Below are 113976 nucleotides of genomic sequence, written 5' to 3' on the forward strand. Positions count from 1 at the left end.
TTTTGACCGCGGAGCATCGTCATTCCTCCCTTTCTCTGCATGTTGGCTAAGACGATTATAGCACGTATGTTCTTATTTAGAAAGAAAAACATCCGATTCATCTCCCACCTACATTCCATTTCGAGGTGGGAGACTTCTCGGTGAATGTGTTAAATCAAACGTCCTCGGAGACTACAGCGGCTTCCGAACAAATCGCCGCGGCGGTGGCAGACACAGCGTACGGAGCAGAACAACAAGCACGCAAATCGGCTGACATCGCCGCTTTTTTCTTCGTCCCAAGTTGAATTCTTCCTCTTTCCCGGCTACAATGGAAAAGGAGACAAAGAAAGGTGTGTCTGCGATGAACGTATTTGTCCAGCTGTGGAAAAGCTTATATTCTCCGAAAGACATCGCCCGCTTTCGATTCCAAGGAATTGGGAAAACGATCGGGTATGTGTTTTTGCTGACCTTGTTGTCCATTCTTCCAACGTTTTACTATGTCTCCTCGTCGCTCACGGAAGGCATCCGCACAACGAGCGCCTTATTGAATAACGAGCTGCCGTCTTTTTCGATTGAAAACGGCGAACTTCACTCAGAGGCGGCCGCGCCGATTCATATTGATCAAGGCGGATTTACGATCATTTTTGACAGCACCGGCACAGTGACGAAAGAGGAAGTGGAGCGGTTTCCGAATGCGGTTGCCCTGTTAAAACACGAAGCCGTGCTTGTTGCGAGCCATCAGGCGCAGCATTATAGCTATGCAACATTTCCTGACATCAAAATTACAGATCAAGATGTACGCGCCTTTATTACGGATCTAGAATCTCTTCTGCCGGTTCTCATCCCGCTTTTTGGGCTCGTTTTATACGTGCTCGCCTGCGCCGGGAAATTTATCAGCGTGTGCATCTTTGCCTTTTTCGGCCTGATTCTTGCCGGCGTGCTCGACAAAACGTTGCGCTACCGTCATACATGGGTGATGTCGGCCTACGCCATTACGCTATCGACCGTCTTTTTCACCGTGATGGAAACGGTGCAAGCGGTCGTGCCCTACGGCGCGTTGATCCATTGGTTCGTTTCGCTTGTCGTACTCTTTTTGGCCGTCAAGGAAGTGCCATCAGCCAAACGGGAAATATAAAAAAAAGCTGCCTGTCGATGCAGGACAGCTTTTTTTGTGCTTACGCTGCTTTGCTTCTTTCTCCTCGTGCTCGACGCGCGCGCCGCCCCCCGGAGAAATACCGCGCAAGCAAGGAAGAAGCGAGCCGTGCAGCCAAATTGAAGAAAAGAACGGCCACCATCAACACAGCCGCCGATTTGGCTGCGATTAGCTTCGCGTCTGGGACAATGCCTTCCGAATTCAATTTCCAAATATGCACCGTCAGCGTTTCGGCCGGCCGGAACACGTTTAGCGGGTTGGCTTGGCTGCCCCAATCCGCATCCCAACGAAGCATCGGAGTCGTCAGCCCAGCGGTATAAATGAAAACAGCCGCTTCGCCGAAAATGCGCCCAGCCGATAAAATAACGCCGGTGACCATTTGCGGGATGGCGGCCGGAAGCACCGCTTTGACCAACGTCTGCCAGCGCGTCGCTCCAAGGGCAAGACTCCCCTCTTTAACATTGGCCGGAACATCCAAAATCGCCGTTTCGCAAATGCGCGTCAATCCAGGCAAATTGATGATCGTGACCGCTAACGCTCCGCCCAGCAGCGTATAGCCCCAGCCCGTCAAGGTGACAAACGCCAGCAATCCAAACAACCCGACGACAATCGACGGCAATGATGCCATCGTTTCCAAGCAAAGGCGAATAAACCCGACGATCCGCCCTTGTTTGGCGTATTCAGCCAAATAAATTCCGGCTCCCAACGAAATCGGAACCGACAAAAGCAGTGTCACAACCAACAGATAAAACGAATTGAGCAACTGCGGACCAATGCCCCCGCCCGCTTGCGTATTGCTCGGCCGTCCGAACAGAAACTCAGGCTGCCAAAACCCCGCTCCTTTCGACAACACCACGGCAAAAAAGAAAATAAGCAACCCGATGACCGCAACAGCCACTGCATAGAAAATGCCTGTCCATACTTTATCAATCATGCGCGCTGTCATCTTATCGCTCCTTTCTCGGGCCGACCAAACGGATCACGGCAATGAAGAAAAACGAGATCAAGAGCAAAATGAGCGCCAATGTCCATAATGCGTTGTTCCATGGTGTTCCGTTGATCGTATTCGCCATATCCATCGTCAATATACTGGTTAACGTCGCCGTCGGGCTGTCAAGGCCTGAAGGCAGCTTCATCGTATTGCCGATCACCATCTGCACGGCAAGCGCCTCACCAAACGCCCGCGCCAAGCCGAGAACAACGCCGGTGGCAATCCCGGCTTTCGCCGCCGGAACGATGACGCGGGAAATCGCCTGCCAACGCGTAGAGCCAAGACCGTATGATGCTTCCATATACGCCATCGGGACATTGGCCAAGGCGTCGGCCGCAATGCTGGTGATGGTCGGCAAAATCATCAGACTTAGAACGATGATTCCTGCGAGCAGACTAAAGCCGGAGCCCCCGAACCATTCGCGCAAGAGCGGAACGAGAATCGTCACTCCAAGCCAGCCATACACCACCGACGGAATGCCGACAAGCAGTTCCAGCACCGGCTTGAGCAACGAAACGAACCATTTGGGAGCGATAAAGTTCATGAAAATCGCCAACGCCAACGCGATCGGCGCACTGATCAACAAAGCGCCAAGCGAGACGAGCATCGAGCCGACGATAAAAATGAGCGCCCCATACTTCGGCGGGGTGCCGTCCGGATCCCATTGCGCCGAAAGCAGCATATCAGAAAGCGAAAGGCCGCTGTCCGTAAAGGACTGAATCCCCTTTACCGCTAAGAAGATGATCATCGTCACCGTAATCAGAATGATCAGCCAACCGCAGATGACTGCAAACGTGCGGCCGATGTATTCTTCAAGCCAGCGATTTCGCCGTTTCATATGCATTTGTTGCATGGTTTTCATCCCTCCATGGTCAAAGGCCGGCTCGTTAGGCCGGCCCTTCCGCCCTTCTCTATTCCAATTCCGTCATCGGGATATACCCCATCTTTTTGACGGTTGGCGCAAATTCTTCGCTCTTGACAAAGTCGATAAACGCTCGCACCTCTTCCTTCGCTTCCCCTTTGGTAATCATGTATTCATACGACCAAAACGGGTATTTTTCCGTGCGGATGTTCTCCACCGTCGGTTCCGCGCCGTCAATTTTGACCGTCTTCAAGTTTTTCTTTTCCCCGATTAAATACGACATCGCTACATAGCTAACAGCGCCCGGCGTCGAACTGATCGCTTGCTCGACCGCTCCGTTTGAATCTTGGACCGTGCCGATCGAATCGTTGATTTTCACGTCTTTCATGATCGTTTTCTCAAACGTCGCCCGCGTGCCCGATGACGCCGGACGGTTGATCACGTGAATGGCTTCATCCGGTCCACCGACTTCTTTCCAGTTTTTGATCTTGCCACTGAAAATATCTTGAATTTGCTTCGTTGTTAAATTATCGACCTTCACATCGTCATTGACCACAATGGCAAAGGCAATGCCGGCCACTTTATGATCAACGAGCTCCGATGCTTTCGACTTGTCGTCCAGTTTCTCCGCCGCCAGCACATCCGAGTTGCCGATTTGCACAGCGCCAGCTGCCACTTGGTTGACGCCCGTGCCGCTGCCGCCGCCTTGAACGGTGATCGACACGTCCGGATATTTTTCCATAAACGCGTTCGCCGCTTCTTCGGCCAGCGGCTGAAGCGCGGTAGATCCCGCCAAAGCAATCGTGCCGGAGTAAGTTTCTTCCTTCTTTGCTGTTCCTTCATTGCCGCCCGCGTTGTTGTTTTCAGTCTGCCCGCAGCCGGCCAAAACGCCGGTCATCAACAAGGCGGCCAATCCTAATTTGACTTTTTTGCTCCACATCAAAAAATCCCCCCGTTTTGTTTTCGTGCTTTCCACGTACAAGACCATTGTAGCGAGACATTGTTAGGCCCTTATAAAGCCGTTGTTAAGTTTCTGTAAAGACAAAAGCAGGAATATCTTCAAAAAAGCCGTCGAGCTTTGAAGCAAAGAAGAACTGTTATGCCGTTTTTCAAATCGGAGACTTTCTTTTATTGAAGTGTTTTCCCCATGAAATCAACGACAGGAAGACATATTTTCGCTGGACAAGCATACATATGAATGAACGATAGATGTACGCAAGCGGAGGAAGCGCCATGAAAAAACTCATTCTTCTCCTACTTCTCTTTCTTTCCAGTTATATCGTTTACCGCGACCTTGCCATTGGAACGCTTCACCCTTCATCTGAAACAGCGGCAGCCGACGTCCAACCGAACCGGGCACCGATCCCATACCGAACCGTCACGGTTCACCCTGGCGATACGTTGTTGTCTATTGTCGAGAAAGAACTGGAAGGTCCATTGCCCGTTCCTCTCGAGCAGCTGATCCGTGATTTTGAACGGTTAAATCCAGGCGAACAGGCACAAACATTAAAAATCGGGAAAACTTATAAAGTGCCGATCTATCGCTGACCGGCGAATCGCTTGTCAAACGGCGGATGGCACTGATACAATAATGCAGAAAGCGACTTGAATGTTAAAGGAGCGAATTCCCGTGGGTGAAATCATCCATCGTTCAAAAACACGTCCGGTCCGTGTCGGTCCGCTGACAATCGGCGGCAGCAACGAAGTCATCATCCAAAGCATGACGACGACGAAAACGCATGATGTCGATGCCACGGTGGCGCAAATCCATCGCCTCGAGGAAGCAGGCTGTCAAATCGTCCGCGTCGCCTGCCCAGACGAGCGAGCCGCCGCGGCGATACCGGAAATTAAAAAACGAATCAACATCCCGCTTGTCGCCGACATCCACTTTGACTATAAATTGGCGCTGAAAGCGATCGAAGGCGGCGTTGACAAAATCCGCATCAATCCAGGCAACATTGGGCGCCGCGAAAAAGTCGAAGCGGTCGTGAAAGCCGCGAAGGAGCGCGGCGTGCCGATTCGCATTGGCGTCAACGCTGGGTCGTTGGAAAAACGTATTTTGGAAAAATATGGGTATCCAACCGCTGACGGCATGGTTGAGAGCGCCCTATACCATATTCGCATTTTGGAAGAACTCGATTTCCACGATATCATTGTGTCATTAAAAGCGTCCGACGTGCGCCTCGCCATTGAAGCGTATGAAAAAGCCGCGCGCACGTTCGACTATCCACTTCATGTCGGCATCACCGAAGCGGGGACGCTTTTTTCCGGCACGATCAAAAGTGCCGTTGGACTCGGCGCCATTTTAAGCAAAGGCATCGGAAACACGATTCGCGTGTCGTTAAGCGCTGACCCGGTTGAAGAAGTCAAAGTGGCGCGCGAAATTTTAAAAACGTTCGGACTTGCTTCCAATGCGGCGACGCTCATTTCCTGCCCAACGTGCGGGCGGATTGAGATCGATTTGATCCGCATCGCTAACGAGATCGAAGACTATATCGCCAGCATTCGCGCGCCGATCAAAGTCGCTGTGCTCGGTTGCGCCGTCAATGGCCCAGGGGAAGCACGGGAAGCCGATATTGGCATTGCCGGCGCCCGCGGTGAAGGCTTGCTCTTCCGCCACGGCAAAATCGTCCGGAAAGTGCCGGAAGAGAAAATGGTGGAAGAGCTGAAGAAAGAAATCGACAAGCTGGCGGAAGAATATTTTGCCAAGCAAAGGGAAAACAAAGCCGCTCTGAAAGGCCACAACGCCCAATGAGCGGAATTTTCCTGCACAACCAGAAAGGGCGTCCCCGCTTGGGGACACCCTCGCTTTTTTACGTATAAAACGGCATAATAAACAGGCGGACGAGAATAGCGATGACGCCGATGCCGATGGCCCATGCCCCGAGCGTTTCTGCGCCGCGCCGGCGCGCGATAAACCCGACAATAATGCCGGCTGCCCCTAACAAAATCGGCCAGATAAACAAGGCGATGATGGACAGGGCTAAGGCGAGCCAGCCGAGCCCGGCGCCATCTGCACGTTCTTCGTCCCGTTCGTCGCCGCGGCGAATCGGTTCAGCGACTTCTGCCGCTGCTTCTTCCATAAAATTGCGTTCTGGTTCTTCTTTTCCGATCGATTGCACGTAACTTCCGTTATACGTGCGCTCGCGGTCGTCTGCCATATGCTTCCCTCGCTTTCCTAAAGTAAGAAGCATTATTAGTATGAGAAACCGGCGTTATTTTATCAGTGTGAATATTTTCTAGCAGGAGGAGGAAGCGGTGAAAAAACGGCTTGGCATCGACATTGACGGCACGGTGACATGTCCGAGCACGTTCATTCCGTATTTAAACGAAGCATTCGGCAAAGAGCTCGCATTAAACGACATTACACAATACAATTTAGCGCCGTTATACGGTGTGGCAGAGGAAGAAATGGATCGCTGGCTTGAGGAAAACGAAGCGGATATTTATGAGAGGGCTCCGCTTGCCCGCTATGCGCTTGAAGTAATCGACAGCTGGAAAGACAAATACGAGCTGTATTACATCAGCGCTCGTGGCCGTCATTTGTACGATCTCACCGAGTGCTGGTTTCGGCGGCACGGCGTCCATTATCACCATATCGAGCTGACCGGGTCGCACGATAAAATCGCTGTTGTCCGCCGGCATCAGCTGTCTGCCTTCTTTGAAGACAAATACGACAACGCGTGCGACATCGCCGAAGCATGCGGCATTCCGGTCATTTTGTTTGACACTCCGTACAACCAAGGTCCGCTTCCGGAAAACGTCATCCGCGTCAACAACTGGCTTGAAGCAAAGCGAGAAATCGAACAGCGCCTCGGGCCATAAAACAACATCTCCCTGCTTATACAGGGAGATGTTGTTGACATTGCGGACATGTGCCGTAAATTTCAAACTTATGATCAATGATCTCATACCCATCGAGCTGCGCTGCAAGCCTATCCATCGGACAAGCATCAATGTTCTTCGTTTTTCCGCACTGGATGCAAATGAAATGATGGTGATGACGGCGGGCGCCGCAGGCAAAACGGAAATGTTTCTCCCCGGAAAGCTCGGTCATTTCCAAAATGCCAAGCAGCGTAAAGAGCGATAAATTGCGGTACACTGTATCAACGCTCAAGCCCGGATAGGCGGAACGGAGCGCTTCCAGCACGTCTTTCGCCGTCAAGTATTTGTCGCTTTCGGCAAATAACTCCAACATTTGTCTCCTTTTTTCCGTATATTTAAATCCTTTCTCTTTCATCAACTGCAACGCTTCATCGATATTCATCGCTGCCGCCTCCTTTTCCATCCGAGTACGCAAAGCAAAATGACAATCGCGGCGATGACGATCGTCCCGCCTGGAGCCCAATCGAGCTCATACGCTGCCCAGAGCCCGGCGATGACAGCCAGCTCCCCGAACAAAATCGAAAACCCGATCGCCTGTTTAAAACTTTTGGCGATGCGGATGCTCGCCGCCACCGGCAACGTCATGAGCGACGAGATGAGGAGCACGCCGACAATGCGCATCGATGCAGCGATGACGAGCGCAACAAGCACAATAAACAAAAAGTGGATCAACGTGGTGCGAACGCCGGAAACACGGGCGTATTCTTCGTCAAAGGAAAGAAGAAACAGCTCTTTGTAAAACATCAAAATCACCATCACGGCAGCTGCGGCGACAGCAAACGCTGTCCAAACGTCAGCACGGCTGACGGCGCTGACGCTGCCGAATAAATACGAAAATAAATCGGTCGTAAACCCGTTGGCCATCGAAATGAAAATGACGCTCAAGCCAATGCCGGCCGACAAAATGATTGGAATGGCAAGCTCCTCATAATGGCGGTAAACGGCGCGCAACTTCTCGACGAGCAGCGACGCGACGACGGAAAAACTCATGCCGATGTAAAGCGGACTCCAGCTGGCGGCCGCCGGCACCGCTGAACCGAGCAAGAGCCCGGCGGCAATGCCGGCGAGGGTCACATGGCTCAATGCATCGGCGATGAGCGACAGCCGCCGAACGACAATAAAAACGCCAAGCAATGGCGCCGTAAAACCGGTCAAAACGCCGGCAACAAACGCATTGCGCAAAAATTCGTATTGCCAAATGGCTTCCCACACGTGTCATTCCTCCACCATCACCGTTTCATTCCGCCCATTCATGCTCGTGAGAGAGAACGTGGAGCGGATGACCATAAAACTGCGAAATCACCTCGTTGCCAAGATGTTTGAACTCTTCCGCCTTTCCATGGAAATACAGGCGCTTGTTCAAGCAGACGATATCAGTCACCCGGTCTGTGATCGTTCCGATGTCATGCGTCACTAAGATAAGCGTCAAACCGCGACGGTTCAAGTCGCCAAGCAGTTCATAAAATTCGTGTACATGGCGCGCATCCACGCCGACCGTCGGCTCGTCTAAAATGAGCAAATCCGGCTTGCTCGCCAATGCGCGGGCGATAAATACCCGTTGTTGCTGGCCGCCGGACAGCTCCGCGATATTGCGTTTTGCCAGGCCGCTCAACCCAACGGCCGCGAGCGCTGCTTCGACCGCACGGCGGTCTTCTTTTGTCAGCGGCCGAAATAAGCCGCGTTTGGCCGCCAATCCACTCGCCGCCACTTCCTCAACCGTCGCCGGAAAGCTGCGATTGAAGCTGTTCGCTTTTTGCGACACCAACCCGATCCGATGCCATTCGCGAAACGATTCAATTGGCTCGCCGAACAAAAAAATGCGGCCGCTGTTCGGTTTTAACAAGCCGAGCACACATTTGAGCAGCGTCGATTTTCCCGAGCCGTTCGGGCCGACCAATCCTAAAAATGCCCCTTTCGGCACTGTTAAACTAACATGCTCAAGCACGTTCTCTTTTTCATAGCGGAACGACACATCCTCGATTTGCACAACAAATCCATTTTCCATGGTTGTTCTCCTTTGATAATTCAGAATCATTCCGATTTATATCCCTATACAAGTATATCCCACCCCCCGCGTTTTGTAAACCTCAGTGAATCGCTGATTTAAAGCGGGCTCCGCGCACTTCATGCGTCGGCATAATGGTGATGAATGCATCCGGGTCGATTTCATTGACGATCGATTTTAGTTTTGTCACTTCCAAGCGCGTGACGACTGCATAAATGATTTCCTTTTGCTCGTCCGTATATCCGCCTTTGCCAAGCAATTTCGTCGTCCCGCGGCCGAGCCGGTGCAAAATGGCGTCGGAAATTTCCTCATAACGATCGGTCACAATAAAGGCCGCCCGCGTCTCGTCAAGCCCTTCAATGACCGCATCGATCGTTTTCGAGGCGATGTAGTAGGTCATCACCGAATACATTGCCGGCTCCAAACCAAACACAAACGCCGCCCAGCCGAAAATAAAGACGTTGACAAACATAACGAACTCGCCCACTGAAAACGGGATTCTTTTCGTCATCAAAATCCCTAAAATTTCTGTCCCATCGAGCGATCCACCATGACGGATGACCAATCCGACGCCGAGCCCGAGCGACAACCCGCCAAAAACGGTGGCTAAAATCGGCTCGGTTGTCAGCGGGGAAACATGGTGAAACAGCCGTTCAGCGGCACCGAGGATGACGACGCCTAAAATCGTTGACAGCATGAACGTTTTCCCGATTTGCTTGTAGCCGAAATACATGAACGGGGCGTTTAAGAGGATGACGAGCGTGGCGAAATTGAGCAGCCGCCATTCGTCCGGAGTCAAGTAGTCAAGAATCAGCGATATGCCAATGATGCCGCCGTCGATCATTTTGTTCGGAACGAGCAGCCGCTCAATGGCAAACGCCGCCAAAGAGGCGCCGATGGCGATCATCAACACGCGATACAATACATGGCCTAGCGGTTCTTTTTTATGCTGTTTTGGCGCCAAACTACCACCCTTTCCCTTTTCGTTTTTTTCTATTATACCATACACGTCTTTTCCATTCACGTCATATGATGGAACAGAAGTAAGGAGGCGGCTGATATGAACATTTACCAACAACTTGTCAAGCAAAAATTAAAAACGATCACCCCGGAAGAACTCGTTTCGTACAGCCGAGAGTACGGCCTGCCCATCACGACGAGCCAAGCAAAACAAATTCTTCATCTCGCCCGAACGAACGACATTAACGTCTTTGACCCCGAGGAGCGGAAAAAATGGGTGCGCCAGCTGGCGAAAATCACCTCGCCGGACATCGCTCGAAAGGCGAACGAGCTGTTTTTGAAATTCGTGCAAAAAAAATAAAAGGGCGCACCGCCCTTTTTTCATTCCGCTCCAGCGTTGATTTTTTCAAGCAACTGGTCATCGAACGACTGCGCTCGCAGCATCGCAATTTCATGCTTGTACGGCGGCTTTTTGTTGTTTTTGTCTTCGCCCACGTATGGAGTTTCTAAAATTTTTGGAATATCCTCAAGCTGCGGGTGATGGACGATATAGTTGAGCGCCTGAAATCCAATATAGCCGAAACCAATGTTTTCATGGCGGTCTTTCCGGCTGCCGCGCGGGTTTTTGCTGTCGTTGATGTGCAGTACTTTCAGCCGCCCGAGGCCGATGATCCGGTCAAACTCCTCAAGGACGCCGTCAAAATCGTTAACGATGTCATAACCGGCGTCATGCGTATGGCACGTATCAAAGCAAACGGACAGCTTATCATTATAGGCGACGCCGTCGATAATGTGCGCCAGCTCCTCAAACGTTCGCCCGCATTCCGACCCTTTGCCGGCCATCGTTTCCAGCGCGATTTCAACCGTCTGTTCGCGCGTCAACACTTCATTCAGTCCGCGAATAATTTGGCGAAGTCCAGCTTCCACCCCTGCGCCGACATGGGCGCCTGGATGGAGCACGAGCTGTTTTGCTCCAATGGCTTCCGTCCGCTCGATTTCCGCGCGCAAAAAGTCGACACCTAGCGAAAACGTATCGAGATTGATCGTATTACCGATATTGATGATATACGGGGCGTGGACAACAATCTCTTCGATGCCGTGCGCTTGCATATGCTTGCGTCCGGCTTCGATGTTGAGCTCTTCAATCGACTTGCGCTTTGTGTTTTGCGGCGCCCCAGTGTAAATCATAAACGTGTTCGCTCCGTAGGAGGCCGCTTCTTCGCTGGCGGCCAGCAGCATTTTCTTTCCGCTCATTGAAACATGTGAACCGATTTTTAACATGTTCTTCTCTCCCTTTTCTTTGCGTTAAAGGCGGACGGCTATTATGATTTTTTGAAGCGGCCAAGCCGCTTTTTCTTCTTCTCCAACTCCGCGCGCAACTTTTTTTTGTAGCCCGGCTTCACCTGCTTCGTTTTTTTCAGTTTGGCGAAAAGCAACGCCAATTCGTCATCCTTTTCGCCCGCCCGCTTGCTCCGCCGGTTCCACGGCGGCAGCTCCTTCCATTCGCCGCGCACGAGATCACGGTGGACAAACGAAATTCCCATTTTTTCCAATCGAGCAATCGCATCTTGGTCAGACGGCTCGTAAATCGTCGCCGCAATGCCGCTGTAGCCAGCGCGCGCCGTGCGTCCGGCGCGGTGAATATAAAACTGTAGATCATCAGGCAGCTCGTAGTTGATGACATGACTGACGCCTTCAATATCGATGCCGCGCGCCGCCAAATCGGTCGCGACGACATATTGAAACTCCAAATCACGGATGAGATTCATCATCTTTCTCCGCTCGCGCGGCGTCAAATCGCCGTGCAGCACGCCGACTTTCAACCCTTGTTCAGCGAGACGGTCGGCGACCTCGTTAGCCATTTTCCTTGTGTTGACAAATACGATGGCCAAATACGGATTGTAGCTGAGGAGCACATCATGAAGAAGTTTTGTTTTCTCGCGTCCGCGTAGCGGGATGAGCACATGTTCGATGTTTTCGTTTGCCGTCTGTTTCGGATCGACGTGGACAAAGGTCGGGTTTTCCATATATTTTTTCAAAAACGGCTTCAGCTTCTCCGGAATCGTCGCTGAAAAGACGAGCATTTGCAAGTCTTTCGGCATCCGGGCGGCGATTTGGTCGACATCAGTGATAAAGCCCATATCGAGCATCAAGTCGGCTTCATCGACGACGAGGATGTGGGCCGTATGCACATCAAGCGCCTGCTCGCGGATGAAATCGTTGATGCGCCCCGGCGTGCCGATGACAATATGCGGCTGCACGTTGAGCTTTTCGAGCGCTTTTTGCTTATCCGTCCCGCCGATCAAACAACGGGCGACGATCATCCGATCTTTCGGGCAAAACTTCGTGATTTTCAGCGTTTCTTGGTAAATTTGCGTCGCTAATTCGCGCGTCGGCGCTGTGATGACGGCTTGTACTTCGGCGCGTTCCGGTTTGATTTTTTCAATGATCGGCAATAAGTACGCATGTGTTTTTCCTGTTCCGGTTTGCGATTGACCGACCATGCTTTCGCCGCGCAACGCCCCCGGAATGATGCGCTCTTGAATTTCCGTCGGTTTATAAAAACGAAGCGCCTTGATCGCTTCGATGATAAACGGTTGAAACGGAAAACGAGTAAACTGCGTTTCTGTCATGAAGCACCACTCCCTTCGATAAACGAAATTTGGAAAGTTTCCCATCTCGTTGGCCCAAAAGCGCGTCGTTTATTCTTCCGACTGTCGGCGGCAAGCTTTGACGCGGCGGAAGACGGAACAACGAACCGTCTCACCCATCCATGCATCGGTATGGAAGCGGTATGGTTCGGTCACCTGACAGTCGATCAAATACCGATAAAAAAGCGTAAACGTTCACGTTTTACATGGCATATGGGCACCGCTTCGTCCGCCTCACCATTATAGCGAATCGCTGCTCCCCGCCGCAACTAAAGACGATCCTGCAACAAACCTTTCCCGCCTTGCCCGCATATTGTAGAAAGGAGGACATTCGTTCATCCACACGACCGAAAGGAGGAAGCTGCTATGAGATACAGTCGGCCCCCGATAATGCCTTCTCCGTTTGCCGGAAGGCCGCCAGCCCCGTTCGCCCGCATGCCGGCGCCGCCTTTTCGCCCCAGCGGCCCCGGTGGCTTCTTGGCCCGCTTGTTTTCGCGCGGACAGCCGCCGGCTGCTGCATCGTCTCCGTGGGGGCTGCCGTTGCTGCCCAACGCCGCTAACACCGCCGCATCCAACACGGGCGGGGGCTTGGTTGGCATGTTAAACAACGTGCAAAAAATGCTTGGCATCGCACAAAACGTCATGCCGATGGTGCAACAGTATGGACCGCTCATCCGCAATCTTCCGGCGATGATCCGCATTTTCCGCGAGTTGAAACCGGCTGACGAAGGGGAAGGCGAAACAACGTCGGAAAGCGCACCAGCCAACGAAACGAAACAAAAGCCGGCCGCTCAGACGCAAAAAAAACGCTCCGTTCCGCAGGCAAAGAGCGAAGAGCCGCAAGAAAAAGAAACACCGGCCGCCCCGAAGCCGTCCAAGCCGAAACTGTATATCTAGTTTCTTTCCCCGCCCCAGCGCACCCGCTGTTTAGGGCGGTTATTCTTTGTCTTCTTCCCGGTGCTCCGATATAATGAAAGATGAACAACCGCCGCACAGCCGGCGGCAGGGAGGGAATATGATGGAAGTGATTAAAATTACCCCGCGTGGGTATTGCTACGGGGTGGTCGATGCAATGGTCATCGCCCGCAACGCGGCGTTGGACCCTTCTTTGCCGCGCCCGATTTACATTCTCGGCATGATCGTCCATAATAAGCACGTCACGGACGCGTTTGCTGAAGAAGGCATCATCACGCTTGATGGAGAAAACCGCTTGGAAATTTTAGAAAAAATCGACCATGGCACCGTCATTTTCACCGCCCACGGCGTCTCACCGGAAGTGAAAAAACGAGCGCTCGAAAAGGGACTTGTCACGATTGATGCCACATGCCCGGACGTGACAAAAACGCATCGGCTCATCGAACAAAAACTCGCCGATGGCTATGATATCATCTATATCGGCAAAAAAGGACACCCAGAACCGGAAGGAGCGGTCGGCATCAATCCGGAAAGGATCCATCTTGTGGAAACCATCGATGATGTCGAACGGCTGTCCATTCACAATGAGCGCATCATGGTGACGAACCAAACGACGATGAGCCAATGGGACGTCGCCGACATCATGGCGAAAGTGAAAGAAAAATACCCACACGTGGAGATGCATAAAGAAATTTGCCTCGCCACCCAGCTTCGACAAGAGGCGGTCGCTGAGCAGGCGAAGGGAGCCGATGTAACAATCGTTGTCGGCGACCCGCGCAGCAACAACTCGAACCGCCTCGCCCAAGTATCGGAAGAGATCGCCGGCACAAAGGCATATCGCGTCGCCGATGTGACAGAAATCGACATCGACTGGATTAAAAATGCGAAAAAAGTCGCCGTCACCGCCGGCGCTTCCACCCCGACGCCGATTACGAAAGAAGTGATCGATTTTTTGGAGCAGTTTGACCCGAACGACCCATCGACATGGAAGCGGGAACGGAAAGTGCCGTTGCAAAAAATCTTGCCGAAAGTGAAAACAAAGAAAGAAGAGTAACGGTTGTTTCATCTATAAAGAGAGGCTGTCTTGGACAAACGGTTGAACCGCTCATCCAGGACAGCCCTTTTTGTTGGCCGTTCATACGAACTGAAACGGATCGGTGTGGACGCTAGAAGCGACCACTTCCGCCTCCCATTGACGTTTCGCGAGCTCAGTGGTCAAGTATCGGGCCACGCCTTCTTTCATGATTTTTTCTACATGATGTCCCGGATCAATGATGTGAAGGCCGAGCGCTTGGGCGTCATGGGCCGTGTGGTAATACACATCCCCTGTCACGTATACGTCCGCCCCAGCCGATGCAGCGGCAGCAACAAACTTATTCCCATCCCCGCCGAGCACCGCCACCGTTTGCACGAGATCATCCAGCCGGCCCACAACACGCACCGCCGGAACGGAAAACGCCGCTTTCACCTGCTCGGCAAAAGCGCCAAGCGTCACCGGCTGCGGCAGCCGGCCAATGCGCCCGAGCCCGAAGCGGCGGCCGTCGTTGTCAAGCGGATAAATATCATATGCCACTTCCTCATACGGATGAACAGCCAGCATCGCCTGAATCGCTTGCCGTTCCAGAGAGGCCGGCACGATCGTTTCGATGCGCACTTCTTCAACTTCCTCGAGCCGCCCTTGCTCACCGATAAACGGCCGCGCCCCTTCGTGCGGCAAAAACGTGCCAACACCGCGGCTGTTGAACGTACAATGGCTGTAGCGACCGATATGTCCGGCGCCAGCGTCGCCTAAGGCCTTCCGCACCACCTCAGCGTGCGTCACCGGCACATAAACAACGAGCTTTTTCAACGATTCGGTATACGTCGGCACAAGCACAGCCGTATCGTTCAATCCGAGCGCCTCGGCAAGCCAATCGTTCAGACCGCCATCGGCCACATCCAAATTCGTATGGGCGGCGTACACCGCAATGTCATGCTTGACGCACGCGGCAATCATCCGCCCGTGCCCACCATCAGTCAGCAGCTGCTTCAGCGGGCGGTACAGCGGCGGGTGGTGGGCGATGATTAAATCCACTTGTTGATCGATCGCTTCGACAACGACATCTTCAAGCACATCAAGGGCGACCATCACTTTTTTGACCGGCTTGTTCAGCGTCCCGATTTGCAGACCGATCCGATCCCCTTCCATCGCCAACTGTTTCGGAGCAAGCTGCTCAAGAAGCTGAATGATTTCATAGCCGTACGGAACGCGGCTCATAACAACGCCTCCTCCACCAATTGAACTTTTCTCTCCAGTTCATGCTTTTTCCGCTCAGCTGCTTCACTTTGCCCTTTGGCCGTCAAATCAGCGATGATCCGTTTCCAATTTTCAATCTCGCGCTTCCACTTTTCGCGGAACACCTCGCTGTTTTCCCGACGCAAAAACGGTCCAAGGAGCAGCTCCGCCTCGAGATGGCGATACGGCCGTCGGGGGGCGCCAGGCTCGGCGACGAGTACTTCATAAATGTGCTCATCTTCTTTCAAAATGCGCTCAGCCACGAGCTCCCACCCATGATCAAGAAGCCAACGGCGAACAAGTTCGGCACCGATATTCGGTTGCAAAATGAGCCGTTTGACACCGGCAAGCTTTTCCCTTCCGTCGCCCAAAATGCGGGCGATAAGCGCTCCACCCATGCCGGCGATCGTGATGCAGTTCACCTCCCCCGGGGCAAGGACCGAAAGCCCATCCCCTTTGCGCACGGAAATGAGATGAGAAAGCCCGGACTTCTCGACTTGCTGCTGAGCTGAGCGGAACGGCCCGTCCGCCACCTCGCCGGCAATGGCTTTTGATGCGTAGCCGTGCAAGCAGGCATAGCAAGGCAAATACGCATGATCCGACCCGATGTCAGCAAGCACCGCCCCTTTTGGAATGAATGAGGCGACCGTTTCCAGCCGTTTCGACAGGCGAAATTCGTTCATAGCACCGCAATGGCAACCAACCTTCGGCCACTTGCAGCGCGAAGGCGGTTCGCCTTCCCCTCCTTTCCTCTCCAACACCGCGCGCCTCTATTGTACTAAACAAAACATCCCCTTGCCAAAAAGCAAAGGGATGTTCACCATCCATTATTTTAAACCGGCGAGCCATTTCGCCATGGCATCGGCTTTATCCGCCGGCACAAGCCCTGGCGGCATGTTGCCGCGCCCGTGTTGGATGACGTCTTTAATTTGGTCCATCGACAGCCGTTGCCCGACCCCTTTCAACGATGGACCGACGCCGCCTTCATAGTTTTGGCCGTGACAGCCGGAGCACGTTTGTTGGTAAAATTGTTCTGGGTTGAATTCGGCCGTTTGTTCCGTTTTTTCGCCGCCTTTTTTCTCTTTGGCCATTTCCTTCGCATCGCCTAGCCCTTTAAACGACAAGACGAACGTCAGCACAATCCCGAATGCCATGATGATGAAAAACGGGATGAGTGGATTGCGGTTCATCTCTTTTACCTCCCTTATGTATAATGAAGAACGCTGCAAACAATTTTATTTTACTGTAAATAATGGACAAGGAAAAGCCCTAAGTTGCCGAAATGGCAACAACACGCCTCAGTGCCACCCGATGGCGGCGGCTACAAGCAACGCCCCGCTGACAGCGGCAAGCGAAAAGTAGCGAAGGTGAAGCAGACGGCCGACAACCAACCAGAGAGCACAGTTTCCGAGCACGACAGCTACTAGCGCACCCGTTTGCCTGGGAAAATACCGATCAACCTCAAAAATGGATGCCACAAGCAAAATCCAGGCGCTTCCGATGAGCGGGAAGTGAAGGAGTTCTCGCTTGTTCCGCCACCGCCAACAAAAGAACAAGCAGGCAGCCAAAAATAGGGCGAAAAGGAGCGTTTGCAAAACGAATGACAATTCAGTAAAATAAATGACAAGAGCAACGGCTGGAAGCAATAAACAGAGACCAGCGGCGAGCGAGCTGCGCCACCGTCGTCCGTGCGAACGGGCGTCTCCTTCCGTGTACAACGCGAGCAAATAGTCGCAATAATGTTCCGGCAGAAGGCGCGAACGTTTCCAATATTCAATTTCTTGGATGATCGTTTCCCGTCGTTGCCGATTCATAGATAGACAACCTTTCCCATAAAGAAAGAAAAAATAGTTTACTTCCGAAGAAGTAAACTATCGAACAAAACGGGTCACTCTAAAAAGTCTTTCAGCCGTTTGCTGCGGCTTGGATGGCGCAGCTTGCGCAACGCCTTGGCTTCAATTTGACGGATGCGTTCGCGCGTTACGCCGAACACTTTGCCGACTTCTTCGAGCGTCCGCGTCCGTCCGTCGTCAAGCCCGAAGCGGAGACGCAACACATTTTCCTCGCGATCCGTCAGCGTATCAAGCACATCTTCGAGCTGCTCTTTCAACAGCTCGTAAGCAGCGTGCTCGGATGGCGATGTCGCGTCTTGGTCTTCGATGAAATCGCCAAGATGCGAGTCATCTTCCTCGCCGATCGGCGTCTCGAGCGACACTGGTTCTTGGGCGATTTTCAAAATTTCCCGCACCTTTTCCGGCGTCAAATCCATTTCCTCGGCGATCTCTTCCGGCGTTGGTTCGCGCCCAAGGTCTTGGAGCAATTGCCGTTGGACGCGGATCAGTTTATTGATCGTTTCGACCATATGAACCGGGATGCGAATCGTCCGCGCCTGATCGGCAATCGCCCTTGTGATGGCTTGGCGGATCCACCACGTCGCATACGTGCTGAACTTGTAGCCTTTCCGATAGTCAAACTTTTCGACCGCCTTGATCAGCCCCATGTTCCCTTCTTGAATCAAATCAAGAAAGAGCATGCCGCGGCCGACATACCGTTTGGCGATGCTGACGACGAGGCGGAGGTTCGCTTCCGTCAGCCGGCGTTTCGCTTCTTCATCGCCTTGCTCGATCCGTTTCGCCAGCTCGATTTCTTCTTCCGCCGACAACAGCGGCACGCGGCCGATCTCCTTCAAGTACATGCGCACCGGGTCATTGATTTTGACGCCGGGAGGAACGGACAAGTCATTTAAGTCGAATTCTTCCTCTTTGGCCAAGTCGTCGATGTCCGGATCGGCCTCAAGGTCGGATTCGCTGATCACTTCAATGCCCTGCTCAGCGAGGTATTCATAATACTCATCCATCTGGTCAGAGTCCAAATCAAAGCCAGACAACCGCTCAGCGATTTCCTCGTAGGTGAGGATTCCCCGCTTTTTGCCGAGCTCAGCGAGTTGCTCTTTCACTTGTTCAAGCGATTCGCCGGCAGCTTCAGCCTGCTTTGATTGGGCTGGTTTTTCAGCCATTTCATTACCTCCTTTAAAAACTCATACCACCATGTTATGAAGAAGATAACATTTTTTTCATCTCAATCATCTCTTTCGCGATGCGGGCGGCCGTCAAAAAGTCCTTTCTTCGCTCCGCTTCCGTCTTTTCTTGCTCTTTTTCCTTTAGCATTAACCATTTCGGGTGATTCAACACATGCCGGATGCAATCGGCAAGCTCCCGCTCGGAAACGTCGTCTGCGACCAACAAAAGCGACAGCTCGCTCGCCAGCGTCCGCAACTCGCCGGGAAGACGAGACATGAGCGCGCTGGGGTCGGCTTCATGCCCCTCTTCGTAAAAGGCGTAAATGTAAGCAGCCAACGCCCGGTGCTCTTCGATATTAAATCGGCCGCCGACCTGCTCCTGAACAATGAACGCCACATCGCGGCTCCGCATCATATGGGCAAGCAGCAACCGCTCGGCATTTTGAAAGGCCGGAAGCAATTTTTTCGTCAATGCCGGCTGGAGCGGTTTTCTGCCGTCGTTCACCTGCAGCTTTGGCTGTTCCGGCTTGGAGCGGGACAGCTGTTCGTAAAGCGCCGAGAGCGACAACGAAAACTCATCTGCAAGCTGGCGCATATAATAATCTTTTTCCACCGGGCTCGACAGCTTGCTGATTTCACGGAGCGCTTCCTCGATATAACGGAGCCGGTCGCCTTCTTCCTGCAAATTTTTTCCCCGCCGCAAACGATCCATTTTAAACGCCATGAGCGGCCGGGCGGCGGCGATCTCTTCGGCAAAACGGTCGGCGCCGCAAGTGCGTATATATTCATCTGGATCCAGCCCGTCCGGGAGCAACGCTACCTTCACGCGGCACCCGAACGCACTCAATTGTTCGGCGGCGCGCGAGGCGGCTTCCGTTCCGGCGCTGTCGCCGTCATAGCAAATCGTGACCGTTTCCGCATGGCGGCGCAAAATGCGTGCCTGCTCCTCGGTCAGCGACGTTCCCATCGTTGCCACCACATAGTCAACGCCGGCCTGCACGGCAGAGATGACATCGGCAAACCCTTCAACGAGCAGCGCCTCTTGACGCTTGCGAATTGACACGCGCGCCTCGTGAAAAAAATACAAAAGCGTGCCTTTGCGGAAAATCGGCGTTTCTGGGCTGTTCATGTACTTTGGTTGCCCATCGCCGAGCAGACGGCCGGAAAAACCAACCGTCTCGCCGCGATGATCATGGATCGGAAACATAATCCGATTCCGGAAGCGGTCGACGTATCGCCCGTCTTCTTTTTTCACCAACAAGCCCGCCTTTTCCATCAACACCAACGGAAACGAACGGCTCTCCAGCAGCTTGACGGCGGCATCAGGAACATCGGGCGCATAGCCGATTTCAAATCGGTCGATCGTTTCTTTTGTCCACCCACGCACCTGCAAATAATCGAGCGCGGCTTGTCCTTCTTTTGTATGGACAAGCAAATGATGGTAAAATCGTTTCAACAACGTATGTGCTTCGACCATCGCCTTCGCCTCGTCGGCTCGGCTGCCATCACTCCCGCGGCTGTCCAGCTCATAGGCGGACAAGTCGATCCCTGCTTTGGCCGCAAGACGTTTCGCCGCTTCCACAAACGGAATGCCTTCGATCTCCATCAAAAACGTAAAGGCATTCCCCCCTGCCCCGCAGCCGAAGCAGTGGAAAATTTGCTTTTCTGGGGAAACGGAAAACGATGGCGTCTTTTCTCCATGAAATGGGCATAAGCCAAAATAGTTGCGGCCTTGCTTTTTCAACTGGACGTATTCGCCAATGATGTCAACGATGTCAACGCCGCGGCGGATGGCTTCAATCGTTTCCTCGGGAATGCGATGTCCCATACGAACAACCCCGTATCGTATTTATTCTCGGCAGCAAGCCGATTTTCCTTTCCATTTCGACAATTTTTTTCAAAACGTTCGTTTCGCCCCCTTGCCCGTAAAGTCAGCTGGCTTGACCATCCGCTTTCCGCCCCTCAGCCCACTGTCTGGACAACGATTCATCAAGGCGGTGCATCTCGAAGATGCGCTTCGGTATATTATATTTCAGCAAGAAAAAGAAAATTTCACTTTTTTCTTGACGATCGTATGCACCAGATGACCGTGCTCTCGAAGCAAGGGTTGCTTTACACCCCCTATTATTCTACACCATCGCAAAAAAATCCTGCTTTTTTGCCGAATGATTGACAACTTTGTCGAAAATCTTTTTTTCGTTCTTCTTGACAAGCGGCTATAAATAGTTTACTCGTCGCATGACCGCTCTAAACCTATATAGGTCATTTTTCTCGCAATTTTTTATTATAATATAAGTGGCGGCAATATGCCATAAGAAAACGCACGATTCCAAGCGAGAAATCGTGCGGATGAGGCGAAGCTAGCGCTTCAACTTTTTCATAATGATGCTCGCCGTCTCCTCGACCGCCTTGTTCGTCACATCGATGACGTCGCAACCGATTTTTTTCACCACTTCGTCGAAATAGGCGAGCTCCTCTTTGATTCGATCCATATTGGCGTAAATCGCCTGGTCGTTCAGGCCCAGCGATTTTAGCCGCTCGCGGCGGATCGAAAGCAGTTGATCCGGACTGATTTTCAAGCCGAAGCATTTTCCTGGACCCACTCGAAACAGCTGCTCCGGCGGCTCGACCTCTGGAACGATCGGCACATTCGCCACCTTCAGCCGCTTATGCGCCAAATATTGCGACAGCGGTGTTTTCGATGTACGCGATACGCCGATGAGCACGATATCGGCGCGCAAAATGCCGCGCGGGTCGCGCCCGTCATCGTACTTGACGGCAAATTCAATCGCTTCAATCTTTTTGAAGTAATCTTCGTCAAGTACGCGCACTTGACCCGGCTCATATCTTGGCGTCAGCTGGAACAAATGGCTCATCTTTTCAATGAGCGGACCGATGATATCGTAGGCGACGACCCCTTCGCGTGCCGCTTCGGCGAGCAAAAATTCCCGCATCTCCGGAACGACGAGCGTAAACGCGATAATGGCGCGGTTCATTTTCGCTAAGGCGACGACTTCAGCCAACGTCGTTTTATCTTCCACATATGGAACGCGTTTCACTTGAATCGGCGAGGCGTGAAACTGGCTGGCCGCCGCTTTGACGACAAGCTCGGCCGTTTCCCCGCCGGAGTCGGATACGACGTAAACAAGACGCTGGTTCATTCTTCTCCTCCTTTGTTTGGATTAGTCCTCTTTGGCTAGCGACACGAAGGCTTTCGTTATATTCGTTTTCGTAATACGGCCAATCACTTCATATCCTTTCTCCGTTTTGCGCACGACCGGCATGGCATCGATCTGTTTTTCAATCAGCTGTTCAGCTACGTCAATGAGCGGGTCGTCCTTGTAGCAAACGGCGATGTTCGGCATCCGCGTCATAATAATATTGACCGGAATCGCCGTCAGTTCCTGCTTGCCAAGGCTTGCGCGCAACAAATCTTTGCGCGACAGCACACCGGCAAGCAACGACTCGTCATCGACAACAAACAGCGTGCCGACGTCCTCTAGAAACATCGTGACGATCGCATCATAGACGCTCACATTTTCATTGACGACGACCGGAATCGATTGGTAATCCTCGACTTTCATCTTTTTCATTTTATCGGCGAACAACTGCTTGCCGGTTTTTCCCGTATAGAAATAGCCGACGCGCGGCCGCGCTTCCAAGTAGCCGGCCATGGTCAAGATGGCCAAGTCCGGCCGCAGCGTCGCCCTCGTCAAGTTCAGTTTCTCAGCGATGCTTTCCCCAGTGATCGGTCCGTAGTCTTTCACAATTTGCAAAATCTGCTCTTGGCGCTTATTTAGTTCGATCGTCGTTCACCACCTTGCCAAAAAAGGTCCCACACGCTATCACTTTTATATTATACTACACGCCCCATTCACAATGAAAATGATGCTCCTTGCCCTCCGTCAGGGCTGAGCTTGTCTTTCAGTTCACCGATTTGTTGCAAAAAACGCTTCGTCTTCAGCGACAGGCCGGCATATTCATCATAATAGGCGGACAATACGGCGCCCAGCTCCATCTTTGTCCTTTCTTTCACCGATATGGATCCAAGCCGAGCAAGATCGATATGAAAAAAGAGACGCAACAGCCGGGCGGAAGCCGGAGAGAGCGGGAACCGATGGGGATCGGACGTCTCGCAGCGATGGCAAAGGAAGCCCGCCTCCTTGACGGAAAACGCGAAGCGCCCCTCCGTCGCCCCGCAACGGGCACAACGGTCAAGCACAGGGGGGATGCCAAGAACCGCAAGCATTTTCATTTCGTAAATGAACGTCAAAATCTCTAAATCGCGGCCTTCGCTCATATATTGTAGTGTCTGCAAAAGAAGCTCAAACAAGTATGGATTGCGCTTTTGCTCTTCCATGCTTTTGTCGGTGAGCTCCACAATATACGCCGCATAGGCGGCGGCAAACAAATCTTCGCGCAGCGCCCGCATCGAGTCAATGAGCTCTCCCTGGTGAAGAACACCGACACCGCGGCTGCGGCGGATGACATAATGGCCGTATGAGAGCGGCTGCGTAACAGCAGAAAGGCGGCTGCTTGGCTTTTTCGCTCCCCTTGCCATCGCAGCCACCTTTCCCCATTCTCGGGTAAACAATGTGACAATTTTATTTGTTTCACCATAATCGACCGTTCGCATGACGATCGCTTCACACGTTTCGAACATCCCATCACCACCGCTTCTACCAACAACGATGCTACGAGATCGGTTGGTCGATTTCCTTCTGTTCAGCGTTTTGCTCTTCACCGCCAAACTGTTGCTCTCGTTCCAACTCTTTAAATAGGAGGTACGTGTCGATATTGCCTGTTTGGCTAAACAACTTCCACGTAAACTCAAGCATGGAATGACACCTCTTTCCGCCTGCAGGCATTGCGTATTGGTGGTTTACCTATAGGTTGGCTCAGGCAAAAACGGTTTATGTCGCGTAAAATTTTCTAACCGTCAATACTCGTCTTCACGGAATCCAAAATCACGCAGCTGCGCCAGACGGTTGCGCCAGTCTTTTTGCACTTTCACCCACAGTTCCAAAAACACTCTTGACCCAAGCAGCGCTTCGATGTCAGCGCGCGCCCGCTGTCCGATTTCCTTCAACATCCGGCCTTGCTTGCCGATGATGATTCCTTTTTGCGAATCGCGCTCCACAACGATCACCGCACTAATGTACACCGTTCCCGATCCTTCTCGCCGCTCGATGCGTTCGACGACGACAGCAATCGAGTGCGGAACTTCCTCGCGCGTTAAGTGAAGCGCTTTCTCGCGAATGAGCTCGGCGATGATAAACTGCTCCGGATGGTCAGTGATCTGGTCCGGCGGATAATATTGCGGCCCTTCCGGCAACCGTTCTTTAATTTGCTCCAGCAGGCGGTCGACATTGTTCCCTTCCAGCGCCGAAATCGGCACGATTTCAGCAAACGGGTACAAATCTTTGTATCGGTCAATGAGCGGCAACAATTCATCCGGATGGACGCGGTCGATCTTATTGATGACTAAAAACACCGGGGTATCCACTTCTTTCAGACGTTCGATGATGAACGCCTCGCCGCGCCCAAACCCTTCCTCGGCATTGACCATAAACAAAATCAAATCGACTTCGCGAAGCGCATTGAGCGCCACTTTCATCATAAAGTCGCCGAGCTTATGCTTCGGTTTATGCACCCCCGGGGTGTCAATAAAGATGATTTGCGCGTCATCGTCCGTGTACACGCCTTGAATCTTATTGCGCGTCGTTTGCGGTTTATCGCTCATAATCGCGATTTTTTGCCCGATGACACGGTTTAAAAACGTCGACTTTCCTACGTTTGGTCTTCCGATAATGGCAACGAATCCTGATTTGTATCCTTCTTTACGCATGCAAATCCTCCGCTGAAAAAGCTTCTGGCAACAATTCACTGACTGTCATGACTTTCACATCGCCTCTGAGGCTGGCTAAAATGACTTTCATATCGCCGGGGCAAAGTTCGGCGATCACTTGGCGGCATGCGCCGCAGGGCGGCACTGGACGGGGGGTGTCGGCAATGACCGCCAAAGCGGCAAATTCCCTTTCCCCTTCCGAATATGCCTTAAACAACGCGGTCCGCTCCGCACAATTGCACACGCTGTAGGCGGCGTTTTCAATGTTGCAGCCGCGGTACACGCTGCCGCCTTTCGTCAACAGCGCGGCGCCGACTGGAAACTTCGAGTACGGCACATAGGCGAGTTCGCGCGCTTTTTTCGCTTCGGCAATGAGTTGTTCAATCTCCACGAGTGACTCTTCCTTTCCTGCAAGCAAACGCTGCTTTCTTTTATTTTACAAAAAAACGCCATTCATTTCATCATTTGAAATCAAAATGTAACAGAAAAATTAGAATTTTCTCTCTTTCGTTTAGCGAAGATGCGGCCAAAACAACAAAATGCCGATCACAACCGCCAATCCGGCCGCCGCGAGCACCGCCGCGGCCGCGATGTCTTTCGCCGCCTTCGCCAATGGATGAAACTCACCCGTTGCCAAATCGACGGCGCGCTCAATAGCCGTGTTGACGAGCTCAAGCGCAATAACCGTGCCGACCACCATGAACAGCACGATCCACTCCCAGCGCGACAGCCCAACGACCCACCCGGCGGCAAAGGCGACAACAGCGGACGCCAAATGAAAGCGCAAATGAACTTCCTCTTTCACCGCCGCCTTCATTCCCGCCCACGCCCAAGCAAACCGGTCTCGCTCTCGTTTGCCGCGCATTATCTTGTCAACCCGAACCTCGCTAAGATGTCTTCCTGCTTGGCGAACATGACGCGCTCTTGCTCTTCTGTCTCATGATCGTAACCAAGCAGATGCAAAAAACCGTGCACAGCCAAAAACCCGAGCTCGCGCATAAACGAATGGCCATAGGCTGCCGCCTGCTCTTTCGCCTTCGGAATCGAAATGACGATATCGCCGAGCACCAGCGGCATATCAGCGCCGACGATGTGAACCTCTTCTTCTCCTTCCTCCTCAAGAGCAAACGAAAGCACATCGGTCGGCGCATCTTTGCCACGATAGTCGCGATTCATCGCGCGGATGCGTTCGTTGTCCACAAATGTGACGCTCACCTCCGCCCCGTCCGGCACGTTTTCAAGGGCCGCCGCCTCGCTGAGCAGCCGCTCGATCATCTCGATTTGCTCAGCGGTCACCTCGTTTGTTTCATCTAGAACATCAATGTGAATGGTCATGCATGCTTCACCTTTTCCTTTCGTACTTCTGGGTATTCGATGCGCGAATGGAAGACGCCGTTTAAAGTCTCGCAAAGCGAACGGGCGACGAGTTCCAACTCCTTCAGCGTAATGTCGCATTCGTTCAGCTGGTTGTCCTGCAAACGATCAGCGATGACCGATCGGACGATCTTCTCGATTTTTTCCTGCGACGGGTTGGATAGCGAGCGAACAGCCGCTTCGACGCTGTCGGCGATGTTGATGACCGCCGCTTCTTTCGTCTGCGGCTTCGGCCCAGGATAACGAAACTCCGCTTCCGAGACAAACTCGGTTTGCTCGCGCGCCTTATGATAAAAATACTTGAGCAACGTCGTGCCGTGGTGCTGTTCGGCGATGTCAATAATCTCCTTCGGCAGCCGGTGCTTGCGGAGCAAAGCGACGCCGTCGGCGACATGGGCGATAATAATATTTTTGCTCAACTGCGGCGACAAATGGTCATGTGGATTGCCGCCTATTTGGTTTTCGATGAAATAGCGCGGCCGCTTCGTCTTGCCGATGTCATGGTAGTAGCAGGCGACGCGCGCCAGCAAGCCGTCGGCGCCGATCGCCTCGCACGCCGCTTCGGCCAAATTGGCGACCATAATGCTATGATGGTACGTCCCCGGCGCTTCAGTGAGCAACTTGCGCAAGAGCGGATGGTTCGGATTGGACAGTTCAATGAGCCGAAGCGGCGACAAAATGCCGAACGCTGCCTCCAACACCGGCAAGAGACCGATCGTCAAAATGGCAGAAAAAACCCCTGAGGCCGCCGCCATCAGCACCAACAAACCGATTTCCGCCGGCGAATAGCGGCCGCTTTTTAACAGCAACAACGAAAAAAGCGAAACGATATTGACCGCGGCGACCAACACGCCGGCTCGCCAAATGTTCGCTTTCGCCAGCTCCTTCGGCAGACAAAACGCACCGGCCAAGCCGCCGGCAAGAAAGTAAACAATCAACGACACCGACACCGCGCCGGCTGTTCCCATTTCCTCATTGAACAACAAACTGCCGCATACTGCTCCGATGATGGCCGTCATCATCGCGAGCCGCTCTCCGAGCAAAATGCGGACGAGCATCGGCCCAAACGCCGCCGGCACAAGACAACCGATGGAAACAGCGCCGCTGGATGGCACAAGGCGAATGAGCGCCATTGTCGTCATCATCAACGTAAAAATGGCTGTATAAAGCGACAGTTTTTCATTCGTTGTTTCCGTCCGAAAATAGTACATGAGCGGAGCAAGCAGCAACAAAACGAACACCCCAAGCCCAGCGGCGGTCCAAGACGGACGCCCGCTCCCAAGCAAGCCGACCAGCTCGAGCCGGCGGTAAACATCATTCGTAATAAACTGTCCTTCCTCGACGATCACTTGCCCTTGCAAAATTTTCACCGGCTTCACTTCATCCATCGCCTGCCGCCGTTTTTCTTCCGTCGCCGCCCGATCGTAGACGACGTTCGGAATAACCGCCTGTCGGCAAAGCTTGGCGACCGCCTCGCGAAGCAGCGGCGACAGCGCAGCGTATTCAAGCTCTTTGGCCGCTTCCGCCCGCGCCGTGTCAAGTTCGGCTTGGGAAATGCGCTCGCTCATGACGGAATGCACCGCCGTTAAGGCGGCTTCCTTCGCCGTTTTGAGTTCCTCCGGCGAGGCGGCAAGCAACCGTTGCCATTCAGCGGCAGACAAATAGGCAAGCCATTCCGGCGGCAGCCGTTCCTCAAGTTTGGTCATCATATCGGCGAGCGGGCGATCCGGCTCCGCCTCGTGCTGCACGCTTTCAATCGCGGCAAACAGCGAGGAAAGAAGGGCGACCCGGTTTTCGGCATATTCTTTTTTTAACGTATAGACATCCGCTACTTTCGCCGCCGCCTCTTCTTTCAACTTGGCGGTCGCCTCTTTGTCCTCGACCGTCACCGGCGAACGAATCGTTTCCTTAGCGATATCAAACAGGCGCAGCTCATACTGGCGCGGCTTCACTTGCCAATATAAAACGGCAAACAACAGAACGGCCAAAAACAAAAACAGCCAAAAGCGGACAAAGCGGACTGTTTTTGTCCGCTCAAGAAAAAAACGAAACCTTCCCACCGGTTTTCCCCTCGCTTTGCAAGAAAAGGCCGATCCCGTCGCTCTCGTTCTATCTATAAGCCCGCCTCATCATAGGCGTCAATAATTTTCGCGACGAGCGGATGGCGAACAACATCCGTCTGTTCCAAAAACACAAAAGCAATGCCGCCAATGGAAGACAAAATGCGCTTGGCGACCGAAAGCCCCGATTCGACGCCCTTCGGCAAGTCGACTTGGGAAATATCGCCGGTAATGACCATTTTCGAGCCGAAGCCGAGCCGGGTCAAAAACATTTTCATTTGCGCTGGCGTCGTATTTTGCGCCTCGTCAAGGATGACGAACGCATCGTCCAGCGTCCGGCCGCGCATGTAGGCGAGCGGAGCGATCTCAATCGTGCCGCGCTCAATCAACCTCTGCGTATACTCCGCTCCCAACACATCGTTTAAGGCATCATACAGCGGGCGCAAATACGGGTCAACCTTCTCTTTTAAGTCGCCTGGCAAAAAGCCGAGGCTTTCTCCGGCCTCGACAGCCGGACGAGTCAAAATGATGCGCTTGACGCTGCCGCTTTTTAACGCCTTGACTGCCATGACGACCGCCAAGTATGTTTTTCCGGTGCCGGCTGGACCGATGCCGAATGTCAAGTCGTACTGTTCAATTGCCGCAACATAATAGCGCTGGCCCAACGTTTTGACGCGGATCGGCTTCCCTTTGGCATTTTTTGTAATTTCTTCGTCATACAGCTGAACAAGACCGTCAAGCGCTCCTTTTTTCGCAAGCTGAATGGCGTAAAGAACGTCGCGCTCGCTGACCGCCGCCCCTTTGCGAATGACGATCAATAAATGGCGAAGCAATTCATCAACGAGCTGAACTTGCTGCGGCGTGCCAGAGACGTTGACTGTTTCCCCGCGCGTCACAATCGACACGCCGAGCTCTTTCTCGATCCGCTTTAAATGGATGTCATGGACGCCAAAGAGCGCCGCCGCTTCCTGCGGGTTTCGCACATGTTGGCTGATCGTAACAAACTGCTCTGACATTCTCAATCTCCTTGGACGATGGGTTGTGGTACAGCAATATTTTCGATGACTTCGTAATGCAATTCTACCCTTACTTTACCATTCTCTTTCGCCTGATGCAAAACTTTTTCGCCGCGAATGGCGGCCTCCTCCGGCAATTTCGCCCGCAGTTCGCGGCGGGCGATCTCTTTTGCTTCCGCGAACGCTTCTTCCCACGTGTAGCGCCGCTTCACTTCTTCCGCCTCGCGGATCGTGATTCGTTCGTAATAGAGCGGCAAGTCCCATTTCCAAAAACGAAATGGCCGTTTTTCTGTCTCAACGATGGTATGGGCAAACACCGGCTTCTTCCATCCCCAAACAGGAATCAAAAAGCGCCCGATTCCGATATAATGCCGTTCAGTGAACTTGCCGGTCAACACATGAAACGTCGTCTCGAGCGGCAGGACGACCGTAGACTTGTACCATGTTTCGCCAAACACTTTCCCTGACGCCGGCACAAACTTCGTCCTCCCTTCCGCGCCGATGATGCCAGAAACAAGCAGTTGGCCTTTTTGCACATAGTCGTTGACGGAAACGAGCGGTTGTCCTTCTTCAACGAACAAATCAGCGATGACCGCCTCTTTTTTGGCCACGAGATGACGTGGCGGAATCGGTTTTTTCGGCTCCGGAATCTCTTTTTCAACGACGCGGAAGCGAAGCGATGTCCCTTCCCACTCAACGCCGACCCACGTGATGTCCGGAACGCGTTCCGTCAGCTTTTTTTGCATTGTCTCCGGGGCATCAAGCAGAAACTGAAATGCGCCGCGCTCGACCCCCATTCGCTTCAACTCGCGGGCGATTTGATGCTCCGTCTCCGGAGCCGCCCCGTCGATTTCGATCTTCCAAACGATGTTCGAAAGCAAAAACACAATCGCTATAAAAAGAAGCAAGCCGAGCCAAAACCCGCTGTTCCGCCAGGCCCGCCGCCAAAAAAACGGCAGCCCGGTTCTCCCGACAAACGAAAGTTTGCATTCGCTTTGCCGGGCGACATGGCGCAGCCGTTTCACGTCGCTGAGCTTAATGAAAAACGTCGCGGTATCCGCGCTATGCTTTTTCACGTTCCAGACGGCAATCCCTTGGCGGACGCAGGCGTTGATCAACCGTTCGATCCCTTTCCCTCTCGCTTTGACCCGCACGCTGCCGGCGAGCGTGTCGACCCATTCGTTTTTCATCCCCGTTCCTCCTCGCTATTCATCTATATAAACGACTTGGTTGATTTTCCCTTCCAACAAAATTTCTTCCGGTAAAATCGTTTTAATGACAAACTGTTCGCCGCGGACAACGAGCTGTCCGTTCCGCAGCAAAAGGCGGAGCTCTTTATCGCTGAACGCAAGCAGCCCGCGGTGGTTTTCAATGTAAATATGTATGTGTCCAACCATCGTAATGCGGGGCAGATCCATCATAATGTCGGCGGGAAGTTCAAGCTTTTCCGCCATCCACCGCTTCATCTGCTGGCGCCATTTTTTCACCATCAAAAAGAACCCCCTTTCATCTCATATGTATGAGACAAAAGGGGGTTCTAGCACCGCTTTTCAAAAACAACGGGCCCGCCTGCCGGCAAGGCCCATTGCATTTATGACAGCTGTTGTTGGACCAGTCGGTTGACGAGCGAACCATCCGCCCTTCCTTTCACTTTCGGCATGATTGCGCCCATCACTTTTCCCATATCCGCTTTCGAAGAGGCGCCGACTTCCTTGATCGTCTGCTCGATCAATTCGCGCAGCTCGTCCTCCGTCAGCGGCTTTGGCATATACGATTGAACGATTTCAATTTCGGTTTTCACTTTCTCGACAAGATCTGAACGGCCAGCGTTTTCAAATTCGTGGAGGGAGTCTTTACGCTGTTTCAGTTCGCGAGAAAGAACCGTCAGCTCTTCGTCTTCCGAGAGCGGGCTTTTGCCGAGCTTGATCGCTTCGTTTTGCAGCGCCGCTTTCAGCATCCGGAGAACAGACAGTTTTTCTTTCTCCTTGTTTTTCATCGCTTGCTTCATATCGTCATTCAAACGATCGAGAAGACTCACCGATTATACACCCTCTTTAATGCATGCTCTTAGTGCTTGCGCTTTCTAGCCGCCTCAGATTTTTTCTTCCGTCTGACGCTTGGCTTTTCATAAAATTCGCGCTTTCTCACTTCTTGCAAAGTGCCCGTTTTCGAAACGGCACGCTTAAAGCGACGAAGAGCGTCGTCGATCGACTCATTTTTGCGAACGATCGTTTTGGACATCCTGCTTCCCTCCCTCCGAACAACAACCATTGCATATTGTACTTGTCAATTATAATACATGCTGACAGAAAAGGTCAATAAAAAAAGCAACGGCATCCTGCCGGCCGCCTCTTCCCCACGCTGAAAAAATGGTCATTACGTGCGGACAAGGCTCATACATATTAAGATGAAAGGGGGGCGCCCATGGCATCATTTGTCATGCTGTTCGCCATTTACACCGCTTTGTTCCTTCTTGGCATGTTTATGATGAAAGCCGGACTTTACACGTTGTCCGGCCATCGGTTGAAACAGTGGCTCATGCGCTTTACCGCCACACCGCTGCAAGGATTTGTCGCCGGTTTGGCGACAACCGCTCTCTTGCAAAGCAGCTCAGCGGTGATGGTGATGACAGTCGGCCTTGTCGCCGCCGGCTACTTATCGTTCCGCCAATCGATCGGCATCATTTTAGGCAGCAACATTGGCTCGACGGTCACGACCGAGCTGATGACGCTCGATATCGGTGATGGCGCCATCCCACTTCTTGTCAGCGGCGCGCTGCTTGTTTTTTTCGGCCGTCATCGCCTTGTTCTCGGCATCGGCATGACCGCCGTCGGTCTCGCCGCTGTGCTGTTTGCCATGGACGGCTTTGGCAGCCTCGCTAAACCGCTTGCCGCCCACCCGTTCGTTGATGCATGGCTTAAAGAAACAAACCGATCCATCGCTGCCGGCCTTCTTGTCGGCATTGTCCTTACTGCTCTCGTTCACTCGAGCGCGGCAACAATCGGCATCGCCATGGGATTTTTAAACGAACAGCTGTTGACGCTGCCCGCGGCAATTGCGATGTTGCTTGGCGCCAACATCGGTACGTGCATCACCGGACTTTTGGCTTCGATCGGCTCCAGCAAGGAGGCCCAGCTGACCGCCTACACCCATCTATGGCTGAACGTCGCCGGCGCCGCCTTGTTCGCCTTTTGGACCGAGCCGCTCGCCCGTCTCGCCGCCGGGCTCAGCCCAGCGCCTGATGTGCAGCTCGCTCATGTGAGCGTTTTGTTCAACGTCATTTGCTCAGTGGCCGCCCTGCCATTTGTCCGCGCCATCGAAAGGGCCATTCTGTTTTTGCATGACCGAAACCGGGTTTAGTAGTCAGCGCGGCCCGTTCCGCCGGTGACGATCGCCACTCCAGAGCTTGTGCCAATGCGCGTCGCGCCGGCATTGATCATCGCTTCAGCGGTTTTCCGATCGCGGACGCCGCCTGACGCTTTGACGCCTGCTCTATCGCCGACCGTTTTTCGCATCAGCGCAACATCCTCGACCGTCGCGCCTCCGCCGGAAAACCCGGTTGACGTTTTCACATAATCAGCGCCGGCTTTCACCGCAAGCCGGCAAGCGCGCACCTTTTCTTCATCGGTCAAAAGCGCCGTTTCAATAATCACTTTGACAAGCGCCCTGCCAGCCGATGCTTCGACAACTGCCCGGATATCGCGCTCGACAAGATCATCGTCCCCACTTTTTAACGCGCCAATGTTGATCACCATGTCGACTTCGCGAGCGCCGTTTTCAATGGCGTTGTTCGTTTCAAACGCCTTTGTTTCCGGCGTTGTTGCCCCAAGCGGAAAGCCGATGACCGTGCAGACTCGGACATCCGTGCCGGAAAGCTCGCGCGCCGCCGTCTTCACCCATGTCGGGTTGACGCACACGGAAGCGAAACCGTATTGCTTCGCTTCTTGGCATAATTGAACGATCTGTTCTTCCGTTGCATCCGGCTTAAGCAGCGTATGATCGATCAGTTTGGCCATGTTCACCGTCATGAGAATTTGCTCCTTTCTGCCATTTACACGAAAAGGTCTGACGTCTATCATCATACCATGACGCCAAGGCAAAAACTAGCCATCACCCGTATGGTCCCCGAAAAAAACAGAAAAAACCCAGCGGTCAGGCTGGGTTATGAGCCCACTTTGGCTGGCGGACCATCTCATCGAGCACCACGCGGACGAACTCCCCTTCATTGTAGGGGTAGCCGGCTTTCGTGATCTTCACTTTGACAAGCTCGCCAACCATATCCTCCGTCGCTGGAAAGCGGACTTTCAAATAGTTGTCTGTATAGCCGACGTACAACTCCGGCCGCTCTTTGTCGCGCTCTTCCGGAATGACTTCGAGCACTTGCCCTTCAAAACGAGAGGCGTACTCTTTCGCCAGCTGGTCAGAAAGGGCGATGAGACGGCGGACGCGATCATGCTTCGTTTCTTCGTCAATTTGATTCGGCATGCGCGCTGCCGGCGTGCCGGTCCGCTTCGAGTACGGGAAGACGTGAAGCTCCGAAAACCGTTGCTCGCGAATAAAGTTGTACGTCTCCATGAATTCCTCTTCCGTCTCGCCTGGAAAGCCGACGATGACGTCAGAGGTGACTGCCAATTCCGGAAACACCTCACGCAGCCGGGCGAGCCGCTCTGCGTAAAACTCCACCGTATATTTGCGGCGCATCCGCTTGAGCACCGTATTCGACCCAGACTGAAGCGGAATGTGCAAATGGCGGACAATTTTCTCTGAACGCTTCAAGACGTCAATCACTTCATCGGTGATTTGGCTCGCTTCGATCGACGAAATGCGGAGCCGCTTCAGCCCCGGCACTTGCTCATCCAAATCGCGCAACAAGGCGGCAAAGTTATAGTCTTTCAGATCGGTGCCATAACCGCCTGTATGAATGCCGGTCAGAACGATTTCTTTATAGCCGGCGGCAACCAGCTGGCGCGCCTGGCGGATGATTTCCTGCGGATCGCGTGAACGCATTAAACCGCGGGCCCACGGGATGATGCAGAACGTGCAAAAGTTGTTGCACCCTTCTTGGATTTTCAGCGACGCCCGCGTCCGATCAGTGAATTCCGGCACATCTATCTCCTCAAAAACACGCGTTTTCATAATGTTGTGAACAGCGTTGATCGGCTGGCGTTCGCGTTGAAACTGTTCCACATAGTCCAAAATTTTATGCCGGTCTTGCGTGCCGATGACAATATCAACCCCCGGAATGGCCATGACCTCAGCCGGCGATGTTTGTGCATAGCAACCGGTCACGCAGACGACGGCGTCCGGATTGCGGCGCACCGCACGGCGGATGACTTGACGGCTTTTTTTGTCGCCGGTGTTCGTCACCGTGCACGTGTTGATGACGTACACATCCGCGCGGCTTTCAAACTCTGTTCGCTCGTATCCCGCCTTTTTAAACAGCTGCCAAATCGCTTCGGTTTCGTAATGATTGACTTTGCAGCCCAATGTATGAAAAGCCACTGTTGGCATGTTATTCACCTCGCTCTGCCCCCGCTTGGTGACCAGCAGGGAGGAATTTGTCCATTTTCCTTCTCGCCCTAGTTTCGGTTGAACCACCGCCTGCATGCCAACGTTCTGGCGCAAGCGAATATGCAGGGGACAACCGTCAGGACGCGAAACGGTCCATTATCGCCCACGCGCCGCTTCTTCGCCTTGTGCGCGCAGCTCCCATTCATAGGAAGCGGCGGCAAGCAAATAGAGCGGCGCCGTTTCGGTGCGCAAAATACGCGGGCCGAGGCTGCATGGCACAAAGCCGTGTTGCTCGAGTCGTTCCGCTTCTTCCGGGCTGAACCCGCCCTCCGGCCCAAAGACCGCCAGCAGCGCGCCACCCGGACGGAGGCGGGAAAGAAGCGCCGGAAGTCCAGCATGCCGGTCGTCCCGCGCCTCTTTTTCGTAGGCAAACAAGCGAACATCGACCGTTTCGCCAAAGGCAAGAAGCTCGGCAAACGAAAGCGGGGCCCGCACGTCCGGCACTGCCGTTCGTTCAGCCTGCTCAGCTGCTTCTTTCGCGATTTTTTTCCACCGCTCGACTTTTTTCTCCGCTTTTTTCACGTCCCATTTCACAACCGAGCGGGCGGCTTCGAACGGAAGAAACCCGGCGGCGCCGAGCTCTGTTCCTTTTTGGATGACGAGCTCCCATTTTTCGCCTCTCGGAAGCCCTTGGGCGATGTAAATGCGCACCGGCAGCTCGCTTTGCTCCTCTTTCCATTGTACAATACGGGCTTGCACATGCTCATTGGCAATTTGTTCAATTTCGCACACCGCTGCGCGGCCGTCGGGAAAGACGCAAACGATCCCATCCCCCGGCTTCATGCGCATGACGCGGGCGATATGATGGGCGTCATCGCCGCTGATCGCGACGATCCCGCCTTGTTGCGCCTGGCTGGAAACGAAATAGCGCTGCACAGCCATCCCTTCTTTGCTTATGGTTTGCAGGCGACAACCGCCACCCAATCTTCTCTCACGTTGATTTCCTCAATGGCAAAGCCGGCGGCAAGCAACCCGTCTTGGACGTCCTGCTTTTTCGCCTGAATGATGCCGGACGTGATGAAGCGTCCGCCTGGCTTTAACAACCGGTAGGCGTCATCGGTAAAGCGCAAAATGATTTCCGCTAAAATGTTGGCAACGATCACATCAGCCGGTTCCTCGATATGGTCGAGCAAATTGTTTTGTGAGACCGTTACGATATGCTGCACCTTATTGAGCTTCACGTTCAGCCGCGCGCTGTCGACCGCCACCGGATCCAGATCGAGCGCCCGCACCGATCGAGCGCCAAGCATCGCCGCGGCGATGCTTAAAATGCCGGAGCCGGTGCCGACGTCAATGACATGATCGCCGGGCCGCACGTACTTTTCGAGCGCCTGCAGGCACATGACCGTCGTCGGGTGCGTGCCGGTCCCAAACGCCATGCCGGGATCCATTTCAATGATCAGCTCATCACTAGACGCTGGCTCGTACGTTTCCCACGTCGGCACAATCGTAAACTTTTCCGACACTTTCACCGGGTGATAATGCTTTTTCCATGCCGTTGCCCATTCCTCTTCGTTCACTTCGCTCAATGTAATTTTATTTTTGCCAAGGTCAATATCATACAGCCATAAATTGTTAATCGCCTGCTTAATTTGTTCGACCGTTTCGCCAAGAAAGCTGTTGACGGGCAAATATGCCTTAATGACCACCCCTTCTTCCGGATAGTCGTCCGGGTTGAGTTCGACGATTTCGCCGTACCAGTCGTCCCGTTCTTTGACCAAATCGTACGGGTCTTCGATGACGACTCCGCCGGCGCCCGCTTCATGCAAAATGTTCGAAATCGCCTCGACCGCCTCATGCGTCGTGTGAATGCTGATTTCTGACCATTTCATCGCGCTTACGCTTCTCCTTTAAACGCCTTTTTGACTTTCTCAAAAAAACGTCCGTGCGGCCCGTCGTGCATCGTATCTCCGCCGAGCCGATCAAACTCGCGCAACAGCTGCTTTTGTTTTTCGGTCAGCTTCGTCGGCGTCACAACGCGGACGATGACGTGCTGATCGCCTTGGCCGTAGCCGCGCACGTTCGGCACCCCTTTTCCCTTCAAGCGGAAGCGCGTGCCCGTTTGCGTGCCGGCTGGGATTTTCAGCTTTACAGGGCCATGAAGCGTCGGCACTTCAATTTCATCGCCAAGCGCCGCTTGGGCGAACGACAGCGGCACTTCGCAATAAATATCGTCACCGTCGCGTTGGAAAAACTCATGCGGTTCGACGCGGAAGACGATGTACAAATCCCCCGGCGGCCCGCCGTTGACCCCCGGCTCCCCTTGACCGGCGACGCGCAGCTGCTGCCCGTCGTCGACACCGGCTGGAATTTTGACATGAATTTTTTTCCTCCGTTTGACGCGCCCCGTGCCGCCGCACGTTGGGCATTTCTCCGGAATGTACCGGCCTGTGCCGCCGCAGACGGGACATGTTCGGCGATTGACGATGCGGCCAAACGGCGTTGTTTGTTCGCTTGTCACTTGCCCGCTGCCGTGGCAATGCGGACAAGACGTCGGGCTTGTACCCGGTCTTGCACCGCTGCCTTGGCACGTGTCGCACGTCTCTTCCCTCGGAATTTCAATTTCTGTTTCTTTTCCGAACGCCGCTTCTTCAAACGTAAGCGTCATCATATACTCGACATCCGCGCCTTTGCGCGGACCGCTCGCCCGCCGACGCGGACCGGCGCCGAAAAACGTTTCAAAAATATCTTCAAAGCCGCCAAAGCCGCTAAAACCGCCGAAATCAAATCCGCCGCCTTGAAATCCGCCGCCAAACGTTTCGTTCGGGTCGGCATGGCCGAAGCGGTCGTAGCGGGCCCGCTTTTCATCATCGCTCAGCACTTCGTACGCCTCTTTAATTTCCTTAAACTTCTCCGCGGCATCCGGGGCTTTGTTCACATCTGGATGATACTGCTTCGAAAGCTTTCGATACGCTTTTTTGATCTCGTCTTTCGTCGCGTTTTTACTGACGCCGAGAATCTCGTAATAATCGCGCTTCGCCATCGTTGATCATCCACTCCCGATTCACTCACATAAATTTAATTTTATCATTTCCCTCTGCAGCAAGGCAATATGTCAATGCTAGAAAAAAAGTCAAAGCCAAGGCAGGCCTGACTTTGACTTTCGGTTGCATTATTTATCGTCGTTCACTTCTTCAAACTCGGCGTCCACCACATTGTCTTTATTATTGGCAGAGCCAGCTTGCGATCCTGCGCTTTGCGCCTGTTTCGCCGCTTGTTCATACAGCTTGATCGATAGTTGTTGCACCGCTTCTTGCAGCGCATCCTTTTTCTTGCGGATGTCCTCGATGTCATTTTTCTCAAGCGCTGCTTTCAACGCATCTTTCGCCTCTTGCGCCTTCTTGATGTCATCGGCGCTGACTTTTCCTTCGACCTCTTTGATCGTTTTTTCAGTCATGAAAATGAGCTGGTCGGCTTCGTTGCGCAACTCGGCGGCTTCTTTCCGCTTCCGGTCGGCTTCGGCATTTTCTTCCGCTTCTTTAATCATGCGCTGAATTTCTTCTTCCGACAGGCCGGACGACGATTTGATCGTAATCGACTGCTCTTTGTTCGTTCCTAAATCTTTGGCGCGCACGTGAACGATGCCGTTGGCGTCAATATCAAACGTCACTTCAATCTGCGGCACGCCGCGCGGCGCCGGCGGAATGCCGGTCAGCTGGAAGCGGCCGAGCGATTTATTGTCCGCCGCCATCGGGCGCTCGCCTTGCAAGACGTGAATGTCAACCGTCGTCTGGTTGTCGGCTGCCGTTGTGAACACTTGCGATTTGCTTGTCGGAATCGTCGTGTTTCGTTCAATGAGCTTCGTGAACACGCCGCCCATTGTCTCGATGCCAAGCGACAGCGGCGTGACGTCGAGCAAGACGACATCCTTCACTTCGCCGGCGATCACCCCGCCTTGGATGGCCGCACCGATCGCCACGACTTCATCCGGGTTGACGCCTTTGTGCGGCTCTTTGCCAAGTTCGCGCTTGATCGCTTCTTGGACGGCCGGAATGCGCGTCGAACCGCCGACCAAAATGACTTTATCAATATCCGCTGGCGTCAAGCCGGCGTCTTGCAACGCCTGGCGAACCGGTCCCATCGTCCGCTCGACGAGGTGGGCCGACAATTCTTCAAACTTGGCGCGGGTGAGCGTCGTCTCAAGGTGGAGCGGACCGTTTTCGTTCGCGCTGATAAACGGCAGCGAAATTTGCGTCTGCGTCACCCCAGACAGCTCTTTTTTCGCTTTTTCCGCCGCATCTTTTAAACGCTGGAGCGCCATTTTGTCTTTTGACAAATCGATGCCGTGCTCTTGCTTGAACTGATTGACCAAATAATCGATGATCACTTGATCAAAGTCGTCGCCGCCCAAATGGTTGTCGCCGGCGGTCGCCTTCACTTCAAACACGCCATCGCCAAGCTCCAGAATCGAGACGTCAAACGTCCCGCCCCCTAAGTCATAGACGAGAATCGTTTGGTCTTCTTCTTTATCCAAACCGTAAGCAAGCGCCGCGGCCGTCGGCTCGTTGATGATGCGTTCGACTTGCAAGCCGGCGATGCGGCCGGCGTCTTTCGTCGCTTGGCGCTGCGCATCGTTGAAATAGGCCGGCACCGTGATGACCGCGCGCGTCACCGGCTCACCCAAATAGTCTTCGGCGTACGACTTCAAGTATTGCAAAATGATGGCTGAAATTTCTTGCGGCGTATATTGCTTCCCTTCAATTTCGACTTTGTAATCCGTCCCCATATGGCGCTTGATCGAGATGATCGTGTTCGGGTTCGTGATCGCTTGCCGTTTGGCGACTTCGCCGACGAGGCGTTCACCGTTTTTAAACGCAACGACCGACGGGGTCGTGCGGTTTCCTTCTGGATTCGGAATGACTTTCACTTCGCCGCCTTCTAACACGGCGACGCAAGAGTTCGTCGTTCCTAAGTCGATGCCGATAATTTTGCTCATCGCTTATCACCCTCCATTTCTATTATTGGCTCACTTTGACCATGGCGGGTCGCAACACACGGTCTTTCAGCTTATAGCCTTTTTGCAGCTCCTCAACGACCGTGTTCGGCTCATAGCCTTCCGCTTCCGCCTGCATGACGGCTTGATGCAAATAAGGGTCAAACGGCTTTCCAACCGCCTCGATCGCCTCGACGCCTTCTTTCTTCAAGGCATCAACAAGCGACCGGTACACCATTTCCATCCCTTGCAAAATCGATTTCGCCTGTTCGTTGTCCGTCTCTATTTTCAACGCGCGTTCAAAGTTGTCAAGCACCGGAAGCAAATCGCTCGCCAAGCTTTGGGCGCGGTATTTTTCCGCTGCTTCCATCTCCTGGCGCGTCCGGCGGCGGAAGTTTTCAAAATCGGCGTACAGGCGGAGATACCGGTGTTCCATCTCTGAAAGCTTCGCTTCCAATTCAGCGATCTGCGCCTTGGCCGCCGCCAACTCCTCGGCTGTTGGCGCTTTTTCCATCGGCTCCGCCGCTTCCTCCCTATCGGCTTGTTCGCCTGCCTCTCCAAGCGGAGCGCCGTCTAATTCCTCCTCGAGCTGCGGGGCGGATTCTTCCTCGATCGCTTGCTCCCGCTCCGGCTCATCGTATGTAGCCTGTTCCATCACTTGTTTTTCTCCTTGTTCCATCGCTTTCACCTCCCTGCCCGGGCTCTTCCCTTTTATGTATCCATGGCCACAAGGAAAGGATGGATACACGATCCATCCGTTATCCAATATGGCCATTCTTATTGGCTTTGATACCATTTCGTCAACGCGGCCGATAAATCGGAAGCGACACGGTTTAAGACCGTGATGACGCGCGAATATTCCATGCGCGTTGGACCAAGAATCGCAATCGACCCGAGCGGCTCATCACCGACCGAATACGTCGCTGTAATCAAGCTGCAGTTTTCCATGCCGCGCAGTTCGTTTTCATGTCCGATCGAAACCCGCACCCCTTTTTGGGTTTGCTTGCGAAGCAGGCGATAAATGTCTTTTTCTTGCTCAATGATGTTCAGAAGCGGGCGGACTTTTTGGATGTCGCTGAACTCCGGTTGGTTGAGCATATTCGCCTTGCCAGCGAAAAACACTTTTTCTTCTTCAGGAGCATCGATCGTTTCAATGAGCGTATTGAGCACGCTGTCGTAGTTGCGGATGTGCCGGCGCAATACATCGGCCACTTCCGTCTCCATTTTTTCTTTCAAGTCAATGAGCGGAACGCCGTTTAACCGCTCGTTGAAAATGTTGACCATTTTTTCCAGGTCGCCTGCATTCATCGATGACGGGATCGTCACGACCCGGTTTTCGACATGGCCGGTGTCCGTCACGACGATGGCGACGGCTGTCTGTTCGTTGAGCGGCACGATTTGCATCCGCTTCAGCTTGCTTTCTTTAAACGTCGGCCCGAGCGCGATGGATGTATAGTTCGTCAGCTCGGATAAAATTTGCGCCGACTTTTGCAGCAGTTTTTCCAGCTCATAAATGCGCTCAGCAAACACGGAGCGGATTTTTTGAATGTCCGCCCTTGTCAGCCGCTGCGGCGGCAGCAAATGGTCGACGTAGTAGCGGTACCCCTTTTCCGACGGTACTCGGCCAGAAGAAACGTGCGTTTTCTCAATATAGCCAAGCTCCTCCAAATCCGCCATCTCATTGCGGATCGTCGCCGAGCTGAACGCGATTTGATGCTTTTTCGATAACGTCCGCGAACCGACCGGCTGCCCAGAACGGATGAAATCGTCGATAATCACCTGCAAAATCAGCAGTTGGCGGTCCGTTAGCACGTGTCTCACCTCTGTTAGCACTCGAACAATTCGAGTGCTAAATCTACTACTAGGGTAGCAAATTGCCCGGCAAATGTCAATGTTTACATTTCGCCAAGGAACGCGGCAAACACTTCATTGCCGAGCAGCTTGCCCCGTTTTGTCAAGCGGACGTGAGTCGCCGTTTCCTCAAGACGTCCATTTTCGATTTCCCGGCGGATCGCCTCGCCAAAGATGTCGTGGAAGTCACAGCCGAACTTTTGCCGAAAGCTGGCTTGGGATACCCCTTCCGTTTTGCGCAGCCCTAAAAACATTTCTTCTTCCATTTGTTCGCGGACCGTCAAACGATGAACGCGGCGGTGCGGCCATTCGCCGCGCTCAACCGCGGCGATGTAATGACGAACGGGACCGATGTTCTCACGCCGCACCCCGCTTATATAACTATGCGCCCCGGCGCCGATGCCGTAGTACTCCTCGTTGTTCCAGTATGTCAAGTTGTGCCGGCTTTCAAATCCCGGCAAAGCATAGTTGCTGATTTCGTATTGCCGATAGCCGGCGGCGGCCATCCATTCCATCGCCGCTTCGTACATTTCGGCTTCCACTTCTTCGCCTGGAAGGCGAAGGCGGCCCTTCCGCCATTCGTTATAAAAAATCGTCCTTGGCTCCAAAATGAGGGAATACGCAGACAGATGCGGCACATGAAGCGAAAACGCCGCTTCTAAATCGTTCGTAAACTGCTCAAGCGTTTGCCCCGGCAAACCGTACATCAGATCTAGGCTGATATTTTCAAACCCCGCTTCTCTTGCCATGGCTACCGCCTGCATCACATCGTGGCAACGGTGCGTGCGTCCGATCGTTTGCAGAAGTTGCTCATCAAATGTCTGCACCCCCAGGCTGAGCCGATTCACTCCCGCATCGCGCAAAATAGCGAGCTTTTCTTTCGTCAAGCCGTCCGGGTTGGCTTCGACAGTAAATTCGGCCGTTTGGGGGTCAAACTGGAAATGGCGGTGGATGCTCTCAAGCAAACAGCCGAGTTGCGCCGGCTCAAGCACCGTCGGCGTGCCGCCGCCGATAAACAGCGTTTTGAGCTGGTTGCCAAATTCCGCCGCCGTCCACGCCATTTCTTTGTCCATCGCTCGCAAATAGTCGTCAACCGGCTGTCCGGCGGCGAACACTTTGTTAAAATCACAATAATGGCAAATCTGGGCGCAAAATGGAATATGAAAATACGCTGAAACGGCCATCAGTCCTCCTCCTTTCAACCGGCCGGCGCCTCAGGAAACAAACAAGGCTATCCCCAACGGAGACAGCCTTGCTCATTATTTTTTCTGGTCGTCGATTTTCAAAACGGCCATAAACGCTTCCTGCGGCACTTCGACCGATCCGATTTGTTTCATCCGCTTCTTTCCTTCTTTTTGTTTCTCAAGCAGCTTCCGCTTCCGCGATACGTCGCCGCCGTAACATTTGGCAAGCACGTTTTTGCGCAGCGCCTTGATCGTCGAACGAGCGATGACCTTGTTGCCGATCGCCGCCTGCACCGGCACTTCAAATTGCTGGCGCGGAATCAAATCTTTCAGCTTTTCAACGATCGCTTTGCCGCGCTCGTAGGCGGAATCGCGATGGACGATAAACGATAAGGCATCGATTTTTTCGCCGTTTAGCAAAATATCCATCTTGACGAGATTGGACGGCCGATAGCCGATCCATTCATAGTCAAACGACGCGTATCCTTTCGTGTTGGACTTTAAGGCATCAAAAAAGTCGTACACGATTTCCGACAGCGGCATGTCGTAAATCAACATGACCCGCTTTTCATCCAAATATTGCATATCGACAAACGTGCCGCGTTTTCCTTGACACAATTCCATCACTGGCCCGACGTAGTCATTTGGCACCATGATCGTCGCTTTCACATACGGTTCTTCGATGCGCTCAATCTTTTGCGGCTCGGGCATATTAGATGGATTGTCCACAGCGACTTCGTTTCCATCGGTGAGATGCACTTTGTACACAACGCTCGGCGCGGTCGTGATCAAATCGATATGAAATTCGCGCTCAAGCCGCTCTTGGATGATTTCCATATGAAGCAAGCCGAGAAACCCGCAGCGGAAGCCAAATCCAAGCGCCTGCGACGTTTCCGGCTCAAAGTGAAGCGCCGCATCATTCAATTGCAGCTTCTCGAGCGCCTCGCGCAAATCGTTGTAGCGCGCCGTATCGATCGGATACATGCCGCAAAACACCATCGGGTTAAGCTTCCGGTAGCCTGGGAGCGGCTCGGCCGCCGGCCGTTCGGCATCGGTGATCGTATCCCCGACGCGCGTGTCTTTGACGTTCTTAATGGAGGCGGTCAAATAGCCGACATCACCGACCGTCAATTCGTTGACGACTTTTTGCTTCGGCGTGAATACCCCAACTTCCGTCACTTCAAACTCTTTGCCGGTCGACATCATTTTGATGCGCTGCCCCGGCTTCACCGTTCCGTCGACGACGCGGACATAGGCGACGACGCCGCGGTACGGGTCATAGAGCGAATCAAAAATGAGCGCCTTCAGCGGCGCATCCGGATCGCCCGAGGGAGCCGGAATTTTCTCGACGATTTTTTCCAAAATTTCCTCGATGCCGATGCCGACTTTGGCCGAAGCAAGCACAGCATCAGAGGCGTCCAAACCGATGACATCCTCAATTTCTTGACGCACCCGCTCCGGTTCAGCGCTTGGCAAATCGATTTTATTAATAACAGGAAGAATTTCCAAGTTGTTATCAATCGCCAAATACACGTTGGCGAGCGTTTGCGCTTCAATGCCTTGTGCCGCATCGACGACCAAAATTGCCCCTTCGCAAGCAGCCAAGCTGCGCGATACTTCATACGTAAAGTCGACGTGGCCCGGCGTGTCGATCAAATGGAAAATATACTCTTCGCCATTTTTCGCTTTATATGTCAACTGAACCGCATTCAATTTAATCGTGATGCCGCGCTCGCGCTCAAGCTCCATCGTATCGAGCGTCTGCTCGCGCAATTCACGCTCCGACAGCGCCCCTGTTTTTTCCAAAATGCGGTCCGCCAGCGTCGATTTTCCGTGGTCAATGTGAGCAATAATCGAAAAATTGCGGATCCGTTCCTGCCGTTTCAACCGTTCTTCCCGGTTCATCGTCTCTCACTCCTGCTTCTTCGCAAAACTACACTAGCTTTGATTATAGCAACAGCGCGAAGAAGATTCAATGATGAACGAAAAACCAAGCCGCCGTTCGAGCTTTCCGGAAAGACGCGAAACGGCCAGAGCCGCGCCAAAAAACAACCGACAATGTGAAAAGTGCAACACTTTGCGCTCCAGCGGGCGGACGGCATCCAAAAGAAAAAGCCGCCATTGTTGACGGCACGTTCCTGTGTTCCTGTTTTGTCCGCACATGAACGGGGCTAGTCCAACGCCCGGCCGACGAGCGAACACAGCGTTTCCATGAGCGCGGTGACGGCATCGGCAAAAAGTTGCCCGAGCCTAGAGAACAAGTTGAACGTTTTCATCTCGCGAATCGTTTCTTGCTTTTCTCCTAATAAATCTCCAGCAACGACCGGCCGGCCAAACACTGCCGCTTCCATCTCACCATTTTCCCTTTTCTTCATATCGATGACGGATGGAAACGACGGATCGGCGTAACCGCGCATCCGTTCAATGCCCTCATGCGCCTGCTGCATGCCAAACAACACGCCGAAAAAAAGAAGAAAGATCGCTAGAGTAAAGCGGATGAACCATCGTGCCATAAGTGACGCTCCTTTACTTTTTCTCCGCCGGAGCCGGCGCTTCGACTTTTTCCGCCTGCCAATAATAGTCGCTGAACACATCGGCAAACGCCGACACGGAACGAAACAACTCAGTAAACGTATTGTCAACACCGCCGACTTCAATTAAAATCGCGTTCTCTGATAAATCTTGATTAAACTTGCCGTTCGTCCCGGCTCCTTTTTTCTCGATCACCCCGCGGCTCAACCCTGGATATTTCTTTTGCAGCAGCTGATGCAACTCGGTTGCCAGCTGCAAGTTTTTCTCGTATGTCGCATTTTCTCCGCCAATAATGAATGCGACACGCGCATAATCAACGCCGTTGATCGTAACCGTCGTATATTTCCGCCGCCGTGAATCGCGATGGATGTCGATGAAGTAGTGCAAGTCACGGTTTTGCTTCATTGCCGCGATCACGGTTTGCCGAGACATATCATACGATTGAGAGTATTTCATTCCTTTCTTTAACAATTCGTTGACAATGTCGATTTTGCTCACTTCAGCGCCGATGCCGCGCTTTTCCAGTTCTTCCGCTAACTTTTCCCCCACTTTTGCGACGTTGACCGTCGGGTGAAACGCCAAATCCGGGTCAGTCACCCCTTTGAGCGCCGGCAAAAACGACTCATGCGTATGGGTATTGTAAATGTAGATCACTTTTTTTCCTCCCGTCGTCCGCGATGGCGGGGGAACCGGTTTTTCCTCTTCGTTCTTGTTTGCCTGTTCGAGCTCCTCCACCGAGGCTTGCCGCTCCGCCAGCATCACTCTAAGCGGCGGCGCGGATTCGTATGGCATGTTCGTGTAATCCGTTCCTTCACCAGCGATGAGAATTTTGCTGTCATAAAGGGCAAAGCCCGGCAGCTCGCTGCCAAGCAGGCTGCGCGGGTCATCGGGATTGATGCTCGTCGCCAGGCGGAACAGCAGCGATGAGTAATTCGTCTGCCGCCGCTCTTTCGGCAACAGTTGAGCAAAATAGCGATTTTCCAAGGCAAACAAACGAATGAACGTCTCCTCCGGAAAATGGGCCGCCATATCGTTTAGCGACGATGACGACGGACGGTATTCTGGCCGCAGCGATGTGAGCGCTCCGACAAGCATAAGCATCATCATGCAGCCAAGGATGATGAGCATCAACAGTTTCTTTATGCTGGCTCCTGGAATCGCGATCACGACGTTTGGGGAGCGCCATCGTTTCATATTCCCACCCTTTCCCGGCTTGTCTCCTCAGTTTAACGTATGGCCAAGCGGGAAAAGATAGAACCGTTTTTTGTCTAATGAGTGTAGGAGCCGACATTGCCTTGGTCGACTTGACGGTGCAGCGCCGCATTCAAGCCCCCGGCTAATAAGTTGGCCATATCGCCGATAAACGAATCGATCTCTTTTGGGGTTACCATCAAATTATGACCGAGCGGGGCGAGCACTTCATAGATGAGGCGCCGCTTTTCTTCATCGCCAAGCGTGCCGACCATGCCAAGAAACGTCGACCGTTCTTGCGGCGACGGCATGTCTTGTTCCGTCAATTTTCGTTTGCGCCCAAACGTCCAGCCCGCCGGGGCGAGCGCACTTGACGGCCGATTCCCTTCGCGCATTTCGCGGCCGAAGTGCTTCAAAATGAAATCAATCGTGTCGCTCGTGATCGAAACAGCGTCGACGACCGTCGGAACGCCGATCGAAATAACGGGAATGCCGAGCGTCTCATGGCTCAGCTCTTTCCGCTTGTTGCCGACCCCAGAGCCAGGATGGATGCCGGTGTCAGAAATTTGGATCGTTGCATTGACCCGTTCGATCGAGCGGGCAGCCAAGGCGTCAATCACAATGACAAAATCCGGCTTTGTTTTCCGGACGACGCCGTCGATAATATCGCTCGTTTCAATCCCCGTCATCCCCATCACCCCTGGAGCGAGAGCGCTCACCGGCCGGAAGCCTTCCTCGACGCTTTCGGGCTGCAGCTGGAACAAATGACGCGTGACAAGCACGTTTTCCACCGTCAGCGGCCCAAGCGCATCCGGGGTGACGTTTTGGTTGCCGAGCCCGACGATCAGGCAGCTCGCCTGTTCCGGAATGCCAAGCCGCGTGAAAAAGGCGCTGAGCTGCTCGGAAAAAATGCGCTGTACTTTTTGCTGCAGCTCGGTGTTTTGTTCGCGGATGCCTTGCGCTTCAATCGTCACGTAGTGGCCCGGCTTTTTGCCGATCGAGGCCGCTCCTTGTTCCATGACATGCACGTGCGACAGCTTGACGCCGTCGATCTCCTCGTCACGGATCATGACTCCCTCAATCGGCGCGGCGCTTTCTTGTTTTTGCTGCAAACGCTCCTCGACTGCGATCTCATGCGCTTCGATCGCTAAATCCGTGCGCACCGAGTACAGGCGTAAATCGAGCGGCTGTTCCATGTCGTTTCTCCCCATTTCTGTCGTTTTCTTTTATTGTCGCCGTAATCAGGCCCAGTCATTCATGTTTCGTAAAGGATTTTCGCTTGAACACTCTTGCATAATCAAAACACGTTTGATAGAATAACACTTGTTCTTCCTGTTGCTCACAACAGAAATAGGAATGGTAATGGAGGTGAACGAACTTGGCTAACATCAAATCAGCGATCAAACGCGCGAAAACGAGCGAAAAACGCCGCGCCCACAATGCCTCGATGAAATCGGCCATGCGCACAGCGATCAAAAAATTTGAAGCGCTCGTTGAATTGAAAGACGTGGAAAAAGCGCGCGAGGCGTTTATTATCGCGTCGAAAAAATTAGACAAAGCTGCAAGCAAAGGCCTTATCCATAAAAACACCGCCAGCCGGCAAAAATCGCGCTTAGCAAAAAAATTGAACAGCATCCAAGCTTCCTAATCAAAAACGACCTGGCGCCAGGTCGTTTTTTTGTTTTTCTTTTGTTCACGGCAAACGGCCGGTCGATCGCTTCACCGCCGGCCGTGACGCCCCGCTTGCGCCGGGCGGGCGCCCCAGCGCATCAGAAGCAGCTCAACGGCCAACCGGCGATCGACCGCCCCGCTTTTCACTTCATAATCAGCAGAAGCAAGCTCGTCAATCGCCGCCGCTAGCTCTGCATCGGAGAAGCGTGCGGCTTGAGCGAGAGCGAGCTTGATCCGGAACGGATGCACCTTGAGCGCCGACGCGATTTGCGCCTGTCCGTAGCCTAAGGAGGCGAGCCACTTCACTTGCGCAAGCAAGCGGAAATGACCGGCAAGCAACGCTAAAATTTTGATCGGTTCCTCATTGTTTTCAATCAAATCGTAAAACGTCTGCAACGCCGCTGGAATGTCTCGCTTCGCCACTTGCTCGACGAGCACAAAGACGTTTTCTTCCGGTGTGCGGGCGACAAGCTGCTCAACCGCCGCCGCCTCGACCGTTCCACCCGGCCCGGCAAACAGGGCCAATTTATCGATTTCATTCGCCAAAGCGGAAAGCTGCGTCCCGGCCCGCCGCAACAGGACATCAATCGCCTCATCGCTTGCTTGCGCCCCTTGGCTCTCGATGCGGCGCCGCACCCAAGCCCGCAGCTCCGCTTCAGCGAGCGGGGCGGCGATGACGACTTCGCTTTGCTCTTTGGCGAGCTTCGTAATTTTTTTTCGTTCATCAAGCTTCTCATACGGCGCGAAAAAGACGACGATGGAAAACGGCGACGGCGCCTTCAAGTACGCCTCCAGCTTCGCCAAATCATGCTCGATCTCCTTCTCTTTTTCAGACGTAAAAAAATACGGATGCTTGATGAGAATGACGCGCCGCTCGCCGAAAAACGGCACCGTCTCGGCCTCCTCAAGCGCCGCCTCGACCGGTGTTTCCTCACAATCGTACACGGCCAAGTTCCACTCCCGTTCCTCGTCGCCAAGCGCCGCGTTCACCAGTCGCTCATACGTTTCCATTAATAAAAATGGTTCATTGCCGTATAATAAATAAAGGGGAGAAAACCGCCGTTTTTCAATGTTTCCCCATACGCGTTCCAGCATGTTCCCGTCTCCATTCCCTAGCAAACGTCTCTGCTAGAAAGATACACTGTTTTTCGCCATTTTACAAGGGAACCGGCTGCCGAGAAACCGGTTCCCCTTTATATAAACGCCGGCCTATAAGTCCTAGGACCTTATCGGCCAGCGGGTTATTTTTATGTTTTCCCGGCTGTTGGAAAGTATTTGTGTCAACTGTTGTCAAGGAAGGAAAATGGACGAGCGGCGGTAGATTTTTCACGCGTTTTCGTCTATACTAAAAATGATTGCACGAGGAGGGGAAAAGCGATGAACGTATTCGAAAAAGAAGTGCAAAGCCAACGCAATGACGCCGTTGATTCCGCCGTCGGATTCATCGTGTCGTTCGGCTTTTTTGCGACGATGTTCATCATCGCCACGTTGATCGAGTTTTTCGGTCGATAAGGATTGCTTACATAAGCAATCCTTATTTTTTTTTGCGCACTACATCTTATGGTTTCATCACCTGAAAGGTTCCGCCGTTTTCATCATACAGATAGCGAATCGCACCGTTTTCATCCGTCCACCAAACGATCGCCTGCTGTTGCTTCAACCGCATGAGCACTTCGGGGGATGGATGCCCGTAGCGGTTGTCGCGGCCAACGGAAATAACCGCCGCCCGCGGCTTGACCGCCCGCAAAAACGGTTCTGTTGTCGACGTTTTGCTGCCGTGGTGCGCGACTTTCAATACATCGACGCGCAGCGTCGGATAAGCGCGGATGAGCGCTTCCTCCGCCTCTTTTTCAATATCCGCGGCAAACAGCCATGCCAATCCGCCGAGGCGAACGAGCAACACAAGAGAACCGTTATTGTCCTCGTTGTTTCCTTTTTCGGGATGGATCACAAAAAAACGCACGCCCCCCTCCGTCCACCCTTCTCCCCGCACAGCGGTTTTGACCGGTACAGAAAACGGGCGCGCCATCGCCTTGACGGTCGTCAGCGCTCCGGGACTTGTGACAATCTTCTTGACGCGCACGGCTTTGAGCACCTCAGGAGCAGCCCCGATATGGTCGGCGTCATCGTGCGTCAAAATCAGTTGATCAAGCGTTCTCACTCCTTGGGCTTTTAAAAACGGCACGACAACGTCCCGACCAACCGCAAATGACCGCAACCGCTTGCGCCATGGTTCCTTCGCCCATCCCGGCGTCCCGCCGGTGTCAATGAGATAGACCGCTTTTCGGTAAGGAAGCTCAATATAAATGCAGTCCCCTTGTCCGACATCCAATACCGTCACTTCCCCTTGCCGATCCACATACGGAGCGGCCAGCTGAAGCACCGTTGCCGCCGCCACCGCCGCCAAGCCTCGCAACAGGCGGCTTCGCTCCCAATCCAAAAACGCCGCCGCGATAGCCGTCAAATAGCCAGCTAAGCACCACGGCCCCGGACGGCCGAGCACAAGCAGAAATGAGTGATCGACCGAGAAAAAACGGACAACCGCGTCCGTCAGCTCAACGAGGCGGCTAAACAGCCAAATGAGCGGAGACAAGGAAAAAACGGCGGAGAGAAAAGCAGTGGGCAAAAGGACAAAGGAATACCAAGGGACAAAGAAGACATTCAGCCCTATGCTCCAAACAGAAATTTCATAAAAATGGTAAAGCAAAATCGGCAGCGCGGCAAGCTGGGCAACGAGCGCAGTCTGAAACAAATTTTGGAGCATCGAACGAACAGAGGCGAGCACCGGCACATGAGCGAGAAGGGCAAACGTGACAAAAAACGATAGTTGAAAACCGACATCCCAAACTATATATGGATCAAAGGCGAGCAGGGCAAGCGCCGTCCAACTCAACGCATCCAGCGGATGGATCGTTCCTTTTTTCCACTGGACGGCCAATACGATCATTCCGGTCGCACAGGCGCGCAGCACCGACGGTGAAGCGCCGGCAAGCACCGCATACATAGGCAAGAGAACAAACAAAGCAAGCACGGCCGCTTCGCGCGTCACAAACCGAATGGCAACAGCCAACACAGCGCTGACAAGCAAGGTGACATGACCGCCGGAAATCGCCAACAAATGAATGAGCCCGAGCCGCTGATAGTCGCTAATCACCTCTTCATCCAACGAACGGCGCTCTCCATAAATGAGCGCAGCGGCGATGCCGGCCGCTTCCGAAGGAAACCGATCTTCGATGCGGCGAACGCCAGCCTCACGAATCGCTTCAAGCCGTTCGATGATGGTGGGACGGGCGCGCACGCAAGCGGAAAGATCGATCGCCTCAGGGAGAAAGAGCCAATGAATGCGGTGGCGGCGCAAATAGCGGCGGTAATCAAACGCATACGGATTGCTGGCTGGCATGGGGCGCTCGAGCGTTCCGCTCACTCGGCACACTGTTCCAGGCATAAGATGCGCACGCAACGTCTCTTTTTCCGCAGCCGTCCGAATGGTGTAACGGAGCTGCACCCGCTCCTTCCCAGCTTGCACCGCCGCCTGCAGCCGGTCGCCGTCGATCGCGGGCGCAGCGGAAAAACGAACGGAAAGCCAGTGGCGACCGCCGGCAAAGGAAGTTTTGTTATGATGGTCAACGATGAGAAAATAGACGAAAAAGAGGAGAGCCGCAGACAAAGCAGGAAGAAAGCAACGCGGCCGGTGGATGAAAAGGAGAAGAAGGTACACCGCAAGGAGAAGACATATGGTTTTGGACGGAGAGGCCGCCGCCACAGCAAAAAGCGCCGCCGCGGCGGGATAGACGGCTTGTCCTTTCATGATTCCCCTCCGCCGCTGGAAAGCAGGGCGAACACATCCGTTTTCAGCGGCACTTGCACGAGCCGGACGCCGGCTTGGGCAAACAGCTCTAGGGCGTACGGATGGTTTTTGTAGTCTTGGGCGTAATAGACAGCGCGGATGCCGCTTTGAATGATCGCTTTGCAGCAATGCAAGCAAGGAAAATGGGTGACATACATCTCCGCCCCCTCGGTCGGGACGCCGAACTTGGCGCACTGCAAAATCGCGTTCATTTCGGCGTGAATCGTCCGCACACAATGCCCATCAATAACGTAGCACCCTTCATCGATGCAGTGAGCGCCCCCGGCGATCGAACCGTTGTACCCGCCGGCGATAATGCGCTTGTCGCGCACAATCGTCGCCCCCACCGCAAGCCTCGTGCACGTGCTGCGCAGCGCTAGCAGATGGCTTTGCGCCATAAAGTATTGATCCCACGTGATTCGTTCCATTTTACGTCCCTCCGCTCATTTCCATACTTTCAGTCTACCGGCCGCCGCCTGCCCCGTCAACGCCAAAACATGTCTGCGCGGCCCGATCCGCTCATCAACGAGAAGCGGTTCGCTCTCTCCTCATTTACGGCACAAGCAAATATGGTTTCAATTTCTCCAACGTTTTTTCGCCAATTCCGGCCACATTCAACAAATCTTCCACCTGCTGAAACGGCCCATGTTCTTCGCGATAGGCGACGATCGCTTTTGCCTTCGCTGGCCCGATGCCGGGAAGCTGCATCAACTCCTCTTCCGTCGCCGTATTGATCGCCACTTGCGGTCCGTCCCGAGATCCATCGCTCGGAGACTTGCCGATAGCATCTGGTGCCGGTGCGGCTTCTCCTTTTGTCGGCACGTAAATCATCATTTCATCGCGCACTTTTGCCGCCAGATTGATTTTCGTTTCATCCGCCTCGTCCGTCAGTCCACCGGCTAGGGCGATGACATCGCGGATGCGGGCATCCGCCGCCACCTCGTACACTCCTGGGTTCACGACGGCCCCTTTCACATCCACCACAGCGGTGTTAGGCGATTCGTCCTTTTTGTTTTCCGGAAGAGAGACATCCGTTTCAGCCGCCGCTGGCAAGGCGATTTGCCCTTTTTCATCCGTCGGATGACGAAACACCCACAACCCCACCGCCGCGGCAAACAACAAGAGCACCCCCGCTTTCCCATAACGTTTTCCAAGCTCCTGCACATGCTCCCACATACGATCCCATCCTTTCCATTTCAAGTCATAAACCGAGCCTTTTGCTCATACATATCGAAAAAGAGAGTTCCGGTGAACCAAAACCGGGAGGGGGGACAACGCATGAACATCGGCGTCATCGGCACGGGAAATATGGGCACCATCTTAATCGAAGCGTTCCTCGACTCCGGCGCCGTTCAAGCTGATCAGCTCGTCATAACGAACCGTACGCTTGCGAAAGCGTTCGCGATACAACGCGCGTATCCCGGCATGACAGTGGTGGCCGATGCAGCTGAAGTCGTCAAACAATCCGTCCTCGTCTTTTTATGCGTCAAACCGTTCGACATCCACCCATTATTGCAGCAACTGGCCCCGCACTGGACAGAGGAGCATTGCCTCGTATCGATCACAAGCCCGATCAGCGTCGAACAGCTTGAAGCAGCCGTCCCTTGCCAAGTCGTGCGCGCCATTCCGAGCATCGCCAACCGGGCGCTCTCCGGCAGCATCCTTGTCACCTTCGGATCCCGCTGTTCGACCACCTGCCGGCAAACGATCGATGATCTTCTCCGGCGCATCGCCTCGCCGGTGTACATCGACGAGGCCATCACCCGCGTCGCTTCCGACATCTCAAGCTGCGGTCCAGCGTTTTTCAGCTATTTGCTTCAGCGCTTCATCGACGCCGCAGCGGCCAAAACCGCCATCACGAAGGAACAGGCGACGATGCTGGCGACTGATATGATCATCGGCCTTGGGGAATTGCTGAGACGGGACTTGTATACGCTTCAAACTTTGCAGGAAAAAGTATGCGTCAAAGGCGGAATCACCGGGGAAGGCATCGCCGTCCTCCAGCGGCGGCTCGACGGCGTTTTTGAAGAAGTGCTGGCGAAAACGCATGAGAAGTTTCGAGAAGACGTGGAGAAGGTGAGGCAACAGTTTCCTTGATTGATTTATTCGACAAGCACCAGCGAAAATCCTGCTTCGTTCGATAAAAAAATGGACCCCAGCTTGTACGGCTGGGGTTTTCATATTTACGGATTTTTCGTTGGATTCCATCGTCGTTCAACCTTTTAGCTCTGCTTGTTTTTATTTGTTTCGATTCTCATTCAGCTATTGAGCCAGGCACAAGATTTCTTCCAAATTACGCTTGATTACACTCCTTTCAATCGTCAACCAGCTAGTAAGCTGGGTGCAAAACGATAGAGCTTTTCCCCTGCATTCCTTTATGTTCAGCCAAAATCCCCCTAAATCTTCCTCATCCACGTTTCTTTTTATGATTTCTCGCTCTTCGCCACTCACCGCTTCCGCGCGACGAAAAACAGCCGCTCGGCCGTCTCGGTCGGCGGGGCATCGGTGAAATCGGAGGTCACTTCAAGCACCTCAAAGCCGGCGGCATCCAGCCACTGTTCGTAAACGGCGCGCTCGAACGTGCGCTGCTCATGCCATTCGTCAAAACGTTCGTACCGATCGCCGCGGCGAACGAAAAAGGTTAATTCATGCCCGACGCTGTGCGGCCAATCGAGCGGATGGCACGTCCATATGTAGCTGATGTCCTCCCCTTGGTCCGCAAATACGGCGTCACGGAATACGACATCCATTTTATAAACGGAATGGACGTCAAACAAAAGCAAGCCGCCGGCGCCAAGGGCGCGGGAAACGGCGGCGAACGTCCGCTTTACATCCTCTTCATCCGTTAAATAGTTGAGAGCATCGCAAAACAGGAAGGCGCCATCCAGATCACAAAACCCGTCGAGCTCCGCCATGTTTTGCTCGAAAAACGGCACCTCCACTCCCGCCGCTTCGGCTTTCGCCTGGGCGACGGCGAGCATAGGTTCAGAAAGATCAACGCCGGATACTTGCCAACCGGCGTTGGCAAGGCGGATGGCCAGCTCTCCCGTCCCGCAGCCGATATCGATGACCCGCCGCCCCGGCCGTTGGGCGTAGCGGGCAAAGGAGCGCTCGACAAACGACTGCCACTCGCCGTACGGCGCCTCAGCCATCAGCACATCATACCAGTCGGCGAAACGGCCGTACGTCATGGCTGCAACACAGCCGCGACGTCTTCCGTCGGAGCGTCCCCCCAGAGCCGTTCGAGGTTGTAATACTCGCGCTCCTCTTTGGCAAAAACATGCACAACGATATCGCCCAAATCGACAAGCACCCATTTCGCCTCATGGAATCCTTCCATCCGCTTCACCGGCAGGCCGTGTTCTTCGGCTTGGTCTTGAATTTCGCGGGCAATGGCCTGCACTTGTTTGTCCGAATTGCCATGGCAGATGACAAAATAATCGGCGACAAGCGAAATGCCTTTCATGTTTAAGACAACGATGTTTTCCGCTTTTTTGTCATCCGCCGCGCGGACGACAAGCTGCAACGCCTCTTGTTCCGTCACCGTTTTGCTTCCCCCTTCACTTCGCGCACAAGTGAATTGTACGCATGAATCGTATCTGGATAAATGAGCTGGCGCTTCTCAAGCAAAAAGGCGATCGTATTTTTCACCGCCTGCAAAAGCGCCCGGTGGAGATCTTCTTCCGCCAAGCGCCGTACGTCATCGACGCCAGGGAAGCGCCGCCCTGGTTCCATATAATCAGCCAAATAAATAATTTTTTCCAGCAGCGTCATTCCCGCCCTTCCAGACGTATGGTAGCGAATGGCGTCCAGCACCTCCGGATCATCGATGCCGACTTCTGTCTGCACCAAATAGGCGCCAACGGGCGCATGCCATAGCTCACTGTTGTAAGCAAGCAAATCGTTGGGCATATTTTGCGCCAAAATGATTTGTTTCATTTCCTCGACTGGGCGGAATTTCGCATAGTCGTGGAAAATCGCGGCCAGTTCCGCCTTTTTCGCGTCAGCGCCGTATTGTTTGGCGAGCTTAACGGCGGTCTCGACAACGCCAAGCGTATGCTCGTAGCGCTGCTCTGTCAACTGTTGTTTCACGATCCATAACGCTTGTTCTCGCTCCATATAGCCCCTTCTCCTCAATATAAAGTCTAACGCCCTCCGGCACAAGATAGCGAATCGTCTGTCCATTTCGCACCCGCTCGCGGATGAGCGAGGAGGAAACGGCAAATTGCGGCGCCTCGACCTCGATGACCGGATACGGCGTTTCCATCGAAAACCCCGGCCGCTTGACGCCGACGAACGTCACCAACTTGATCAGCTCATCGATGCGATGCCAATTTGGCAAATATTCGACCATATCAGCGCCGATGATGAAATAAAATTGGTCATCGGGATGCATCGCGACGAGCTGGCGGACCGTATCGTACGTATACGAAGGCCCTTCCCGCTCGAGCTCGATCGTCTCAATGTGAAAGCGCGGATGGCCAGCCACTGCCAACTCGAGCATGCGCAACCGGTCTTCGCTTTTTGTCACTTGTTCGTGCTGCTTATGGGGAGGAATGCGGTTGGGCAGAAACCAAATTTCTGACAACTGAAGGGCGTCAAGCACTTCATTCGCCATGAGCAAATGGCCGTAATGAGGCGGATCAAATGTTCCGCCGAAAATCCCGATTTTTCCCATCTTCTTTCCTCCCGCCGCCTGCCGTGGCTGTACCGTTGTCAATCAGGCAGAACGATTTGTTTATGCTCCTTCGATTCTTTGTATAAGACGATCGTGTTGCCGATCACTTGCACGACTTCCGCCCCCGTTCCCGCCGCCAGCTGTTCAGCGACGGTGTACCGATCTTCCTCACAGTTTTGCAACACGCTTACCTTCAGCAGTTCGCGCGCTTCGAGCGCCGCCGCGATTTGTTCGGTCATCGCTTCCGTCACGCCGCCTTTGCCGACTTGAAAAATCGGTTTCAAATGATGGGCTTGGGCGCGCAAAAACCGCTTTTGTTTCCCAGTTAACATATGTTACCTCCTCAACGCTTCCATGACAAGCTGTTTCATCCGCTTGACATCCGGCCATTGGCCGGTCCATTTTTCAAACGCCAGCGCCCCTTGATAGACGAGCATGCCAATGCCGTTTTGCGTGCGGGCGCCGCGCGCTTTTGCCTCTTTCAGCCATTTCGTTTCCAATGGGTTGTAAATGATGTCGGAAACGACCGTTCCCGGCCGCAGCCGCTCGAGCGAAAGCGGCTGTTCATCCTCTTGCGGATGCATGCCGACCGACGTTGTATTGATCAGAATATCATATTCAGCAAGCCGTGTTTCGGCCTCGGCAAGCGACAAATGCGTCGAGCGGCGCTCATCCCCTTCGCGGATGAGCCGTTCCGCTTTTTCCATCGTCCGATTGGCGACATCGATGCGCAATGCCCCCGTCTGCAGCAGCGAAAAGTAGACGCCGCGCGCCCCGCCGCCAGCGCCGATCACTAAAATCCGCTTTCCGTCAAACTGAACGTTCATTTCCTCTTCCAATGCGCGGACATAACCAGGCCCGTCCGTATTATAGCCGATAAGCCGGCCGCCCCGGTTGACGATCGTGTTGACCGCCCCGATGCGGCGCGCATGGTCATCGATTTCGTCCAAAAACGGAATGACCGCCATTTTATGGGGAATCGTCACGTTCACCCCAGCGATGCCGAGCGCCCGCACGCCGGCGATTGCCGCGCCGACTTGCCCCGGTTCGACGGAAAACAAATGATAGCGCGCCGGAATGCCCAAACAGGCAAACGCCTCATTATGCATGAGCGGCGACAGCGAATGCTCGACCGGAAAGCCAAGCAGCCCGTATACCTTTTCCACGTTTCTCCCCTCCCGCTTTTCATTAAATCAACGACTGACGAATAAATACGTCGACCCCTTTCGGCGCATGAACGACGAGCTGAGCGCCCGGGTCGTTGCACGTCACCCAGCCGAGCCCAGAGAAGACGATGTCCGTCTTCCGCTCTTTCACCGACAGCGAGCGCGGCACAAGCGGCGGAAATTCAGCGGCATATCGTTTGCTTGGCGGCGACAGCAAATCGCCAAGCTGGTTGGCATAAAGGGAATCGGCTTTTTCCAGCTTTGTCCGATGAATCGTCAACTCATTGGCCATATAGCAGACAAATGAGCGACGTCCGCCTTTGATGTAATCGAGGCGGGCCAAGCCGCCAAAAAAGAGGGTCTGCCCTTCGTTGAGCTGATAAACACGTGGGTGGATTTCACGCTTCGGTGTAATGATCTTCAAATCGCGCGCATCGACAAAGTGCGCCATTTGGTGATGGTTGATGATCCCCGGCGTATCATACAGCGTCGCTCCACTTTCAAGTGGAATCTCAATCATATCGAGTGTCGTTCCCGGGAAATATGACGTGGTAATCACATTCCCTTTGCCGGTCGCCTCTTCAATGATCCGATTGATGAACGTCGACTTGCCGACATTCGTGCAACCGACGACGTAGACATCACCGCCCTCACGGTAGCGGTCGATGGCTTCCATCACCTTCGCCATGCCAATTCCTTTCGCCGCGCTGACGAGACAGACGTCCACCGGACGCAGTCCGAGCTCCTCCGCCATACGGCGCATCCAGCGCAGCAGCTTCGGGTATTTGACCGACCGCGGCAATAAATCCGCTTTGTTGCCGACAAGCAAAATCGGATTTTCAGCCGCAAACCGCGGCAATCCCGGAATCCAGCTGCCGTTGAAATCGAAAATGTCAACGATGTTGACAACAAGCGCCTTCGATTCCCCGATGCGATGCAGCATGTTTAAAAAGTCGCTGTCATCAAGCGGCACGTCTTGCACCTCATTGTAATGTTTCAAGCGGAAACAGCGTTGGCAAATGATTTCTTCCGCCTCTTTCTCGAGCACGCTTTTCGGCGCATAGCCCGCCTTTTTTGGATCGTCAAACTGGATGGCCGCTCCGCAGCCGATGCAACGCAGTTGTGGCTCCACGATCATTCCTCCCAGTAAATCATCCCTTTTTTGCGCATCACGTTTAAAATTCTCCGCTCCATTTTTCGATTGAAACGCGTCCATAATCCGTCCGTCTGGGCGACCGGGACGACTAAAATCGTGTTTAGTCCGAGCCGGTTGCCCCCAAGCACATCGGTCAGCAACTGGTCGCCGATGACGACGACTTCCTCTTTCTTCAGCTCCATCATCTTTAATGCCTGCAAAAACGCGCGTGTCAGCGGTTTGCGCGCTGCAAAGATGAACGGGATGCCAAGCGGCTCAGCAAACGACTGCACGCGTTGTTTATTATTATTCGATACGATGACGACCTTAATGCCCGCCTGCCTCATCGCATCAAACCATGCGGCCAGCTCCGGGGTGGCGCTCGGCCGATCCCATTCGACGAGCGTATTGTCCAGATCGGTGATGATCCCTTTCACTCCTTTTTGCTTCAGCTCATCGGGAGTAATGTCCATCACACGCTTGACAAACTGGCTTGGCAAAAAATAGTGAAGCATGCCGGACACCCGCCTTTCCATTTGCTTTTCCCATCATAGCGAATTTTGGCGTTTGTTTCAAAACAAAGTTTGCCAATGAGGAACGAAAAAAACTTTCGACAAATTTTGCATCCCTCCGTTATGTGGATAACTGTTGCCCACATTATACACAAGCTGATCATCACACTTCCTCCACTTTATAAACATGTTTTCCACATGTTATCCACCGTTTTCTGTGGATAATAGAACGGTTGTTCTCTCTTACAAGTCATGGTACATTGTAAGTAACCTACCATTATATGTATGACATGCTTGTCATATTCCATCCCAAAAAGGAGGACGCCCCCGATGAAACATTTGTCCGACGAGCTGTTGATCGAGTCGTATTTCAAGGCGAAAGAGCTCAACCTCAGTCCGGAATTCATCGAGTTGATTGAAAAAGAAATCCAGCGCCGTTCATTGACCCACAAAATTAAGCTGTCCTCATAAACGAAGGCCTTCGGGCTTTTTTTGTTTCCGAAAGCCTTAGCGTTCGTGCGCCTGACACCAATAGCCGAGCCGCTCGCCGACTTTGATCGGCATGGACGCAACAATGCGCGGGTCAGGTGCGAAACTTCCGCGTTCAAACAGCAAGACGACCGTTGAACCAAACGAAAAATACGCCATTTCCTCTCCTTTTACAAGCTGCTCACCCTCATGGGTCAATTCAATGCTGTTGACGAACATGGCTCCGATTTTCACGATCGCCAAGCGCTTGCCGCCGGCTGTGACCTCGGTGATGAGGCGGTAGTTTTTCTCGAGCGGCCGACGTCCATATTTTAAGCCAAGACGGTTGACCGGATACGACTTGCGGCCGAGCGCCCACTGCTTTTCGATCACTCCAGATATTGGGCTGTGGATGCGGTGATAATGGCTCGGGCTTAAATACAGAATAAAAAAGAACCCGTTCACATACGGCTGTGCCGCTTCAACGCTGCCAAGCATTTCTGCAATGGAATACGGCTTTCCCTTGACGATCATTTCACAGTTTTCTCGGATCGTGCCCATGTCTTCAATGACGGCGTCGACCGGGCTGACGACCGTATGCTCATCAGCGTCGACCGGCCTCGCCCCGGCCTTCAGCCTGCGGACGAACAGTTGCTGCAACGTCTTATAATTTTTTAGGCTTTTTTCCATTTCGTCTTGGTTAATATGATAAATTTTTGCATACGATGATATCAATAGCCCGCTGAGGCGCGATTTCGCAAACGCAGCGAGCAGCTTTGAAGAAAGCGAGTGATTGGTCAGCTCGATGAACAAACGATAAAGCCATTTTCGCAAGCACGTTCCCTCCAGTAGCGCAACATCGCCATTCGTTACTACCTTCCATATTACCGCCAAAATGAGTATAATGGTAGTAGAATTTTCTTTTGGCGTTTTCTGTTGGAAAAGGAGTGGGGAAACTTGTTCTTATCGGACTATTTAGATTATACGTTAAAAAAGCTGAAAGCAAACGTGGCAAACATTTTGACGATGACCAACTTGTCGCTCGGCGGCTTTTCCGTCCTAGCTACGCTGAAAGGGCAGCTTCATATGAGCGTGCTGCTCGTTTTTTTAGCCGCGTTTGTCGATCGCTTTGACGGCGCTGTCGCGCGCAAGATGAACATTGAATCCGAACTTGGCAAGCAGCTCGATTCGATGAGCGACATCGTCTCCTTCGGCGTCGCTCCTGCCTTGCTGATGTACCAAGGCTTGTTCCACGAATTCGGTGCACCCGGCGCGGTATTCACCGTTTTGTATATCGCTTGCGGCGCCTTCCGTCTCGCTCGCTTCAACATCACAGAAAACAACGGCTACTTCGCGGGGCTGCCCATCACCGCTGCAGGGGTGCTGATGACGCTCGGTTATTTAGCCATCCCGTACTTCCCGCCGCAATCGTTTATGTTTTTGGCGCTCATTTTATCGTTTTTAATGGTCGGCACGTTTAAATTGAAAAAAATATGACGATCACTGGAGCTGCCCTTTCCGTCGGCCAAATGGAACGGGCAGTTTTTTGCGTCTCATGTCACACCTTTTTCCCTTTTCAACCTCTTATATTCAGTATATGATAAATATGGTTTCTTCATAAAAAGCGCCCAATGGCGCAGATCGTTTGTAATGGAAAAAGCGGGGGGATTCATTTGGACAAAACATCGGTCATCGGCATCATTCTTGGCTTCATTGCCGTCGGATTGGGCATGTACTTTAAGGGCGTTTCGCCTGCTGTCTTGATCAATCCGGCCGCTATCCTCATCATTCTCGTCGGAACGGCGGCAGCGGTCGTCATCGCCTTTCCGACGCAGGAAATTAAAAAAGTGCCAAAGCTGCTCAAAGTCATTTTCACAGAATCGGCGACGCCAACGGTCGAACAACTGATTCCGCTGTTCGTCGATTGGGCGAATATTGCCCGCCGCGAAGGGCTGCTGGCGCTCGAGGCGAAATTGGACGATATTGACGACCCGTTTTTGCGCAACGGACTCAGCATGGCAATCGATGGCCAAACGCAAGAGTTCATCCGTGATGTGATGACAGAGGAAATCGTTGCCATGGAAGAACGCCACGAAGCGAATGCCGCGATTTTTTCCCAAGCAGGCACGTATGCGCCGACGCTCGGGGTGCTTGGCGCCGTCATCGGCCTGATTGCCGCGCTCGGCAATATGGAAAACATCGCCGAACTCGGCAAGGCCATCAGCGCGGCTTTTGTCGCCACGATGCTCGGCATTTTTACCGGCTATGTGCTTTGGCATCCGTTTGCCAACAAATTGCGCCGGAAATCAAAGGAAGAGGCGCGCGTGCGCTACATCATGATTGAAGGGGTGCTGTCCATTTTGGAAGGACAAGCCCCACGCATGATTGAACAAAAACTCGCTTCATACTTGCCGGAAAGCGAGCGGCACCAAGTGCTGATGCAAGGGGAAACAGTCAATGGCTAAGAAAAAAAAGAGCGGGCATGACCAACACATGAGCGAATCGTGGCTGATTCCGTACGCCGATTTGTTGACGCTATTGCTCGCCCTATTCATCGTCTTGTTTGCGAGCAGCCAAATCGACCAAAAGAAGTTTCAAGAAATTGCGCGCGCCTTTAGCACCGCCTTTGCCGGCGGAACAGGCGTTCTTGACTTTCAAAGCCCGATCGAGCCGATCACTCCGCCGGCCCAAGACGAAGAAGGACGGCATCAAGCAAAGCAGCCCCTCCCAGCCGTAAGTGGAAAGGAAAAAGAAGAATTAAGGCAAATCAAAGCGAAAATCGACAGCTACATCCGCAACAACAAGCTGACGGGAAAGCTGCAGACTTCCTTGACGGACGAAGGGCTCGCGATTACGATTTTGGATGATATTTTATTCGACTCCGGCAGCGCCGAAGTGCGCATAAAAGACCGGCGTCTAGCAACGGAAATCTCCGCTTTGCTCGTCATGAACCCGCCGCGCAATGTCATTATCAGCGGCCATACGGACAACGTGCCGATCCATAACGAGAAATTTGCTTCCAACTGGGAGTTGAGCGTCATGCGCGCCGTCAATTTCATGAAAGTGCTGCTTGAAAACAAGCAACTCGACCCGCGCTATTTCAGCGCCAAAGGGTATGGCGAATACAAACCGATCGCCTCGAACGCCACCGCCGCCGGGCGGATGAAAAACCGTCGTGTCGAAATTTTGATTTTGCCGCGCACCGACGTCAATGGTTCGTCCACATCCAATCAGTGACCGCCGGCTTTCAAGCGGGCGGTTTTTTCTTTTTTCTAAACCATCATCTTGCTCCCCCTCGCTTATGCCCAAACGAAAAAGCTGGCGGTTCGCCGTTTTTTTCCACCGTCGTCCGCGAAGACCTTTATTCGAAAAAATCAAAGCTTGATCGTCCATTTAATGACTCCGGCTTTGGCAAGCGCCTCAACCAAAATGACAACGATCGGCCCGACGAACAACCCGATAAAGCCAAGAAGCTGAAATCCCAGATAGACGCTGACGAGCGCGGCCAGTGGGGAAATGCCCAAATTGGTGGAAAACACTTTCGGCTCGATGATCCGGCGCACGACGGTGATGACGACAAACAGCACGATGAGCCCGATGCCAAGCGTATTGTCGCCGTTCGCCATGCTGATAACCCCCCACGGAACGAGCACGGAACCCGTTCCTAAAATCGGCAAAATATCAACGACGACGATGACCAGCGCCATCAACGCCGCATAGTCGACCCCCAACACGAAAAGGCCGGCCAGCGCGAGGAAAAACGTAATTAAACTCAGCAAAAACTGCGCTTTTAAAAAGCCGATCCCCGCTTTGCTCAGCTGGGCGATGACCATCCCAAGCCGCTGTTCGGTCCGTTCGGACAAGTAGCGGCGCATACCTTGCTTCAGCCGCGGCAAATCGAGGCAAATGAGAAACAGTGCGATCAAATACACTAAAAAATGAATCAAAAACGCCGGAATGGCAGCAATATAATGGACGAGCGACTGCGTCAAGTTGGTCGCAAACGACAAAAGCATTTGCTGGACGGTATTGACGCCGCGTTCAAGCGAGTCGATGATTTCCTGTGGAATGGAGCTGGAATACGACTGCCATGTTTGAATGAAACGGTCGAGCACTTTCGTCGCTTCGCTTAAGACGTAAGGCAGTTTTTGCGAGAGCGCCATCACTTGTTGTACAAAAATAACGATTAGAAAATAAAGGGAAAGCCCAAGAATGATGATAAACAATGAAAAAATCGCCGTAACGGCGTGAGCCCGCTTCAGCTTATAGTTTTCTTGCAATCGACGGATGGACGGCTCGAGCAAAAGCGCGGTCGCAAGCGCGAAGAGAAGCGGCACGCTGTATGGCACAAGCCATAGCCCCACAGCGAATAGCAGCGCAATCAGAATCCAACGTTTCACGTTCGTCCCTCATTTTTCATCAAAATTGAGCCAAAAGATGGTTCATGTATAAAATATAGCCGACAGCATGCGGACGGGCAACTATTTCATGCATTCGTCTCCGTCTGCAGCGCGGCGCCGTCGTTGCCAAACGATGTAAATCGCCGCCACCGCCACCGCCGCTGCGATAGCCGGTCGGACATATGGCGCCGCCATCTCATCGATTTGCCGCCATCGTTGGCCAAGCTGCTCTCCCAACCATATAAACAAGATGGACCATGGAATGATGGCCAACACCGTGTAAATGGTAAACGGCAACCACTTCATCCGAGCAATGCCGGCGGGGATCGAAATCGCATGGCGGACGACGGGAATAAACCGGGCGCTGAAAATGACGCCAGGGCCAAATTTCGCAAACCAGCGTTCAGCCACATCCAAATGTTTTTTCTGGATCCATACATATTTCCCGTACTGATCTAGAAATGGCCTTCCACCATAGTAGCCCATCCCATACAAAAACAGCTGGGCCACTGTCCCCCCGATCACGCCCGCCGCCACCGCCCCAACGAACGAAACCTCTCCGCGCGACACTAAATAGCCGGCGTAAGCGAGCACGACCTCGCTCGGGATCACTTCGACCATCAAGGCTAGGGCGATGCCGGCGTAGCCTAAATTCGTTAAAAACGAAAATATCGATTGAACGATTTCGTGCACCGTTTTTCCTCCTTCATTTTTCGATTCCCTTTGCCCATTGTTCTATTATACTATACGCTTCTAGCAAACAAAATGAAAAAAGCGGCCGACAGAAGACCGCTTTCTTTATAGATGCCATTTGAAGCTTTCACATTTGTGGGGGCTGTGAAGCGGGCGGTTGTTCGGTCCTCCAAGCCACACCCTCGACAGCCGAAAAATGGATGCGCGACTTTTCTGTGAAAATGCAGGACTGACGCGGATTTTCATCCCCGGGTGGAGGGCAGATCACTGCCCATGGAACTTTTCCGTCAAGGATATGTTAAACGTTTTCGCCGCCTCTATATCTTCATCTTAAGCACTTTGCTGCAGTTCTGCAATGTATTGTTTTCCTTGTTCTTCGTTATATTGCCCTTCCCACTTCGACATCACAACGGCCGCCAAGGAATTGCCGATGACGTTGACCACTGTGCGCGCCATGTCCAAAATACGGTCGATGCCGGCGATAAACGCCAACCCTTCAACTGGGATGCCAACCGTGCCAAGCGTCGCCAATAAGACGACAAACGATACGCCTGGGACGCCGGCAATCCCTTTGGATGTCACCATCAAAACGAGCACAAGCGAAATTTGCTGAGAAATCGGCATGTCGATGCCGTACAGTTGAGCGATGAAGACAGCCGCCAGCGCCTGATAGAGCGTCGACCCATCCAAGTTGAACGAATAGCCGGTCGGAACGACAAATGATGTTACCGCCTTCGGACAACCGAATTTCTCCATTTTTTCCATAACCTTAGGCAACACTGTTTCCGAACTCGACGTGCTATAGGCAAGCACTAATTCATCCTTTAAGATTTTTATAATGTGGAAAATATTGATACCCGCCAATTTGGCTACAGCGCCAAGCACCACCAACACGAAAAACGCCATGACCGCATAAACGAGCACAACAAGCTTGCTGAGGGGAAGGAGCGAAGCGACGCCGAATTTCGACACCGTCACGCCGATCAAGGCGAAAACGCCAAACGGCGCAAACTTCATCACTTGGTTCGTCACATAAAACATCGCTTCCGCCGTGCCTTGGAAAAAGCGAAGCACCGGTTTCCCTTTTTCACCGATCGCGGCTACACCCAACCCGAACATCACTGAGAAAAAGATAATCGGCAGCATATTTCCAGTCGACAGCGCTTCAAACACGTTTTTCGGCACGATGTTGACAAATGTTTCAACCATCGAATGGTGCTGCACTTCGTTCGTCGTATCGACATACGACTGGATATCCGTTTTTTCAAGCGACTTCATATTGACGCCGACGCCTGGTTGGAAAATGTTCGCTGCCAAGAGACCGACAATAATGGCAATCGTTGTAATGATCTCAAAATAAAGGATCGTCTTGCCGCCCAACTTTCCAAGCTTTTTCACATCACCGACATTGGCGACGCCGACAATCAAACTCGAGACGACGATCGGGATGACGATCATCTTAATTAAACGGAGAAAAACATCTCCAATCGGCTGCAAATACGTCGCTACCTTAGGATTTCCGTAAAAAATGGCCCCGACAATAATCCCAAGAATAAGGCCGATGAAAATTTGCCATGCCAAGCCGATCTTGCGCATGATGCTTTTTCGCCTCCTCTAGACAATTTTAGACAAAAGACGACAAAATTATTTTACTTTTAAAAATAAAATCTGTCAATATTTTTGGTTGAAATCGCTTCATTAAAGGGTGCGGATGAAGGAATTTAGTTTTTTTAAATAATTTTTATTCTTCTGTTAAAAAACGGGTCGCTGCACCAGCAACCCGCTTTCGTTATGACCGCCGTTTTTCTTTTTCCTGCCGATAAAACTCATGAAACATTTTCATTAATGCCCGTTTTTCGATGCGCGAGACGTAGCTTCTCGAGATGCCGAGCTCTTTGGCGATTTCGCGCTGCGTTTTTTCCCGTTGCCGACCGAGGCCAAAGCGATTGATGATCACCTCTTTTTCCCGCTCATCAAGCACGCTGATATATTGTTTGACTTGTTCGATCTCCATGTTCAAGTGGATTTCATCGACGATGTCTTCGCCTTCGGCTTTTAAAATATCAAGCAGGCTGATTTCGTTTCCTTCTTTGTCCTGGCCGATTGGCTCATGCAACGAAACGTCTTTGCGTGTTTTTTTTAACGAACGCAGGTGCATAAGGATTTCGTTCTCGATACATCGAGCCGCATACGTCGCCAACTTCGTTCCTTTTCCAGGCGAATAGCTTTCAATCGCCTTGATCAAGCCAATCGTGCCAATGGAGATTAAATCCTCGACCTCTTCTCCTGTATTTTCAAATTTTTTCACAATATGGGCAACAAGGCGCAAGTTGTGTTCGATGAGCCGGTTGCGGGCTTGCTCGTCGCCTTTTGCCATCAGCGCCAAATACTTCTCCTCTTCTTGAGCGCTCAACGGCTGGGGAAACGCATTGTTTTTAATATACGAGACAAGAAACGTCAGCTCTTTCAACAGAAACGTAAACGCCGTGAAAATGCCGGACATGCTCTCACCCCCGCCTGCTGTCATCGGCGGAAACCGCCTATCGTTATGTATATGCAGGGGTGATGTTGTCCGTGTCTTTACGACAAAAATAGACCGGCTCGAAAACGAGCCGGCCATAACTTGGCCAACCAAAAACGATGAATGCCAACGTCCCGCTGATGCGTTCCGCCTGCTTATCCCCCTCCCGACGCAGGGAAACCGCTGCCCTTACGCTCTTGCCTCAACGCTGACTTCCGCGGCGACAACAAGCGCAATCGACGCGGTAATGATGATCGACATCACGATGGCAAACATCCCCGTTCCCTCCTTAGCTTAATCATCTATTTTTATTTTATCAAAGAAAAAAGAGAACTCCCTTTTGGCATTTTGAACAATTCGTGAAATTCAAACGTCAACAACAGCATGCGGAGCACACCTCCTCCTCCTTCAGCCTCAGTCAAGTCGAGTCTCCCGTCTGTTTTATCCACATCACAATCCATACTGGTGCAATTGACATGAATCTTCTCCCCTTTCATCTTCAATTGTTTAAAACAACCGTTGATAAGCAGAACATTTGCGGTCAAGCCACTCTTCCTCGGCTGCGCGTGCGAACCGCTCCTCTTCGCTGTTCCGCTGCCGCGGCTTTCTCCGCTCAATCGTGATCGTGATAAAAAACAAATGGATCGTCATGCCCCCACACCTCCTTTCCATGCAAAAAAAACCGCAGAAGGAAGGCGTTTCTGCGGCTAAGCGCACAAAAAGGCCGCAGAAAGCGAGACTACTCCCCTTCTGCGGCCCGATCGCTGTTTTTCGTCATCGGTGCACGTTCATTCCCGGTCGGCGGAAGGTCGAATAGCCATTGGATGGAATGGATGCGTTACTGTTGTCCACATCATCATTGTCATTGTCTTCGACCTCCCTTCGGAAATGACGCTACGAAGGTAATTATATCCAAAAATTTTTCCATTGTCAACCATTCTTTCGCAAAAACCCGTTTTCCTTTGAACGTCAGCATGGCTAAGCAAAAACCCGCCTTTCGTGCAAAAGGCGGGTTTATGGTTCGAACAGGTTCTCTTCTTCCTCAAGCTGACGGACGTAGCGGGCGGCGCGGCGCGAACAGAAAAGCGACGCAGCGAAACAGCCGGCGACCGCCAACAAGACGATCGGTTTTTTCGCGGCCTCGAGCGCCTGTGGAATCATCGCTCCGAAATAGAAAAACGACCCAAGCGCAAACAAAACGAGGCTGTATGCCTTCCAATCGCCCGCCTTGGCCCGCAGCTCGTTTCGTTGCTGTTCGTTCAAGCCCGATCCCTCCTCTTCCCTTTCACTGTATCATACATGGGCTGAAGAGGGGAGCGGCAATTTCAGCCAAGCGCTTGCGCCAAATCGTCAAGCAGATCGTTGACATCTTCAAGCCCGACCGACAAACGGATCAGGCCGTCGGTGATGCCGAGCTGTTCACGCCGTTCCTTCGGAATGGAGGCGTGCGTCATTTTTCCTGGCAACGAAATTAAACTTTCGACCGCCCCTAAGCTTTCGGCAAGCGTAAAGTAGCGAACGCGCGACAGCACTTCCTCGGCGCGCTCGAGGCTGCCAACATCAAACGAAATCATGCCGCCAAATCCGCGCATTTGCTTTTTCGCCAGCTCGTGGTTCGGATGATCCGAAAGACCTGGATAATGAACGCGTTTGACCGCCTTGTGTTCAGCCAAAAAAGCAGCGATTTGGCGCGCGTTTTCTTCATGTTCCTCCATCCGCACGGCGAGCGTTTTCATCCCGCGCATCAATAGCCATGAATCTTGCGGTCCGAGCACGCCTCCGGTTGAATTTTGCACGTAATGGAGCCGTTCGGCAAGCTCCGGCGTGCGAACAACCGCCAACCCGGCGACGACATCGCTATGGCCGCCTAAATATTTCGTCGCACTATGAATGACGATATCAGCGCCAAGCTCAAGCGGCGTCTGAAAGTATGGAGTGGAAAACGTGTTATCGACGATCAATAGCAACCCGTGCGCACGGGCAATGGCAGCGGCGGCTTGCAAGTCAGTGATTTTCAGCAGCGGATTCGTCGGCGTTTCGATATAGATGGCTTTCGTATTCGGCCGGATGTGCGCCTCGATGTTGGCGACATCACTCGTATCGACAAACGTCGCTTCGAGCCCGAACCGGTTCAGCACGTTCGTCATGACGCGGTACGTACCGCCGTAGACATCGTCAGTGAGCACCAGATGGTCGCCGCTTTGAAATAACATCATGACGGCCGTAATCGCCGCCATGCCGGAAGCGAAGGCAAAGCCCGCTTCGCCGCCCTCGAGATCGGCGATCAGCCTCTCGAGCGCAGCGCGCGTCGGGTTGCCGGTGCGCGAGTATTCAAACCCTTTATGCTTCCCGACTTCTTCTTGTTTGTACGTACTCACCTGATAAATCGGAACCGACACCGCTCCAGTATGCGGATCCCCCGGAATGCCGCCATGAATGAGCATGGTTTTCCGCCTCATTGTTACCTCCCACCTTCATAAATGTGTTTGCTTAAATACCGCTCGCTCCCGTCCGGGAAAATGACGACGATATTCGTCCCCGGCTTTGCCTTCTCTGCTTCAAGCAAAGCGGCATGGAACGCAGCGCCGGACGAGCTGCCGACCAAAAGCCCCTCTTGTCTCGCCAGCTCGCTGACGCGGCGGAACGCGTCATCATCCGCGATCGTGTAGATGGCGTCAAAGTAAGCCGCATCCATAAACGGCGGCAAAAACTCCATGCCGATCCCTTCCGTCCGATGCGGACCCGGCTTGCCGCCGCCTAAAATCGAGCCTTCCGGTTCAACAATGACTGTTTTAATGGCCGGGTTTTTTTCTTTTAAAAACATCGCCGTCCCCATAAACGTACCGCCGGAGCCGGCGCCGGCGACAAAAATATCGATTTGTCCGTCCAAGTCATCCCACAGCTCCGGACCAAGCGTTTTATAATACGTCCTTGGGTTGGCCGGATTTTGGAACTGCTGCGGACAATAGGCGCCCGGAATCGTGCGGGCGAGCTCCTCCGCTTTGCGGATTGCTCCTTCCATTCCCTCTTCCGTCGGTGTATGAACAATTTGCGCTCCGAGCGCCTTCATCAGCTGCTGTTTTTCGATGCTGAACTTTTCTGGCACGCAAAAAATGATGTTCACGTTTTTGCCGATCGCCGCCAACGCCAGACCGATGCCAGTGTTGCCGGCTGTCGGCTCAATGATCGTGCCCCCCTCTTTCAGTTTTCCTGAGGCAAACGCCTCGCGCAACAGCTCTTGCCCGAGCCGGTCTTTAATGCTTCCGCCAGGATTGAAATATTCAAGCTTGGCGAACAACCGAACGCCTTCCGGGAGGGGGAAGCGTGTAATCTCAATGACTGGCGTATGGCCGACCAGCTCATGGACGCTTTTCGCTACCCGCATAGGAGTCACTCCGTTTCTTCACGTTCATTTTAGCGGCCGGACGGCGGCACTTTGTTTTCTACCGTCTCTCCTTCATGACAGAAAGCATCGACAAGACAAGTTCAGCCGAATGTTTCGCGGCCGTCTCCAAAAACTGTTCAAACGACACGTCTGACTCCTCGCCAGCAATATCAGACAGCGACCGGATGATGACAAACGGCATTCCAAATTGCACGCACACTTGAGCGATCGCTGCCGCTTCCATTTCAACGGCGCACAATTCCGGAAACTGGCCGCGCACAAATTCGACTCGCTTTGGATCGTTCATAAACGAATCGCCAGTGGCGATCAAACCAGTCACTGCCTGCAGGCCATCAAGCCGCGCCGCTGCCCGCTTTGCCGCCTCAACAAGCGCCTCATCCGCCCGGTAGCGCGCGGGCAGGCCAGGCACTTGCCCGTAAGCGTAGCCAAACGCGGTCACATCGACGTCATGATGAACGACTTCCTCGGAAATGACAAGATCACCAACGCGAAGCGAAGGCAAAAACCCGCCAGCTGACCCCGTGTTGATCACAAAGTCAGGGCGGAAGCGATCAAGAAGGAGCGTCGTTCCCATGGCAGCGTTCACTTTGCCGATCCCGGATTTCAACAACACCGCCTCCACACCGTCAAGGCGCCCTTTGGAAAATTCGCATCCGGCGATGACCGTTTCCTCGCGTCCTTCCATGCGCGAACGCAAAATCGCTACTTCCTCTTCCATGGCTCCAATAATGGCTGCTTTCATCGTTCTCCCTCTTTCTATGTCGTTTGTTTCACCGCCTCCATCACCCAGACGAATGCATTTTGCTGTGCAAAGGAGACGGAAAAGCCATGCTTGGAAAACAGTGATGCCAATACATCAAGCGTCGTATAATATTCGCGTTCCAAATCGTCGGCTAAATCGTGGAAGCCGCGCACCCGGGCTTCCTCAATCGCCCGGCGGAACGCCTCTTTGTCGCGAAACGCCGTATCGGCAAACACTATTTTACCACCTGGATGGAGCAATTGACTATATTTGGCCAGCGCTTCGTCCTTTTCCGCATCCGTCAAATGATGAAACGCATACGTGCTGGCGATCGTGTCGATCGGCTCCGGCGGTGTCGGAAATTGCAAAAAGTCGCCGTCCATAATGAGCACCCGCCCGCCGAGCTTTTCCGCCGCTTTTTTCCGCATCGGCGCCGATGGCTCGATCCCGTACACCTGCTTGCCGCGCTCCAGAAGCTTTTTCGTCAAGTTGCCGGTGCCGACGCCAAACTCGAGCACGACTTGGCCGGCTTTGTCGGCGACCATGCTTAAAATGCGGTCATAGCCGGCAAATACGTCGCGATATTGCTCATCGTATCCTTCGACCGATCGGTCGTATGATTCCGCCCATTGCTCAAACAAATCAAGAAACTCTCTGCCCATACGGTCACACCCCAATAAAGTTTATAATTCCTATAAATATAGTATGTTTTTTTCGTATTGCCTGTTCTTACTGTAGCATATGTTTTTCCTTTGTTCAACGATCATGGTTTCGTTCGTATTGTTCCCCCTTGTGCGGCGGTGGATGAGAGCGGGAAAATTTGATACACTGACAATGGAAAGGAGGAAGAGCGATGCCGAACATTTCCCTTGATTTGATCGAGGATAAAATCGAATTTTTTGAAGCGGACGATTTGCGGACGCTTGAGAAAACCATCAACGAACAAATTGAACATAACAAGGCGCTTTTGCTTTCCGTCCATCATGTGTCCCATCAAATGCACGTCATGGAAAACGGAAAGCGGTGGTACAGCGCAGTTGTCCATTTTAAAGCAAAAAAATAGCAGGAGGGTGTCCCAAAAGGATCGGGACACCCTCTTTCGTCTCTATATATACGTACTTACTGCTTCTGCTGCACTATATGTTGTGCCTATCTTGAAGGCAGACGACCTTTTGGGTCAGCCCCTGTCTGCTTTCCGACGCCAATGCCGCTACGGCTTTTGCTTCAGCTTTTGCACCTTCGTCGGCTTCCAGCCCTCGTTCGTCACCCATTCAATATACACTTTGTAATGGGCGGTTTGATCTTTGGTCGAAATCGTCGCAACCGCTTTGTTCGGTCCATTGTTGCCGATGAACCAAACGATCATCTCCTCCGGAGCGATGCCGGTCGCATAGCTGACGGCATCGAGCATTTCCTTCCAGTCGACCGAATCTTTCTTAAACACCGTTTCATGCGGTTCCGATTGCGTCGTGCCGATCGGCTGCCATGCCGGGTTGACGATTTCTTTTTCAATGTTGGACCCCGGCGGGCCCGGCGTTTCTGTCGTGCCCGCTTCGCTCGTTTCATCGGTGGAAGCAGCGCCTTCTTCCTCGGCGGGCGTTTCGGCTTCCGCCGGCGCCACCGCTTCACCTGTTTCCACTTCCACCCGCTTCGCCTTGGCTGCTTCTGTCTCGGCTCCGCGATCGACCGCCTTCTCGCTCGGTTGATCGCCAAACAGCAAGTTCCCACCCACAATCAAAATGAGCAGCACGACAACCGCAATGGCTCCATTGAGCCAACGGTTGATTCTCCGCCGCTTGGCCCGGGCGGCAAAGCGCGTTCCTATTTGCGCCACCATCTCCTCCCCCTTCTTTGGATGTTGTTCGTGCCGGAAAAATGGATTCCCCTTACATTTGGTTCGTCACTTCGCTTCATTTTTGGCGCGGTCATAAGCATAAAGCGCCTCGACTGCGGCGGCGAACACATCATTCGTCGCGGTCCGTCCGCTCGGGCAGTCGAGCTCAACGACAGCGAGGGCGTATTTCGGGCGGTCGGCTGGAAAATAGCCAGCAAACCATTTATTAATGAATTCAGCTCCGCCGTCCATTTTTCCTGTCTCCGCCGTCCCGGATTTGCCGGCGACCGGATACGGCAGCGAACGGAAACGGCGGCCGGTTCCATCCTCATTCGTGACAACGCCGCGCAAAAGCCGCTGCAGCTCTTCGGCCGTCTGCGGCGCGATCGGCGCCATGTCTGAAACCGGTTGAGGCGGAAACGAAAAGAGCGTCGCACCGTTTTTGTACAGCACTTTGTCAACGGCCCGCACCTGCAGCGCTTCGCCGCCGCGGGCGATCGTCGCCATCATGTTGGCGACGCCAAGCGGCGAGACGCGTACATTTTTTTGCCCGATCGCCGTTTGCGCCACCGCAAGCGGCACGCGCTTGTCGCGCGGATCATGCCAAATGGTTCCTTTCTGCTCCTCCGGGAACTGACGGAAATGCTCTTCGTGGTACACCGCCCCTTCCCAGCCGGCCGTTGGATACAGCCCGAGTTTTTTCGCATACGTTTCAAACGCATCCGGATCGTGCTCGATCAACTGCTTGCCGAGCGTGGCGAAGGCATTGTTGCAACTGACGGCAAAGCTGTCCGCTAAATCAAGCATGCCGTAATCATGTTCCTCATCGCGCGTTTTTCCGTCAATCTTTCGGCTGCAGTCAAAAGTCGTCCCAAACGAGGCGAGCCCCTCATCAAGCGCTGCAGCCGCAATGACCGTTTTAAAAATCGAGCCGGGGATTTGCGGCAGCACCGTCTGGTTTTCCGCACCGCGGTTTTTATACGGATCGCGCGGATCCATGTTCGGGCGGCTGACCATGGCGAGCACACTGTTTGTATCAATATCGAGCAAAACGAGGCCGCCTTTTCTCAGCCCGTATCGGTCGATGATCCGTTCCATCTCTTGCTGCAGGTCGCGGTCAAGCGTCGTTTGCACAGTGACAGGATAAAACGGGTTGCCCGTGTCGCTGTATTTGACATCGAGTCCAAACAGCGGCCGCCCTTCGGCGTCAACGTGATAAAGCAGCTTCGTTTCACCGTCAGCGAGCAAAAATTCATCAAACGCCTTCTCAAGCCCTTGAATGCCCACTTCAGTCTTTGGCGGCAACGGCCGCTTTGGATAACGCTTCTTGATTAGCTCACGGTCCGGGCGGGTGAAGCCGAGCAAATGCGGGGCGTACACCGTTTTCAGCGGATATTGCTTGTTGACGGCTAAGACGCCCGGAACGCGCAAATCGTTAATTTGCTTCATTTGCTGGGCGCTCAAGGCGAGCGGCTCTCCTTCCTTCTCTAAGACGAACGGGCCGTCCGCCTGCTCAAGCTGGCGACGGATCTCTTCTTCAGAGACGCCAGCGATCCGAGCGACTTGTTCCACCGGCCATTTCATCGCCATTAAAAACGGGAATAAGACAAGCGACGGCACATATCGCTTCGTGAGCGGCGCGCCATTTCGATCGACAAATGAACCGCGCCCGTCATCAATGATGAGTTCTTGTGTCCGCTGGGCGACGCTTTCGGCAATTAAATTATGATTGGCAAACGACTCGGTGTCAATGAGCTGAATTTGCGCGAGCCGCCCGATAAGCAACAACAGCGCCAGTTGAATGAGAGCAAGCACGGTGAGCATCCGTTTTTTCCACATAAAGAAAACACCTCATCATCAGTGTTGACGAGGTGTTTCGATTTGAAACGTGGATAAGCGGCCATTTTCCCGCTTGGCGCGCCTTCTCCTCTCGGTCAGCCGCTCTGTTATTTGACGGCTACGATTTTCACAAGCATTTCTCCGCCCGGCGTTTGCACCGTCACCTCATCGCCGACGCGGCGGCCGAGAAGCGATTTCGCGATCGGTGAGTCGTTGGAAATCTTCCCCTCAAATGGGTCCGCTTCCGCGCTGCCGACGATCGTATACGTCTCTTCTTCGCCATCCGGCAGTTCAATGAACGTCACCGATTTGCCAAGCGAGACAACGTCTGGATTTTCTTTGTCTTCTTCAATGATGACGGCGTTGCGAATCATGTTTTCAAGCATTTGGATGCGCGATTCGACAAACGCCTGCTCATCTTTGGCAGCATCGTATTCCGAGTTTTCCGACAAATCCCCGAACCCGCGCGCAATCTTAATGCGCTCCACCACTTCTTTCCGCTTGACCGTTTTTAAATACTCAAGCTCTTGTTCCAGTTTCTCTTTTCCCTCTTTCGTCATCGGATACTGCTTTTCGTTCGCCATTCATCTCACTCCTCTATATATTCTGCATTATGTAAAACGTACGAACAGAAAAAACAGCTGTTCGTACGCTTACTTGTTATATAATATATTGTTTTGTCTCTGTTATGTTATTATAAAAACGCTTTTTGTTCAAGAACCGTGCGAATTTTTGCCACCATTAAATCGATGGCGACGGCGTTTTGTCCGCCTTCGGGAATGATCACATCCGCGTAGCGCTTCGTCGGTTCGACAAACTGGTTGTGCATCGGCCGGACGACGGACAAATATTGCTCGATGACCGAATCGAACGTGCGGCCGCGCTCTTTCATATCGCGGATGAGACGGCGGATGATGCGGATGTCCGGGTCGGTGTCAACATACACCTTAATATCCATTAAATCGCGAAGCCGCTCGTCTTCCAAGACAAGGATTCCTTCGACGATGATGACCTCTTTCGGCTCCACACGCACGACTTCGCTCGAGCGCGTGTGGAGCGTATAATCATACACCGGCTTGTCAATCGGCTCATAGCGAAGCAGCTTATGGATATGTTCAATCAACAAGTCGTTGTCAAACGCCAGCGGATGGTCGTAGTTCGTCTTCAGCCGCTCTTCAAATGGGAGATGGCTTTGATCTTTGTAGTAAAAATCCTGTTCCAATACAAGGATCGAGCGGTCGCCGAAATGATCGTAAATCGCCCTGGCGACGCTCGTCTTGCCCGAGCCGGAACCGCCGGCGACGCCGATGACAACGGGCTTCTTCCCCATCTTAATTCTCCTTTCTCATCATGTTGTACGGGAAGAGAGGGCGCTTGACCTTAAATTTCACGATTTGCAGCGGATGGCGCGCCGCATCGAGCTCGTTGCCGTCTTCGTCCCAAAGTTTCTCGATCACTTGGGTGAAGTTTTCAATTTCCGGACCAAAAAATTCGACTTCATCGCCTGGGCGGAAATGGTTGCGCTGCTGGACGGTGGCGATGCCCGTCTCCCGGTCGTAGCCAAGCACCAAACCGGCGAATTCATGCGTCGTTTTCCGGCTGTGCGTCCCGTACATGTGATTCGTATAATCCGGGAAGCCGTCAAAGAACGACGGCGCCGTCTCGCGGTTGGCGCATTTCTCGAGCTCCCGCACCCACTCTTCGCGGATCGTGAAATGGTCGGGATCAGCGCAGTAGGCATCAATCACTTTCCGGTAGACGCTGACAACCGTCGCCACGTAATGAATCGATTTCATCCGCCCTTCAATTTTCAAGCTATCCACACCCAATTCGATCATCACCGGGATGGCGCGGATTAAATTCAAATCTTTCGCGCTCATGGCGAACGGAGCGTCTCCTTCAGCGAACAGCGGGATTTCCCGGCCATCAGACAGCTGGTATAAATCGTAATCCCAGCGGCACGACTGACAGCATCCGCCGCGGTTGGAGTCGCGCGCCGTCATATGGTTGCTCAATACACAGCGGCCGGAGTAGGCGGAACACATCGCCCCATGGATGAACGCCTCGATTTCAATATCGACTTTCTCTTTGATCTGCCGGATTTCTTCTGCGCTCACTTCGCGAGCGAGCACAACCCGCTCGAGCCCTTCCTCTTTCCAAAATTGGACCGCTTTCCAGTTGGTGAGCGACTGCTGCGTGCTTAAATGCACTTCAAGCTTCGGCGCCACCCGACGCGCCGTTTCGATAATGAGCGGGTCGGCAGCGATAATGCCGGAAACGCCGGCATCCTCTAACGCCCGCAAATAATCGTCAAGACCGGGAATGTTTTCATTATGGGCGTAAATGTTGGCGGTGACGTACACTTTCGCCCCGTACCGGTTGGCAAATTCGACCCCTTCGCGAATCTCCTCAACCGTAAAGTTGTCGGCGTTGGCGCGCAAGCTGTACTCTTGGCCGCCGATAAAGACGGCGTCCGCGCCGTAATGGACAGCGATTTTCAGTTTTTCCAAGTTGCCGGCCGGCGCAAGCAGCTCTGGCTTTTTCACAATGACGCGCTTGCCGTCAATGATCTCGGAGATGCGATCATTTTTTAAAAGCATGACGCTTCCCTCCTTTTCTCAATAAATGGTTTCCTTGAAGAAAAATCCGGTGTCAATGCGGCGGTGCGGTGGCTGAAGCGCTTCAACAGCCGCAAGCAGTTCCTCTTTTTCCCGCTCGTATCGCTCGCGGTCTGCCGTGCATAAATCGATGGCGCGGCGGTACAGCTCCGTCACTTTCGTAATGTAGCGCGGTTCATGCAAAATGCCATCGATTTTAAAGCTGTCGATGCCGGCTTCGACCATGTCGCCGAGCTCATCGATTATACAAACATCGTTCGGGCTCATAATATGCGTACCGTTTTCATCTTCAAAAATCGGATATTTGTTGTCGCGCTCTTTGTCGTACAGGAACATCCCTTTTTCATACTTCTTCCGCTCCACTTCGATCACTTTCCCTTGATATTCAAAATAGCTGCCGATCAGCGAGCGCTTCGATTGGTACATGCACGTGGCTCCGTGCACTTGCACTTCAATTTCCACTTCAGCATGGGCTTTGATTTCTAAAATGGCGTCCATGTTCAACTCGCGAGCCAAGACAGCGCGCTTCGCCCCTTTCCGGCCCCAATAGTTGCACGCATACCAGTTCGTCGCTGTCGTCTCCGTGCTCCAGTGGAGCTTCATGTGCGGCGCCGTTTCTCGGACGGTCAAAAGCACCGCGGGATCGCCGAAGACGATGGCATCGGCGCCGACATCAGCCAAAAACGCGACGTAGTCGCCAAGCTCGTCCACTTTGTCGTTATGGAAAATGGCGTTCATCGCCACATACACGTTCATGCCGCGCCGGTGGGCGGCTTTGACGGCGGCAGCAACCTCCTTGCGGGAAAATTCGCCGGCAAGCCGCAAACCGTAGCGCTGCTCGCCAATGATAACCGCGTCCGCTCCGGCTTCAGCCAGCTCGTCGATATGGGCAACGCTCGTCGGCGTGACGAGCAATTCAGGTTTTTTCATTGTTCTTCACCTCGTTTTTTTGATATGGCGAGTCCATCGCCGACCGGAATGATGACCGTATCATAGTCGCTTCGACTCATAAGCCATTCATTGTAGCGGCGAATTTTCTGGGCGATGTTCCAAAGCCTCCTATTGTCCGCCGGCATTTCAGCCGCGACGAGCCCTTTAAACAAGACGTTGTCGCTGATGATGAGGCCGCCTGCAACCACAAATGGCTCATAGAGCGTAAAAAAGCGCTCATATTGCCCTTTGGCGGCATCGATAAACAACGCATCAAACGGCGCGGTGGCTGCAACATCGTCCACGACCGCAAGCGCATCACCCAACACCGCCTTGATTTGCCGCTCGGTGTTCGTCTTTTCGATGTAAAAACAAGCGCGCTCATACCGCTCCCTGTCTTTTTCGACCGTCACAATGCGTGCATCCGGCAGCGCCTTTGCCATGCGGATCGCCGAATAACCGATCGCCGTGCCGATTTCTAAAATGCGGCGCGGCTTGATCAGCTTCAAGATGAACAACAACACTTCCATGCTCATCGGATCCATGATCGGTATGCGATGCCGATACGCGTACTGCTCCATCTCCTCAATATTCTCATCCAGCGCCGGACGCAACTGCTGCAAGTACGAAATCATGGCATTGGAAAGCAAGAGGAATTCCTCCCTGCCGTCAACAAAGTGAAAAGCACTCGTCCACAAGTGTTGATGATCCATTATTTTACTAACGTCATGAAAAATAAGAGCCGCGAAGGACTCTTGTCATTGGTCTATTCAACTATACTACATCAAAGCCGTTTTCCTCCGCCGTCCATCAACTTCCCCGTTTTGATCTATTGTTCCCCAATATGTTTTGCCTTTTCCCGGTTATGCTCGGCCAACGTTTTCGTAAAAATGACCTCGCCTCCCGGTGTTGCCAAAAAGTATAAATAGTCGGTCGCCGCCGGCTCGAGCGCCGCTTCAATCGACATGACCCCGGCGTTGGCGATCGGCCCCGGCGGCAGTCCTTTATGCATGTACGTATTGTACGGCGAATTGACCTGCAAATCTTTATACAACACACGCTCTTTATGTTGGCCAAGGGCATACAAAACGGTCGGGTCGGTCTGAAGCGGCATGCCGCGGCGCAACCGATTGTAAAACACGCTGGCGATTTTTTCGCGGTCCGCTTTTTCCGTCGCCTCTTCCTCAATGAGAGACGACATCGTCAACAGCTGATGCGGCGACATGTTCTTTTCTTCCATCGCCGCCTTATATGTGTCGAGCACAGCTGCTGTTTTCGCCACCATCGCCTCAATGATCTCGGAAAGCGGCGGCTTTTCATCAGCAAACACATACGTCGCCGGGAACAAGTAGCCTTCCAGCGGATAGCGGATGCCTTTCCGAAAAATATCATCAGTCAACAAATCCGGGTGCTTTTTCATCAGCCGTTCGATATACGCGCGATCATTAAGCAGTTTCATAATCTGTTCGTATTTGTAGCCCGTTTTCGCGGCAATGAGGTCAGCGATTTGCACCAACTGCGACCCTTCCGGAACGGTCAGCTTCAACCCGATTTTCAGCGATTTCCCCGTTTTTAACAGCTCGATGATGCGCGCCATTGGCATCGCCCGCGTCAGTTCATACTCCCCAGCCTGGAAGCCGGATTCATTTTTCCAGCGGACGTACAAGCGAAACACGGCCGCGCTTTGAATGAGCCGCTTTTGTTCGAGCTGCTCGGCAATCTCCGCCGCCGATGAACCGATCGGAATCGAGACATGGACCGGGGTGCGGTCATCCGGATCAACAGGCTTAAGCGCTGAGCGGATGTATAAGAAACTGCTGGCGCCGGCAATGACAAGCGCCGCCAGCAGAACAGCGCAGACAATCAAGACGATTTTCCGTACAAGCCGCGCCTCTGGCGCCCTAAAATCGTTCTGTTTCATCTTGGTCCTCCTTTCACCCGGCCATATTATACTACAAAGTTCCGCATTTTTCGCCCTTGACGGTCAAAAAATGCAAGGCCAGGGGAGGAAACGCGCCGGTCAATCGAAGCCCTTCGCAACGATTGTTGAACAAACTAAGATGTCTGAACCATTTCATGAAACACAACTGATCATTTCCTCATGCATAAACACCAATAAGAAAAGGGGCCCCGATCCTTTTGGACCCCTCTGCTGTCCGTTATTCGTCGTCTTCCTCTTCCTGTTCAGCGCAAAACGTATTCCATACTTCTTCGATCATGTCCCACTCTTCTTCCGTCTCGATAGGGAGCAGTTCGCCTTCTTTGTTCTCATCCCCAGGGATGAAGGCGGAAACGTGCACTTCCGTCTCGCCGTTCTCATCTTCCGCCTCAACGCCGATCGGATAGTAAAACACATACGACTTGCCGAAATCATCCGATTCAAACGTAAACAAAATTTCGCACAGCTGCTCGTTGCCATGTTCATCGACAACGGTAATATGACGGTCTCCGTGTTCCATGTTTTCGCCTCCAATTTTCATCGTTTACTGTCCAAATATGACTGCAAAATGACGGCCGCGGCCATTTTGTCGATCACTTTCCGCCGTTTTTTCCGGCTGACGTCCGCAGCGATCAACATCCGTTCGGCAGCCATCGTCGACAGCCGTTCATCCCAAAGCACAACAGGCAAAGAAAACTCCTCGCGCAATTTGGCGGCGAACCGTTCGCTTGCCTCAGCGCGCGGCCCAAGCGTCCCGTTCATGTTTTTCGGCCACCCAACGACAATCGTGTCGACGCCATATTCCTCAATGATGGAGCGCAGCCGCTTTAAGCCGTAGTCGCCGCGCTCCGTATCAATGACGATCGTCTCCAATCCTTGCGCTGTAAAGCCCAGTTCGTCGCTCACCGCTACGCCGAGCGTTTTCGTTCCGAGATCCAATCCTAGAGTCCGCATCGGTTAATCCTTTCGTTGCCCCTGTAAATAGAATTTCACCAATTCCTCGATTAATTCGTCGCGTTCGATTTTGCGGATGAGCGCACGCGCATCTTTATGGCGCGGAATGTAAGCTGGGTCGCCAGACAACAAGTAGCCGACAATTTGGTTGATCGGATTGTAGCCTTTTTCCTGTAAGGCGTCATACACCGTCAACAGCACTTCGCGAACGTTCGTCTCGGCCGGCTCCTCGGAAAAATGAAACTGCATCGTTTGATCAAACGAGCTCACCGTTTCCACCTCGCTCCTTATTCAGGCACCCCGTCCTTTTACATCCATTGTACACGATCCGCGCGAATTAGGAAACGGATTTCACCCATGTTTCGACATAACCGAGCGCTTCGCCGACCTTGTTTGGATCCTTGCCGCCAGCTTGCGCCAAGTCCGGACGCCCGCCGCCGCCCCCACCGCAGCGCGACGCTACTTCTTTCACCAGCTTGCCGGCATGGAATCCTTTTTTTACCAAATCATCCGTCACCGCGGCAATCAGTTGCACTTTTCCGCCTTGCACCGAAGCCAACACGATGACCGCCGTGCCCAATTTTTGCTTCAAATCGTCGGCCATTGCCCGCAGCTGGTTCATGTCGTTCGCCTGCACTTTTGCCGCCAACACCGGCACGCCGCCCACGTCTTTTACTTGGCGGGTGAGGTGCTCCGCTTCCATACGGGCAAGGCGGGCAGCAAGCGATTCATTTTCGCGCTCGAGCTCTTTCAGCTCGGCAAACAGTCCGTCAAGACGTGCATTCAATTCTTTCGGGCTTGTTTTCAATTTTTGCGCCGCCTCTTGCAAAATGGCCAGCTGTTCGCTCATAAAGCGGTATGCCGATTCCCCGGTCACCGCTTCAATCCGGCGCGTGCCGGCGCCGATGCCTGACTCGGAGACGATTTTAAATAACCCGATGGCCGCTGTATTCGGCACATGGCAGCCGCCGCACAGCTCAAGGCTGTAGTCGCCGACCTTGACGACGCGGACAATGTCGCCGTATTTTTCGCCAAACAGCGCCATTGCGCCCATCGCTTTCGCTTCCTCAAGCGGTTTATAGAAAATGTCAACCGGAAGGCTCTTCCAAATTTGTTCATTGACGATCGCCTCGATGCGCTCGAGCTCCTCCGGCTTCACTTGGCCAAAATGGGTGAAGTCAAAGCGCAGCCGATCCGGAGCGACAAGCGAGCCCGCTTGGTTGACATGGCGGCCGAGCACGTCTTTTAGCGCCTGATGGAGCAAATGGGTCGCCGTATGGTTTTTCACGATGCGCGCCCGCTTCGCCTCATCAACGCGCGCCGTATAGCGGGCTCCTTTTTTCACTGTGCCGCGTTCGACGATGATGGCATGAAGATGTTGACCGTTCGGCGCTTTTTGCACATCTTTGACGACCGCTCTTCCTGTTTCGCTTTCAAACACGCCTTGGTCAGCGACTTGACCGCCACTTTCGGCGTAAAACGGCGTCACATCGACGATGATCTGCGCCTCTTCACCGGCTTTCACTTCCTCGACAAGCCGTCCGTCTTTAACGATGGCGAGGACCGTCGACGAGGCAACAAGCTCATCGTAGCCGACAAAACGGCTTTCATCCTTGATGTCACCAAGCACTCCGCCTTGGACTTGCATCGAATCGACATCTTGCCGAGCCGCGCGCGCCCGTTCACGCTGCTGCTCCAACTCACGCTCAAAGCCGGCGTGGTCGACCGTCATCCCTGCTTCGGCGGCGTACTCTTCCGTCAGCTCGATCGGAAAGCCGTACGTATCATACAAGCGAAACGCCTCTTCCCCCGGAAGGACGGTGCTTCCTTGCGCTTTCGCCTTTTCGATCACTTCCGCCAATATGGCGAGCCCTTCATGGAGCGTTTCATGGAACCGCTCTTCTTCCGTGCGGATGACGCGAGCGATAAAATCGGCTTTTTCTTTCACTTCCGGATAGTAGTCGTGCATAATTTCGCCGACAACCGGCACGAGCTCGTACATAAACGGGCGGTCAATGCCGATTTGTTTCGCGTAGCGCACCGCGCGGCGGAGCAAGCGGCGCAGCACATAACCGCGCCCCTCGTTGGACGGCAGCGCCCCGTCGCCGATCGCAAACGTCACGGCGCGAATATGGTCGGCGATCACCTTAAAGGCAACGTCCTTGTCCGGATCTTCGCCATACCGCTCGCCGGCGATTTGTTCCGTGGCGCGGATAATCGGCAAGAACAAGTCAGTTTCAAAGTTCGTCGGCACGTCTTGCAAAATCGAGCACATCCGCTCCAAGCCCATGCCGGTGTCGATGTTTTTCTTTGGCAGCGGCGTGTACGTGCCGTCCGGGTTATGGTTGAACTGGGAAAAGACGAGATTCCATACTTCTAAATAGCGGTCGTTTTCCCCGCCCGGGTACAGCTCCGGATCATTCGGGTCGTTGCCGAACGCCTCGCCGCGGTCGTAGAAAATTTCCGTGTTCGGACCGCTCGGGCCTTCGCCGATGTCCCAGAAGTTTCCTTCGAGGCGGATGATCCGTTCTTCCGGCAGGCCAATTTCGTTGCGCCAAATGTTGTACGCTTCCTCGTCCTCCGGATGGACGGTGACGGACAGCCGTTCCGGATCAAAGCCGATCCACTTTTCGCTCGTTAAAAACTCCCACGCCCAGTGGATCGCTTCCCGCTTGAAGTAATCACCGATCGAAAAGTTGCCGAGCATTTCAAAAAACGTATGGTGGCGTGCCGTTTTCCCGACGTTTTCGATGTCGTTGGTGCGGATCGATTTTTGCGCATTGCAAATGCGCGGATTCTCGGGAACGATGCGCCCGTCAAAGTATTTTTTCAACGTCGCGACGCCGCTGTTGATCCATAACAATGACGGATCGTCGACAGGAATGAGCGAAGCGCTCGGTTCAACCGCATGGCCTTTTTCTTGGAAAAACTGCAAAAACATGCGCCGCACTTCGGCAGATGTCAGCTTTTTCATGATGATCCTCCCCTTTCGCCTTTTTATATAAAAAAACTCCCATCCCCTGCAGGGACGAGAGTTATGCTCGCGGTACCACCCTGTTTATGGGCCAAAAACGCCCATCACCTCTTTGGCCGTAACGCAGCCTTGCGTCAGGTTTTGCCTGCGCTCCGGATTAGCCTTCTGTTGCCCTTCATCTGGAATTTCTTTCAGCCGCGGAAATTCCTCTCTGTGCGCGAGCTCGCGCGTTAAGATGGACTGCAACATACTCGATCCGTCATCGCGTTATGTATTCGCTTTTTTCATTGAAAGATTATAGACAAGCAACAGCCGTTTGTCAATGCGGAGCATAATGCTCTTTCCAATGGACGATGGCCACTTTCAGCACCGCCGCCGTCGGAACAGCGAGAATGAGGCCGAGCACGCCGGCGAGCTCACCGCCGGCAAAGAGGGCAAGCATAATGACAAGCGGATGCATATGTACGCTTTTGCCGACGATCAGCGGCGACAAGACGTTCCCCTCTAAAAACTGCAACGCAAAAATTATGGCGAGCACGATAACGACCATTTTCAACGATACGGTCGCGGCCAAAATGACCGCCGGCACCGCACCGATCAACGGACCAAAATACGGGATGATGTTCGTCACGCCAATGACAAAGCCGAGCAACAGCGGATAATCCATGCCGGCAAGCCACAGGCCGAGCGCCGCCGCCACACCGATCGCCGCACAGACGAACAACTGGCCGCGGATGTAGCCGCCGAGCGATTCATCGACATCCTTCAAAAACGCCATCCCTGGTTCGCGCCATCGCTTCGGGGTCATATACCAGACCGCCTTTTTTAGCATGTCGATATCCTTCAACATATAAAAGACGATAAACGGAATCAAAAGAAATGTTGCCGCAGAACCGATCAACGCCTTGGCGGCATGGATCGCCATCGTGACGGCGGCGGCGGCCGCCTTCTCAAACTGCACAAACATCGCTTCGATGCGCGTATGCATCTCCAGCGGCCAATTCGACGTCTCATCGTGGATGTGGCGCACCCATTGACGGTATGTATTCATCAACGACGGCAGCTGTTCATCCAGTTCGCGCAACTGGGCGATGAATAGCGGCACACCGCGGTACAAGCCGTAGCCGACCAAACCGAAAAACAACAAATAAATCAACAAAATGGCAAGGGCGCGCGGCATTCCTTTGCGATGGATGGATTCCACAAGGGGGTAGAGCAAATACGTAATAAACGACGCCAGCAAAAACGGGGTCAACACCGTTGCGATCAAATCGATGACCGGCCACCAAACGTCTTTCATCCGAACGATCAAATAGATGATAGCTGTCATAAGCAGCCATTTTCCGATGCGAAAGAACGACAGCCATTGTTGCTCACCCATCGCCACACCTCCTACCGTTTAGTGTAGGAGATGCGGGAGGAAATATGCCTTCACCGCTTTTAGCACTATTTGACAATCACAAGGCGCCGCCCCCGCGCAAGGCGAGGGCGGCAACGCCGTCAGCGGATCGCCTGCATCAAGCGGCGGCGCATCCTCCGCATCGTGCGACCGTTCATCCAATTGTTTCGTTGGGCGAGCTGATAAGCGGCGACGCCTAACCCGACTGCTAACAGCGACGTCATCGTCCGGTTCATGCGTGTCCCCCCTAAAATTGGATCATGCGTTCGTGGTCGTCAAACAAGTCGTCAAGAGAACTCAACGTTCCGTCTTCTTCCACTTGATGGGCGTGGATCATTCCTTTCGAGACGGACAGCTCAATAAAGCAATCCCAGCAATAGTACTGGTTGACGCCGATTTTCCCTAAATTTTTTCGTTTGCAATTCGGGCAAATGAGCATTGACAGCCACTCTCCTTACATCGTTGTTTCCATGGTGACCACGCCTTCTCTGGCGGTGAACGGAGCAAGCTCCATTCGTTTCTTTCCTTCGGTCAAATCGGAAAAAAATCCCTCGCTGATCTCGTATCCGTCAATTTTGCCCAATTGCCCGTCAAAATATACGTCATCCAACAGTCCGATTGTGGTTCCGTCCGCGGCGACAACCATGCTGCCGGCGAGGCCGCGTTCGCCGTAAAGAGAGTGGCCGCTGTCAGGAGAAGGAAACGGCTGGAAGCTATCTGCATCACAGATGATGACTCGGTCGTTTTCGAACGACTGCACGGCTGAAAGCGGCAAATAGCGGCGGCGGCCGAACAAGCCGCCCCGTTCTGCGACAAGCCCTTTGACCGTGCCATGGCTGGTAAACCAAATGTCCGTGATCGTTCCGACCATTTTTCCCGTCATTTGCTCATAAATGGGAAGGCCCTTGATGTCGGAAAACGTCCGCATCGTTCTCCCACCTTTCCAGCCATCTTTAGCTTGGCTCATTGCCCATAAAGTCATACGGCGTAACGTTTTCCATCCCCATGTTCGCCTCTTCAAGCGGCAGTTCGACCTCGATCAACGGCGCCGCCGTCCCCGCCAGCTTCTCAGCGAGCGCTGTCTGGCGCGCTCCGTCGCTTTGTTTTGCGACGCCGAATCGAAATGCTTCCTCTTCCCCGCATAAAATGAGAAACTGCTTGCTCCTTGTCACCGCAGTATACAACAAATTCCGTTTCAACATCTTATAATAGCTTTTGACAACGGGCAAAATGACGATCGGAAACTCGCTTCCTTGCGCCTTATGAACCGAACAGCAATACGCATGGGTGATTTGTCCTAAATCTTGCCGTGTGTACGTCACTTCAATGCCGTCAAATGAGACGACGAGCAAGTCTTGCTTTTCCGTATTTTCTTTGGCGTAAAAAATGGCGACGACTTCGCCAATATCGCCATTAAAGACATGATCTTCCGGCTGATTGACAAGCTGAAGCACCTTATCGCCGACGCGGTAGACGACCTCACCGACCGACAGCTCCCGCTTCCCCTCAGCCGGTGGGTTGAACAGCTCTTGAAGCGCTTTGTTCAATTGGTCAATGCCCGCTGGACCGCGGTACATCGGGGCGAGCACTTGAATATCTTTGACGGAAAACCCTTTTTTTCGCGCGTTGTCCGCGATTTGCCGCACGACATCGACGACCTGGCCCGCACGGCAACGGATGAATGAACGGTCTGCCTTTGGAGCAGTCAAATCGGCCGGCACGACGCCGCGCTTCATCTCATGAGCAAGCTCGATGATCGATGATCCTTCCGCCTGGCGGTACACCTCGTTCAACCGAACGAACGGAATGACGCCTGAGCGGAGCAAGTCTTTCAGCACTTGCCCTGGCCCAACGGACGGCAATTGATCCTCATCGCCGACAAAAATGACTTGCATGCCGTTTGGCACGGCTTTTAGCAGCTGGTTGGCCAACCACGTGTCGACCATCGACATCTCATCAATGACAAGCAGCTTGCCGGAAATCGGTTCGTTCTCGTCACGACTGAACCCTTCCGCCCCATTCCAGCCGAGCAAGCGGTGGATCGTCACCGCCGGCAGCCCGGTCGCCTCGCTCATCCGCTTCGCCGCCCGACCGGTGGGTGCAGCCAGCAATACCGGAAATGGCTCGCCTTGTTTATAGTCATCCGGGTCAAGAGACAGGCCGTTGAGGGCGGCGAACAGCTCGACGATGCCCTTGATGACCGTCGTCTTCCCCGTTCCCGGACCGCCGGTCAAAATGAACAGCGGCGAAGAAAGCGCTTGTTGGATCGCTTCCCTTTGTTGGGGGGCATATTGCATGCCAAGCCGTTCCTCAAGCTCCCCAAGCGCCAGCAAAAACTCCGACTCAGCAAACGCCGCGGGCGGCGCTTGCCCGAGCAGCCGCTTAATATTGGAGACGATCCCTTTCTCGGCGAAGTAAAGGGAAGGGAGATAATAGCGCCCTTGCTCGGCGATCAGCTTCCCTTCCTCCCCTAACATCAGAAGCGTCTGGCCGATCGCTTGTCCATCCACCGCACCGCTCGGCCTGCCGTCAAGCAGTCCCCCGATGCGCTCCATCAGCTCTTCCTCGCGCAAATAAACGTGCCCTTCCTGCAAGCACGCCTGCTCAAGAACAAACAGCGAAGCAGCGCGCAGCCGAGCCGGATGGCTGCCGGAAATGCCGAGCTGGCGCCCGATTTCATCGGCGCGGCCAAAGCCGATTCCTTCAATGTCCTCGACGAGTTGATACGGGTTCTCGTGGATGATGTCAATCGCCTCTTCGCCATACGCCTGGTAAATTTTCATCGCCAACTGTGGTCCAAATCCAAACTGGGCGAGGGCGATCATCGTCTGTTCTAATCCTTCGTGGGCGCGAAGCGATTCATACAGTTGCTGCGCTTTTTTCTTCGTCAGCTTCGGCACCCGTTCAAGCACCTCTGGATCGCGCAAAATGGCCGCAATCGCGTTTTCGCCAAGCGCTTCAACGATCGCGGCGGCCGTTTTTTTGCCGATTCCTTTAAACAATCCGCTCGATAAATAATGAATGACTCCTTCTTTCGTGTTTGGAAGCTGTTTGCGGAACTGTTCGGCCGCATATTGGCGGCCGAAGCGCGGATGATGGCGGAACTGCCCATAAAAGACGTAGACATCCCCTTCGTTTAGGCGCGGAAAATAGCCCGTGACAACGACTTCTTCCTCATCAGGCGCATCGTTCGTTTCCTCAACGCGCACACGGACGACTGTATACAGCGTTTCTTCATTATGAAAAATGACGGCCAGGCATACTCCTTTAATGAACGTGCGTCCGTCGAGAGCGAGCATTTGTTGCTCTTGCAACAGCCATCCCCTGCCTTTTTACGGCGCAAGCCGCTTTTCCATCAGTTTCTTTCCATATCCGGCAAGCACGTGATCCGGCTTGGCGTCCAAGGCGGCGGCAAACATGGCGCGGGCGGCGCTGAAGTCGTCTTTATACGCATAAATGACGCCTAAATTGTAGTACGCATCAGCGTGGTGCGGATGAAGTTCCAACGTTTTTTCGAAATAACGCTTCGCCTCATCAACATACTCGAGAGTGGCGAGGCAAAGGCCAAGCTGAAACAGCGCTTCGGCGTCCGTCTCGTTCAGCTCGGCCGCCCGCTGCAAATACGGCAGCGCCAGCCGCGGCATCTCGAGCCGCCATAATGACATGCCAAGCATAAAATGCGTATCGGCATCGTCAAGACCAAGCCCAAGCGCGCGCTCAAACATCTGTTTCGCTTGGGCGAACTGCCCGCGTCGATAATAAACCGTGCCAATGCCGTAATAGGCGGCCGCCGCCCGCTCGTCAAGGGCGAGCGCCTGCCGGAAACACTCCAGCGCCTTTTCTTCCTCACCAGCTGCGGCCAGAACGGTGCCGATGTTAATGTATCCGGCCGGATCGTCCGGATGCTGTTCGACGGCAGCGGAAAAACAGCGGATGGCTTCCTCATACTTCCCCTCGCGCATATACGCCAGGCCTTGTTCGTTGAAATTGGCCACCGCCCATCCCCCCTGATTCAATGTGATTTTCAAGCAACGGCCTCCCAGCCTGAAGCCTGATTGAAGATCCTGAGCACCAGCACAGCCATCAACCAACATACCAAAGCTTTTCGCCATTGCGGAACACTTCATCGATCGTGCCGCCGCCGAGGCATTCCTCGCCGTTGTAGAAAACAACTGCCTGCCCCGGTGTCACCGCCCGCGCCGGCGCATCAAACACGACTTCCACGTCTCCGTCCGGAAGCGGGTGAACCGTCACGCCAACATCGGGCTGACGATAGCGAAATTTCGCCGTGCAGCGAAACGGCGCTTCCGGCTTGCGGTCAGACACCCAATTGACATCGACCGCTTTTAGCGAGGTGGAATACAAATATTCGTTTTCAAATCCTTGGGCGACATAGAGCACGTTTTCGCGCACATCTTTGCCGACGACAAACCACGGTTCACCGTTGCCGCCGATGCCAAGCCCGTGGCGCTGGCCGATCGTGTAATACATGACGCCGTCATGCCGCCCTTTCACTTCGCCATCGAGCGTTTTCATCACTCCCGGCTGGGCCGGCAAATAATGGCTCAAAAATTCTTTGAAATCACGTTCGCCGATAAAACAAATGCCGGTGCTGTCTTTTTTTCCAGCAGTGGCCAGCCCAGCCTCTTTCGCAATCCGGCGCACGTCCGCTTTCTGCAAATGGCCGATCGGAAACATCACTTTCGACAGCTGAACTTGACCGAGCTGGTTCAAAAAGTACGTTTGATCTTTGTTCGGGTCAGCTCCACGGAGCATTTTATATTCGCCGTCGCGAAACTCGACGCGGGCGTAATGGCCGGTTGCGATGTAATCGGCGCCGATCGACATGGCGTGCTCTAAAAACGCCTTGAACTTAATTTCCTTATTGCACATCACATCCGGGTTCGGCGTGCGCCCGGCTTTGTATTCGTTCAAAAAGTACGTAAACACTTTGTCCCAATACTGCTTTTCAAAATTGACGGCATAATATGGAATGCCGATTTGGTTGCAGACGCGCACAACGTCTTCGTAGTCCTCAGTCGCCGTGCAAACGCCGTTTTCATCGGTGTCATCCCAGTTTTTCATAAAAATGCCGATCACATCATATCCTTGTTCTTTCAATAGCAGCGCAGCGACCGATGAGTCGACCCCGCCGGACATGCCGACGACGACGCGCGTTTCGTACGGCGCTTTGTTCATGCTGTTTCACCCCCTCTTTAGCGGTTTGTGAGCCGCTTGACAATCTTCACTGTTTCCTCGGCCGCCCGCTCGATTTGTTCTGTCGTATTGCCGAGCCCGAAGCTGAAGCGCACAGACGAACGGATGCGCTCCGACTCTTTTCCGCACATCGCGACAAGCACGTGCGACGGATCGATTGACCCGGCGGTGCATGCTGACCCGCTCGAGGCGGCAATGCCGGCTAAATCCAAGTTCACGAGCAACGATTCGACATTCGTTCCCGGGAAGGCGACATTCAAAATATGCGGCAGGCTATCCGGGCGGCCGTTGATCGCATAGTCGATCCCTGAGGAGCGGAAAATTTCAAGCATCGCCTCGCGCCACGCCGCATACTGCCGACGTTTCTCCTCCCTTGTCCGCTCGGCGATTTCCGCCGCCCTTGCCAACCCAATGATGCCGGGGACGTTTTCCGTGCCAGCGCGCCGCTTCCGCTCCTGTTCGCCGCCGAAAAGGAGCGGCATGATGCGCACCGTTTCTCGGACATACAAAGCCCCGCTTCCTTTCGGGCCGTTGATTTTATGAGCGGAAAGCGACAGCAGATCGATCCCGTATTCATTCACATCGATCGGAAGAAGCCCGTACGCCTGGACGGCGTCCGTATGGAAATAGGCTGGATGATCGCGAAGCAGCGCTCCGATTTCGCGAATCGGCTGGATCGTGCCGACTTCGTTGTTGGCAAACATGACCGATACTAAAATCGTCTCATCACGCAGCGCGGCCTTGACATCCTCGACCGATACCGTCCCGTGTTCGTCAACTGGCAAATACGTCACCTCAAACCCTTGCGTCTCTAAATATTCACAAGCGCGCAACACCGCATGATGCTCGATGGCGGTTGTAATGATATGATTGCCGCGGCCGCGGTTCGCTACGGCCGTTCCGATGACCGCAAAGTTATCCGCTTCCGTACCGCCGCTTGTAAACACAATCTCCGTCTCTTTCGCCCCAATCGAGCGGGCGACAACGGCCCTCGCTTCATCGACCGCGCGGCGGCTCTGCCGGCCAAAATAATGGATGCTTGATGGATTGCCAAACTGTTCCGTCATCCACTGGACCATACCGGCTGCCACATCCGGATGGACCGGGGAGGTTGCCGCATGGTCCAAATAAATGCGTTCCAACGGCCATTCTCCTTTCCTTTCTGTTGCTTAAATATAAAACATATATGCCCCTTCATCCCCATCGCTATACTTCGCCAAATCTTCGAGCGTCGTGCTGTCGAGCACCTCTTCGACCGCATCGCGGATGCGAATCCATAGCTCGCGCTTCGCCGGCTCTTCCTCTTCAAGCTCCTCAACCGGAGTGAGCGGCCCCTCCAACACGCGCAAAATGTCGCCGGCGGTGATTTTCGCCGGATGTTCAGCGAGCACATAACCGCCATACGCTCCGCGGATGCTTTTGACGAGCCCAGCGTTGCGCAGCGGTGTGACGAGCTGCTCCAAATAATGTTCGGATAAATTGTTCGCCTTGGCGATCGAACGAAGCGAGATCGGACGATCGCCATATTTTTTGGCCAATTCGATCATAATCGTCAAGCCATAGCGGCCTTTCGTCGAAATCTTCATTCATATCCCTCCTAACGGCTTAACCCTTGTGCCCGAGTGCCGGCGGCCGATCCAACCAGGCGGCTTGCGGCCTTCTGGCATTGCAGCAACGTCGGGCCGGCAATCGAACCGATCGTCACACAAAAAAAGAGCGTGCTTTCGTTGCAGCCCGATATGAAGAACATCCCACGGCGCGCAGCCCGCATCGGCCTTCATCGTCAAGACGATGCCCAGCGACATGACGAGCGAACCGGCAAACTCAATGCCCCAGCGCAACCATGGGAAACAAGCGCCTCCTCTTGTTCAGCCAATCGCTTGTGTTATTATACCATAAAAATCCCGAGTGCTTCACGGCCGAACCTTGTCCTCTTGTTTCAATTGCTCAAGCCTCCGATACACTTTGGCATAATGTTTTTCCTCGCCATGCTCTTTCGGTTCATAATAGCGGACGCCTTCCAGAGCGGATGGCAAATACTCTTGCGCGACCCAGCCGTTCGGATAGTCGTGCGGATACAAGTAGCCTTGTCCATGCCCGAGTGCAGACGCCCCTTTGTAATGAGCGTCTTTTAAATGATCCGGAATATCGCCAAGCTTGCCGGAACGGACATCGGCAATAGCAGCGTCCAACGCCTTGTAGGCGCTGTTGGATTTTGGGCTCAAACAAAGTTCGATCGTCACAACGGAGAGAGGAATGCGCGCCTCTGGCAGCCCGAGGCGTTCCGCCGCCGCCACCGCCGCTTGCACTTTTACCCCCATTGTTGGATTGGCAAGTCCGATGTCTTCATAGGCAATGACGAGCAGTCGGCGGCAGACGGCGGCCAAATCGCCGCCTTCAAGCAAGCGAGCCAAATAATGAAGCGCGGCATCAGCATCGCTGCCGCGCACGCTTTTTTGAAACGCGGACAGCAGTGAATAATAATGATCACCGTATTTGTCATGAGCAAACCCACGATTTGCTGTACACGAGGCAACGATGCTTTCGTCAATATAAAAACAGCCGTCCTGCTCATCGGCAGCGGCAACCGCCGCCTCAAGGAGCGAAAGCGCTACGCGCGCATCCCCGCCGGCCGCTTCGGCGATGCGCCATAACAACGCGTCATCGATGATGACCGTCTGCGCTCCCACCCCTCGCTCCGGGTCGGCGAGCGCCCGTTTCAAAATGATGAGCAACTCGCTCGGCTCAAGCCGCTTTAGCTGCTGAATTTGCCCACATCGGCTGCGGATCGCCGGGTTGACCTCATGAAACGGGTTTTCCGTCGTCGCGCCGATCAAGGTGATGAGCCCGGATTCAAGGTGCGGAAGCAACACATCTTGCTGTGCTTTATTCAACCGATGGATTTCGTCGATAAACAACACGACGTTCCCTGACCATCGCGCCGCTTCCGCTGCCTCTTCGATCTCTTTTTTTCCAGCCGATGTCGCATGGATCGCCGCAAGCTCCCATCCGGCGGTGCGGGCGATGGCATAAGCAAGCGACGTCTTCCCCGTTCCCGGTTCGCCGTAAAGCAAAAGCGACGGGACATACCCTTTTTTTACCATTTTATACAGCGGTGTGCCCGGGCCAATCACGTGGTCTTGCCCAACGATTTCATCAATCGTCCGTGGACGCATTCGCCAAGCAAGCGGCTCCGTCATTTTGGACATGCCGATCCCTCCCTGAAAATGGACGCGTTCTGTTTGGCAACATCTCCCGCCTGTGCAAACATTTAGAGGCGGGAAGAGTGATTGATCGTTGGAAACAGCCGCCCGATGCAGGCTGCCAGTCAAACCACTCCCGTGCGTCCCGCGCTTTGGCGGCCCCGCCTATGTTCACGTTTGGAATAGCTTCCGGGTTAGAGAGGATATAATGCCATGGCAAGCTGCCGGCGTATGGGGCGGCTTTCGTGCATCGGCGAGTTTGGGCGGAAACATCGATCGTTTCGGAAAGAAGTTCCCCGCTTTCAATAAAAAGAGGAGCGGGAGGTGTTTACGGAAAATAGCGTTCAATAGCCTCCTTCAACTCATTGAACAGCGGAAGTGAGTATTTCGCCAAATAGAGCAGAAGCGCTTTCACCATAAACGGTCTAGCCGCCTCCCCTTTCTCGAGTTCTTCCTTCAATAGGCGCAGCGAACGAAGAATGTCGTCTTCAACCGGACGCATCGCCGCCATGCGCTCTAAACAGCTGATGGCCCGTTCTTTCCATTGGCTCCGTTCTTGGGTGGCGGCCGCAATATAATCCGCCATCATCGCTTCATCGAGCAACCCCGTCTTGCCGTCAAGCAGGCTGGACACAATGGCATCAAGCCGATCGAGCAGGAAGGGGGCTAGCTTCTCAGGAAGCAGCGGCTTTCGGTCTACCGCCAAGTAAATCAAATATTCTTTCAGCATTCCGTTGAGCATCGTCGCGCAATCAAATGAAACTGGACGCACTTGTTCGCCGTATATGTCTTCAATGGCCCGGCGATACCAGTGGAGCGTATGGGCGCGGATGCGAAACACGAGATGCCGCACTTCATCGCTCACCTTCGCCGCTTGTTCGCCCAACTGCATTTGCACTAACTCTTTATGTTCGTCAAACAACTGGATTTGTACAGTCAACTGACGGCAAAACCGCTCGCGCGCGGTTAAGGCGGGATCGGCCTCGATTTGTTTAAGTTGGTGAAACAAGACTTCATAATGGTAGCGGAAAATTGATACAGCCAGCTCTTCTTTTGATTTAAAATAATTGTAAATCGAACCTTTGGCTACTCCGCTCCGTTCGGCTATTTCCTGCATGGAGGTAGCATGATAGCCTTTTTCGGCGAATAATTTCATCGCTGTTTCAATGATGTCCTCTTTCCGTCCCAATGTTTTCTCCTTCTTCCTTACTCCTTCTTTCATGTCCATTATAGTCGATCTTGCCATGAAAAAAAAATGCTGGACGGCCTGTCATCCAGCCATCCAGCCCGATCATTTCGCCATCGGTTCGCGTTTTGCCGTCCGGAAGAAAAACGCCTCATACATCGCGGGAATGAACACGAGCGTCAATAACGTCGACGACGTCAGACCGCCGATGACCGTGATGGCCAGCCCTTTCGAAATCAACGTGCCGGCCTCATTCGTCAGCGCAAGCGGAATGAGTGCTGTCACGGTGGCAAAGGCTGTCATTAAAATCGGGCGCAGCCGTGTTTTGCCGGCTTCAATGATCGCGCTTCGCACCGTCATCCGTTTTTGTTCGCGGTTTTGCCCGATTCGATCCACCAACACGATCGCATTGGTCGTCACAATGCCGATCAGCATCAACAAGCCGATCATGACGCTGATGGAAAGCGGCTCATCGGACACATACAAAGCGAACAGCGAACCGATGGGAACAAACAAAAGGGAAGATAAAATGATCAGCGGCACCCGCACTTTGCCAAATGTAATCAGCATCGTCAAATACACAAGCCCAATGGCCGCCGCCATGGCCACGCCGAGCTCGCGGAACGTCTGCACCGTCTCATCGCTTCCGCCTCCCGTTTTCACTTTGACATCGGATGGGATCTTCAAATCATTTACATGTTTCGTAACATCATTCGTTACTTTCTGAATGTTGTCGCCGACAATCTGGGCGGATACGCGGGCAAACACTTTTCCGTCCAGCTTTTGAATGGACGTATACACGTCCGCCTCTTTCACTTCGGCGACAGTTGAAAGTGGAATCACTCCATTTCTCGTCACGATCGGAAGTTCTTTCAACTCATCGATTGATCCCAACGTTTCATCATACGAAAGTTCGACTTGCTCATTCTTGTCACCGAGTTTCAGCGTCCCCACATCGACCGGTTGGGTCGCATCGGCCACCGCCCCGAGCAATTGCATGCCTGAAACGCCATAAGCCGCCGCCTTTTCCGGATCAATGGACACAATCACTTGTTTTTGCTTTTCCGTTAAGTTATTCGTCACATCTTTGACATCATCGCGTTGTTTTAAATACGTCTCGACCTGCTTGGCGGCTGTTTGGAGCGCCTCCAAATCATTGGAGTATAAGTCAATATTCACGTTATTATTCGTTGGCGGCCCTCCGCTCGACATCTCTTGCACGCCTACTTTGGCACCGGGCGAGAGCTGATTCGCGATGCGGCGCATTTCTTTTTCTAAAGCCTCTACCGTCTTGTTGACATCCGCCCGATCGTTTAACAAAATATAATAGCTTGCTTGATTCGACCGCTTCAAACCGGTGCGAAAATCGCGGCTTCCCACCGCGGCGGTGACGCTCTCGACATCACTTCGTTTTAAAAACATCTTTTCCATCTCGAACGACACATCATTCGTTTTGACCACCGATGTGGAAGCCGGCAGTTCAATGCTCGCCACCAGCGTTTTCTGCTCTTCGTTCGGCAAAAACGTAAATCCAAGTCTCGGTACAAGCGCCAATGAACCAACTAACAGCACAACCGACAACACAAAGACAATCGCTTTATGGTTGAGCGCCCATTCAATGATTCGGCCATAAAAACGCTGAAGGGCTCCTTCTTTCTCTTCTGGCGGCACACGGCGAAACGAAAATTTGGCTAAAATCGGCACAACCGTCACAGCCACCAACAAAGAGGCCAGCAGAGCAAACGTAATCGTCAAGGCAAATGGAAGGAAAAACTCCCCTGTAATCCCGCCAACAAGCCCGAGCGGCAAAAAAACGACAACGGTTGTGATGGTCGAGGACACGATCGCTTTGACAATTTCTTTCGTTGACTGCTCGACTAAATCATCGCTCATGCCTGTTTTCTCCCGGCGGACGCGGCGGAAAATATTTTCAATCACGACAATGCTGTCATCGACGACTCGACCGACGGCGACGGCCATGCCGCCAAGTGTCATGACATTGAGGGTAATCTCCATCTGGTTGAGAAAAATGGCCGATACAAGCAACGAGAGCGGAATCGAGACGATTGCAATCACGGTCGCCCGGACGTTGCGCAAAAAGAGCAATACGGCCAACGAAGCGAACAGCGCCCCGAGCAGCCCTTCACGGACAAGCGATTCAACAGATTGTTTAATGCCAGCCGACGAATCAAACCCGATGGAATAATCAAACTGATGTTTGTAGGAATTCAGCACTTTGATCACTTGATCTGCTACTTCAATCGTATTGGCATCTTGTTTTTTCGTCACGGCCATCGACAGCGATGGCTTCAAATTATACCGGGTGAATTCGCTTTGCTCGTTGACTTCCTCAATCGTCGCAAGATCCCCCAACTTGACGGGCGCGGTGCGCTGCAATCCACTTGCCGCTATAGGAACAGCCGGGGGCACGAGTTTTAGATTTTTCAACTCATGGATGGTGCTCAATGTTTCTTCGACGCGAACCGGAATTTGCCATGTATCGGTTTTCAATGTTCCCGCTGGGAACGCCAACACCTTTTCATTGATTTGGTTTTTGATCTCTGACAAGGTCAATCCCGCCTGAACGGCTTTTTTCCGGTCAACCGTGATCCGGATGAGGCGCTCGCTGTCTCCGCCGATCGAAACGGAATTCACCCCGTCGATTTTATTCAATTCTGGAATCACTTCGGTTTCCAGCAACGTTTGCAGATCGGTTCCACTTTTGGCAAACAAAGAAATGTTGAAAACCGGGATGGAACTGAATGAAAACCGATTGACTTCGGTTTGTACATTGTTGGGCAATCCAGCCTTATCAATGAGCGATTCGACCTGACGCTCCATTTTCTCCATATCTGTCCGAAACGGAAATTCAAGATTAATAACGGCCATTCCTTCGTAGGAAGAGCTCTGCATTTGCTTAAGGCCGTCAAGGGCTTTCAGTTTTTCCTCGAGCTTGGTCGTCACTTCCTCATTCATGTCTTGTGGAGAAGCCCCAGGATAGACCGCTTCAATCGACAACTGGGGAAATTCAATGTTCGGCAGCAAATCGACCTTCAAGGAAGAGAAGGAATACAGCCCTAGAAACATGAGCAAAAACGAACATACAAACACCGCTGCCGCATTTTTCAAACTGAACCTAGTCAAAAACGTCATCGTGCCACCTCTCATCCTACGATTTTGACCGGTCAGTCCAATTATTTTGAACTGACCGGTCATACAAAACTACTTCTATGATACATGAAAATGGGAAAAATGAAAAGAGCGAAGTTTAAAGTGGGAATCCAACGGAAAAACTATGACCATATGAACATTACCATTTGATGGGGTGGACAACATGAAAACGAGACAGGATGCTTGGTCACATGAAGAAGATGTACTGTTGGCTGAAACGGTGCTGCAATATATACGCGAGGGAAAAACTCAGCTTGCTGCGTTTGAAGTCGTTGGGAGACAACTGCACCGCACAGCGGCAGCATGCGGATTCCGCTGGAACGCTGAAGTGCGCAAGCGGTACCTTGAGGCGATCGAACAGGCCAAAAAGCAGCGAAAAGAACGGAAACGAGCGTTGGAGATGATGAAGAAATGGCAGAAAGAAGCGGCCGCCATGGCACTTCCCGCCCCTGATGAAAGCAAGGCTGACGAAGGATCATCACCGTTTCTGCCGGCCGCTCCCTTGACGCTCGATCAATGCATTGCCTTTTTGCAGACGCTAGGGCGCGATGCGGAACAGCTCGAAGCGGTTCGGAAAGAAAACGAACGGCTGAAACGGGAGCGGATCGAATGGGAAACACGCAACGAACAACTGCAGCAAAAGCTGGAACGCCTTGAAGCACGCCAGACGACGGTTCAAGAAGACTTCGAAGCGCTCGTCAAAATTATGGCCCGCGCCCGCCAACTTGCCGCAGAAGAAAGCGACCGCCTCTCCCTCGCCCAACTGCTGCTGGCTGAGGCAGGCGGATCAAATGAGCCGATCGCCCGCTCCTAACAGGAAGAACGCCGCTCTAAAAGGCAGTTTTTCACCTAGCATCTCACATGCCTCCCATTAAAAGAAGAAGGTGTCCTAAAAAAGGGCGGGACACCTTTTCTTATTCATGTAAGAAACGATCTATTGAGTTTTGTCTACTCAAAATCACCCTTTTGGGTCAGCCCCTTCGTTTTATTCGCCGACACGGGCGATCGGAACGTCTTTTAATAATTGGTTGATCACATAGGACGCCATGATCAATCCGGCGACCGAAGGGACAAAGGCGTTGGATGACGGCGGCATTTTCGCCTTGCGGATTGGTGAAGCGTCATTGCCGACAACTTGGCGGACATCTTCGCGGATTTTCACCGGCTTCTCGTCGGAAAAGACGACCGGAATGCCGCGGCGGATCCCTTCTTTGCGCAACTTGGCGCGGATGACTTTCGCGATCGGGTCGGTGTGCGTCTTGGAAATATCGGCGATGCGAAAGCGGGTCGGATCCATTTTGTTCGCCGCCCCCATGCTGGAGATGATCGGAATGCCGCGCTTGAGGCATTGTTTCATCAAATGCACTTTATACACAATCGTGTCAGACGCATCGATGACAAAATCGAGATCATAGGCAAAAAACTGCTCATACGTCTCTTCCGTATAAAACATTTGCAGCGCGATGACCTCGCACGCCGGGTTGATGTCGGCGATGCGCTCTTTCATCAGCTCGACTTTCGGACGCCCAATGGTCGAGAGCAACGCATGGATTTGCCGGTTGATGTTGGTGATATCGACGTTATCGCGATCAACAAGCACCAATCGGCCAATTCCGGAACGGGCGAGCGCCTCGACGGCGAACGACCCCACGCCGCCGACGCCAAGGACGGCGACGGTGGCGTTTTTTAATTTTTCAAGCCCCTCAGGGCCAATGGCTAACTCATTGCGGGAAAATTGATGCAGCATCGTTCTCCTCTCCGTTTGTTTAGAGTCTGATACCGCCTTTTATCCTAACATTAAGGCGGTAAATGTGGCAACGGCATTTTGCTGGCAAAACAAACCCCCTATGCGCTCCGCATAGGGGATCGTTGTTTTTCTTCGTTGTTCCTCTGTACACCAGTCCCAATCGTGCCGTCGATGCCTTCGTTTTGAACCCGCTCTCCCATAGGTGGGTGCCCTGTTCCAAGGTTTGCGCTTCCCCTGTGACAAAGAGGCATGCACACCGCTTGGAAACCCCGGACTCCCGGATCATAAACTGTTCGGTCAAAACGATGGGTGATGCGACGAACACATTAGGACGGTTGGTTGTTCTTTATTCTATCATATTTTTTTGCGTTTGTGAACACCTGCCGCTGATGTTTCCTTGCCGGCGGAGCAGCTATTCTTGGTCAGGCAGCACGACAGCCAAATGCAGCTCTTCCAGCTGTTTTTCGCTGACCGGGCTCGGCGCTTCCGTGAGCAGGCAGCCCGCGCTCGCCGTTTTCGGGAAGGCGATCGTATCGCGCAAATTCGTGCGCCCTGCCAAGAGCATCACAAGCCGGTCAAGGCCAAGCGCGATGCCGCCGTGCGGCGGAGTGCCGTACTCAAACGCCTCAAGCAAGAAGCCGAACTGACGGCGCGCTTCTTCTTCGCTGAACCCTAAGGCGCGGAACATTTTTTCCTGCACGTGCCGCTCAAAGATGCGGAGCGAGCCGCCGCCAAGCTCATAGCCATTTAAGACGAGGTCATACGCCTGCGCCCGAACCGCGCCCGGGTTGGTTTCAAGCAGCGGAATGTCGTCGCGCACCGGCATCGTAAACGGATGGTGAGCGGCGTAATAACGGCCTTCCTCTTCGTCGTATTCCAACAGCGGCCAGTCCGTCACCCACAAAAACGCGAGCTTCGTTTCGTCGATCAAGCCGAGCTCCTTGCCGAGCCGAAGCCGCAGCGCGCCGAGGGCCGCGGCCACGACCGCCTTTTGGTCGGCGACAAACAACAGCAAATCCCCGTCTTCGACCGCCAGCGTTTGGCGAAGCGCAGCCTGTTCGCCATCGGTGAAAAACTTGGCGATCGGCCCTTTCAGCTCATCGCCTTCCGCTTTCAGCCACGCCAGCCCTTTCGCTCCATAGCGGCCGACAAACTCGCCCAACGCGTCGATCTCCTTGCGCGAATAGCGGGGCGCCGCGCCTTTGGCGTTGATCGCCTTCACTTGCCCTCCCTCTTTGACTGCGCGGGCAAACACTTGAAACGCGGAATCGCGGACGATGTCCGATACGTCGACGAGCTCGAGGCCAAAGCGTATATCCGGCTTGTCCGAGCCATAGCGGCTCATCGCCTCATCATACGTGATGCGCGGAAACGGGCGCGGAATGTCGGTTCCTTTCGCCGCTTTGACGACCGCCGCCATCATCCGTTCGGTGACATCGATGATGTCTTCTTGATCGATAAACGACATTTCAATGTCAATCTGCGTAAACTCCGGCTGGCGGTCGGCGCGCAAATCTTCATCGCGGAAGCAGCGCGCGATTTGATAGTAGCGTTCAAACCCGCCGACCATCAGCAGCTGCTTAAAAATTTGCGGCGACTGCGGCAAGGCGTAAAATTCACCTGGATGGACGCGGCTTGGCACTAAATAGTCGCGCGCCCCTTCCGGCGTGCTTTTCGTCAACATCGGCGTCTCCACTTCCAAAAAGCGCTCGCTGTCCAAAAAGTCGCGCACCGCTTTCGTGACCTTATGCCGGAGCTCCAGCGTTCGAAACATGACCGGGCGGCGCAAATCCAAGTAGCGATATTTTAAACGCACGTCTTCCGCTGCATCGGTGTCATCCGTGATCGCAAACGGCGGCGTTTTCGCTTCATTGATAATGTCGATGCGCTCCGCCTGCACTTCGATGCGGCCGGTCGCGATGTTCGGGTTGACCGTCTCCGGCGCGCGGGCGACGACCGTCCCTTCCACACTCAGCACGTACTCGCTCCGCACGCGCTCAGCGGCCGCCAGCGCTTCAGCTGATACATCGGGGCTGGCGACGATTTGCACGATGCCTGTCCGGTCGCGCAAATCGATGAAAATGAGCCCGCCTAAGTCGCGGCGCTTTTGCACCCATCCTTTGAGCACGACGCGCTCGCCGACAGCCGTTTCCGGCACTTCACCGCAATAATATGTCCGTTTCATTCGTTTACTCCCCCTCTCTCCTCGTTCGTTCTGTGAAAAATGAAGCCAGTTCGCCGAACGGCACGTTCGTTTGTTCGCCGCTCGCCATCTCCTTGACGGTCGCGATTTGTTTGTCGAGCTCTTCATCGCCAATCATGACGACAAACGCTGCTTTGAGGCGGTCGGCTGCTTTCAGCTGCGCCTTCAGTTTTCGGCCGACATAGTCTTGATCAACGCGCAAGCCGGCACGGCGCAATTCATAGACGAGGCGGATCGCTTCCTCTTTTGCCCGTTCGCCGAGCGCAGCCACATAGCAATCGATCCCTTCGCCGGTCGGAAGCTCCACCCCCTCCGCCTCCAGCGCTGCGAGCAGCCGTTCGATGCTTAACGCAAAACCGATCCCCGGCATTTCCGGCCCGCCGATTTCCTCGACAAGCCCATTGTAGCGCCCGCCGCCGCACAGCGTCGCGGCTGCGCCAAACCCTTCCGCTTCGCTCATAATTTCAAATGTCGTATGGTTGTAATAATCAAGCCCGCGCACCAACCGCGAATCGATGACAAACGGAAGGCCAAGCATGGCCAAATAGTGTTTCACCTTCTCAAAATACGCGCGTGATTCATCATTCAAGTAATCCAAAATCGACGGCGCCGTCGCCATCAGTTCATGATCGCGGTCCTTTTTGCAGTCGAGAATGCGGAGCGGATTCGTCTCGAGCCGCGTCTGACAATCGGCACACAGTTCATGGATGCGCCCCGAAAAATGGCGCACGAGCGCCTCGCGATGCGCCCGGCGGCTGTCAAGGTCGCCCAAGCTGTTGATGACAAGCCGGATCCGTTTTAAGCCAAGCGCTTCGTAAATATGCATCGCCAGCGCCATGACCTCGGCATCAATGGCCGGATCGCTGCTGCCAATCGCTTCGACGCCAAACTGAACGAATTGGCGGAACCGCCCGGCTTCCGGCCGCTCGTAGCGGAACATCGGCCCGCTGTAATACAGTTTCAGCGGCTGGTTCGGGCTGCCGTACAGCTTATGCTCGACGAACGCCCGCACGACCGGCGCCGTGCCTTCCGGGCGGAGCGTGAGCGCACGCCCTCCCTTGTCCTCAAACGTATACATCTCTTTTTGGACGATATCGGTCGTATCACCGACGCCGCGCAAAAACAGTTCGGTATGTTCAAAAATCGGCGTCCGAATTTCCCGATATCCGTACCGGGAACATAATTCGCGGGCGACTTGCTCCACGTACTGCCATTTTTCGCTGTCTCCCGGCAAAATATCTTGCGTTCCTCTTGGAATTTGAAACGCCATGCGGATCCTCCTTTTGCTCAAAATAAAAACGCCCTGATCCCTTGATAGGGACGAGAGCGTCATTCCCGCGGTGCCACCCTAATTGAAGCCATCCGGCTTCCGCTTGTCGCCGCTAACGCCAGGCGCGCGTTCCCTTTTACTGACGCCACGCGCGTTCAAAGGGAAACCTACGGAGTGTCTTTCGCTAAGCCATCATGGAGAAACGCTTCCAGCCTAAGGCGTTTCCTCTCTGGCCATGTGGGTCTTACCTACTTCTCTCCATCATCGGTTGTCCACTATCACCCATCTGAATTGTAATTTTATATTACGGAGAAAGCGGACCGTTTGTCAAGCCGCCTTGAAAAAAAGCGTCCCGCCGCTTGGCCGGCCTTTGATGCAAAAGAAGGCGCCCCGCCTTGGCGGGACGCCGTGGTCGCCTTAATGGCGAATCAAATAATCAAATGCGCTTAACGCCGCCGTCGCTCCGGAGCCCATCGAAATAATGATTTGCTTGTAGGCGCTGTCCGTGCAGTCGCCTGCGGCAAAGACGCCTTCAACGTTGGTCGCGCCGCGCTTGTCGACGATGATTTCGCCGAAGCGGTTCCGTTCCACTGTTCCTTCAAGCCACTCTGTATTCGGCACGAGGCCGATTTGCACGAACACGCCTTGCAGCTCGATATGGTGTTCTTGCCCTGTCGCCCGGTCGACGTACGTCAAGCCGTTCACCTTATCCGTGCCAGTGATTTCCGTCGTTTGCGCGTTTTTGATCACCGTCACATTCGGCAAGCTGTACAGCCGATCTTGCAAAACGGCGTCGGCTTTCAGTTCCGGTGCGAACTCCAACAGCGTCACGTGGCTGGCGATGCCGGCCAAGTCAATGGCCGCTTCCACGCCGGAGTTGCCGCCGCCGATGACCGCCACGTGCTTGCCTTCAAACAGCGGACCATCGCAATGCGGGCAGTAGGCGACGCCTTTGTTTTTGAACTCTTCCTCGCCCGGCACGCCAAGGTTGCGCCAACGGGCGCCCGTTGCAAGCACCACCGTTTTGCTTTTCAAAACGGCGCCGTTTTCCAGCTCCACTTCAATCAACTCTTTTTTCGCAAGCCGTTTGGCGCGCTGGATCATGATGTCGACATCGTACTGTTTGACATGCTCTTCGATGCTGGCCGCGAGCTTCGGCCCTTCCGTATATTTGACGCTGATGAAGTTTTCAATGCCGAGCGTATCCAAAATTTGCCCGCCAAAACGATCCGCAACGATGCCGGTGCGGATGCCTTTGCGCGCTGCATAAATGGCGGCTGTCGCACCCGCCGGGCCGCCGCCGACGACAAGCACATCAAACGGCTCTTTATCGGCAAACGACGCGGCATCCGGCTCGCTTCCTAGTTTCGCGAGAATGTCTTCAATCGACATGCGGCCGCTGGCGAACAGTTTGCCGTTTAAAAAGACGGTCGGCACGGCCATAATCCCTTTTTGTTCCACTTCATCCTTAAACGCCGCCCCGTCGATCATCGTATGCGAAATGTCGGGGTTCAGCACGCTCATGATGTTGAGCGCTTGAACAACGTCCGGGCAGTTATGGCACGTTAGGCTCACATACGTTTCAAAATGGTGTTTGCCCCGGATTTGTTGAATGCGGCGCACGACGTCTTCGCTCACTTTCGGCGGCCGCCCGCTCACTTGAAGCAGGGCCAGCACCAGCGAGGTAAACTCATGACCGAGCGGGACGCCGGCGAACGTGATGCCAGTGTTTTCGCCGACCCGGTTGACGCTGAAGCTCGGCGTGCGTTCAAGCCTTGCCTTTTCCACTTTGATTTTCGGCGACATGGACGTCAACTCATCGACTAAAGCAAGCATATCGCGGGAAACGTTGTCGTCTCCCGCGCTTACCGTCAAGACAATCTCATTTTCAAGCAATTGCAAATACTGAGCGAGTTGCGCCTTGATGTCAGCATCCAACAGCATCGCCCAAGCCCCCTTAAATTTTGCCGACGAGGTCCAGGCTTGGCTTCAGCGTTTCCGCCCCTTCTTTCCATTTCGCCGGGCAGACTTCACCCGGATGGTTGCGCACATATTGTGCCGCTTTAATTTTATCAATCAGCGTGCTGGCGTTGCGGCCGATGCCGTCTGCATTGATTTCCACCGCTTGAATGACGCCGTCTGGGTCAATGATGAACGTGCCGCGTTGCGCCAATCCTTGTTCTTCATCAAGCACATCAAACATGCGCGACAGTTGATGCGAAGGGTCGCCGATCATGACGTATTCGATTTTGCTGATGGCCGGCGATGTGTCGTGCCATGCTTTATGAGTAAAGTGCGTATCGGTCGAAACCGAGTACACTTCCACGCCGAGTTCTTTAAATGTCGCATAGTGGTCTTGCAAGTCTTCGAGCTCCGTCGGGCAGACGAATGTAAAGTCCGCCGGATAGAAGCAAACGATGCTCCATTTCCCCATGAAGTCTTGTTCTGTTACTTCGATGAATTCACCATTGTGATACGCTTGAGCGCGGAACGGCTGTACTTTTTTTCCTACGAGAGACATTGCTGCATCTACCTCCTGGAACTGTTATTTTATAATAATTTTAATTCGATACTTATTATCGTATAGAGGTGCACATTTGTCAATAGATACGCTCAAAGTTCCTTCCAGCCTCACCAGTGGACAACGTCAAGCAGCGTTCTGCAGCAGGAGCGCAACCTATGCCCCGTATGCGTTCTCTCCCACGTCCGCCGGCATCTTCTCAGAACCGCAGGAACAAAAGAGATGTTTTCTCCGCCGCTGTCCACCTATTACGGGCGAAGCGTTGCTTCCACCCACATGAAACATCACTGCAAAGAGACCGTTTTCCGTCCATTATGGGCGGAACAGCTGTTTTTTCAACATTTGTACATCTTTCGGCGCCACGCCGAATTCGGATGCCAACTCAAAGGCGCTATATTGAGCCTCGAGCCGCACCCATTCGTGAAAGTCAGCGGACAGCACATCGTTCGACCGGTGCGCCTGCTCGCCTCTGTTCGTTTGCCGCATTGCGCTCCTCCTTTCCCTTCGGATCAACCTGTTTTCATCATTCCCATTTCTTGCGGAAAATAAAAAAGAAACCGGGAAACTTCATCGGTTTCCCGGTTTCTCACTCGTGTCGATGATCAAAGTGACAGGCCCTTCGTTTGTGAGCGATACGTCCATCATCGCACCGAATACGCCGGTTTCCACATGGACGCCCCTTTCACGCAAGGCAGCATTGAACGCTTCATACAGCGGCAAGGCATGGTCGGGCTTTGCCGCCGCCATAAAGTTCGGGCGCCGGCCTTTTCGGCAGTCGCCATAAAGGGTGAACTGCGACACCGACAGCACCGCTCCGCCGACGTCAAGCAAGGAGCGGTTCATTTTTCCGTCTTCATCTTCAAAAATACGCAAATGAACGATTTTCTCAGCCAAATAGGCAGCATCGTCCTCTGTGTCCTCGTGTGTGACGCCAAGAAGGACGACAAGCCCGGCATCGATCGCTCCGACCGTCTCGCCGTCGACGGTGACTTTGGCCTCTTTCGCCCGCTGGATGACCGCTCTCACTCGCCTTCCTCCTTTCGCCGCCCTTAGTTGTTCATCAAGCGCTGAACGGAATAAATGTCGGGAATTTGCTTGATTCGTTCGACGACTTTTTGCAAGTGGCTCAAATTATGAATGGCGATCGTCATATGGATCGTCGCGATTTTATGTCGGTGGTCTGAGCGTCCCGAGACGGCGGAAATATCAGTGCGCGTTTCATTGATCGCCTGCAGCACCTCATTCAGCAAACCGCGGCGGTCAAATCCGGTGATCTCAATGTCTACGTTATACTCGCGCTCGCCGTTTGCCCCGCTTTCCCATTCTACGGCAATCAGCCGATCAGCGGCTTCTTCCGTTTTCACATTCGGACAGTCGGCGCGGTGGACGGAAATGCCGCGGCCGCGGGTAATGAAGCCGATAATTTCATCGCCCGGCACTGGATTGCAGCAGCGCGACAAACGGATGAGCAAGTTGTCCATTCCTTGGACGCGAATGCCACAGTCGCGTTTTTTTCCTGCCGGCAGCTTTGCCTCGGAAAACGCCTCGGCCAACTTGCGCTGCTGTTCCTCGAGATCGCGCTGCTTCCGCCATTTTTCCGTCAACCGATGGGCGATTTGCGCTGCTGTGATGCCATGATAACCGACCGCTGCATACATATCGTCTTCGTTCGAGAAGTTGAACTTTTCGGCGACGCGCTTCACGTTGTCGGCCGTCATCACTTCTTTCGGTTCAAAGCCGAGGCTTCGCACCTCTTTTTCCACCATCTCTTTGCCTTTTTCAATGTTTTCTTCGCGCCGCTGTTTTTTAAAAAATTGGCGGATTTTGTTGCGCGCCTGCGATGTTTTTGCCAGTTTCAGCCAATCTTGGCTTGGCCCGTACGAATGATTGGAAGTTAAAATTTCGACGATGTCGCCCGTTTGCAGCTTGTAGTCAAGCGGCACCATTTTGCCGTTCACTTTCGCCCCGATCGTCTTGTTGCCGATTTCCGAATGGATGCGGTAAGCGAAATCGATCGGCACCGATCCAGCCGGCAGCTCAATGACATCGCCCTTTGGCGTGAAAACGAACACCATGTCGGAAAACAGGTCCATCTTGAGCGATTCCATGAACTCTTCGGCATTGCTCGCATCGTTTTGCCATTCCAAAATTTCCCGAAACCAAGACAGCTTTTCTTCAAACGAGTTCGGCTTGATCGTCTTTCCTTCTTTGTACGCCCAGTGGGCGGCAATCCCGAATTCGGCGATTTGGTGCATTTCAAATGTGCGGATTTGCACCTCAAGCGGCTCGCCTTTTGGGCCGATCACCGTCGTATGGAGCGATTGGTACATGTTCGGCTTCGGCATGGCGATGTAGTCTTTGAACCGCCCCGGCATCGGCTTCCAGCACGTATGGATGATGCCGAGGACGGCATAACAGTCTTTGATGCTGTTGACGATGATGCGGACGGCGAGCAAGTCATAAATTTCGTTGAACTGTTTGTTTTGCATCACCATTTTTCGATAAATGCTGTAAATATGCTTTGGACGTCCAGAAATTTCGCACGGAATGTGCACTTCATTGAGCCGTTCGCGCACTTCTTGAATGACTTCTTCCAAGTATTGCTCACGCTCAGCCCGCTTTTTCTTCATTAAGTTGACGATGCGGTAGTACTGTTGCGGGTTTAAATAACGAAGCGCCGTATCCTCAAGCTCCCATTTGATTTTCGAAATGCCGAGCCGATGCGCAAGCGGGGCGAAAATTTCGAGCGTCTCGTTGGCAATGCGCCGCTGTTTTTCGGCCGGCAAATGTTTCAACGTCCGCATGTTGTGCAGCCGGTCGGCGAGCTTGATCAAAATAACCCGGATATCTTGCGCCATCGCCAAAAACATTTTCCGATGGTTTTCCGCCTGCTGTTCTTCCTGTGATTTATATTTAATTTTGCCGAGCTTCGTCACTCCGTCGACAAGCATCGCCACTTCCGGACCAAACTCGCGCTCGAGGTCTTCTTTTGTCGCCTCGGTGTCTTCGATGACATCATGCAAAAACCCGGCGGCGATCGTTGTCGCGTCCATCTTCAAGTCCACCAAAATGCCCGCGACTTGAATCGGGTGGATGATGTATGGTTCGCCCGATTTTCGGAACTGATCGCGGTGGGCATGCTTGGCAAACTCATACGCCTTTTTCAAAAAGGCGACGTCCTGCTCCGACAAATAGCAGCTCGCTCGTTCAAACACTTGCTCCGCTGTCAGCACTTGTTCATTGGCCATAGGGTTGAATCACCTTTTTAATCAATTAAAATTGAAGTTGCAAAGCACAGACGTCCGTTGCGTTCATAACGGTTAATAAGAAAGAGCACTCATGTGTGAGTGCCCCTTTTTTCTCTATTGTATCCGAAGAAGCGAACAATGTCGACTGTGTGAACTACCCGCCACCTGCACTTTGCGGAGAGGTGGAGGCTTCAAGCGACTTGTGCGTGTTCGCTGAACGGTAAGCCACACACCAAACCCCTTTACGCTTCCCTTCGTTCCGAAGTTGTCCATTCTAACTATATATATTATCATATTTGGCTGGCTATCGCCAACCGAAATGTATCTCCCACTTTCCTTTCGTTTCAAAGCGGGAGGCTTCTTTCGAAACTATGTTAAAACTGCATCAAGGTCAAAATATCGTATCCTTCCAACTTTTTGCGCCCGCCAAGCTCGGTGAGCTCAATCAAAAACGCCAATCCGGCCACCACTCCGCCGAGCTGTTCCACCAAATCGATCGTCGCCCGCATCGTCCCACCCGTCGCCAGCAAGTCGTCGGTGATCAACACGCGCTGTCCTGGCTTAATGGCATCTTTATGCATCGTCAAGACATCGGTTCCATATTCGAGGCCATACTCAACGCGGACGACTTCGCGCGGCAGCTTCCCTTCCTTGCGCACCGGCGCAAACCCGACGCCAAGCGCATAGGCGACCGGGCAACCGATGATAAAGCCGCGCGCTTCCGGACCAACGACGATGTCGATTTGTTTTTCGCGCGCATATTGAACAATTTGGTCGGTCGCGTATTTGTACGCCGGACCGTTGTCCATCAGCGTTGTAATATCTTTAAACATGATGCCCGGCTTCGGAAAATCGGGCACAATCGTAATGTATTGTTTTAAGTCCATGATACGTTTGCCTCCTCGTGCGTTTGCGAACGTGTCATTTCCGCCAAACAACGTTTCAATTGCTCGTAAGTGGAATAGACTAACTGATGCTCTGCCTCGAGCTCGTCCCGCCGGCGGCGATACGTCGGCGATTCGTGCAAATCGCGCTTCGCCGGCTGATGAACGAGCGAAATGACGCCGTTTTGTTCGCTAATAAAGTCAAGCTCTAAAAATACTTTGGCCATAAAATGAACCGTCTCTTCCGTCCAACCGCGGGCGCGGGCCAGCTCACCGCCGCGCTTGGCGAGCGGAAACGAACGGTGTCGATGCAAAAAGGCGTAAAACCATTTAAAATGGTCGCGCGTCGGAAACGTGCGGAAAAATTGCGCCTCGGGCTGAGCAAACACCGCGTAAATGCGCGCCGGCCGCCCGTTGCTAAGAAGCGCCGACAGCAAGGCCAGCCGCGGCGGCACGTCAAGCAGCACGACATAGCGGTCGTCAATCGATAAGGCGCCCGCCTCTTCTTCGGTCGGCACACAATGAAGCTCCCCGCGAAATGGCGCCACGTCCGAGCGCTGCCCGGTTTCGCGGCGAAAGGAGACGACCAACCGCTTCTCTTTTGGCAACCGCTCAAGAAGAGGACGAACATCGCGGCAGCCGCGGACGTCAAACAGCTGGCAGTCGCTGACCGCCAGATCACACAACGATAGCTGTGGCTTGGCGAACCCGTTCCATTCGTTCACCGACAGCTCCCCAACCGCTGAAATGCGCGCATCCGGAGCGATTTCTTCACATAACGGCCCGAGACCGAAGCCGATGGCGTCGACCGCGGCCCCGTCTTGGGAAAAGACAGCTTTCATATGGGCTCCGTTCGCCCCGACGCGCCGCATGGTTTCAACCGACACCCCTTCAATGAGAACAAGCGGCCGCGGATTGCCGACGCCAAACGGAGCGAATCGCTCAAGGCCGCGGGCGGCCGACAGCGTCAACTCAGCGATCGAACAGGAAGCATCAATGAATGTCGGCGGCGTAAAATCGTTCTCAGACAACGTTTCGGCGGCGATGGCGTTCAGCCGTTGACGCAACTCTTCCACATCATCAAGCGCCAGCGTCATCCCCGCCGCCATCGGATGGCCGCCAAAATGAGGCAACAAGTCGCGGCATTGCGACAAGCTGGCAAACAAGTCAAACCCGTGGATGCTGCGGGCCGACCCTTTGGCGATCCCTTTCTCCCGGTCGACCGAAAGCACGACCGCCGGGCGGTAAAACTGCTCGACAAGCTTGGAAGCGACAATGCCGACCACTCCGGCATTCCATCCTTCGCCTGCCACGACCAAAACGCGATGTTCCTCGGGAGGGAATTGGCGCCGCACCATGTCTGCCGCTTCCTCTGCAATTTGCGCCACAAGCTGTTGGCGTTCGCGGTTTAACTCATCCATTTCTGCTGCCAGCTGCATCGCCTCGTCTTCATCATCGGTCATTAAGAGCGCCACCGCCGGATCGGCGCCGCCGAGACGCCCTGCTGCATTCAAGCGCGGGGCGATGACAAAGCCGACGGTCTGTTCATTGATGGTTGCTGCATCAAGGCGGCACTGCCGAAAAAGAGCGCGCAGCCCGACGCGCTTCGTCATGCGCAACGCTTCAAGCCCTTGCGCCGCCAAGAGGCGGTTTTCCCCAACGAGCGGCACCAAATCGGCGATCGTGCCAATGGCAGCCAAATCGAGCAAATGGCGCGGCACTCGCCCAAGCAAGGCATGGGCTACCTTAAATGCAACGCCGACGCCGGCTAAATCGCGAAACGGATATGTACTTCCCGGCAGCTTCGGATGAATGATCGCATGCGCCTCCGGCAGCGCCGGACCGGGCTCGTGGTGATCTGTGACGATGACATCCATCCCCCACTCGTTGGCGGCCGCAATCTCCTTGACCGCCGCAATCCCATTGTCGACGGTCACAATGACGGAAACGCCACGCTCTTTTGCGGCGCGAAACGCCGCCATGTTCGGACCGTATCCTTCCGTAAACCGGTTCGGAATGTAGAACTCGACCGATGCCCCCGCCTCTTTGAGAGCACTTACCATCACCGACGTGCTGCAAACGCCATCGGCATCGTAATCGCCGTATACCAACACGCGTTCACCCGCGTCAATCGCCCGCTTTAGACGCCGAATCGCTCGCTCCATCCCGTCAAGCAAAAACGGATCATGAAACGGTTGCTCAAGCGGATGGAGAAACGCCGCCGCCTCCGAGGCCGTCCGAACCCCGCGGCGGACGAGAAGCCTCGCCAATAAGGGCGTGATGCCGGCTTCCTCAGCCAGCCGCCTCACGGCCTGCTCATCGAGGCGCTCCACCTCCCAACGCGTTTTCGCTTTCAACATGTCTCCCACCTCAACTCTCCTTATTATACAAAAAGGAGAAAAGGGCAGGCAACGACGTTACGAGTTTTTTTCCGGATTGTACGGATTGATGTGGACCATGACATTGCGGACGCGCGGCAGCGTCAGCAGTTTTTCTTTCACCTTTTTTCCGATCTGGTGCCCCTCTTCGACCGTCAATCGCGGATCGACGGCGATTTTCAAATCGACGATGACGTAATGGCCGTGCTCGCGCGCATGCAGTTCATTGATTTGCCGCACATCGGGAACGGACAAGACCGCCTCGCGCAAATAGCCGGCCTCTTCCTCGTGAAGCACATGATCGATCGCGGTATGAACCGACTGGCGGCCAAGGTCCCATGCCATTTTCAGCACAAGCAGCGAGACGAACAATCCGGCGAGCGGATCCGCGTATACAAGCCAGCCAATCTCCCATTTTCCGCCGACGATGGCGGCGCCGACGCCGATGAGCGCAGCAAACGATGAAAATACATCCGACCGGTGCTCATAGGCGTTGATGATCAGCGCATCGCTGTTTAGCTTTTTCCCGAGTCGATATTTATAGCGAAACATCGCTTCTTTGACAGCAATCGACAACAACAAGACGTAAATGGCGGCCGCTCCCGGCGGTGACAGCGGGGTGAAAAACGACAGAAACGCCGAGCGCCCGATCTCGAACCCAACGAGAAATAGAAGGACCGCCACAATAATGGCGGCGATGGATTCCGCTTTTCCATGCCCGTACGGATGATCCTCATCCGGCGGGCGCGCGGCGGCCCGCAGTCCGACCCAAACGGCGAACGAACCGGCCACGTCGGACGCTGAATGAGCGGCATCGGCGATCAGTGCTCGGCTTTGGCTCCACACGCCGACCGCCGCCTTGACGGCGGCTAGCGCCATATTGCCAACAATGCCGACCATCGCCGCCGTTTTTGCCTGCCTGAATCGCTGTTCGTTTTCCATGTCCATTCCTCACCTTTCTGTCTGA

General features: G+C 53.5%; 119 protein-coding genes, 1 other RNA gene and 2 other annotated features. Of the genes, 18 read left to right on the forward strand and 102 right to left on the reverse strand.

Features of this window, described 5'->3' with window-relative positions:
• The first annotated feature begins 140 nt into the window (after positions 1-140).
• A complete protein-coding gene (locus ETC05_RS03750) occupies positions 141-284 on the forward strand; it encodes a hypothetical protein (RefSeq protein WP_171660416.1) in 144 nt (47 codons plus the stop codon).
• 56 nt (positions 285-340) lie between these two features.
• Positions 341-1114 (forward strand): DUF1189 domain-containing protein, encoded by a 774-nt coding sequence (locus ETC05_RS03755; protein WP_171660417.1) that lies wholly within the window; start codon positions 341-343, stop codon positions 1112-1114.
• A 40-nt stretch (positions 1115-1154) separates the two neighbouring features.
• Here the strand turns inward: ETC05_RS03755 and pstA are convergent, their stop codons facing one another.
• The 3 genes from pstA to ETC05_RS03770 are packed head-to-tail and all read right to left on the reverse strand — an operon-like array spanning position 1155 to position 3925.
• Positions 1155-2078: a phosphate ABC transporter permease PstA gene (gene pstA / locus ETC05_RS03760; RefSeq protein ID WP_031408241.1), complete on the reverse strand. Its 924-nt coding sequence runs from the start codon at positions 2076-2078 to the stop codon at positions 1155-1157.
• Position 2079: 1 nt separating this feature from the next.
• Positions 2080-2976, reverse strand: coding sequence for a phosphate ABC transporter permease subunit PstC (gene pstC, locus ETC05_RS03765; RefSeq protein WP_084177472.1), 897 nt, complete (start codon positions 2974-2976; stop codon positions 2080-2082).
• A 58-nt stretch (positions 2977-3034) separates the two neighbouring features.
• Positions 3035-3925, reverse strand: a complete 891-nt coding sequence (locus tag ETC05_RS03770) for a phosphate ABC transporter substrate-binding protein PstS family protein (RefSeq protein WP_483299793.1) — start codon at positions 3923-3925, stop codon at positions 3035-3037.
• 293 nt (positions 3926-4218) lie between these two features.
• On the opposite strand from ETC05_RS03770, the gene ETC05_RS03775 reads away from it, so the two are divergent.
• Positions 4219-4533, forward strand: a complete 315-nt coding sequence (locus ETC05_RS03775) for a LysM peptidoglycan-binding domain-containing protein (RefSeq protein WP_031408235.1) — start codon at positions 4219-4221, stop codon at positions 4531-4533.
• A gap of 82 nt (positions 4534-4615) precedes the next feature.
• Positions 4616-5740 (forward strand): flavodoxin-dependent (E)-4-hydroxy-3-methylbut-2-enyl-diphosphate synthase, encoded by a 1125-nt coding sequence (gene ispG / locus ETC05_RS03780; protein WP_031408233.1) that lies wholly within the window; start codon positions 4616-4618, stop codon positions 5738-5740.
• A gap of 58 nt (positions 5741-5798) precedes the next feature.
• Here the strand turns inward: ispG and ETC05_RS03785 are convergent, their stop codons facing one another.
• Complete coding sequence (locus tag ETC05_RS03785; RefSeq protein WP_031408230.1) at positions 5799-6146, reverse strand: hypothetical protein; 348 nt, start codon at positions 6144-6146, stop codon at positions 5799-5801.
• Between the two features lie 97 nt (positions 6147-6243).
• Between ETC05_RS03785 and ETC05_RS03790 the strand changes: the two genes are divergently transcribed.
• Complete coding sequence (locus ETC05_RS03790; protein ID WP_031408228.1) at positions 6244-6810, forward strand: nucleotidase; 567 nt, start codon at positions 6244-6246, stop codon at positions 6808-6810.
• Positions 6811-6826: 16 nt separating this feature from the next.
• Here ETC05_RS03790 and ETC05_RS03795 read toward each other — a convergent pair whose 3' ends face one another.
• The 4 genes from ETC05_RS03795 to ETC05_RS03810 form a co-directional block, all read right to left on the reverse strand.
• Positions 6827-7252 carry a Fur family transcriptional regulator gene (locus ETC05_RS03795; RefSeq protein ID WP_031408226.1) on the reverse strand — a complete coding sequence of 142 codons (426 nt, stop codon included), beginning with the start codon at positions 7250-7252 and terminating at the stop codon, positions 6827-6829.
• Positions 7249-8082 (reverse strand): metal ABC transporter permease, encoded by an 834-nt coding sequence (locus ETC05_RS03800; protein WP_031408224.1) that lies wholly within the window; start codon positions 8080-8082, stop codon positions 7249-7251. The genes ETC05_RS03795 and ETC05_RS03800 overlap by 4 nt, the downstream gene beginning before the upstream one ends.
• A gap of 25 nt (positions 8083-8107) precedes the next feature.
• The gene (locus ETC05_RS03805) at positions 8108-8875 is read right to left on the reverse strand and encodes a metal ABC transporter ATP-binding protein (protein WP_171660419.1); all 768 of its coding nucleotides are present in this window, start codon (positions 8873-8875) and stop codon (positions 8108-8110) included.
• A gap of 82 nt (positions 8876-8957) precedes the next feature.
• Positions 8958-9839, reverse strand: a complete 882-nt coding sequence (locus tag ETC05_RS03810) for a YitT family protein (RefSeq protein ID WP_031408221.1) — start codon at positions 9837-9839, stop codon at positions 8958-8960.
• Positions 9840-9935: 96 nt separating this feature from the next.
• Between ETC05_RS03810 and ETC05_RS03815 the strand changes: the two genes are divergently transcribed.
• Complete coding sequence (locus ETC05_RS03815; protein ID WP_031408219.1) at positions 9936-10196, forward strand: DUF2624 domain-containing protein; 261 nt, start codon at positions 9936-9938, stop codon at positions 10194-10196.
• 20 nt (positions 10197-10216) lie between these two features.
• Here ETC05_RS03815 and ETC05_RS03820 read toward each other — a convergent pair whose 3' ends face one another.
• A complete protein-coding gene (locus tag ETC05_RS03820) occupies positions 10217-11116 on the reverse strand; it encodes a deoxyribonuclease IV (RefSeq protein ID WP_031408217.1) in 900 nt (299 codons plus the stop codon).
• 41 nt (positions 11117-11157) lie between these two features.
• Entirely contained in the window at positions 11158-12468 is a 1311-nt protein-coding gene (locus tag ETC05_RS03825) for a DEAD/DEAH box helicase (RefSeq protein ID WP_031408215.1), read from the reverse strand.
• A 384-nt stretch (positions 12469-12852) separates the two neighbouring features.
• On the opposite strand from ETC05_RS03825, the gene vrrA reads away from it, so the two are divergent.
• Positions 12853-13383, forward strand: coding sequence for a VrrA/YqfQ family protein (gene vrrA / locus ETC05_RS03830; RefSeq protein WP_031408213.1), 531 nt, complete (start codon positions 12853-12855; stop codon positions 13381-13383).
• Positions 13384-13504: 121 nt separating this feature from the next.
• A complete protein-coding gene (locus tag ETC05_RS03835) occupies positions 13505-14455 on the forward strand; it encodes a 4-hydroxy-3-methylbut-2-enyl diphosphate reductase (protein WP_031408211.1) in 951 nt (316 codons plus the stop codon).
• An 81-nt stretch (positions 14456-14536) separates the two neighbouring features.
• On the opposite strand, the gene ETC05_RS03840 is transcribed toward ETC05_RS03835, so the two are convergent.
• The 20 genes from ETC05_RS03840 to rpsU all read right to left on the reverse strand — a co-directional run bounded on the left by ETC05_RS03840 (position 14537) and on the right by rpsU (position 31234).
• The gene (locus ETC05_RS03840) at positions 14537-15658 is read right to left on the reverse strand and encodes a Nif3-like dinuclear metal center hexameric protein (protein ID WP_171660420.1); all 1122 of its coding nucleotides are present in this window, start codon (positions 15656-15658) and stop codon (positions 14537-14539) included.
• A complete protein-coding gene (locus ETC05_RS03845; RefSeq protein WP_171660421.1) occupies positions 15655-16359 on the reverse strand; it encodes a tRNA (adenine(22)-N(1))-methyltransferase in 705 nt (234 codons plus the stop codon). The genes ETC05_RS03840 and ETC05_RS03845 overlap by 4 nt, the downstream gene beginning before the upstream one ends.
• A 144-nt stretch (positions 16360-16503) precedes the next feature.
• Positions 16504-16866 carry a cytochrome c550 gene (gene cccA, locus ETC05_RS03850; protein ID WP_011231960.1) on the reverse strand — a complete coding sequence of 121 codons (363 nt, stop codon included), beginning with the start codon at positions 16864-16866 and terminating at the stop codon, positions 16504-16506.
• A gap of 108 nt (positions 16867-16974) precedes the next feature.
• On the reverse strand, positions 16975-17490 hold the full coding sequence (locus ETC05_RS03855; RefSeq protein WP_171660422.1) for a hypothetical protein: 516 nt from the start codon (positions 17488-17490) through the stop codon (positions 16975-16977).
• Between the two features lie 74 nt (positions 17491-17564).
• Complete coding sequence (gene rpoD / locus ETC05_RS03860; protein WP_011231962.1) at positions 17565-18692, reverse strand: RNA polymerase sigma factor RpoD; 1128 nt, start codon at positions 18690-18692, stop codon at positions 17565-17567.
• 34 nt (positions 18693-18726) lie between these two features.
• On the reverse strand, positions 18727-20523 hold the full coding sequence (gene dnaG, locus ETC05_RS03865) for a DNA primase (protein ID WP_031408202.1): 1797 nt from the start codon (positions 20521-20523) through the stop codon (positions 18727-18729).
• 532 nt (positions 20524-21055) lie between these two features.
• Complete coding sequence (locus ETC05_RS03870; RefSeq protein WP_031408200.1) at positions 21056-21856, reverse strand: pyruvate, water dikinase regulatory protein; 801 nt, start codon at positions 21854-21856, stop codon at positions 21056-21058.
• A gap of 21 nt (positions 21857-21877) precedes the next feature.
• Positions 21878-22501: a transcriptional regulator CcpN gene (gene ccpN / locus ETC05_RS03875; RefSeq protein ID WP_272945229.1), complete on the reverse strand. Its 624-nt coding sequence runs from the start codon at positions 22499-22501 to the stop codon at positions 21878-21880.
• 68 nt (positions 22502-22569) lie between these two features.
• Positions 22570-23358 carry a DNA repair protein RecO gene (gene recO, locus ETC05_RS03880; RefSeq protein WP_031408198.1) on the reverse strand — a complete coding sequence of 263 codons (789 nt, stop codon included), beginning with the start codon at positions 23356-23358 and terminating at the stop codon, positions 22570-22572.
• A gap of 31 nt (positions 23359-23389) precedes the next feature.
• Entirely contained in the window at positions 23390-23533 is a 144-nt protein-coding gene (locus tag ETC05_RS03885; RefSeq protein ID WP_011231967.1) for a YqzL family protein, read from the reverse strand.
• 101 nt (positions 23534-23634) lie between these two features.
• Positions 23635-24543, reverse strand: coding sequence for a GTPase Era (gene era, locus ETC05_RS03890; RefSeq protein ID WP_031408196.1), 909 nt, complete (start codon positions 24541-24543; stop codon positions 23635-23637).
• Positions 24536-24934, reverse strand: coding sequence for a cytidine deaminase (locus tag ETC05_RS03895; protein ID WP_031408194.1), 399 nt, complete (start codon positions 24932-24934; stop codon positions 24536-24538). Before ETC05_RS03895 ends, era begins: the two co-directional genes overlap by 8 nt.
• Before the next feature lie 120 nt (positions 24935-25054).
• Positions 25055-25408: a diacylglycerol kinase family protein gene (locus ETC05_RS03900; RefSeq protein WP_031408192.1), complete on the reverse strand. Its 354-nt coding sequence runs from the start codon at positions 25406-25408 to the stop codon at positions 25055-25057.
• Positions 25408-25878 (reverse strand): rRNA maturation RNase YbeY, encoded by a 471-nt coding sequence (gene ybeY / locus ETC05_RS03905; protein ID WP_031408190.1) that lies wholly within the window; start codon positions 25876-25878, stop codon positions 25408-25410. Before ybeY ends, ETC05_RS03900 begins: the two co-directional genes overlap by 1 nt.
• On the reverse strand, positions 25875-27977 hold the full coding sequence (locus tag ETC05_RS03910; protein ID WP_031408188.1) for an HD family phosphohydrolase: 2103 nt from the start codon (positions 27975-27977) through the stop codon (positions 25875-25877). The genes ybeY and ETC05_RS03910 overlap by 4 nt, the downstream gene beginning before the upstream one ends.
• Positions 27978-28030: 53 nt before the next feature.
• Entirely contained in the window at positions 28031-28993 is a 963-nt protein-coding gene (locus tag ETC05_RS03915) for a PhoH family protein (protein ID WP_031408186.1), read from the reverse strand.
• 2 nt (positions 28994-28995) lie between these two features.
• Positions 28996-30183 carry a sporulation protein YqfD gene (gene yqfD / locus ETC05_RS03920; protein ID WP_031408184.1) on the reverse strand — a complete coding sequence of 396 codons (1188 nt, stop codon included), beginning with the start codon at positions 30181-30183 and terminating at the stop codon, positions 28996-28998.
• A gap of 15 nt (positions 30184-30198) precedes the next feature.
• Positions 30199-30483, reverse strand: a complete 285-nt coding sequence (gene yqfC / locus ETC05_RS03925) for a sporulation protein YqfC (RefSeq protein ID WP_031408182.1) — start codon at positions 30481-30483, stop codon at positions 30199-30201.
• A gap of 101 nt (positions 30484-30584) precedes the next feature.
• Positions 30585-31031, reverse strand: coding sequence for a GatB/YqeY domain-containing protein (locus ETC05_RS03930; RefSeq protein WP_031408180.1), 447 nt, complete (start codon positions 31029-31031; stop codon positions 30585-30587).
• A 29-nt stretch (positions 31032-31060) separates the two neighbouring features.
• Complete coding sequence (rpsU, locus tag ETC05_RS03935; protein ID WP_008879912.1) at positions 31061-31234, reverse strand: 30S ribosomal protein S21; 174 nt, start codon at positions 31232-31234, stop codon at positions 31061-31063.
• Positions 31235-31417: 183 nt separating this feature from the next.
• Here rpsU and ETC05_RS03940 point away from each other — a divergent pair, with 183 nt between their 5' ends.
• Positions 31418-32353, forward strand: coding sequence for a Na/Pi symporter (locus ETC05_RS03940; RefSeq protein WP_031408177.1), 936 nt, complete (start codon positions 31418-31420; stop codon positions 32351-32353).
• On the opposite strand, the gene deoC is transcribed toward ETC05_RS03940, so the two are convergent.
• From deoC to gpr, 13 genes are all read right to left on the reverse strand, one after another.
• Entirely contained in the window at positions 32350-33021 is a 672-nt protein-coding gene (gene deoC / locus ETC05_RS03945; protein WP_031408175.1) for a deoxyribose-phosphate aldolase, read from the reverse strand. The genes ETC05_RS03940 and deoC overlap by 4 nt on opposite strands.
• A 124-nt stretch (positions 33022-33145) precedes the next feature.
• The gene (gene mtaB, locus ETC05_RS03950; RefSeq protein ID WP_031408174.1) at positions 33146-34504 is read right to left on the reverse strand and encodes a tRNA (N(6)-L-threonylcarbamoyladenosine(37)-C(2))-methylthiotransferase MtaB; all 1359 of its coding nucleotides are present in this window, start codon (positions 34502-34504) and stop codon (positions 33146-33148) included.
• 156 nt (positions 34505-34660) lie between these two features.
• Complete coding sequence (locus ETC05_RS03955) at positions 34661-35440, reverse strand: 16S rRNA (uracil(1498)-N(3))-methyltransferase (RefSeq protein WP_031408172.1); 780 nt, start codon at positions 35438-35440, stop codon at positions 34661-34663.
• Positions 35441-35457: 17 nt separating this feature from the next.
• Entirely contained in the window at positions 35458-36396 is a 939-nt protein-coding gene (gene prmA, locus ETC05_RS03960) for a 50S ribosomal protein L11 methyltransferase (protein WP_031408170.1), read from the reverse strand.
• Between the two features lie 5 nt (positions 36397-36401).
• Positions 36402-37547 (reverse strand): molecular chaperone DnaJ, encoded by a 1146-nt coding sequence (dnaJ, locus tag ETC05_RS03965; protein ID WP_171660423.1) that lies wholly within the window; start codon positions 37545-37547, stop codon positions 36402-36404.
• 129 nt (positions 37548-37676) lie between these two features.
• Positions 37677-39500, reverse strand: coding sequence for a molecular chaperone DnaK (dnaK, locus tag ETC05_RS03970; protein ID WP_031408166.1), 1824 nt, complete (start codon positions 39498-39500; stop codon positions 37677-37679).
• 22 nt (positions 39501-39522) lie between these two features.
• Complete coding sequence (gene grpE / locus ETC05_RS03975; RefSeq protein WP_171660424.1) at positions 39523-40176, reverse strand: nucleotide exchange factor GrpE; 654 nt, start codon at positions 40174-40176, stop codon at positions 39523-39525.
• A gap of 98 nt (positions 40177-40274) precedes the next feature.
• Complete coding sequence (gene hrcA / locus ETC05_RS03980) at positions 40275-41309, reverse strand: heat-inducible transcriptional repressor HrcA (RefSeq protein WP_031408161.1); 1035 nt, start codon at positions 41307-41309, stop codon at positions 40275-40277.
• Positions 41310-41392: 83 nt separating this feature from the next.
• Positions 41393-42532, reverse strand: a complete 1140-nt coding sequence (gene hemW / locus ETC05_RS03985; protein ID WP_171660425.1) for a radical SAM family heme chaperone HemW — start codon at positions 42530-42532, stop codon at positions 41393-41395.
• Between the two features lie 75 nt (positions 42533-42607).
• Entirely contained in the window at positions 42608-44437 is a 1830-nt protein-coding gene (gene lepA / locus ETC05_RS03990; protein ID WP_031408157.1) for a translation elongation factor 4, read from the reverse strand.
• A gap of 266 nt (positions 44438-44703) precedes the next feature.
• Complete coding sequence (locus tag ETC05_RS03995; protein WP_031408154.1) at positions 44704-45045, reverse strand: YqxA family protein; 342 nt, start codon at positions 45043-45045, stop codon at positions 44704-44706.
• A 13-nt stretch (positions 45046-45058) separates the two neighbouring features.
• Entirely contained in the window at positions 45059-46258 is a 1200-nt protein-coding gene (gene spoIIP / locus ETC05_RS04000; protein ID WP_171660426.1) for a stage II sporulation protein P, read from the reverse strand.
• Between the two features lie 74 nt (positions 46259-46332).
• A complete protein-coding gene (gene gpr, locus ETC05_RS04005; protein WP_031408150.1) occupies positions 46333-47451 on the reverse strand; it encodes a GPR endopeptidase in 1119 nt (372 codons plus the stop codon).
• 182 nt (positions 47452-47633) lie between these two features.
• On the opposite strand from gpr, the gene rpsT reads away from it, so the two are divergent.
• Positions 47634-47903 (forward strand): 30S ribosomal protein S20, encoded by a 270-nt coding sequence (gene rpsT / locus ETC05_RS04010; protein WP_031408148.1) that lies wholly within the window; start codon positions 47634-47636, stop codon positions 47901-47903.
• A 71-nt stretch (positions 47904-47974) separates the two neighbouring features.
• On the opposite strand, the gene holA is transcribed toward rpsT, so the two are convergent.
• Positions 47975-49021 carry a DNA polymerase III subunit delta gene (gene holA, locus ETC05_RS04015; RefSeq protein WP_031408146.1) on the reverse strand — a complete coding sequence of 349 codons (1047 nt, stop codon included), beginning with the start codon at positions 49019-49021 and terminating at the stop codon, positions 47975-47977.
• Positions 49022-49303: 282 nt separating this feature from the next.
• Here holA and ETC05_RS04020 point away from each other — a divergent pair, with 282 nt between their 5' ends.
• Positions 49304-49438, forward strand: coding sequence for a YqzM family protein (locus tag ETC05_RS04020; RefSeq protein ID WP_011231993.1), 135 nt, complete (start codon positions 49304-49306; stop codon positions 49436-49438).
• Between the two features lie 46 nt (positions 49439-49484).
• Here the strand turns inward: ETC05_RS04020 and ETC05_RS04025 are convergent, their stop codons facing one another.
• From ETC05_RS04025 to ETC05_RS04035, 3 genes are all read right to left on the reverse strand, one after another.
• Positions 49485-51734, reverse strand: coding sequence for a DNA internalization-related competence protein ComEC/Rec2 (locus ETC05_RS04025; protein WP_171660427.1), 2250 nt, complete (start codon positions 51732-51734; stop codon positions 49485-49487).
• Entirely contained in the window at positions 51731-52201 is a 471-nt protein-coding gene (locus tag ETC05_RS04030) for a ComE operon protein 2 (protein ID WP_031408141.1), read from the reverse strand. Before ETC05_RS04030 ends, ETC05_RS04025 begins: the two co-directional genes overlap by 4 nt.
• A gap of 124 nt (positions 52202-52325) precedes the next feature.
• A complete protein-coding gene (locus ETC05_RS04035) occupies positions 52326-52949 on the reverse strand; it encodes a helix-hairpin-helix domain-containing protein (RefSeq protein ID WP_031408139.1) in 624 nt (207 codons plus the stop codon).
• A gap of 102 nt (positions 52950-53051) precedes the next feature.
• On the opposite strand from ETC05_RS04035, the gene comER reads away from it, so the two are divergent.
• A complete protein-coding gene (gene comER / locus ETC05_RS04040) occupies positions 53052-53870 on the forward strand; it encodes a late competence protein ComER (RefSeq protein ID WP_031408136.1) in 819 nt (272 codons plus the stop codon).
• Between the two features lie 350 nt (positions 53871-54220).
• Here the strand turns inward: comER and ETC05_RS04045 are convergent, their stop codons facing one another.
• The 8 genes from ETC05_RS04045 to ETC05_RS04080 are packed head-to-tail and all read right to left on the reverse strand — an operon-like array spanning position 54221 to position 59267.
• Positions 54221-54964 (reverse strand): class I SAM-dependent DNA methyltransferase, encoded by a 744-nt coding sequence (locus ETC05_RS04045; protein ID WP_031408134.1) that lies wholly within the window; start codon positions 54962-54964, stop codon positions 54221-54223.
• Positions 54961-55317, reverse strand: a complete 357-nt coding sequence (gene rsfS, locus ETC05_RS04050; RefSeq protein ID WP_031408131.1) for a ribosome silencing factor — start codon at positions 55315-55317, stop codon at positions 54961-54963. Before rsfS ends, ETC05_RS04045 begins: the two co-directional genes overlap by 4 nt.
• A complete protein-coding gene (gene yqeK, locus ETC05_RS04055) occupies positions 55314-55892 on the reverse strand; it encodes a bis(5'-nucleosyl)-tetraphosphatase (symmetrical) YqeK (protein WP_031408129.1) in 579 nt (192 codons plus the stop codon). The genes rsfS and yqeK overlap by 4 nt, the downstream gene beginning before the upstream one ends.
• On the reverse strand, positions 55801-56451 hold the full coding sequence (locus tag ETC05_RS04060) for a nicotinate-nucleotide adenylyltransferase (RefSeq protein ID WP_031408128.1): 651 nt from the start codon (positions 56449-56451) through the stop codon (positions 55801-55803). Before ETC05_RS04060 ends, yqeK begins: the two co-directional genes overlap by 92 nt.
• A gap of 38 nt (positions 56452-56489) precedes the next feature.
• Entirely contained in the window at positions 56490-56783 is a 294-nt protein-coding gene (gene yhbY, locus ETC05_RS04065) for a ribosome assembly RNA-binding protein YhbY (protein WP_031408126.1), read from the reverse strand.
• 3 nt (positions 56784-56786) lie between these two features.
• Positions 56787-57617: a shikimate dehydrogenase gene (gene aroE, locus ETC05_RS04070; protein ID WP_031408124.1), complete on the reverse strand. Its 831-nt coding sequence runs from the start codon at positions 57615-57617 to the stop codon at positions 56787-56789.
• A 22-nt stretch (positions 57618-57639) separates the two neighbouring features.
• Positions 57640-58749, reverse strand: coding sequence for a ribosome biogenesis GTPase YqeH (gene yqeH / locus ETC05_RS04075; RefSeq protein WP_171660428.1), 1110 nt, complete (start codon positions 58747-58749; stop codon positions 57640-57642).
• A 2-nt stretch (positions 58750-58751) separates the two neighbouring features.
• Complete coding sequence (locus ETC05_RS04080) at positions 58752-59267, reverse strand: YqeG family HAD IIIA-type phosphatase (RefSeq protein ID WP_171660429.1); 516 nt, start codon at positions 59265-59267, stop codon at positions 58752-58754.
• A gap of 327 nt (positions 59268-59594) precedes the next feature.
• Between ETC05_RS04080 and sda the strand changes: the two genes are divergently transcribed.
• Positions 59595-59735, forward strand: coding sequence for a sporulation histidine kinase inhibitor Sda (gene sda, locus ETC05_RS04085; RefSeq protein WP_008879941.1), 141 nt, complete (start codon positions 59595-59597; stop codon positions 59733-59735).
• Between the two features lie 36 nt (positions 59736-59771).
• On the opposite strand, the gene ETC05_RS04090 is transcribed toward sda, so the two are convergent.
• A complete protein-coding gene (locus ETC05_RS04090; RefSeq protein WP_031408117.1) occupies positions 59772-60566 on the reverse strand; it encodes a phosphatidylserine decarboxylase in 795 nt (264 codons plus the stop codon).
• A gap of 123 nt (positions 60567-60689) precedes the next feature.
• On the opposite strand from ETC05_RS04090, the gene pssA reads away from it, so the two are divergent.
• The 3 genes from pssA (at position 60690) to motB (ending at position 62969) form a co-directional block, all read left to right on the forward strand.
• Entirely contained in the window at positions 60690-61229 is a 540-nt protein-coding gene (pssA, locus tag ETC05_RS04095) for a CDP-diacylglycerol--serine O-phosphatidyltransferase (RefSeq protein ID WP_014196390.1), read from the forward strand.
• A gap of 176 nt (positions 61230-61405) precedes the next feature.
• Positions 61406-62197 carry a flagellar motor stator protein MotA gene (motA, locus tag ETC05_RS04100; protein ID WP_031408113.1) on the forward strand — a complete coding sequence of 264 codons (792 nt, stop codon included), beginning with the start codon at positions 61406-61408 and terminating at the stop codon, positions 62195-62197.
• Complete coding sequence (motB, locus tag ETC05_RS04105; protein ID WP_171660430.1) at positions 62190-62969, forward strand: flagellar motor protein MotB; 780 nt, start codon at positions 62190-62192, stop codon at positions 62967-62969. The genes motA and motB overlap by 8 nt, the downstream gene beginning before the upstream one ends.
• A 137-nt stretch (positions 62970-63106) precedes the next feature.
• Here the strand turns inward: motB and ytvI are convergent, their stop codons facing one another.
• The 10 genes from ytvI to ETC05_RS04155 form a co-directional block, all read right to left on the reverse strand.
• Positions 63107-64132 carry a sporulation integral membrane protein YtvI gene (ytvI, locus tag ETC05_RS04110; RefSeq protein WP_031408109.1) on the reverse strand — a complete coding sequence of 342 codons (1026 nt, stop codon included), beginning with the start codon at positions 64130-64132 and terminating at the stop codon, positions 63107-63109.
• An 81-nt stretch (positions 64133-64213) separates the two neighbouring features.
• The gene (gene uptA, locus ETC05_RS04115; protein WP_031408107.1) at positions 64214-64825 is read right to left on the reverse strand and encodes an undecaprenyl phosphate transporter UptA; all 612 of its coding nucleotides are present in this window, start codon (positions 64823-64825) and stop codon (positions 64214-64216) included.
• A gap of 330 nt (positions 64826-65155) precedes the next feature.
• Positions 65156-66421: a cation:dicarboxylate symporter family transporter gene (locus ETC05_RS04120; protein WP_031408105.1), complete on the reverse strand. Its 1266-nt coding sequence runs from the start codon at positions 66419-66421 to the stop codon at positions 65156-65158.
• 193 nt (positions 66422-66614) lie between these two features.
• Positions 66615-67328, reverse strand: coding sequence for an RNA polymerase sporulation sigma factor SigK (gene sigK, locus ETC05_RS04125; protein WP_031408104.1), 714 nt, complete (start codon positions 67326-67328; stop codon positions 66615-66617).
• A gap of 525 nt (positions 67329-67853) precedes the next feature.
• Complete coding sequence (locus ETC05_RS04130) at positions 67854-67997, reverse strand: YrzI family small protein (protein ID WP_071880178.1); 144 nt, start codon at positions 67995-67997, stop codon at positions 67854-67856.
• Positions 67998-68360: 363 nt separating this feature from the next.
• Positions 68361-68609: a YrhC family protein gene (locus ETC05_RS04135; protein WP_031408103.1), complete on the reverse strand. Its 249-nt coding sequence runs from the start codon at positions 68607-68609 to the stop codon at positions 68361-68363.
• Between the two features lie 62 nt (positions 68610-68671).
• A complete protein-coding gene (locus ETC05_RS04140) occupies positions 68672-69805 on the reverse strand; it encodes a bifunctional cystathionine gamma-lyase/homocysteine desulfhydrase (protein ID WP_031408102.1) in 1134 nt (377 codons plus the stop codon).
• Positions 69806-69807: 2 nt separating this feature from the next.
• Positions 69808-70731, reverse strand: coding sequence for a PLP-dependent cysteine synthase family protein (locus tag ETC05_RS04145; protein WP_171660431.1), 924 nt, complete (start codon positions 70729-70731; stop codon positions 69808-69810).
• Between the two features lie 58 nt (positions 70732-70789).
• Positions 70790-71494 (reverse strand): 5'-methylthioadenosine/S-adenosylhomocysteine nucleosidase, encoded by a 705-nt coding sequence (gene mtnN, locus ETC05_RS04150; RefSeq protein WP_171660432.1) that lies wholly within the window; start codon positions 71492-71494, stop codon positions 70790-70792.
• 14 nt (positions 71495-71508) lie between these two features.
• Positions 71509-72156 carry a class I SAM-dependent methyltransferase gene (locus tag ETC05_RS04155; RefSeq protein ID WP_031408099.1) on the reverse strand — a complete coding sequence of 216 codons (648 nt, stop codon included), beginning with the start codon at positions 72154-72156 and terminating at the stop codon, positions 71509-71511.
• A gap of 191 nt (positions 72157-72347) precedes the next feature.
• On the opposite strand from ETC05_RS04155, the gene ETC05_RS04160 reads away from it, so the two are divergent.
• Entirely contained in the window at positions 72348-72557 is a 210-nt protein-coding gene (locus ETC05_RS04160) for a YrzA family protein (RefSeq protein ID WP_031408097.1), read from the forward strand.
• Positions 72558-72704: 147 nt separating this feature from the next.
• Here ETC05_RS04160 and ETC05_RS04165 read toward each other — a convergent pair whose 3' ends face one another.
• The 24 genes from ETC05_RS04165 to ETC05_RS04280 all read right to left on the reverse strand — a co-directional run bounded on the left by ETC05_RS04165 (position 72705) and on the right by ETC05_RS04280 (position 98740).
• Positions 72705-73328: a YrrS family protein gene (locus tag ETC05_RS04165; protein WP_084177500.1), complete on the reverse strand. Its 624-nt coding sequence runs from the start codon at positions 73326-73328 to the stop codon at positions 72705-72707.
• A 66-nt stretch (positions 73329-73394) separates the two neighbouring features.
• A complete protein-coding gene (locus tag ETC05_RS04170) occupies positions 73395-75167 on the reverse strand; it encodes a peptidoglycan D,D-transpeptidase FtsI family protein (protein WP_031408095.1) in 1773 nt (590 codons plus the stop codon).
• A gap of 107 nt (positions 75168-75274) precedes the next feature.
• The gene (gene greA / locus ETC05_RS04175; protein WP_011232025.1) at positions 75275-75751 is read right to left on the reverse strand and encodes a transcription elongation factor GreA; all 477 of its coding nucleotides are present in this window, start codon (positions 75749-75751) and stop codon (positions 75275-75277) included.
• Positions 75752-75861: 110 nt separating this feature from the next.
• The gene (gene udk / locus ETC05_RS04180) at positions 75862-76497 is read right to left on the reverse strand and encodes a uridine kinase (protein ID WP_031408094.1); all 636 of its coding nucleotides are present in this window, start codon (positions 76495-76497) and stop codon (positions 75862-75864) included.
• Between the two features lies 1 nt (position 76498).
• Positions 76499-77767 (reverse strand): peptidase U32 family protein, encoded by a 1269-nt coding sequence (locus ETC05_RS04185; protein ID WP_171660433.1) that lies wholly within the window; start codon positions 77765-77767, stop codon positions 76499-76501.
• Between the two features lie 18 nt (positions 77768-77785).
• On the reverse strand, positions 77786-78715 hold the full coding sequence (locus ETC05_RS04190; protein WP_031408092.1) for a peptidase U32 family protein: 930 nt from the start codon (positions 78713-78715) through the stop codon (positions 77786-77788).
• Positions 78712-79365, reverse strand: a complete 654-nt coding sequence (locus ETC05_RS04195) for an O-methyltransferase (protein WP_031408091.1) — start codon at positions 79363-79365, stop codon at positions 78712-78714. Before ETC05_RS04195 ends, ETC05_RS04190 begins: the two co-directional genes overlap by 4 nt.
• Before the next feature lie 179 nt (positions 79366-79544).
• Positions 79545-80636 (reverse strand): endolytic transglycosylase MltG, encoded by a 1092-nt coding sequence (mltG, locus tag ETC05_RS04200; protein WP_031408090.1) that lies wholly within the window; start codon positions 80634-80636, stop codon positions 79545-79547.
• Positions 80637-80874: 238 nt separating this feature from the next.
• Positions 80875-81174 carry a DUF1292 domain-containing protein gene (locus ETC05_RS04205; RefSeq protein WP_031408088.1) on the reverse strand — a complete coding sequence of 100 codons (300 nt, stop codon included), beginning with the start codon at positions 81172-81174 and terminating at the stop codon, positions 80875-80877.
• A 17-nt stretch (positions 81175-81191) separates the two neighbouring features.
• Positions 81192-81608 carry a Holliday junction resolvase RuvX gene (ruvX, locus tag ETC05_RS04210; protein WP_031408087.1) on the reverse strand — a complete coding sequence of 139 codons (417 nt, stop codon included), beginning with the start codon at positions 81606-81608 and terminating at the stop codon, positions 81192-81194.
• Between the two features lie 3 nt (positions 81609-81611).
• Complete coding sequence (locus tag ETC05_RS04215) at positions 81612-81878, reverse strand: IreB family regulatory phosphoprotein (protein ID WP_015375467.1); 267 nt, start codon at positions 81876-81878, stop codon at positions 81612-81614.
• Between the two features lie 67 nt (positions 81879-81945).
• Positions 81946-84582: an alanine--tRNA ligase gene (alaS, locus tag ETC05_RS04220; protein ID WP_171660434.1), complete on the reverse strand. Its 2637-nt coding sequence runs from the start codon at positions 84580-84582 to the stop codon at positions 81946-81948.
• 47 nt (positions 84583-84629) lie between these two features.
• Positions 84630-84854: a binding site (T-box leader), on the reverse strand.
• A gap of 47 nt (positions 84855-84901) precedes the next feature.
• Positions 84902-85963 (reverse strand): AI-2E family transporter, encoded by a 1062-nt coding sequence (locus ETC05_RS04225; protein ID WP_031408085.1) that lies wholly within the window; start codon positions 85961-85963, stop codon positions 84902-84904.
• Positions 85964-86082: 119 nt separating this feature from the next.
• Entirely contained in the window at positions 86083-86217 is a 135-nt protein-coding gene (locus ETC05_RS04230; RefSeq protein ID WP_071880177.1) for a YrzQ family protein, read from the reverse strand.
• 11 nt (positions 86218-86228) lie between these two features.
• Positions 86229-86420, reverse strand: a complete 192-nt coding sequence (locus tag ETC05_RS04235) for a hypothetical protein (protein ID WP_025949318.1) — start codon at positions 86418-86420, stop codon at positions 86229-86231.
• A gap of 15 nt (positions 86421-86435) precedes the next feature.
• The gene (locus ETC05_RS04240; protein ID WP_031408083.1) at positions 86436-86909 is read right to left on the reverse strand and encodes a PRC-barrel domain-containing protein; all 474 of its coding nucleotides are present in this window, start codon (positions 86907-86909) and stop codon (positions 86436-86438) included.
• Positions 86910-86934: 25 nt separating this feature from the next.
• Positions 86935-89295, reverse strand: coding sequence for an SF1B family DNA helicase RecD2 (gene recD2, locus ETC05_RS04245; RefSeq protein WP_171660435.1), 2361 nt, complete (start codon positions 89293-89295; stop codon positions 86935-86937).
• Between the two features lie 18 nt (positions 89296-89313).
• On the reverse strand, positions 89314-89976 hold the full coding sequence (locus ETC05_RS04250) for a tetratricopeptide repeat protein (protein ID WP_031408081.1): 663 nt from the start codon (positions 89974-89976) through the stop codon (positions 89314-89316).
• Positions 89977-90064: 88 nt separating this feature from the next.
• Positions 90065-91180, reverse strand: coding sequence for a tRNA 2-thiouridine(34) synthase MnmA (mnmA, locus tag ETC05_RS04255; protein WP_031408080.1), 1116 nt, complete (start codon positions 91178-91180; stop codon positions 90065-90067).
• A gap of 17 nt (positions 91181-91197) precedes the next feature.
• Entirely contained in the window at positions 91198-92340 is a 1143-nt protein-coding gene (locus tag ETC05_RS04260) for a cysteine desulfurase family protein (RefSeq protein ID WP_171660436.1), read from the reverse strand.
• A 27-nt stretch (positions 92341-92367) separates the two neighbouring features.
• Positions 92368-92784, reverse strand: a complete 417-nt coding sequence (cymR, locus tag ETC05_RS04265; protein WP_011232042.1) for a cysteine metabolism transcriptional regulator CymR — start codon at positions 92782-92784, stop codon at positions 92368-92370.
• A gap of 327 nt (positions 92785-93111) precedes the next feature.
• On the reverse strand, positions 93112-94407 hold the full coding sequence (locus ETC05_RS04270; RefSeq protein WP_171660437.1) for a replication-associated recombination protein A: 1296 nt from the start codon (positions 94405-94407) through the stop codon (positions 93112-93114).
• A gap of 322 nt (positions 94408-94729) precedes the next feature.
• Positions 94730-95590: a TetR/AcrR family transcriptional regulator gene (locus ETC05_RS04275; RefSeq protein WP_031408076.1), complete on the reverse strand. Its 861-nt coding sequence runs from the start codon at positions 95588-95590 to the stop codon at positions 94730-94732.
• A gap of 102 nt (positions 95591-95692) precedes the next feature.
• The gene (locus ETC05_RS04280; RefSeq protein WP_171660438.1) at positions 95693-98740 is read right to left on the reverse strand and encodes an efflux RND transporter permease subunit; all 3048 of its coding nucleotides are present in this window, start codon (positions 98738-98740) and stop codon (positions 95693-95695) included.
• Positions 98741-98921: 181 nt separating this feature from the next.
• Here ETC05_RS04280 and ETC05_RS04285 point away from each other — a divergent pair, with 181 nt between their 5' ends.
• A complete protein-coding gene (locus ETC05_RS04285; RefSeq protein ID WP_171660439.1) occupies positions 98922-99572 on the forward strand; it encodes an RsfA family transcriptional regulator in 651 nt (216 codons plus the stop codon).
• Between the two features lie 171 nt (positions 99573-99743).
• Here the strand turns inward: ETC05_RS04285 and ETC05_RS04290 are convergent, their stop codons facing one another.
• From ETC05_RS04290 to ETC05_RS04345, 12 genes are all read right to left on the reverse strand, one after another.
• On the reverse strand, positions 99744-100505 hold the full coding sequence (locus tag ETC05_RS04290; RefSeq protein ID WP_031408073.1) for a tRNA threonylcarbamoyladenosine dehydratase: 762 nt from the start codon (positions 100503-100505) through the stop codon (positions 99744-99746).
• Between the two features lie 149 nt (positions 100506-100654).
• Positions 100655-100841: non-coding RNA, 6S RNA (ssrS, locus tag ETC05_RS04295), on the reverse strand.
• Positions 100842-100917: 76 nt separating this feature from the next.
• A complete protein-coding gene (gene aspS, locus ETC05_RS04300; RefSeq protein ID WP_031408071.1) occupies positions 100918-102690 on the reverse strand; it encodes an aspartate--tRNA ligase in 1773 nt (590 codons plus the stop codon).
• A 4-nt stretch (positions 102691-102694) separates the two neighbouring features.
• A complete protein-coding gene (gene hisS, locus ETC05_RS04305) occupies positions 102695-103978 on the reverse strand; it encodes a histidine--tRNA ligase (protein WP_031408070.1) in 1284 nt (427 codons plus the stop codon).
• A 43-nt stretch (positions 103979-104021) separates the two neighbouring features.
• Positions 104022-104252: a binding site (T-box leader), on the reverse strand.
• 143 nt (positions 104253-104395) lie between these two features.
• On the reverse strand, positions 104396-105922 hold the full coding sequence (gene ahpF / locus ETC05_RS04310; RefSeq protein WP_031408068.1) for an alkyl hydroperoxide reductase subunit F: 1527 nt from the start codon (positions 105920-105922) through the stop codon (positions 104396-104398).
• 13 nt (positions 105923-105935) lie between these two features.
• Entirely contained in the window at positions 105936-106499 is a 564-nt protein-coding gene (gene ahpC / locus ETC05_RS04315; RefSeq protein WP_011232052.1) for an alkyl hydroperoxide reductase subunit C, read from the reverse strand.
• Positions 106500-106811: 312 nt separating this feature from the next.
• Positions 106812-106985: a hypothetical protein gene (locus tag ETC05_RS04320; RefSeq protein ID WP_033842330.1), complete on the reverse strand. Its 174-nt coding sequence runs from the start codon at positions 106983-106985 to the stop codon at positions 106812-106814.
• Between the two features lie 81 nt (positions 106986-107066).
• On the reverse strand, positions 107067-107525 hold the full coding sequence (gene dtd / locus ETC05_RS04325; protein WP_031408064.1) for a D-aminoacyl-tRNA deacylase: 459 nt from the start codon (positions 107523-107525) through the stop codon (positions 107067-107069).
• Positions 107526-107548: 23 nt separating this feature from the next.
• The gene (locus ETC05_RS04330; protein WP_031408062.1) at positions 107549-109747 is read right to left on the reverse strand and encodes a RelA/SpoT family protein; all 2199 of its coding nucleotides are present in this window, start codon (positions 109745-109747) and stop codon (positions 107549-107551) included.
• A 374-nt stretch (positions 109748-110121) separates the two neighbouring features.
• Entirely contained in the window at positions 110122-110634 is a 513-nt protein-coding gene (locus tag ETC05_RS04335) for an adenine phosphoribosyltransferase (RefSeq protein WP_013144641.1), read from the reverse strand.
• Complete coding sequence (gene recJ / locus ETC05_RS04340; protein WP_171660552.1) at positions 110625-112991, reverse strand: single-stranded-DNA-specific exonuclease RecJ; 2367 nt, start codon at positions 112989-112991, stop codon at positions 110625-110627. Before recJ ends, ETC05_RS04335 begins: the two co-directional genes overlap by 10 nt.
• Positions 112992-113048: 57 nt before the next feature.
• On the reverse strand, positions 113049-113951 hold the full coding sequence (locus tag ETC05_RS04345) for a cation diffusion facilitator family transporter (protein ID WP_171660440.1): 903 nt from the start codon (positions 113949-113951) through the stop codon (positions 113049-113051).
• Positions 113952-113976: the final 25 nt, after the last annotated feature.

Source organism: Geobacillus sp. BMUD, assembly GCF_013096845.1.
Classification (GTDB): domain Bacteria; phylum Bacillota; class Bacilli; order Bacillales; family Anoxybacillaceae; genus Geobacillus; species Geobacillus vulcani.

What these genes read in the sequence shown, in the direction of transcription:
- udk (WP_031408094.1), bottom strand. Translation starts at nt 76,497, where the DNA reads ATGGGGAAGAAGCCCGTTGTCATCGGCGTCGCCGGCGGTTCCGGCTCG.
- ETC05_RS04020 (WP_011231993.1), top strand. Translation starts at nt 49,304, where the DNA reads ATGAACGTATTCGAAAAAGAAGTGCAAAGCCAACGCAATGACGCCGTT.
- pstA (WP_031408241.1), bottom strand. Translation starts at nt 2,078, where the DNA reads ATGACAGCGCGCATGATTGATAAAGTATGGACAGGCATTTTCTATGCA.
- comER (WP_031408136.1), top strand. Translation starts at nt 53,052, where the DNA reads ATGAACATCGGCGTCATCGGCACGGGAAATATGGGCACCATCTTAATC.
- ETC05_RS04230 (WP_071880177.1), bottom strand. Translation starts at nt 86,217, where the DNA reads ATGAACCGGACGATGACGTCGCTGTTAGCAGTCGGGTTAGGCGTCGCC.
- mtaB (WP_031408174.1), bottom strand. Translation starts at nt 34,504, where the DNA reads ATGCCAACAGTGGCTTTTCATACATTGGGCTGCAAAGTCAATCATTAC.
- cymR (WP_011232042.1), bottom strand. Translation starts at nt 92,784, where the DNA reads ATGAAGATTTCGACGAAAGGCCGCTATGGCTTGACGATTATGATCGAA.
- ruvX (WP_031408087.1), bottom strand. Translation starts at nt 81,608, where the DNA reads ATGCGGACTCTAGGATTGGATCTCGGAACGAAAACGCTCGGCGTAGCG.
- hemW (WP_171660425.1), bottom strand. Translation starts at nt 42,532, where the DNA reads ATGGCCGTTTCAGCGTATTTTCATATTCCATTTTGCGCCCAGATTTGC.
- ETC05_RS04025 (WP_171660427.1), bottom strand. Translation starts at nt 51,734, where the DNA reads ATGAAAGGACAAGCCGTCTATCCCGCCGCGGCGGCGCTTTTTGCTGTG.
- mtnN (WP_171660432.1), bottom strand. Translation starts at nt 71,494, where the DNA reads ATGAAAGCAGCCATTATTGGAGCCATGGAAGAGGAAGTAGCGATTTTG.
- ETC05_RS03775 (WP_031408235.1), top strand. Translation starts at nt 4,219, where the DNA reads ATGAAAAAACTCATTCTTCTCCTACTTCTCTTTCTTTCCAGTTATATC.
- ETC05_RS04035 (WP_031408139.1), bottom strand. Translation starts at nt 52,949, where the DNA reads ATGTGGGAGCATGTGCAGGAGCTTGGAAAACGTTATGGGAAAGCGGGG.
- ybeY (WP_031408190.1), bottom strand. Translation starts at nt 25,878, where the DNA reads ATGACCATTCACATTGATGTTCTAGATGAAACAAACGAGGTGACCGCT.
- ETC05_RS03840 (WP_171660420.1), bottom strand. Translation starts at nt 15,658, where the DNA reads ATGAGCCGCGTTCCGTACGGCTATGAAATCATTCAGCTTCTTGAGCAG.
- ETC05_RS03940 (WP_031408177.1), top strand. Translation starts at nt 31,418, where the DNA reads ATGGCATCATTTGTCATGCTGTTCGCCATTTACACCGCTTTGTTCCTT.
- dnaJ (WP_171660423.1), bottom strand. Translation starts at nt 37,547, where the DNA reads ATGGCGAAGCGCGATTATTACGAGATTCTCGGCGTCAGTAAAAACGCG.
- vrrA (WP_031408213.1), top strand. Translation starts at nt 12,853, where the DNA reads ATGAGATACAGTCGGCCCCCGATAATGCCTTCTCCGTTTGCCGGAAGG.
- ETC05_RS03870 (WP_031408200.1), bottom strand. Translation starts at nt 21,856, where the DNA reads ATGAACCAGCGTCTTGTTTACGTCGTATCCGACTCCGGCGGGGAAACG.
- ETC05_RS04270 (WP_171660437.1), bottom strand. Translation starts at nt 94,407, where the DNA reads ATGTCCAAAATGACGGAGCCGCTTGCTTGGCGAATGCGTCCACGGACG.
- ETC05_RS03785 (WP_031408230.1), bottom strand. Translation starts at nt 6,146, where the DNA reads ATGGCAGACGACCGCGAGCGCACGTATAACGGAAGTTACGTGCAATCG.
- ahpF (WP_031408068.1), bottom strand. Translation starts at nt 105,922, where the DNA reads ATGCTGTTGGATGCTGACATCAAGGCGCAACTCGCTCAGTATTTGCAA.
- recJ (WP_171660552.1), bottom strand. Translation starts at nt 112,991, where the DNA reads ATGTTGAAAGCGAAAACGCGTTGGGAGGTGGAGCGCCTCGATGAGCAG.
- ETC05_RS03820 (WP_031408217.1), bottom strand. Translation starts at nt 11,116, where the DNA reads ATGTTAAAAATCGGTTCACATGTTTCAATGAGCGGAAAGAAAATGCTG.
- ETC05_RS04190 (WP_031408092.1), bottom strand. Translation starts at nt 78,715, where the DNA reads ATGAAAAAACCTGAATTGCTCGTCACGCCGACGAGCGTTGCCCATATC.
- recO (WP_031408198.1), bottom strand. Translation starts at nt 23,358, where the DNA reads ATGTTCGAAACGTGTGAAGCGATCGTCATGCGAACGGTCGATTATGGT.
- yhbY (WP_031408126.1), bottom strand. Translation starts at nt 56,783, where the DNA reads ATGTTAACTGGGAAACAAAAGCGGTTTTTGCGCGCCCAAGCCCATCAT.
- holA (WP_031408146.1), bottom strand. Translation starts at nt 49,021, where the DNA reads ATGCTGGAACGCGTATGGGGAAACATTGAAAAACGGCGGTTTTCTCCC.
- ETC05_RS03915 (WP_031408186.1), bottom strand. Translation starts at nt 28,993, where the DNA reads ATGTCAGAGCAGTTTGTTACGATCAGCCAACATGTGCGAAACCCGCAG.
- rpoD (WP_011231962.1), bottom strand. Translation starts at nt 18,692, where the DNA reads ATGGCTGAAAAACCAGCCCAATCAAAGCAGGCTGAAGCTGCCGGCGAA.
- mltG (WP_031408090.1), bottom strand. Translation starts at nt 80,636, where the DNA reads ATGAAACAGAACGATTTTAGGGCGCCAGAGGCGCGGCTTGTACGGAAA.
- hisS (WP_031408070.1), bottom strand. Translation starts at nt 103,978, where the DNA reads ATGGCGTTTCAAATTCCAAGAGGAACGCAAGATATTTTGCCGGGAGAC.
- ETC05_RS04170 (WP_031408095.1), bottom strand. Translation starts at nt 75,167, where the DNA reads ATGTGGAAAAAACGGATGCTCACCGTGCTTGCTCTCATTCAACTGGCG.
- ETC05_RS03995 (WP_031408154.1), bottom strand. Translation starts at nt 45,045, where the DNA reads ATGGCACGATGGTTCATCCGCTTTACTCTAGCGATCTTTCTTCTTTTT.
- greA (WP_011232025.1), bottom strand. Translation starts at nt 75,751, where the DNA reads ATGGCGAACGAAAAGCAGTATCCGATGACGAAAGAGGGAAAAGAGAAA.
- dnaK (WP_031408166.1), bottom strand. Translation starts at nt 39,500, where the DNA reads ATGAGCAAAATTATCGGCATCGACTTAGGAACGACGAACTCTTGCGTC.
- ETC05_RS04045 (WP_031408134.1), bottom strand. Translation starts at nt 54,964, where the DNA reads ATGACGTACGGCCGTTTCGCCGACTGGTATGATGTGCTGATGGCTGAG.
- era (WP_031408196.1), bottom strand. Translation starts at nt 24,543, where the DNA reads ATGCGTAAAGAAGGATACAAATCAGGATTCGTTGCCATTATCGGAAGA.
- ETC05_RS04155 (WP_031408099.1), bottom strand. Translation starts at nt 72,156, where the DNA reads ATGGGCAGAGAGTTTCTTGATTTGTTTGAGCAATGGGCGGAATCATAC.
- ETC05_RS04140 (WP_031408102.1), bottom strand. Translation starts at nt 69,805, where the DNA reads ATGAGGCGGAAAACCATGCTCATTCATGGCGGCATTCCGGGGGATCCG.
- ETC05_RS04145 (WP_171660431.1), bottom strand. Translation starts at nt 70,731, where the DNA reads ATGCGGGTAGCGAAAAGCGTCCATGAGCTGGTCGGCCATACGCCAGTC.
- ETC05_RS04120 (WP_031408105.1), bottom strand. Translation starts at nt 66,421, where the DNA reads ATGCGCAAGATCGGCTTGGCATGGCAAATTTTCATCGGCCTTATTCTT.
- ETC05_RS03855 (WP_171660422.1), bottom strand. Translation starts at nt 17,490, where the DNA reads ATGAATCGGCAACGACGGGAAACGATCATCCAAGAAATTGAATATTGG.
- ETC05_RS04240 (WP_031408083.1), bottom strand. Translation starts at nt 86,909, where the DNA reads ATGCGGACGTTTTCCGACATCAAGGGCCTTCCCATTTATGAGCAAATG.
- ETC05_RS04160 (WP_031408097.1), top strand. Translation starts at nt 72,348, where the DNA reads ATGCCGAACATTTCCCTTGATTTGATCGAGGATAAAATCGAATTTTTT.
- ETC05_RS04130 (WP_071880178.1), bottom strand. Translation starts at nt 67,997, where the DNA reads ATGACGATCCATTTGTTTTTTATCACGATCACGATTGAGCGGAGAAAG.
- aspS (WP_031408071.1), bottom strand. Translation starts at nt 102,690, where the DNA reads ATGAAACGGACATATTATTGCGGTGAAGTGCCGGAAACGGCTGTCGGC.
- ETC05_RS04335 (WP_013144641.1), bottom strand. Translation starts at nt 110,634, where the DNA reads ATGGACTTAAAACAATACATTACGATTGTGCCCGATTTTCCGAAGCCG.
- ETC05_RS03845 (WP_171660421.1), bottom strand. Translation starts at nt 16,359, where the DNA reads ATGAACGAATTTCGCCTGTCGAAACGGCTGGAAACGGTCGCCTCATTC.
- ETC05_RS04030 (WP_031408141.1), bottom strand. Translation starts at nt 52,201, where the DNA reads ATGGAACGAATCACGTGGGATCAATACTTTATGGCGCAAAGCCATCTG.
- ETC05_RS03805 (WP_171660419.1), bottom strand. Translation starts at nt 8,875, where the DNA reads ATGGAAAATGGATTTGTTGTGCAAATCGAGGATGTGTCGTTCCGCTAT.
- ETC05_RS04280 (WP_171660438.1), bottom strand. Translation starts at nt 98,740, where the DNA reads ATGACGTTTTTGACTAGGTTCAGTTTGAAAAATGCGGCAGCGGTGTTT.
- cccA (WP_011231960.1), bottom strand. Translation starts at nt 16,866, where the DNA reads ATGAACCGCAATCCACTCATCCCGTTTTTCATCATCATGGCATTCGGG.
- ETC05_RS04225 (WP_031408085.1), bottom strand. Translation starts at nt 85,963, where the DNA reads ATGGGTGAGCAACAATGGCTGTCGTTCTTTCGCATCGGAAAATGGCTG.
- yqfD (WP_031408184.1), bottom strand. Translation starts at nt 30,183, where the DNA reads ATGAAAAACGAATGGGTCGACACGCTCGCCGGCAGCGTGCGGGTCAAA.
- ETC05_RS04185 (WP_171660433.1), bottom strand. Translation starts at nt 77,767, where the DNA reads ATGCTTTTAAAAAATGATCGCATCTCCGAGATCATTGACGGCAAGCGC.
- ETC05_RS03795 (WP_031408226.1), bottom strand. Translation starts at nt 7,252, where the DNA reads ATGAATATCGATGAAGCGTTGCAGTTGATGAAAGAGAAAGGATTTAAA.
- ETC05_RS03770 (WP_483299793.1), bottom strand. Translation starts at nt 3,925, where the DNA reads ATGTGGAGCAAAAAAGTCAAATTAGGATTGGCCGCCTTGTTGATGACC.
- spoIIP (WP_171660426.1), bottom strand. Translation starts at nt 46,258, where the DNA reads ATGAAACGATGGCGCTCCCCAAACGTCGTGATCGCGATTCCAGGAGCC.
- pstC (WP_084177472.1), bottom strand. Translation starts at nt 2,976, where the DNA reads ATGCAACAAATGCATATGAAACGGCGAAATCGCTGGCTTGAAGAATAC.
- deoC (WP_031408175.1), bottom strand. Translation starts at nt 33,021, where the DNA reads ATGACGGTGAACATGGCCAAACTGATCGATCATACGCTGCTTAAGCCG.
- alaS (WP_171660434.1), bottom strand. Translation starts at nt 84,582, where the DNA reads ATGAAAAAGCTGACATCTGCCGAAGTGCGGCGCATGTTTTTGCAGTTT.
- ETC05_RS03755 (WP_171660417.1), top strand. Translation starts at nt 341, where the DNA reads ATGAACGTATTTGTCCAGCTGTGGAAAAGCTTATATTCTCCGAAAGAC.
- ETC05_RS04080 (WP_171660429.1), bottom strand. Translation starts at nt 59,267, where the DNA reads ATGCTTCACTATTTTTTGCCAAGCCAGTTTGTCAAGCGTGTGATGGAC.
- lepA (WP_031408157.1), bottom strand. Translation starts at nt 44,437, where the DNA reads ATGAACCGGGAAGAACGGTTGAAACGGCAGGAACGGATCCGCAATTTT.
- ETC05_RS03900 (WP_031408192.1), bottom strand. Translation starts at nt 25,408, where the DNA reads ATGCGCGGCAAACGAGAGCGAGACCGGTTTGCTTGGGCGTGGGCGGGA.
- rpsU (WP_008879912.1), bottom strand. Translation starts at nt 31,234, where the DNA reads ATGTCCAAAACGATCGTTCGCAAAAATGAGTCGATCGACGACGCTCTT.
- ETC05_RS03885 (WP_011231967.1), bottom strand. Translation starts at nt 23,533, where the DNA reads ATGCTTGAGTTTACGTGGAAGTTGTTTAGCCAAACAGGCAATATCGAC.
- sigK (WP_031408104.1), bottom strand. Translation starts at nt 67,328, where the DNA reads ATGTCCGGCATTTTCACGGCGTTTACGTTTCTGTTGAAAGAGCTGACG.
- mnmA (WP_031408080.1), bottom strand. Translation starts at nt 91,180, where the DNA reads ATGAACAAAGCGCCGTACGAAACGCGCGTCGTCGTCGGCATGTCCGGC.
- ahpC (WP_011232052.1), bottom strand. Translation starts at nt 106,499, where the DNA reads ATGTCTCTCGTAGGAAAAAAAGTACAGCCGTTCCGCGCTCAAGCGTAT.
- sda (WP_008879941.1), top strand. Translation starts at nt 59,595, where the DNA reads ATGAAACATTTGTCCGACGAGCTGTTGATCGAGTCGTATTTCAAGGCG.
- dnaG (WP_031408202.1), bottom strand. Translation starts at nt 20,523, where the DNA reads ATGGGACATCGCATTCCCGAGGAAACGATTGAAGCCATCCGCCGCGGC.
- yqeK (WP_031408129.1), bottom strand. Translation starts at nt 55,892, where the DNA reads ATGGAGCGAGAACAAGCGTTATGGATCGTGAAACAACAGTTGACAGAG.
- ETC05_RS04330 (WP_031408062.1), bottom strand. Translation starts at nt 109,747, where the DNA reads ATGGCCAATGAACAAGTGCTGACAGCGGAGCAAGTGTTTGAACGAGCG.
- ETC05_RS04285 (WP_171660439.1), top strand. Translation starts at nt 98,922, where the DNA reads ATGAAAACGAGACAGGATGCTTGGTCACATGAAGAAGATGTACTGTTG.
- gpr (WP_031408150.1), bottom strand. Translation starts at nt 47,451, where the DNA reads ATGGAACAGCCGCTCGATTTACGCCTGTACTCGGTGCGCACGGATTTA.
- ETC05_RS04290 (WP_031408073.1), bottom strand. Translation starts at nt 100,505, where the DNA reads ATGCTGCATCAATTTTCCCGCAATGAGTTAGCCATTGGCCCTGAGGGG.
- ETC05_RS04205 (WP_031408088.1), bottom strand. Translation starts at nt 81,174, where the DNA reads ATGGAACACGGAGACCGTCATATTACCGTTGTCGATGAACATGGCAAC.
- ETC05_RS03835 (WP_031408211.1), top strand. Translation starts at nt 13,505, where the DNA reads ATGGAAGTGATTAAAATTACCCCGCGTGGGTATTGCTACGGGGTGGTC.
- ETC05_RS04345 (WP_171660440.1), bottom strand. Translation starts at nt 113,951, where the DNA reads ATGGAAAACGAACAGCGATTCAGGCAGGCAAAAACGGCGGCGATGGTC.
- motB (WP_171660430.1), top strand. Translation starts at nt 62,190, where the DNA reads ATGGCTAAGAAAAAAAAGAGCGGGCATGACCAACACATGAGCGAATCG.
- ETC05_RS03815 (WP_031408219.1), top strand. Translation starts at nt 9,936, where the DNA reads ATGAACATTTACCAACAACTTGTCAAGCAAAAATTAAAAACGATCACC.
- ETC05_RS04320 (WP_033842330.1), bottom strand. Translation starts at nt 106,985, where the DNA reads ATGCGGCAAACGAACAGAGGCGAGCAGGCGCACCGGTCGAACGATGTG.
- ETC05_RS04235 (WP_025949318.1), bottom strand. Translation starts at nt 86,420, where the DNA reads ATGCTCATTTGCCCGAATTGCAAACGAAAAAATTTAGGGAAAATCGGC.
- ETC05_RS04060 (WP_031408128.1), bottom strand. Translation starts at nt 56,451, where the DNA reads ATGGGAAAAATCGGGATTTTCGGCGGAACATTTGATCCGCCTCATTAC.
- grpE (WP_171660424.1), bottom strand. Translation starts at nt 40,176, where the DNA reads ATGGAACAAGGAGAAAAACAAGTGATGGAACAGGCTACATACGATGAG.
- ETC05_RS03825 (WP_031408215.1), bottom strand. Translation starts at nt 12,468, where the DNA reads ATGACAGAAACGCAGTTTACTCGTTTTCCGTTTCAACCGTTTATCATC.
- yqfC (WP_031408182.1), bottom strand. Translation starts at nt 30,483, where the DNA reads ATGGTGAAAAAATGGCGCCAGCAGATGAAGCGGTGGATGGCGGAAAAG.
- prmA (WP_031408170.1), bottom strand. Translation starts at nt 36,396, where the DNA reads ATGAAATGGTCAGAAATCAGCATTCACACGACGCATGAGGCGGTCGAG.